This is a genomic window from Clostridium sp. K13, from assembly GCF_019734195.1.
In the GTDB taxonomy this organism is placed as follows: domain Bacteria; phylum Bacillota; class Clostridia; order Clostridiales; family Clostridiaceae; genus Clostridium.
This window is the reverse complement of sequence record NZ_JAASHM010000014.1, coordinates 1-89,095: the sequence shown is the minus strand read 5'-3', so window position 1 is coordinate 89,095 and position 89,095 is coordinate 1. Positions and strand designations below refer to the sequence as shown.

The window sequence follows — 89,095 nt, the reverse complement described above, 5'->3', positions numbered from 1 at the left end:
TGGACACATCCTTTCTTAACTAAATATTATTTTAACTTAGTTCGTCTTAATGTGTCCACTACTTTATACTAACACCAATCTTTTGTCATTTTATATCCGTACTTTTCAAATACTTCTGACCATACACTTAAATATACCATTTCAGTATCAAATATTACTCCATCCATATCAAATATCACTGCTTTTATTTTACTAATCTCTAAATTCATATTATTTACTACCATCCCTTATTTATTAATAACTAAAACTCATAATAATTAATTTACAATAATTATATCATATTTAAAATTAATACATTTTTATCTTCATAACATATTAAAAACCTGAATATTATCTCTATATTTTATAAAAACTAAGGTTGGAGGTGTTTTTATGTTAAATTTAAATGCAAAAGAAAGAATGCTATTACAAGATGAAAAAAGTCATGAAGAATTATGTATTGAAAAATATAACGAATATTCCGAGAAGGCTTGTGATCCTGAATTAAAAACATTATTCACTCAACTTTCTCAAAAAGAACAACAACACTTAGATACAATTAATCAAATGTTATCTGGGACTGTTCCAAATGTAAATGCAGCTCAAGGATCACAACAACAACAACAACAACAACAACAACAACAACAACAATCAAATATTCAATCTCAAACTCAACAACAAGCGTCTCAATCTCAACAACAGCAAAATGCTGTTGGTATAACAACAAGCCAAGCACAAGCTAGCTTTAATCATGATAAAATGTTATGCCAAGACTCATTATCTGGAGAAAAGTTTGTTTCTTCTACATATAACACAACAATTTTTGAGTTTAGAGATACTAATGCAAGACAAGTACTAAACCATATACAAAAAGAAGAACAAGAACATGGCGAAAAGATTTATAACTATATGCATCAACATGGAATGTATTAATTGATACTTGAGTAAAATTTATAAAAACTTCACTAGAATTCCTAGTGAAGTTTTTCTTAAACATATATATCTGATAATTCTGTTTTAGTTCTATAATTTATATTTCTTATTTCATCGCTAATATTTTCTTTACACTCTTTATCCTCTTCAATTCTAATACACTTATTATTTTTATTTATATTCATTTCCTTAGGTAACTTAACAATAAATCTTGTACCCTTATTAAGTTCAGATTGTACTGTAATTTCTCCACCATGAAGCTCAACTAATGATTTAACTATTGATAGACCTATTCCACTACCTTCATTTTTTCTAGTTAAACTATTATCAACTTGCCTAAATCTTTCAAATATATTAGTTAATTCTTCTTTGGCTATTCCTAATCCATTATCCTCAACAACAATACTTACATATTTATCTAGAGAGCTTATTTTTACTCCAATATATCCATTTTCCTTTGAAAATTTGATTGAATTAGATAATAAGTTTAAAATAACTCTTTCAATTTTAATTGCATCAATATCTATCATTACTTCTTCTTCATCTGTATCAAAAATTAAATTTAAATTTTTCTTTTCAGCATATGGAATTACAGACATAACTATATCTTCTGTTAAAGTAACTATATTATTATTCTCTAAATTTAATTTTAAATCATTTAACTCTGCCTTTTCTATATCAATTATATTACTTATCAGCCTTATTAATCTATAACAATTATCTTTTACTATACTAATATTTTTCTTTTCATTATCATGATTATTTTTTAAGTTCTTAAGTTCTATAAGTTGAATAGCACACAATATAACATTTATTGGTGTTTTAAGCTCATGACTTATATTTGAAATAAAATGTGCTTTAAGATTACTAGCTTCTTCCGCTTTATTTTTAGCATTTAATATTTCCTTTTCATATCTTTTTTTATAGTTTATATATTGTATTAAATATACTATTAAAAGTAATAATACTAAAAATACAACACAAAGGGCTATAAATAAAATTTTATACTCTTTAATTACTTCTATTGGACTATTAATTATTTTAGAGTTATCAGGTAAATCCTTGGTTTTTATATTAAATTTTCTTAGTATTTTATAATCAAAAATATATTCATTAGCTTTATCATTATCAAAATATAATTTTCTTTCATCTATCCCTTCTAATAATCCTAATACTACTTCTCCAGCTTTTTTACCTTGCCTAAAATGATTAATTACTTTCCCCCCAACACTTCCGGTACCGATTCCATAATCTAATACATTATATATTGGTAAATCTGATCTTATATTAGAGATCAATTCATTTACATTTAAAGGCTTCATCCATTCACCATTTTTGAAGTCATCAGGATATAGTGATATTATAACACTATTATTTTCAATACTTTTTATAGTTTCCTTAAATTCATTTATAGTTAAATTACTAGTAATTATATTATTAAAATTAAAATTAAAATTTTTATCTACTATATCTAAATAAAAATTATCTCCATAGTCATTTAGAAAAATTATGTTTTCTGTATTAGGATGAAACTTTTTAATAAGCTCTAAATTTGACTCTATAGACTCCATTTCTCTTACTCCAGAAACTTTTTCATATTTAAACGCCTCTTCTAATAGTGTTTCTTTTTGAACCCCTAAAAATGATATTGGTATATCCTTAAATAAATCATCTCTATACTTTAAACAAAACTCTAAAGCTTCATCATCTCCAGCTATTATAGCATCATATTCTTCATAATTTTCAAAGCTAAGTTTTAATAAATTATAAAATCTCTCCTCATTTTCCTCATATCCCAGAACCTTAAAATCCATATATTCTATTCTTAAATGAACCTTATCATGTAATCCTGCTTTTATTCCCTCTACTTGATCTTCAAAGGATATAAAATTTGAATTATAAGAACTAATAAATAGAACATTTAGATTTTTGTTATCAGTCTCTTCTGCATAAGCAATATTTTCATGCAATATAATAAAAATAATTAATATAGAGACCATTAAAATGCTTATTCTCCATTGTTTTTTTTCATATTTATCTCCTGCATACTTAATAACTTAAATAATATTATACTACCTTTCATTACATTTTAATACATTTTTGGGTTTATTTTTTATATTTTTCTCAACAAATTTTTAACTTTTTGATCTGTTCAACAAATTTCCCTATATTTTATATTTCACATTCTCTGTATATCTCATATGGCCTGCTTGAATAAACTCTATAAATTATATTTCCATTAAAATTAAGCATATCACTTGCTCTTTTCTTTAGCCAAGGTTCATTTATTATATCTATAACCATATCTTTTTTAAACCATCCAACCTCTATACTTTCTTCACTTGTTTTTAAGCTTCCACCTATTTTAACTGCTAAGAAATCAAATATAACTTTAGTTGGAATTATAGTTTTATTATCCCACCCTATATATGATTTAGTATTAGAATATACACCTGCTAGTTTCAAAACTTTTATTTCTATTCCTGACTCTTCTAAAACCTCCCTAGTAACACCTTCTATTAAATCCTCACCATTTTCAATTTGTCCTCCTGGAAACTCCCATCCCCTATGTGGGTTTTTTACAAGTAAAACTTCATCCTTATCATTAACAACAAGTGCTCCTGCAGCGACTATATGTGTTGGAAAATTCATAAATATCACTCCTAGAAAATATTTTTTATATACTATAACTTTATAATATCATATAAAAAAAATTCAACTAACCCCTTAATTGCGTTTTTTACATATCTATTTCTACTTTTTAAATACAATAAATATTATTTTTTCTCTATTTTCTACCTGTTTTATCAAGTAACACCACCTGTTTCTATTATATTTAATCTTTTTATTATTTTCCTCTATTATTTACATTTATTACTTTTTATTTTGAAAATAATGTAATAATATTTGTGTTTAAATGTTTTTACATTATTTTCTATTTAATATAAAATATGTATATACAATACTTTTTATATTTCTTGTATTTTTTTATAAGAAGACAATTATTAAATAAAATTTTGATGAATAGGAGGGTAATTTAACATTATGAGTTGCTGGACTGTTTTAGGAATAACACCAACTAGAAATATTGATAAAATTAAGGAGGCTTATGTTGAATTAAGTAATTCTATAGATAAAAATAATCTAAATGCTAATGATTTAAATTTAGCATATAATAAAGCTATATCTTTAGCTACTGCTTCCATAGGAGACTTGAATATAACATTATTGCATAACTCTAGTTTTGATATTTTATCAGCACTAATAAATTCTTCAATAGATGATAAAGCTATAGATTCTATTGATAAGTTTATGAATAAAGTAAATGATATATATAATAATCCTACACTTAGATTTTCTAAAGATTCTTGGATAAGCTTATTAACATTACCTATTTTAAATAACCCTACTATAAACCAAGACTTAGAATTAGAGATTATTAAATATATATATAAACATAAATATATTTCTGTAAGCATATATACTTTATTAGATTCTAGATTTAATTGGTCAAATAGAGAGTCAGAATTAAAGTCTTCTCTTTCAACAGAAGTAGTAGATTTTTTAATAAATCAAATAAATGATCCATTACCTTTAACTTATAATTATTTATCTAATATAAATCCAGAACAATTAGATGAATATCTTTCACTTAGAGAAAAAGCATATTTATCTTTTAATTCTAACGAAGAAAAAACTGAAAAAAGTTATTTATTTGACGCATATTCCATATATAATAAAGATTTAGATTTATTAAAATTATTAGGGAGCTATTATCTTAATAAAAATGATAATCTTATGGCTTTAAATTATTTTAGAGAAGCAATTAATATAGATCCTAATGATATGTTTTGCCTTTCGAACTTTGGACACTTATTGGCAGAAACTAATCAATATTCAAATGCAATATATTACTTAGAAAAATATATTAAAAAGCTTAAAAATACACTTGATATTGAACGTATTATTGATTTAGCTCACTGCTATCATTATTCATATGATTTACAAAAAGCTAAAGACTTATATACTTTATTGATTAAATTAAGACCTTGGGATCTTTCTATAAAGGTTGAATTAGATAATATTAAAAGTAAACTTTCTAAAGATTCAGTATCATTACCTTTAACAATTCCTATTTATAAAAAATATTTAAATCCTTATACTGAACCTTTTATGAATAAATTAAAGGAAATCTATAATAACTTTTCATTAAGAATAAATGAAAATAGCTGGTCTGAATTATTTTGTTTACCTATAGCTTCAAATGAAACATTATTTTACTTAGTAGAGCAAAATATTATAGAATTTATAACTAACAATAAAAACATTCCAAAAAATATTTTTACATTCTTAAATAGTAAATTTAATTGGACCTCTAGACATGACGAATTATTTAATATTTATCCTACATTAAAAATTGATTATTTATTTAACAAATTATATTTTAATGAAGTATTAAGTTACGATTCCTTGAAAAACATTTCTTCTGGTGTTTTAGAAGAATATATAGAACTTCGTTCATTAGCTTATGATTTAATTAATAAAAATTCAGATGATGTAGAAGAATACTTAAATAAGGCTTTAAATTTATATGATAGTGATTTTGAATTATATAAACTATTCGGACAATACTACTTAAATAAAAACTTATATTGTGATGCAATTAAAAACTTTAAAATTGCTATTTCTCTTAAAGATGATGATTATTATTCTATTTGTAGTCTTGCCTTACTACTAACTAAGATAGAAAAATATGAAGAAGCCTTATATTATCTAAATAAAAGTGTAAATACACCTGCAGGATCTATGCTACTTGATAACGAAGACTTCCTAACAAAATATGCTATCAGTTTTTACTATACAAATGATTTAATAAACGCAAAAAAATTCTTTAAAAAATTATATAAAATGAATCCAGATCTTAAATTTATAAATATTTATTTAAAAAATATAAATGATAGATTATCAGGTAAAAAAAGAAAAGCAATTCCTGTAATTGCTATTACTGATTCTAATTACTCAACTTTAAACTTTAAAAATAAAACTAAGACTACACTTTCTAATATTATAACTAAATTTAAACATAATATTGCCAATTAATTAAAAGAAAGGTATGTATCAAAACTACAATTCACATAATTAATAAACTGCGAACTAAAGCTTATTATATGATACTTTTTTCCGGTAATATCATTAATTTTTCTCTATCACTGGCTTTAAAGATTAAGTCTGCAATTTAAGCAGATTCTCCCTAAAGAATATTTAAAATTTGTAATAGCAAATATTTAATATTGTAATCTTATAAAAAATAAAGCATTGATACTTTTGTATCAATGCTTTTCTATTATAATTTAATTACACTCTGTAATGTAATAATGAACGGGATGGATAAAAATTTATTAATTAAAGCTTTATATCTCTGCTTTTAAAACATAAATTTTTGACCAATAATCAGCACATCTTTCTCCTTCTTCAACTACTTGTCCTGATGATGAATCTGTAGTTATTAATCCTAAGTTCATTAATTCACTTCCGTAGTGAACATTATTAGTTCCTTTTATAGAATATACTAAGTTTTCATCTAATCCATGTAACTTCATTCTTCTAAGTGGACAGTTAACATCATTTAATACTTTAAAATAAGCGACAATTGCTTCCTTCTTATCTTCTGATACAATCATCCATGCAGAAATATTATTTTCAAAAGGACTTTGAAGCCTAAAGAAAGTTCCCTTTTGTATAAGTTCTCTATATTCCTTTACAAATTCAACTTGCTTCTTTATTATTTCATGCTCTTCTTCAGATAATTTAGTTAAATCCAATTCATATCCAAAAGCACCAAAATAAGCAACATTACCTCTTGTTTCTAATGGAGTATTACGGAAAAGCTGATGATTTGGAGTTATTGATACATGAGCTCCCATACTACTTATTGGATAGGCATAAGAAGTTCCATATTGAATCTTAATACGTTCAACAGCATCAGAATCATCACTAGTCCAGCATTGAGGTGCATAATACATCATTCCAGCATCAAACCTTCCACCACCACTAGCACATGATTCAAATAAAATATAAGGATGCTTATTAATTAATCTTTCATATAAATCATAAACTCCTAAAATATATCTATGGAATACTTCTCCTTGCCTATGAGCAGGTAAAAATGCTGAATAGCATTCAGTAATAGATCTATTCATATCCCACTTAATATAAGAAATATTAGATTCAGTTAAAATCTTATCCACCATTTGATAAATGTAATCAACAACTTCAGGATTTGAAAAGTCTAATACATATTGATTTCTTCCATGAGATACACTTCTATTTGGAGTTTTAATTACCCATTCAGGATGATTTCTATATAAATCACTATCCTTATTAACCATTTCAAGTTCAAACCATAATCCAAACTTCATTCCTAAACCTTCTATTTTCTTAGAAAGGCCTGAAATTCCATTTGGTAACCTATTAGTATTTGCATACCAATCTCCAAGTCCACTAGTATCACTACATCTAGTTCCAAACCATCCATCATCTAAAACAAATAACTCAATTCCATCTTCCTTTGCAGTTTTAGCAATATCAACAAGTATGTCTTCTGTAAAATCAAAGTAAGTGGCTTCCCAGTTATTAATTAAAATTGGCCTAACCTTATCTCTCCATTCACCTCTAGCTAATCTTGTTCTATAAAGCTTGTGATATGTTTGGCTAACACCATTCATTCCCTTATCAGAATAAACCATTACTGCTTCTGGAGTTTGGAATTCTTCACCTTCACCTAAGTGCCATGTAAATCCAAAAGGATTTATTCCCATTAACACTCTAGAAACATCATAAGTATCTACTTCTACCTGTGCTAAGAAGTTTCCACTATAAACTAATGAAAAACCTAAAGCTTCCCCTTGGAATTCATCAGCATTTGGTCTCTTTAATGCTATAAATGGATTATGATTATGACTTGAATTTCCTCTTGCACTACTTACAGCTTGTATACCTTGTTCTAATTTTCTATGCTTTACTTCTCTTTCTCTTGCCCAAGCACCTGATAATTGAATCCATTCGTAATTGCAGTCAGGTAAATCTAAACACATACTCATAGCATTAGTAAGTTCTAAATTTTCCTTGCCCTTATTGATAAATCTACAGCTTCTTGCTATTACTGATTCATTATTAAATATTGTATAAATTAAAACTAATTCTGCATTAATAACTGAATCAAATAATGTAATCTCAAGAGTATCAGCTTCTGAAGAATCTTCTATATAAGTAGCTGGAAGTCCTTTTAGCTTAGGCTTACCACTGTATATTTTATGAGACACATATTCAAAATTAGTTATTCTACTACCATTCTTTTGTAAAATTTCATATGCAGGATATTTAAAATCTGTTGTTCCATATGAAGGATATTCCTGTTTTATATGTTCTAATGAAAATCCATATTCCCTTTCATATACGTATGCAGACATTGGTCTATATGCATTTTCAAGTAAATAATCATAACTATCTCTTTGATGAATTTTCTTTCCAAAGTATAATTGTCCTAATTGATTATTTCTTAAAATTTTTATAATGTAACTTATATTATTATTAAATAAGTGAAATTCCTTGCTTTCTTCATTAAAAATAATACTCATTAATTCCCCTCCTAATTCCTTTACAAGCTAATTATCATTTATAGCTCTTTTTCAATTTTATTATAGGAGAATTAAATATATATAGTAGGCTGTTTTGTTGAATAAATCATAGCAAATGTTTACTATTTTCTAAAATTAATATACTATTTCTTATTATTTGATATAATTAAAAACAACTTATTCAAAATATATAATGTAGGTTTTATATATTTTATATAACATATAGAAAGGAAATATTATGGAAGATTGTTTTGTACTACAATTATCAAATAGAACTTTTAAAGATTTTTATCTTTGCTTTTGCGGTCATGCTAAATGTGGAAAATTACATAGCTTTGGACCTGCTGTAAGAGCAAACTATATAATTCATTACGTTTTATCAGGAAAAGGATATTATCATGTTGGTGATAAAAAATATAATCTTGAAAAAAATTATGGATTTTTAATTGAACCTAATATTAAAACATTTTATCAAGCAGATGCTAATGATCCTTGGACATATGTATGGATAGGTTTTTCAGGCCCAATGGCTCCTGAATACCTTTATGAAATTGGGTTAAATCATAACGACTTAATCTTTCAAAATGATAATTCTGATGAAATAAAAGACCTAGTATTTAAAATGTTAAATCATAATAAATCAAACCTTAAAGAGGAATTTTATCTTCAAGGACTGTTATATCAGTTCTTTTCATTATTAATTAAAGATAGTAATGTTTCAAATAAGTGCATAAGTAAAGAATTAACTACCAAAAATATATATGTAAGACAAGCAATCAACTTTATAAAAAATAACTACTCTAATGGAATTATGGTCAATGATATTGCTAAACATTTATCTGTAAGTAGAAGTTATTTATATATTTTGTTTAATAATATATTAGGGATTTCCCCTAAAGAATATTTATCTAATTTTAAAATAACTAAAGCAGTTGAATTACTCACATTAACGGATTATTCAATTGAAGATATAGCAAATTCTTGTGGATATAAAAATCCTGAAGTATTTTCATCTGTATTTAAAAGTAAGTTTGAATTAACACCCACTAAGTACAGAGCTGCTAATAGAAAAGAACATAAAGAAAAACTTAAAAAAGAACTTAAATCATTAGACTTTAACTAAAAAATAAAACTAAGATTAGACTTTCTAATCTTATCACTAAATTAAAATATAATATTGCCAATTAATCAAAAGAAGAAGTAGCTATAATTACTACTTCTTCTCTTAATATAGCACCTTCACTAGCTGGTGTTATATAATTATCTCCATATTAATCCACTTATTAATTCAAATAGCTCTAATATATTTTTGGGGTTCTTTCCAGTTAATTGTTTAATTCTCTCTAGTCTATAATTTAAAGTATTTCTATGTATTTTTAATTTATTTGCAATCTTAGTAATATCACCATTTTCCTCTATATATGTTTGCATAGTTTCAATAAGTTCTAAACTATGTCCGGCCTTATCAAGATTTAAAATTAATGAAATAAATTTATCTTTATTTTCATGAGATAAATTTATAAATAATTCAAATTCATCATATGAATATATTTGAGTAGACGGCTTTATCTTAACACCAAATTGCAATGCCAATTCTGCTTTTTCTACTGAATTAGCTATAATATCCTCTTTAGAACCAATACTTATTTTATTTATTATAGAGCTTTCTTTTAACTCCATTAACTCCTGGTTTCATTTTTTCATTATCTTCATAAACTTCAATTATATGCTTACTATCAATTGCCTTTTTGGCACCTTCATGGATATTTCCAATTCTTTCATTATCTCCGCTGCCTATTATTATTCCATTTTCATCCACAACATTTATATTATATGGTATTACATTCATCATTTCTAAAACAATTTTTGGGGCTATAGCTTTTGATAGTTTCATATTATCTACATCCTTTAAAATTAAATTAATTTATTAAGCACTAATAACCTCTTCTGCTTTCTTAACTATTCTTCTCATAATAGAAACAGCTTCTACTGGATATTTTCCACTAGCTGTTTCTCCACTAAGCATTACTGCATTTGTACCATCAATAACTGCATTTGCTACATCCGAAACTTCCGCTCTAGTTGGTCTTGGATTACTCCCCATAGATTCTAACATTTGAGTTGCAGTAATTACTGGTTTCTGTACCTTATTACATTTATAAATTCAAATAATTAGGCTATGTCAAAATTTTATTATTTAAAATTAATTTTGATATAGCCCATTTGTTTATTATATTAATTTCATAAGTCTTATTACATTTTCAGATGTTTTTTCTATATTTTCTTTCCCTTTTTCTAAAGCTTCTTCAATAGAAGTAACACCTTTCATAATTCCGAATATAGAATCTATACCTTTTTCATATAAAACATCTATATTATCTCCAACTCTTCCTGCAAATGCTATAACTGGTTTATCATACTTTTTAGCAATAGTCGCAACTCCTAATGGTGTTTTACCATATTGAGTTTGGAAATCTATACTTCCTTCACCTGTCCAAACCATATCTGCCTCTTTAACCTTCTCTTCTAATCCAGAATATTCTATTACTATTTCAATACCTTTTTTTAAAGTTCCGTTTAAAAACGCCATTAGCCCTGCACCTAATCCTCCAGCTGCACCTGCTCCTGGTACTTCTAGAACATCCATTCCAATTTGCTCTTTAATTATATTTGCATAATGTTTTAAATTATTATCTAATAAAGAAACCATATCTGGTGTTGCTCCCTTTTGTGGACCAAATACATTTGACGCACCCTTTTCTCCACAAAGTGGATTGTTAACATCACATGCTACCTCTACAACAACATCCTTTAATCTAGGGTCAAAATTAGTTAAATCTATATTATGTAGTTTTCCTAATTCTCCTCCGCCAAATCCTAATTCATTTCCGTCTTTATCTAATAATTTTCCTCCAAGAGCCTGTATAACTCCTGCTCCACCATCATTAGTTGCACTTCCACCAATACCTATTAATAACTTCTTTACACCCTTATCTAAACAAGCCTTAATAAGTTCACCAGTCCCATAAGTAGTAGTTATTAAAGGATTTCTTTTATCTAATGAAACTAGGTGTATCCCACTTGCACTAGCCATCTCTAAAATACCTACTTCTCTATCTCCTAAAATTCCATATTCTGCTTGAACCTTATTCCCTAATGGTCCTACAACTTCTAAAGAATAAATCTTTCCATTTGTAGCATCTACTAATGATTGCATAGTTCCTTCTCCACCATCTGCCATAGGAACATGTACACATTTAATATCTTGATTTACCTTTTTTATTCCTCTCTCCATAGCTATACAAGCTTCTTTCGCGCTCATACTTTCCTTAAAAGAGTCTGGTGCTAATACTATAACAAAATCCTTCTTCATTTTACTCTCTCCATCCACTTCATATTTTTAACATTACTTAACACTTTAATTTTATATTTACATCCAAGCTATTTTTACTTATTACACTATAGTTTCTTAATAATACATTACTTAATTATAAATCCATATATTATAGTTACTACAATTGCCATTGATCCCCCTACTATTGATTCATATGGAATTAACTTCATACGATCCTTTATATTCATCTGAACTGAATCAGCTGTTACTAAGAAGAAGTTTCCATGTGGTAAATGATCAATTACTACAGCTCCTGCATGAACCATTACTGCTGCACTTAATGGTGATGTTCCCATAGATAATATTACATCTCCAAAGCTTCCTGCAGCAACTATTGCTCTTCCAAATGTAGGCTTATTATCATCCTCCTAATCTCTTAAAATCCAATTAAAACTTAGTATTTATTTTTCTTCAGTTAACGTTTACTTGATGATTTAATGATAATATATTAATTATTAAATTTATATTGTTGTTTTAACGCTTTTTATTGTTCATTCGCACAATAAACTCTATATTTTTAAACCCAAAAAACATCTATTGGAATTAAATCCAAGTAGATGTTTTTTTTACTACATATTTTCTTATCTTAACACTCAAACTCTTTACTATAAAAGAAATTTTCCCCTTATTATTTTATAATTACTTTAATAAATTTTTTCTTTCCTATCTGAATTACTATTTCATCTGTTATTATTAACTGTTCAATATTATTCAATTTTTCTGCATTGGCCTTAACACCGCCTTGCTCCACTAACCTTCTGAACTCGTTTTTACTTTTTACTAACCCATTCTTAACTATTATTTCTGATAAGTTAAATTCCTCTTTCTTTACTTCAACAGTTTTTATATCATTTGGTATTTCATTCTTTTGAAATACTAATCTAAATCTTTCTTCCGCACCCTTTACTGCATCTTTACCATGATATAATTCAACAACCTCTCTTGCTAACTGTATTTTTATATCTCTAGGATTAACCCCTTCTTTTAAAGACTTTTTAATTTCTTCTACATCATCTGGATGAACATCCGTAACTAATTCAAAGTATTTAATTATTAAATTATCAAGAATAGTCATTATTTTTTCAAACATTACATTTGCTTCTTCATCTATTCCTACGTAGTTTCCTAAACTTTTGCTCATCTTATTAATACCATCTAATCCCTCTAATAAAGGCATCATTATTGTACATTGAGGTTCCTGTCCAAACTCTTTCTGAAGCATTCTTCCCATAAGTAAATTAAATCTTTGATCAGTGCCTCCAAGTTCAATATCAGCTTTTAACTCTACAGAATCAAAGCCTTGCATTAATGGATAGAAAAATTCATGAATACTTATTGGCATTTGATTTTCATATCTTTTTTTAAAGTCTTCTCTTTCAAGCATTCTTGCTACTGTCATTTTAGATCCTAATCTAATTACATCCTCAAAATTCATTTTAGAAAGCCATTCACTATTAAATTTAACATCTGTTTTTTCTTTATCTAAAACCTTGAAAATCTGCTCTTCGTAAGTCTTGGAATTTTCTAAAACCTGCTCTGTTGTTAATGCTTTCCTAGCTTGAGACTTTCCAGTTGGATCACCTATTTTTCCGGTAAAATCACCTATTATTATTACAATATTATGTCCTAAATCTTGAAGCTGTCTTAACTTCCTTAAAACTACAGTATGCCCTAAATGAATATCTGGAGCACTTGGGTCTAATCCTAACTTTACAGTTAGTGGTTTTTTCTTAGCTAACTTTTCCTTTAATTCATCTAACCCTATTATTTCATCTACACCCTTTGAAATTATTTTTATTTGTTCATCTATATTTATCATTTTTAATTTCTCCTCACTCATTTTAATAATCTTTTGATAATTAACGTGCACCTTAATTATCAAAAAATTTAATATATATAAACTGCGCAACTTTACTTTTAATTTATTTTTAAATACAAAAAAGCCCTCATCCTATATTAATAGGACGAAAGCTATATACTCACGTGTTACCACCTAAATTTATCATTATTTCACAATAACAACCTCTTCAGGTACGCCAAAAAAATTTCTTGGTTATACCCTAGCACTATAACGTGTGCGATACGACATCTGCCTACTAGTTGTTATCTTTCGGAGTGCTGCTCAGAGACGTATTCAAATTAACTTGTTTTGCCCCTTTCACCAACCGGGACCTCTCTGTAAAACTCTATTAATTCTACTCTTTCTCTTCAAAGCTTTAATTATTATATTTATATTTTATTATATGCTTCTTTTTTTCTTTGTCAATAGAATTTAACTCATTTTATTTTTGTTTTTCTTTATATTCAATTATACAGTTTTTACAAATACAAGCTTTTCCTCTTAAATTTTCTGGTATCTGTTCTCTTAACTCTTTAGGAACCTCAATCTTTTCACACCAGCATCCTTCATGTGATAAACCATTCTCATATCCACAATTATTAGGTTTTCCACAAATAGGACAAATACCTTTATTAACTTCCATTAATCTCACCTTCTTTTTCTTTATACTACTATTAAGAACTTAGTTTATTTCTATACTCATTCGCAGAACACCCCTCAAATTTTTTAAATACTCTTGAAAATGTCCTATATCAATAAATCCTACCTCTTCTGCAATATTACCAATTCTCATTGATGGATTCTTTAATAAATCCTTTGCAACATTAATTCTTATTTGATTAAGAATATCAGAGAAGCTTTTTCCTGTATGCTTATTTAAAAGCTTGCTTAAATACCATTGACTAACATAGGTTTTCTCTGCAACTTCAGATAATGTTATCTTTCTTGTATAATTTTCTTGTATATATTTTAATGCATTTTTTACAATAAAACTATTTGCACTATTTAACTCTGTTTCTTCTGATTCAGTACGTATATTTTTATTTTTTAAATTTAAAACCATTGTTTTAACTGCTTCTTCAATTTCTGTTAATGTTGATGGCTTTAATATTAATCTTGTTACTCCTAACTTAATTGCCTTTTGAGCATATTCAAACTCACGAAATCCTGTTAAAATTGAAATCTCCATATCCGGAAACTCAGCTTTCAATCCAGCAATCATAGCTAATCCATTCATACCTGGCATAGAAATATCTGTTATTATTAAATTTGGTCTAACATTTCTTATAAGCTTTTGACCTTCAACACCATCATAAGCTACTCCAGCTACAAGGCATTTCCAGTTATCCCAAGGCATAGTTCTGGCTAATCCTTCAACAATAATTGGTTCATCATCAATTATTACTATTTTATACATACCTTTTCATCCCCTTATAATTCCCATAAGTACCCTTAAAAAAATTTTATCCCTTTACCGCTCCAGCTGTCAATCCTTTGATAATATTCTTTTGAAGCAATAGATAAATAATAAATACAGGCACTAAAATAATTGCTACTGAGGCTGCCATTAATCCATAATCAGTTCCATATTTAGAACTAATTTCGTTTAACAAAGCACAAACTGGATAATTTACTCTTCGTCCTATCATAGTAGTTTGAACAAACAAATCATTATATGACCATAAAAAACTAAAAATCGCTACAGTTGATATTGCAGGTTTGCTTATTGGTACAATAATTCTAGTAAATACAGTAAATACATTTGCTCCTTCAATATATGCTGATTCCTCAATCTCTAATGGTATTGCCCTCATAAATCCCATCATTACAATAGTTGCAAAGCTTAAATTACTTGCAATTTGAGGTAAAATAACAGCTATTGGTGTATTTAGCAACTCCCATTTAATCATCATTTGATATACAGGAATTATTGTTGAAAATACTGGAAACATTAAACTAGCTATAAGTATAGCATCCAAAACCCATTTTCCCTTAAAATTATACCTTGTTAATGCAAATGACATCATTGATGCTAATATTATTACTCCTATAGTCACACTCCCCGATATAAAAAAACTCATTCCATAAGCTCTTAATATATTTAAGTTATCAAATGCATTTTTATAATTATCTAATGTAAATTCCTTAGGCAAGCTAAAAGATGAAGTTAATAATTCTGATGATGGCTTAAATGAATTTATTATTACCCATACAAAAGGAAAGATAGTAGTAATAGCCCAAACAACTAAAATAGTATATATTATATATCTACTAATATTAATTTTCTTTTTAGATTTCATAATACTCTTCTTTTTTAATATCGTATTTTCACTCATATTAGTCTACCTCCTATCTATCTTTATCAGGTTGAACAATAGTATTTACAACTCTTGAAACTACTATACCTAATATTACAATCAGTACAGCTAAAGCTGATCCATAATCATAATTGTTCATACCAAATGTACTTTGATACATGTATGTTCCTAAGAAATGTGTCAATCCTTGCGGTGCACCATTAGGTACCAATACCCATGGTAAATCAAATACCTTTAAGGCTCCAGTCACTGCTAATACTACACAAGTACAAATTACACCCCTAAACATTGGTATTGTAATATAGAATACTTGTTTAAATTTACTACATCCATCAATTGATGCAACTTCATAGATTTCATCTGGTATATCACTTAATCCAGTTAATATTATTACAAAATAAAACCCTACATAACTCCAAAGTGTTGGTATAGCTACCATTATAAAAGCTAATGTAGGCTTTAACCAATTTACCGGTTCTTGCCCAAAAGTCTCCAATATTTGATTTAACATTCCTCCGTTATAGTTATAGAATAATTTAAATATTAAACCTATGGCTGTTGCTGAAATAACTACTGGAAAGAAATATACTGTTCTAAAAAATTGTTGCATCTTTCTTATATTACTAACCAAAACTGCCAATATAAAAGCAATTCCTACTTGAAATATAATTGTTAAAAACATCATCTTTAATGAATTCCAAATAGCAATTCTCAAATCTGGGTCTGTTAACATTCTCCTATAATTATCTATACCAATAAATTTCCATCCTTGTCCATCTAGTAATACCGGTGTAGTCATATCAAATAAACTATTTTTTATATTATTAAAAAACGGAATATATAAGAACACAATCAAGAATATAAGACTTGGTAATAAGAAGATTATAAGTGGCCATTTCTTCTTATATATCATTTTTTATTCCACCTTTCTAAATATTTTAGATAAAAAATAGAGAGGTAGCTTTATGTACCCCTCTACCATTGTTTTAACTATTAGTTTGCTCTTTCAGAATTTAACTTTAATGCTTCATTAAGAACCTCTTCAGCACTTACTGAACCAGTTGAAATCTTAACTATATTTGCAATTATATATTTATATGCTTCTGGATCAATTCTTGAGTCAGTTGGAGATGATATAGATTTAGCTGAACTACTGTATTCTAAAGCTGAAACTGCTAATGGTGTCATATTACCTACTGGTTCTACTGCAACTGCCGCTTGACCAACAGCTCCACCTGCTATCCAATACTTAGTAACTCCCTCTTTATTAGTATGAGCTTCAACAAACTTAACTGCTAATTCTCTTTTATCAGTATCCTCCCAAGCTTTTTTTGTAATATAAAATCCTGAAGATATACCACCAACTATAGCTCCATCTGTAGCCTTCTGATTTTCAACACCTGGAAATGCTACAACAACAACATTTTCTTGATCTGTTATACCACCAATTCTCCAATTTCCATCAAGTTGCATAGCTGCTTTTTTATCATTAAATAATTGCCCAACATAAGCATCATCAACAGTATCTGTATCTTCAGGAAAAGCTCCCATTTCCCTTAATTCTTTAAAAAGTTCTAAACCTTTAACCCAATCTTTAGGTGCTTTTTCTGGTATAGATGTGTATGAATCCTCACCTGAAGCATATAACATTAAAAACTCAACCCAATAATGAGGAACATTATTCAATGAACACGCTATTGGAATTATTCCATTTTCTTTAAAAATTTCAATTGCTTTAACTAATGAGTCCCAATCAGTAGGAATTTCTACGTTATACTCCTCAAATAAATCTTTATTACAGAAAAGCCCTTCCCAATACCCTGTCGTAGGAACTGCTCTTTGAATACCATCAGTATTAGTTACTGCTTCTAACGCAACATCTAATGTATCCTTAGCATAATCAGGATATTCTTTTTTTATATCCTCTAAAGACATTAACTTATCCGTTGCAATAATTGAATTTGCTGTTGCGTCCGTAAAAAATTGAATAACATCTGGCTCATTGCCTGAAGCAAAATCAGTTGCAACTTTAGCTTTCCACTCTTCATCTGAAGCTTGAGAATTATCTTCAATTGTTATATTTGGATTATCATTCATTAACTGTTGATTAATTTCCTGATAAACTTTCGCATTTGGATCAGTTCCTCCAAACATTGATACTGTATTTAATGTAACATTATCCTTTCCGGTTTCCCCCACAACCTCTTCTTCTGTTGTCTTTGAACATCCAGTAATAATTGTAGCTAAAATAGTTGATGAAATTACTAATGCTAATACCTTTTTACTTTTAAGCATTTTCTCTCCCCCTAAAACATCTTTAATACTAAACAAAAGATTTATTCTATAGTTTTATTATATCTAGTATTACGTTTACATTCATTGAATACTATTGATATTATTTGCCTAATATTGTTATCTTTAACTTTATATAATTTGCTCCTTATTTACTCTCCTTATCATATGGTATACATATTAATGACCTAGTTTTTCCTTCTTCTATAGGTTTAATTGTTAAACCATAGTTTTCACCATAAATTAACTTAATTCTCTCATTAACATTTCTAATTCCTAGTGATGCATGTTTCCCTGGTACTGGCTTTATTACCTCTGGGTCACCAGATAATATCTTTTCAATTCTATCTTTATCTTCTTTCGTCATTGGCTTTCCAGTATTAATAACTTCTATAAAAATTTTCTTATTATCATGATAAATTTTCAATTTAATTACACCAGTTCTTACAGTTTCTATTCCATGAACAACTGCATTTTCTAAAATAGGCTGTAAAATTAATTGAGGTACCATAGCTTGCAATAGCTCATTATCTATTTCACGTTCAACTATTAATCGTTGCCCAAAACGCATTGAAATTATATAAAAATAAGCATCTACACATCTTAATTCTTCAGATAAATAAATTAATCTCTTATCTTCTCTATCCATATGATAATCTAATACAGTTCCAAGTGATTCTATCATCTTACAAAGAGTAATATCGCCTGACATTCTGGCCTGCCAGTTCATAATTTCTAATGTATTATTTAAAAAATGTGGATTAATCTGTGCTTGAAGTGCTAATATCTTTGCATCCTTCTTTGCTAGCTTTTCATCATAAGCATAATTAAATAAATACTCAACTCTCTTTGACATATTATTAAAAGAATGCTGTAAATATTTAAACTCCTTATTAGGCATTTCCTCGCCATCAATAGTAACTCCCAATTTACCATTTTCCATTTCTTGAGATGCTTGTACTAACTTTTTGATTGGTGCTGTAATTTGCTTATTTAAGAAATATGCAATTATTATAAGTACAGGTATTGTAATTATAAGTAATATAAAAATCATTCCATATAAATGATTCATTTCTGCATTTACAATAGCCTTATCAATAGCCAATAAAATTCCTAAATGATAATCATCATGCTTTACTTGTAAAAGATACCCATAGTAATTTTTGTTTTGACTAATTATTAACTTATTATTATCAGAAACTGAATAGTTTATTAAACTATCTTTTAATATGTTAATCTTTCTTTCATCCTCAAAAAAATTACTTTTAGCTATTAAATTATCTTTATCATTAATACAGAATGCCAAAGCTTGGCCCTTATCTAAAACTATATCTGCAAACATATTCTTTCTATTAAGCTCTAAAACTAAAGTTCCAAACTTCTTGTAATCAGTAGTTGTATAAACATTTCTAACAATAAAAATACGTTCATCCTCTACTATAACTTGTGCATATGATGAATTCATTTCCCTTATTTCTTGAATACGATTGTGAATTTTACTCATATATTCTTGCATAGAATAATTGCTACTAGATAAATAAGTAAAAGGATGATTTTCACCTTCTATATAAAAGCTACAAATTTTTATTTTCATACTTTTCTTAACTTTACATTTTTTTATTAAGACGATTACTTTGTAGCTTGTAGATATGCTCCATCAAATAATAGGAATTCACTTACCTTCTTTTCTATATTTAAATAATTAACAACAAAATTAAGGGGATTTTATATTATTTACTCTTACAATTAATATAAAATCTTCTTATAAACTCTCTAAGTATTGTATCGTTACATTTCCTACAAAATTGCTTTTCCCAAATTCTTCTTTTATAATTAATACTTAAAGGATGTGAAAATAATAATGGGATTTAGTCAAAAAAAAATAGCTCTTATAAATGATATTACCGGCTTCGGTAGATGCTCAATAGCTGTTTCATTACCTATTATATCAGCACTAAAAGTCCAATGTTGTTTTATCCCAACAGCAATACTTTCCAATCATACTGGGTTTAATAATTTCTTCTTTGAAGATTATACTCCTAAAATGAAAGAATATATAAATAATTGGGAAATACTTGATTTAAGTTTTGATGGAATATGTACTGGCTTTTTAGGTTCAAAAGAGCAAATTAAAATAGTTATAGATTTTTTAAAAAAATTCAAAACAAAAAACAATATAGTTTTAATAGACCCAGTAATGGGGGATTACGGTAAGCTTTATTCTACTTATACAGATGAAATGTGCAAAGAAATGCAAAATTTAATTAAATATGCAGATGTAATAACACCGAACCTTACTGAACTTTGTAGATTATTAGATATACCTTATCCTGATGAAACTCCTACACATGAAGAATTAAATTTATTATGTGAAAAGTTATCTCTTCAGGGACCTAGTAAAATCGTAATTACAGGTCTACAAAGACAAGGCGCAATAGAAAACTTTATATTTGAAATTAATAAGTCTTATAAGGTTATACAAGTTGAAAAAATAGGAGATGATCGTTCTGGTACCGGTGATGTTTTTTCCTCTATTGTATCTGCAAGTATTGTTAAAGGTGAAGATTTTGCATATGCCATAGAAAAAGCAACAAGCTTTATTAGTAAATCATTAAAATTTACTACTGAGCTAAATTTACCTGGAAGCTACGGAGTTTGTTTTGAAGAGTTTTTAACAGAATTAAAATAATATAAAAGGATGGGGTTATATGGTTATTCTATATACTATTAATAATAGTAATTTTATAAACTTAAAAAATATAACAATCGAAGAAATGGAAGCTAAAGGCATTAAAAAGAATATATATGTAAATTTAACTAATCGTTGTCCTTGTGCTTGTACATTTTGTTTGAGAAGAACAAAAAAGATGACTGAAAGCAATAGTTTATGGTTAGAAACTGAACCTACTGTTGAAGAAGTAATTAACGAATTTGAATCTATTAGTATTAATCTTTATGATGAAATTATCTTCTGTGGCTTTGGAGAACCAACTGAAAGATTAGATGCAATAATTGAAATTTCTAAATATATAAAGAAAAGAAATCCTAATATGCCAGTAAGAATAAATACTAATGGTCTTGGAGATTTAATTAATAATAAGGAAGTTGCCCCTTTATTAAAAGGCTTAATTGATACAGTTTCAATAAGTCTTAATGCTCCAAATGCAGAAGAATTTTATGAAATAACTAAAAATAAGTTTGGAATAAAATCTTATGAAGCAATGAAGAAATTTGCTTTATCTTGTAAACATTATATACCAAATGTTGTTTTTACTGTAGTTGATTGTATTGGTACTGATAATATTAAATCAAGTCAAAAAATATGTGATGAATTAGGTATAAAATTAAGAGTTAGGCCTTTAGAATAGCAGGTTTATATATAATAAATATAACCAACCACAAAAGTGATTGGTTATATTAAGTACATTATTTTAAAGATTAAATTTATATATAATTTTATTAGGAGTTATGTTTTTAATATATTATTTTTTTCTTTACGTTTTCTTGTAACTAAAATCGTTGCCCCAGATGCCATAAGCATCGCAGCAGTAGCACCTAAAGAACTTATATCTCCTGTTTGAACCAACCCATTATTACCCTTATCTGGTTTTGATTCTTCTGGTTTTGATGTTTCTGGCTTTGAACCTTCAGGCTTTTCTGGTGTTTCTGGTGTTTCCTCACCTTTAACTAAAGCATTAATTGATACTTTTTCAGTTTTTTCAAATCCATTTTTGCTGAATAGTACAGTTATTTCTTCCATATCTTCAGTAATGATAGTCTCAGGATTTTCCCAAGTCCATCCTTCTGGTAATACTATTGTTTCTATTTTTTCATTTATATATCCATCTAAAGATAAACCACTATTTTCTAAATCTGTTTCTAAACTACGTTCTTTAATAGTAAGATTAACACCTTTTCTATCAAATCTTTTTGTCTAACTGATAACGTTGGTAAAATTATAAAAGAAAAAACTATTCAATTAGAAAATAATAATTTAAATATTACCTTAACAGAAGATTTTTATATGAATCAATTAAATGAATTCATAGAATTATGTAAAGACTATTCACCAAAAGCAATTGGTATTGCTCTTCCTGGGCATTTTGATAAAACTAACAACTAAATCATTACTAATAATCCTTTTTGGAAAACTTTTAACATTAAAATCTTGTTAGATAATATCAATATGCCTATTTATTTTGAGAATAATGTTAAAAAACGGAAACAATCTTAAATGCTTATAAATTAGGTGATGAGGGTATAATAAACATCCTTCATTCCGCAATTAAATATCTTTCAATTACTATAAATAATTTATCTATGATGATCGATTCCAATAAAATCATAATTCATGGCGAATTATTTAGGATATAAGAGAAAAGACATCTTTATTACATAGTGCTGCAGAGAATACAGGCTATATAAAAAAATTAGTTGATGGAACTGCATCAGTTGAAGGATATGCTTAATATATTTATAACTTAGAGAAAATGTATAAAGCTATTGAAGATGCACTAGATAAAAACGAGAGTAATTCCGTTGTTAAACCTTTTGTAACAATATAACAAAACAATAAAAAATATGATTCTCTAATTTTTAGAAAATCATATTTTTATCATATTATTTAAGTTCTATTCTTTCTAAATCATATGGAACAAATACTTGTCCATCATAAACTGAATTTGCTTCTTCACTATAAAGTCTTTTACGTTCTAAAAGCTTCTTATCTTCTGTGTGATACAATACTAAATTTTCAACATTAAGTTCTTTTGCAAGTTTTCCCGCCTCAATAGGTGTACTATGACTCTTTTCATAAGGCTTAAATATTTCTCTATCTGCATATAAACAAAAAGCTTCTGACAGTAACCAATTGCAATTTTCAACATACTCTCTATTTACTTCATTATAGGGTTCATCCCCAAGACAAACTAATTTCTTCTCATTTGGAAGAATTGCTTTAAATCCAAATTGTTTATCTTTAGTAGATTCAATATCAAAGAACTCTATATTTATTCCTATAATATTTACTCTATCCCCATGGCATACTTCACAAATATTAATTCCATTACCTATAAATTTTAATAACTTTTTAGTTAACATCATATTACTTAAAGATTTTAAAATATTAACAACTTCATTATGTCCATAAATAATAAATTCACCCTCAAATTTTCCTTCATGCATTAATGCTGCATACTTTCTTATTATCCATATTGCACCTAATATATGATCTGTATGTCCATGAGTAACAAACATCCCCTTAATATTTTTATAATCAATTTCAGCCTTTTCCAATTGTGATAATATTCCGTTTCCACCACCAGCATCTACTAAGAAATATTTTTGTCCATTTCTTAAAGCAAAACAAGTATTATAACATTTTGTAACCATAGCTGATCCTGTTCCTAGAATAATTAATTCCATACTCATATTATGTACTCCTTTTTATTATAATTTTCTTATATATATCTTACATAAATATCAAATAAACCTAAAGTACATTTTTAATTTCTACTTTTTATAATATTAATTAATCTATGTAAATTCTCTAACTTATATTTAAATAATTTTTATTATCTAATAATATATTTTGATTTACAAAATATTTGGCTTATGATATTATATCCCCAACGCAATCATATTTAATTGTATATACCAAGGGGATAAAAAATGAATTTACAGAAGAAAACAAAGTATATGATTATAGTATTTGTTATGTTATTATAATGCTTTATAGGATTTAAGTCATTGAATCCATCTAAGCCTAATTATACTGATAACACAAAAACTAATGTTAATAATCAAATGGAACATATAAAAAATATTGCTCAAGAACCACACTCAATTTTCGATATTGACGCAAAAGAAAAGGTAAGAGACTACTTAGTATCTGAACTTTCTGAATTAGGAATAGAATCTAAACTATATAAATATGATGACTTATATGAAAAAAGAAGCGATAGTCTTGTATCAGTTGAAAATATTTATGCTGAAATCAAAGGTAAATCAGATTCTTATATTTTACTAGCTACACATTACGATAGTTCTCATGCCAAAACAGAACGTTATGCTGAAATAGACGGATCTTTAGGTGCTGCCGATGCTGGTTATGCCCTTGCTACTATTTTAGAAACATTAAGAGTAATAAAAGAACAAAATATCGAGCTGGAGAATGGAATTAAAATTTTATTTACTGATGGTGAAGAATATGGTCTTTTAGGTGCAAAAGAGGCTGTTAAAGAAAGTGAAATTTTAGATGGTGTTAATTATGTAATAAACATAGAAGCAAGAGGAACTGAAGGTCCTGCTGTAATGTTCGAGACAAGCCCTAATAATGATGCTGTATTAGACTTATATAAATCTAGCACTAGTCCATTTTCATATTCTATAACTCCTGAAATCTATAGATTATTACCTAACTAGACTGACTTTACAGTGTTTTTAGAAAATAATTTAACTGGAATTAATATAGCTGTTTTAGACGGCTTAGAAAATTATCATACACCTTATGATAATCATGAAAATCTAAGTGATTAATACCTCTAGCTTTAATAATCATTTTATATGTTCCTATGGTTTATTTATTTAACTGCGCATTAACCTTTGGTGCATTAGCAGCTAATATTTTCTTTGTTATGATAGCATATATATCAATCTTAACAGGTATAAAATCTATTAATTAACTTTAAATAAAATCAAAGACCATTAAAAACATTCTTACAGCTTTTAATGGTCTTATTTTGTTACTTAATAAAGTTAAAGCATTTTCTCAAATATTTTATAAAAATTTATTATTCCGTATCCCCACTGTGGATTAGGATAAATATCTTTTCCTCTCTTAATAACACCTCTTCTTAGAAAGGTTTTTATGCTTTGAGAATACATGTATGGATAATTTCCTTGAACAATTCCCCATTGAAAAAGCAAAGCACAAGCCCCAGCTCCAATAGCTGCAGCTAAACTAGTTCCACTAATAACTTGTGTAGAATTATTTAATCCAACTGTTAAAGTATTAACTCCTCCTGCCGCAAAGTCTATTTTATCCATATATTCATCTCTAAATGCTACCCCTGAATAGCTTAATAAATTATTATTATTTTGATTATAAGCAGCAACTGTAACAACAAAGTCTGAATCTCCTGGGACTGTTAAAGTTCCATATGGATTGCTTGGTGTAAGCCTTGTTCCTGGAAGGGCTAATCCCGATTGCCATAACCAAGCATTATACCTTGCCATTTCTCCTTCTCTAATTCTTAGTTTTAATTGCCATATTCCAGGTACTAAATTAGCAAAGTATATATTTACCTTTTCTTCTCCAGTATATGCTTCTGGTATAAAATAGCTTATTTTTGCTATAGTTTTTTCAAAAACGAAATTACTTAACTTATCTATCTGTGTCCCCGCCTGTATAAAACCAGTTTCCTCTCCAGATGGTGATATTAAATTGACTTCAACAATATCTGGTAAATCAACCCACATTTCTAAACCCATATACTTTTGATTCTCTGCAATTAACATTTCAATAACTTCTATAGTATTTTTATCCTTAATACTTCCCGACACATGTCCATCTACATTCCCTTGGTTTCCAGATCCAGTAACTAATACAACTCCAACATTACTAGATATACTTTCTAGAAAATTATCAAATATATTATTTCCCTTATGATTACCATTATTAGTACCTAAGGGTAGTAAAATAACTACTGGTTTCTTTTCATTAAATAAAACTTTTCTTAAATATTCTATTGCTGAAAAAATAGTTACTAATGAAAATATAGGCATATCAACGCCTAAACTTTCCTGTGTATATTTTGCTTCACTTAATTTTACTATAACAAACTTACATTCTGGTGCTATACCCTTAATCTCCTTATTTTTACCTGTAGCCCCTACAATCCCCGCCATTCCAGTACCATGCCCATAATTATCCTTACTTGGAACTACATCATATGGATTCCCGCCTGAATTATATATTTCTATGGCTTTATTAATTTGTTCATTTGTATATAACGTTCCAAATGGCACCTCATAATTATTATTACTATCAGAATTAATTGTTTGATCCCAAATATAAAGCACTCTACTTTTTCCATCACTATCCATAAACTCCTCATTTAAATAATCTATTCCTGTATCAATTATTCCAATTATTACGCCATCCCCATTTAAATTCAATTGTGGGTTATCTTCTAAAAGATTTACTTGAGCCGCTTCAATAGCTGATATTTCTTGTAATGTATATAGTTGTGATGGAAGTACATATATTACTTTAAACTCACTAGAATCAATATATGATGTTATTATTCCTCTTATGTAATTAATATCTTGATTACTCTCATCAAGTTTATTATTTGCTCTTAAAATATCAAGTTTAATAGATGCAATAGCATATTCATTATTTATAAATGTTATAAATACGCCTTCTTCATTTTTTTTATCGCCAGTAACTTTCCCTAAATATTCAATCATTATATGAACGTAATTAGGGCTATTAAAAATATATTCATTATTTTTATCTATCTTACTCTCCATTAAATCCCCTCTTATTCTCAAGATATTTAATTAATTGGATATCTTACAAATAACTTTCCAACAAAATACTCAATATATTCTTCCTTTCCTCTATAACGCCCTCCCAATATAGTAAATACATCTAATAAATTTAATTTTCCATATCCTAAATCCTCATTTGGATAAACATAATTTCGCTCCCTTGTAGCACTATAAATTAATAAACTTCTTATTTTAGTTGAATAAAGTCCAGAGTATTTAATATCCGCAAATTGCCATTGAGCTAAAAGACAAACCGCTCCTGTTACTATTGCTGTTGCTGGTGAACTTCCACTAACTGCAACTATCTTATTATCTGTTCCTGATGTTGTTAAAATATTTATTCCACCTACAGCTAAATCTGGATTAATTAAATAATTTGAATTGTATCCCCTTCCAGAAGATGCAACAATAGAATTATTGTTACTATTATAATAAGCTACCGTTACAACACTTCTTGCTGTAGATGGTATTGTTAATGTTGTATATGGATCTACCTTTAAAAATTTAGTTCCTTCAGGTAATAATTTTTTATCTGGTAACCATATATCATATCTTCCTCTAGTAATATAATCTCCTCTTAATCTAATTTTCCATACTCCATTTTTAATATTATTAAAATTTAAAATAAAGATTTGATGCCCAGTAAAATTTTCAGGATTATAACCTCTTATCTCAAGCTGAGTATTTAATAAATAAAAATCCTTTCTTTCTATAGAGTATATTTTAGGATTATAAAACCCTGTATCTTCTCCAGCTGGATCTATTACACTTATTGACATCTCATCTGGCTTTTGAACCCAAACATAGAATTCTAAACTCTTCATATTTTTAGATACACTTAATTCTACAGTATCTACTTCTCCTACATTCTTAATAAAATTTGAAGCATGCCCTTCTGCATCCCCTAAGTTTCCAGTTCCACTTACAAAAATTATTCCCTCTCTACTTGCAAGTGAACTTATAAATCTTGCTGTTATGTTATATCCATCATGACTACCTTCTTGACTTCCTACTCCAATAAATATTATTAAGGGTCTTTGTAATTCTTTTGCCGATTCTCTCAAAAATTCAATCGCTGATAAAACCTCTGCATTACTATATACCGGTACTTCAGGAAGATTGTTATCTTTTAAAAGCTTTTTATAATTAGGTGATTGTAATAATTTCACTACTAAAAAATCACAATCTTTTGCTATTCCTTGCATTTTGCCATTATAGCCTCTAGCACCAATTATTCCTGCCATTTTAGTTCCATGATCTATTTCATCCTTAGTATTCACTATACTATATGGATCTCCCCCTGATTTATACACTTTAATTGCTTCATTTATTTTTTCATTATTATATACAAATCCATATTTAAAATTACTTTTTTCTGAAATCATATTCTGATCCCATATACTAATTATTCTAGATGTATCATCCTCTCTTATAAACTCTTCATTTAAATAATTTATACCACTATCAATCATACCTACCAATATACCTTTTCCAGTTAAGTTTAAGTATGGATTTATCTTAACACTATTAATATTATCAACATTAGAAGGATCTATATCTTGTAAAGTATAAACACTTCTTGCTTCAACAAATATAATTTCTGGGACTTCTTGTCTTAACTTTGGCAAATCTTTTTCTTGTACAGCTACTACTCCTAAAGTATCCATAATAGCAACTCCACATACATAATCTAATTTATCTACCTTTTCTTGAAAATCCCCTCTATACTCAATTACATAATGAAAATAATTTTCATCTAAATATTTGTCACAGAATCTATTTTCATCCACTAATACTCCTCCTAAATATTCTACTTATTAGATTTATATGATTATCATATTATCTAAATGATATTTAAGAGGGATTTTTTATGAAGATATATAATACATCCAACTTTAAATATGGATAAATGAATTACATCTACATAAAAACTATTAAAAATTTAATAGAATAACTTAAACTAGCACAAACTAATTGTGATGATTTTTTAAGGAAACTATAACATTATGAAAATATCACATTTTTTTATTATTCTTATTATAGTAGTTACATTATTTTCTACGAATACAAAAAAAGCATTTGCTGCTCCACTAAACAATATTTTTACTCAAGGAACTTATAAAGTATCCTCAAACCATGGCGATTTTGAGCCTGGACAATATAATTTTAGATTTATATCAAAGAATTCTACTTGTTATGTTTATATAATTGATAAAGATAATATTCAAAGATATTCCAAAAGATATGATTCTACAGATTTAGAAAATCAAAAAGATGCATTATTTAATTCAGGAACTCTATTAGAGGGAGATATTATAATTGTTTATGGTGATGGTGAATTTTTTATTGAAGCTATAAAATAACATAGAGCTACTCTATTCATCTTTATGAGTAGAGTAGCCTTTTTTAATAATTTTTCTATTTTTTTGATACAATTCTATAATTTAAATTGTAATATCTAATAATAACAACATTTATTATTTTACTTCTTTTTTCTTCTTAATATAAGACCTCCACCTATTGCAGTTAATCCTAATAATCCTACTGCTACAGCTGAAGTTCCTCCTGTTTTAGGTAAACTTCCGTCGCCTTTTCCATTATTATTTCCAGGCTTATTAGTTCCGTTGTTACCTCCATTACTATTTTCAGCTCCATTTGTATTATTATTTGAGTTATCATTATTCTCATTATCTGCATTTGCAACTAATTCACCTAAAGCAACTTCTAATTCAGCTCTTGCTCTATCAACTTCATCTTTTTCTACATCTTCATTTGATATAATAGCCTTAGCTGCAGCTAATTTTTCTTCTAATTTATCCCAAGACTCCTTAGTATACTTATTTTTATCTAAGCTTTCTACCTTATTTATTAAATCTTGTAATTTATCTTTATTTGCTTTTAGTCTTAGCTCTAAGAATGCTCTTAATAACTCATCATAAGTTTTAGAAACTTCTTCTTCCATTGCATTTTCATTAGCTAAAACGTTATTAGCTTTTTCTAACACAACATTTAATTTATTCCAAGTTGAGCTTATATATTCTGCTTTATCTAAAGATTCAATCTTAGATACCAAAGATTCTAATGCTTTCTTATCCCCTTTTTCAAATGATAACATATGCATAACTTCACTTAATCTATTAAAGGAAGCATCTATTTGATCTTGTGTAGCATTTTCATCACTTAATAATTCCTTAGCTTCTTGTAATGCAGCCTTAAATTCATTAACAACTACTGGTACAACATTTGAAAGATCTTGTTCTGTAATTTCTTCAGCTATAGATACAGTTATTTCTAAATGTTTCTTATAAACTTCTACATCTGGTGTTGATGGTTTTTCTTCTAAGGATTCAAAAGCTACTTTTAAATCTTCAAGTGCTGCATTAACATCCTCTTGAGTTGCTTCTGCACTTGCTGCTACAGCTTCTGCTGCTTCCTTAGCTAATCTAAATACTTCAAATGATTCTGCTGTATAATTATCTTCAACTACATTTTCAAGTCCAGCTAAATATTCATTTAAAGCCGATTTATCAACTTCTGGTAAAACAGGTGTATCTTTAGCTTCATGTATAAAGAATTCTGATGCAGTTGCAAAGTTTCCAGCTCCTGCATTTGCTACTATCTTAATATATCTAGCTTCAACTTCATCAAATTTAGCATATTTATTGGACATATTATTTTCCCAAGTGAATTTGCTAATAAGCTTATATTCATCACTTTCGCTAGCTTTTACATAAATATCACAATCTGTAATTCTTCCATTTGCATTACCATCTTGCCTTGGCATGTAAGTAATCTTATTAATATTTTTTACTTCCTTCATATCAACTTCAACTGTTGCTGGTAAAGCTTGATGTGGACTATAGTTTGTATGCCACCATGTATCTGGATTATTATCAAATGCTAATCTTATCGGCCCTTCAATTCCTCCACCTGCTAATGCATTTTCATTATCTGTAGTTACTGTAAAGTTACTAGAATCTATAACTGTTTCATCTTCTGGTAAAATACCATTTCCAACTATTATTTCATCTATTAATCCTTTAAATGAATTTGTAGCACTTCCTATCTTTTCTAAAGGTATTAACATAGTTCCTACTGCTGGACGACTACCTATAGTATCAACTAATTCATTATTTACATATAACATAGCTTTTTCATTTTTACTTGCAAATGTTAAATGAACCCACTCATTTTCTGGTAATTCATAATTAAAAGAGAAATCTTGTCTTTCTCTCGTAAATCCTACTTTACCATTCTTATCTACAGCTTTTATAGCGTAATCATCAAATTGTGATAATGATTTAGATTCAAATATTATTTGTTCTCCTTCTGGAGCATTTGCATCCTTCTTAATCCAGAATGAAACTGAATTTGGTAATCCAACCTTCTTAATTGGTGTTTCTACATAACTAGTTCCACCATTAAGTCTTAAAGCTTTACCTACTTTACCTTTTTCAAATGAAACATTCTCTTTTGAAATTGAATCATAACTATTTCCTGATTTATCCGCTATAGTTTCTTCTTCAAAATCATATTTTATATATTCTGATCCTACTGAATCTACAGTATAATATGGATTAGTATTTGGAGCAGTACCTGTAATTGCAGATAATTCATTTAATTCATTAAAAGTCTTATCTTCTCCATCTCCCCACATCTTTTCAGCTAAAGCAGGAAGTGGTTTAAAGAAACGATCAAATACATCATACTCTGAAACCTTAGCATCTCTCTTATCTATAGCATCATTCCATATAGCATAAGCTCCACCTAACATTTGGTCATCACCTGCTGGAATATACGTGCCACCAATACTATTTGGCTCCCAGTTATTATATAATCTTTGAGCATTTAAGTAGTTTGCATAATATCCTGCTGTTGGAACTATATATACATCTGAATCAAGGGTATTAATTAAATCATATCCTGCTTCAAACATTTCCTTTGGATTTGCCCAATCTCTTGACCAAACATTTATTTGAACATCATTAGATCTAACAGGAGTTTCTCCTCTAAGCCAAGTTAATCCTCCCCACATACGAACTGTTCTACCAGTATCTTGAACATGTCCAAGCATAGCATCTGTAAATGCTCTATAGTGCTCTGCATTTGCTTCATATTCATCAGTACCAACATGAACTGTAGTACCTAAATCAAATACTGGATTTTCACCTTCCATATATTCATTAAATAAGTTCTTAACAAATTCTAATGATTCTGGATTACCTAAATCTAAATGATCTATTGTTGGACGTCTATTTATTCTAGGATTCCATCCTTCAAGTGCTAAATTCTTAAACACTTTAGTTATAGACATAGCATGAGCAGGGGTATCTATTTCTGGAACTATATTTACTCCTATCTCTCTTGATTCTTGAATAAAGCTTCTAAAATCATCCTTTGTATAATATAAATCTTTAGCTGTTATTCCTTCTCCTTGTTCATTTCTAACATCTGATTCTAATCTAAAGGCTTCATATGCATTATAAGCATCTTCCATATTAGATTTATCAGAATTAATGTATTCTTCTAAGAATATATAGTTATCATTTAAGTGAACTTGTAGGTCATTTAGCTTATACCATGCCATTGTTTCAGCTAATTCCTTCAAAGACTCTAGTTCATAAGATTTTCTCGCAACATCTAGAACAAACCCTCTAACCTTATACTTTGGATAGTCTCTAACAATACCTTGTGGAATTGTTGTCTCAGTTTGCTTTAAAATTTGTAGTATTGAACGAGTTGCATAGTAAGCACCTTGTGCGGCCTTAGCTTCAATCTTAATAGAATTATCTACTGTTATTATGTTACCTTCATTACAAAGTCCAGTATCATCGGTTGCTAATGTAAGGAAGAAATTATTATTACCAGCTTCACTTCCTTGCTCTATAACTATGTCTTTTCCTACTATATCTTTATAATCTGCTGCGAACTTTTTAGCTGTTTCATTTAACTGTTCTGTATAAGCACTATCAACTATAATTTTAGTTGAATCTGTAATTGTAAAGTCTCCTTCTGTTCCATACCATTCAGCTAGTTCTGGAATAACTTTTGGTTTTTCATTTCCTACATTTGCTTGATATTTTCCTGGTACTGTAACTCTTATTGGTGCTGTTGTTTTACTTTTGTCACCTTTCTTTACAGTAAAGTTAACTTCAACTACAGTATCAATTAAAGGTTGATGTATTGTTCTATCAGCCCCTATTATTTGTTCATAATCAGCACCAACAAATTCTATTTCATATCCTTCCGGAACTTCCGGCATAGCCATATGAGTGTCACCCTTATTTATCGGTGTAACTGCTATTCCACTTGTAACTGATTCAAGTGTATGTTCAGGCATGGCTAACTTTTCACCAAACAATTCAAACTCATAAATAGAGACAGTATTCCATGTATTAGTAGTTCCTGAAGAATTTGTACCAGTTTGACTAAAATCATTTATTTTAACTCTAAAATATTTAGCTGTTTTTGGTTCTGCAAAATTTCCCTTTTCTCTAACTTCTTCAGTTCTTGAACTTCTTGACCAAACTGTTTCCCATTCTCTTCCGTCTTGTGAAGCTTGAATTTCATAATTTATTACATTATCTCTTTCCCAATCTATAGCAAAGCTAGCTACTGTTTTAGGCTCTGGCAATTCAATTTGAACCCAATGAGGATTAGATGCTGTTGCACTTCTTACTTCACTTGCCCATCTTGTTTCTTTATTACCATCATTAACCTTGTTTGCAGTTAATGCGCCTCCTTCAAATGCATTAGCTGTTGCAGTCCCTGTACGAGCAATATTTTCTATATTCTTATATTGATTTACTTCTAATTCAAAAACAGATACTGTATTCCAAGTTATAGTTTTCTCACTACCATCAGTATTCCTTACTGCCGATTGAGCATTATAACTTGCAATAGATAAACGTACATAACGAGCACTTTGTGCTTCATCAAATGAAATAACTTGTCTATAATCACTTGGTGTAGCTGTAAACTCCTTAACAGTTCTCCACTCCTCACCATTATCACTAAGTTCTATTATATAATTCGTTGCATTCTTTCTTTCCCATTCAATAGCAACTTCATTGAATGTCTTTACTTCCCCTAAGTCTACTTGTAACCATTTTTTGTTATCTTGTGTTGGTGATGTTGTATTACTAGCCCATCTTGATTGTCCATTTGCCTTTTGATAATCTACAATTCCATCAATAGCTTTATCAGCAGCTAAAGTACCTGCTTCATTATCAGAAGATGTTGCAACTACTCCATCCCCTAAAGCTAAATTTGTTTTTAAAACCTCAGCTGCTTTAACATACGTAAAAGAATTACTTAAAAGCATTGTACTTAACGCTAATATAGCTATCTTTTGGTTTCTCTTTTTCATAGATTTTTCCCCCTTTTTTAATTATAAATCTATGTTTATAACTATAAAAAAAACTGAAAACGCAAAAAAGCTAATCTATATATTAATATATAGATTAGCTAATGCCCCGAAGGTTACATGCAGCAATAAACATAATTTATAATATTTTACAATTAATATTATAATATCAATATTATGTATCGTAAAGGTTTTTATGTTTTATTTTTATGCAATATTAAAAGCCTTATTATGTTTAAACTTTTTAATATAAGGATTATTATAAAATGAATATATAAGTTGAGCTGTCATAAAGCACCAAATAATTGGCTCACATAGAATTACACCTAAATAATTCATTCTTGGAATAACTAATATAACAAATATAATTTTTCCAACAAATTCTATAATACTAGATATAAGCGGAAGTATTTTTTTGCCTAATCCCTGCAGTGAATACCTTAAATTAAGTAATATTCCTAAAACACCATAAAAAGGTGAATTTATTCTTAAATACCTTGCTCCATTATTAATCACTATAGCTTCACTTGAACCTGATAGAATTTTAACTAATAATGGTGCTATAAAAAATAAAACAACTGTAATAACAATTCCCCAACTAATAGCAAGTAAATTAGAATAATATATTGATTTTCTAATTCTCTCACCCTGATTTGCCCCCTTATTTTGAGAAACAAATGTCGACACTGATTGAGACATTGCCACAATTGGCATCATACAGAAGCTATTTAACTTTCTTGCTGCAGTATGTCCAGCTATAGTTAAATACCCTAATCCATTTATTGCAGTTTGTAATATAACAGTACCACTAGATACAATAGCCATCATAAGTCCCATAGAAAGTCCTTGCCCTAATAACTCTTTATATAATTCTTTTCCTACATTAAAATGCCTCTTATCAGGAATAAGGATTTTAGTTTTTAAGTAAATATAAATTACACATAATATAACAGAAATTCCCTGTGCTATAATTGTTGCAACTGCAGCTCCTTTAATTCCCATATTAAACTTTGTAATAAATAGTATATCTAAAACTATATTTAACAAGGATGATATTATAAGAAATATTAGAGGCATGAAACTATTGCCTATAGCTCTTAACAATCCTGCACATAAGTTATATGCAAACATAACCCCAACAAATAAGGTAATCATTGATATATAAGAATATGATTCTTCTATTATATTTACTGGTGTATTTAACATTCGTAATAATGGCATTAAAAGAACTTTTGATATAACCATAATTATTATAGTAATAAAAATTCCTATAATAATTGAACCTGCAACAGACTTTCTTAATAACTTTGTATCGTCAGCTCCATAACTTCTTGCAACAACAATACTAAGACCATTTCCTATTCCTAAAGCAAAGCCTACTAGTAAATCATATACAGCTGTACTAGCACCTATTGCTGCTAAGGATGTATCACCTAAATAATTTCCAACAATCATTATATCTACTGTATTATATAATTGTTGAAACAAATTAGAAATAAGCAATGGTATTGCAAAAACTATTAACGATTTTAAAATATTTCCTTTTAATAAATTTACCTTTGTATTTATCATCTAACATACCCCTATAGAATTTTTTTCCACTTATAAGTATACAACTTAAATCTTACTAAAAGTCAATATATAAATAAAAAACAGATGAAATTAAATATTATTTTTAATTTCATCTGTAATACAAACTTTAATGCCTTCTTGCAAAATCTACAAATACAAATTTATCTGGTCTATGTCTTGATTCAGTATATTGAAATAAACTTGTATCATCTAAATATGTATAACTTCTTACTACTACTATCATTTCAAAGCCTTTCATATCTAAATACTTTTTATCTTCTTCCGTTGCATTTTGTACTGTTATTTCTTTTTTTGCATATGCAATTTTTAATCCTAATATATTTTCTATATATTCATATAAAGAATCCTTACATACATCATATGTAATATTATCAACAAACTTTTTCAGTATATAATCTTTATCTAATATTACTTTTTCTCCATCAAAAGACCTTGTTCTAACAATTTTCCAAACTTTATCATCCTCAGTTATTTCTAATCCTCTTGCTATATTTTTTTCTGGAGATATGCAATCTAAAAATTCAACGAAAGTTTCTATATTGCCACCATACTTCTGCGAAAGTTCCTTAAAGCTAACTACTCCTGATACAGGAAAATTAAACTTATTTATATCTAAAACAAAAGATCCTTTACCTTTAGTTTTTTGTATATATCCATTTTGCTCTAGCATATTTAATGATTTTCTAACAGTATCTCTTGATACATTATATTGATCCATTAATTCTTTTTCTGAAGGCAATTTATCATTAGTTTGATACTCTTTGCTCTCTATTTTATTTACTATAATGTTATATATATTTAAATATTTTTTATCCATTCTATATCACCATAGTAATTCTATCATATAAGTATACTATTCCTCAATATAATAAACTACTGATTCATATGGTCTAAGAGTTATTTCCTCATTCAATTTATTTTCATTAGAATAGTTCGATATTAATACCTTATAATTATTATTTTTCATTAATTTAGATGAAATATCTACCTTTACATCTTCTCCATAAAAATTATTTAATACTATTAAAGTCTTATTTTCATACTTTCTAGTATATCCAAGGACTTTATTATTATCTTCTAATATCATATTAAAAGAACCTTTTGAAATAACATCATATTCTTTTCTTAATGCTATCAATTTTTTATAATAATAGAATATAGATTCTTTATCCTTAAGTGCATTTTCTGCATTTATATCTTTATAAGACTTACCTACTGGTATCCATGGAGTACCAGTTGTAAATCCAGCATTTTCACTATTATTCCATTGAATCGGAGTTCTTGAATTATCTCTAGATTTAGCTTTTAATATCTCTAAAATTCTATCTTCAGACTCTTCTTGTTCTTTTAAAATATTATAATAATTTATTGATTCAATATCTCTATACTCATTTATACTATTAAAGTAAGGATTAGTCATACCAAACTCTTCACCTTGATAAATATACGGTGTTCCTCTCATCATATGAATGGTAGTGGCTAACATCTTTGCACTTTCATTAGGATATTTTTTATCATCCCCAAATCTAGATAAAGCCCTTGGCTGGTCATGATTGCACCAAAATACTGCACTCCATCCATTTCCTTTTTCCATGCCTTCTTGCCAATCTCTAAATATATTTTTAAGCATCATAAAATCAAAATCCATCAAAGTCCATTTATCACCATTCTCATAGTCAACTTTTAAATGATGGAAGTTAAACACCATTGAAAGCTCTTTTTCTTCTGGATTTGAATACTTAATACAATTATCTATTGATGTAGATGACATTTCACCAACTGTCACTACATCTTTATATTTACCAAAGGTATTTTTATTAAGTTCCTTTAAATACGTATGAATATTAGGACCATCAGTATAAAATCTTCTACCATCACCTATATTATCATCTTCAAAGTTTTCTGGTTTTGATATAAGGTTTATAACGTCTAATCTAAATCCCTTTACTCCCTTGTCTAACCAAAAATTAGCTACCTTAAATATTTCGTTTCTTACTTCTTCATTATCCCAATTTAAATCACCTTGAGTTACATCAAATAAATGTAAATAATATTCATTAAATTCTTCTACATACTTCCATGCTGATCCACCAAACTTAGAAATCCAATTTGTTGGCTCTTTTCCATCTTTACCTTCTTTAAAAATGTAGAAATCTTTATATTTTTTCTCTCCATTTAATGCATTTTTAAACCATTGATGTTCTGTTGAAGTATGATTAAATACCATATCTAACATTATATCTATGTTTCTTTTTTTAGCTTCCTCTACAAGCTCCTCAAAGTCATTCATATCACCAAATCGGGGATCTATATTATAATAATCTGCAATATCATAACCATTATCATTTTGTGGAGAAGTGTAAAATGGTGTCATCCATATGTAATCAATACCTAATTCTTTTAAATAATCTAATTTTTCTATTATCCCTCTTAAATCTCCAATACCATCTCCATTTGAATCATTAAATGATTTAGGATATATTTGATAAACTACACTTTCTTTAAAATCTTTCATTTTATTTATCTCCTTTTTCTTAACAAGAAAGGACAATATGATAAGCAACTTAAAATTACTTATCTATATCATCCATTTCAATCTATTTTTAGCCTAATTTCTTTTTACCTACTACAACTGTTAATACAAATGGTACAACTATTGCTACTACCATTGCTACAGCAAACATTAGCATGTGCTGTGGTTGAATTGAAAGGATTCCAGGAATACCTCCAATACCTATCGCATTTGCCATAACTCCACTTGCAACAGAGATAACTGCTGCTATACCTGAACCTATCATTCCACAAATAAATGGGAATCCATATTTTAAGTTAACACCAAATAATGCCGGTTCAGTTACACCTAAGTATGCTGAAATACATGCTGGTATTGAAACTTGTTTTTCTTCTTCATTTTTTCTTTGTAAATATATCATTGCAAGAACTGCTGACCCTTGAGCTATATTAGATAAAGCTATCATTGGCCATAGTAATGTTCCACCTACTTGTGCCATTAATTGAAGATCTATTGCATTTGTCATATGATGTAATCCAGTAATAACTAGTGGTGCATATATAAATCCAAATACACCTGCAAATAACCAACTAAATGATGATGTTAACCCTGAATAAACTATAGTTGAAATCCATGATCCTATAGTCCAACCAATTGGACCCAATACTGTATGTGCAATAAGTACAGCTGGTGCTAATGCAAAGAATGGAACTGTAATCATTGATATTGATGCTGGTGAAATTTTTCTAAAGAATCTTTCTAAATATACAAGTACAAATCCTGCAAGTATCGCTGGAATAACTTGTGCTTGATATCCAATCATATTAACTTGTGCAAATCCAAAGTCCCATACTGGAGCTACTGTTCCACCTGAAACTGCATAAGCATTTAAAAGCTGTGGTGATACTAAAGTAATACCTAATACTATACCTAGTATTTGAGTTGTTCCCATCTTCTTAGTTATTGCCCATGTAATTCCTACAGGTAAGAAGTGGAATATAGCTTCCCCTATTAACCATAAGAAACTATGTGTTCCTGCCCAAAACTGTGATATTTCAATTAAACTCTTTGTTCCATCTTCAAAGAACTTAACATCTCCAATTATATTTCTAAATCCTAATATTAAACCTCCAACAATAATTGCTGGTATAAGTGGTGAAAAGATTTCTGCTAAGTTTGCCATCAATCTTTGTATAAAGGACATATTTGATTTTGCTGCATCTTTTGCATCTTCTTTACTCGTTCCTTCTACTCCAGACACCTTTACAAAATCGTTATAAAAATCTGTTACTGTATTCCCTATAATTACTTGGAATTGTCCAGCTTGAATAAATGTACCTTTTACAGACTTTATTTTTTCAATCTCTTCTTTATTTGCTTTAGCTGTATCTTTTAATACAAATCTCATACGTGTTACACAGTGTGTAACTGCAGCAATATTTTCTCTTCCTCCTACACATTCAAGCAATCTTTTTGATTCATCAATATACTTTCCCATCGCTTTTCCTCCTTATTCAAAACTTGTACGTACATCTTATGTTATGCTTTAATAATAACTTGTACGTATATGTTTGTCAACAAATTTCTGAAATAGTTTTCACAGTTGATTTTATCCTTTCCTATTTATTGAAAAAAAATCTACTTTGGAAGTAAGGTACTCTCTTACTTCCAAAGTAGATTTATACTAATAAATATATCTAATCCTATCTCAATTTTCCCATTGATATCTGTATGCCCTATAGCATTTTTTATTATATTGCTTAAAGCTTCCTCTATCCATTTCCTATCATGATACAAAAACACTTCTTTATCAGATTTAAAATCTAATCTATTTTTTCAATATATTCACAATTTATATATATATGATTTAAGAAAATTAATAATCTTTCATACAATGGATTTACTTTCTCTCCATACTTTTTCTCTAAATTATCACCAATTTCTTTAACAGTTTTATCACCATCTATTTGTAAAAATACTTCACTACTAATTTCATCAAAATCTATTTCTTTATATAGTGGTATTTTAAATTTTAACTTTCTAAAAAATCTTTGTATTTTATGATCTTGTTTTTCAAGAATTGTTACTATTCTATTCTCATCAACTTTATATTCAATATTATCACAAACCTTAAATTTTAAATTTAGAACTTCCTCATTACTCTCCATTATTTTTCACCTTTGACATCATAATTGGAATTGTTGTTGCTATAACTAAAATAATTAATAATATTATTCCCATCACATTGCTATCAGCAAAGCCAGATGGAGTTCTTGGCTTTATAATTCCTGTTACTTGCAATATAATTCCTAATAATCCTATAATTGATCCTCCAGCAACAAGCCCTGAAGAAAGACTAATTCCATTTGCAACTTTAACTTCTTTCTCTTCTTCACTTTTACTCATTTTTTCAATAAACACACGTATTAATGCTCCAACTAAAATAATAGTTGTTGTTGCTATAGGTAAGTAAAAACCTATTGCTATTGTCATTATTGGTAAATCTAATAAAAATAAGAATAATGCCATAACAACGCCTACTATAATCATTGGCCAAGGTAAATTTCCTGACATAATTCCAGAAGTTAACGTAGACATTAAATTTGCTTGTGGAAGAGCAAATGGTGCATCTGCTCCAGTTATTCTTAATTGGCTAGAAAGTACTAATATAGTTCCTGTAGTAACAAGTACTCCTATTATACTTGCTATTGCAAAGTAATTTTGCATTTCTTTTTTACTTCCACCAATTACGTATGTTACCTTTTGTGATTGGCTATATCCCCCTGCTACTGATATTGCTACAACCATAAATGCCGCAAATAAAAGCAATGATTTATTATCAGCTTGACCTTTCCATCCCATTATTACAAATACTAATGTTAAAATTACTAATGATGCAATTGTCATTCCTGAAACTGGAAGGTTAGAAGTTCCTATTGTTCCTGTTAAACGTCCTGCAACAATTACAAACAATAAAGATAATATTAATGAAACAATTGCTGATACTATAGCCATTAATATACTTTGAGAAATAAAGAATCCTGCTACGAATGCTATTATAACACCAGCTAAAAGTATTATCATTTCACCTGAACTTTTTTCTCCATTACCTTCATTACTTGATTTTGCTTTCAATGTTTCCTTTATTGAAACAATTATTGTTGGTATAAGCCTTAAAGCTCCAATTACACCACCACAAAGCATCATTCCTGCTCCTATATATTTAACATAACTTCCTGTTATGGCATTTACATCCATTTGATGAATAAGTAATGTTGTATCATTCCAAGATTTTGCACTTTTTTCTACCATATCAGTAAAATAACCTATTAATGGTGCAATACCAAAATTAGATAATATTGAGCCTGCAAGCATAGTTAAAGATACTTCTAATCCAACTATAAAACCTATTCCTAATAATAATGGATTTACTTCTATAGAAAACTTCCATTTGTAAAACTTACTTCCTATATAAGTTACAGTATTATTTATTAAATTTAAAAAAGATCCAGTTAAAACATTTATAATACCACTTATTCCAAATCCAATTCCCATAAATTTAATGGCATCTCCTCCACCCTCTGAAGCAACTAATGTTTCAGATATTGCCATTGATTCTGGATACATAAGTTTTCCATGCTCTTCAACTATTAAATAATTATAAACTAAAGATAAAGCTCCTATTCCAAATAAGGCTCCACCTACTCCTACACTTATTCCTTCCAAAAAAGTAAAATTACTTCCTATTAAAATTATTGCTGGTAAAACATAAATCATACCGCTAGCGATAGATTCGCCTCCACTTGACATACCTTGTGTTATGTTTTTCCCTAGGATACCTTTGCCTTTAGCAAATACTCCTATAAACATTGACCCTATTATTGCACCTGGTATCCCTGCTGCTACTGTTAAACCTGATTTCATTCCGGAATAAGCAGTAGATGCTGCAAATATAGTTGCTAATATTATTCCAATTATCATTACAGCAATATTAGTTCCCTTTTTAGATTTATCAGTTATATATGGAACATAGTCTTTTCCATGCACGCCACCATAAGCTTCCTTAGGCAATTTATTCTTCATAATATAATCTCCTTCCTTTGTTTACTACTGCAATATTGTTAGTATATGCATTTTATTAAATTACATAATTGGAGATTATATTTTTTTATTATAAATATTTCTATGATTGCTTATTATAGATATTAACTTTCTATAATATCTTTAACAGAAGGACTGTCTATCAATTTTCCCTTGTAATTAAATCTTGAACCATGACATGGACAATCCCATGTTAACTCATCTGCATTCCAATGAAGTTCACAACCTAAATGTGGACATTTCGTTGATACAATAAATTCTTTTCCTTCTTCATTTTTATATACTCCAACCTTTTGTCCTTTGTACTCAACAACCCCTGCATGCCCATTTTTAATATGCCCTATCTCACTACTTGGAATATATATTTTTTGTGCAATAAAATTCTTAGTTGTTGTAGCTAAATCTTTAGCTATATTACTAATTGATAATGATAAATCAAACCTTTTGGGAGAAAATATATCAGAAAAATCATTTTCTTTTCCTAATATTAAATCCGATATTATCATAGCTGATACCATAGCACTAGTCATTCCCCATTTATTGAAACCTGTAGCCACATATATATTAGGTGTACTCTCTGAATACTTTCCTATATAAGGTATACCATCAATAGTCATACAATCTTGTGCTGACCAATGATACTTTTCTCTTGCTTTTGGATATATCTCTTTTGCAACTTCTCTTAATTTATCATAACTTCCTCCAGACTCATTTTCGCCAGTTCTTTGACTTACTCCTCCTAATAGTAGTAACCCCTTATAATTTCTAAATGAATAACCTTGTTTTTCATAATCTATATACATTCCTTCAATATTATCTGCATTTTCTAAAGCTATAACATAAGATCTTTCTTGATGCATTTTCATAAAATAATATCCTGGTGCATTCATTATTGGATAATGAGTAGCTATCACTATATGATTGGCAACTATCTTTCCCCTATTAGTGGTTACTAAATTGTCTTCTATTTTTATTGCTCTAGTATTTTCATATATAACTAATTCCTTTGAAATATCTTCTATAAACTTTAGTGGATTAAATTGACCTTGATTATTAAACTTAACAGCACCTTTAATATCTAATGGAATATTAATATTCTCTACAAACTCTGCTTCTATGCCTAAATTTTTAGCTGCATCTACTTCTTTCTTAATTAATTCTGTATCATTTAAAGAATAAATGTAGGCTGGAACCTCTTCAAAATCACATTTTATTTTTCTTTCTTCAATAATTTCTTTATACATTTTTATAGCTAATTCATTTGCCTTAGCATATTGCCTAGCTTTTTCTTCTCCAAACTCTTCTATTAATTTATAATAAATTAAGTCGTGCTGTGATGTTATCTTAGCAGTAGTATTTCTTGTGTTTCCACTAGCAATTTCACCTTTATCAATTACTACTACTTCTCTGCCACTTTTCTTCAACAAATATCCTACTAATATTCCAGCTATTCCTGCTCCGATAATTAAAATATCAGTTTTTACATCACCATTTAATTCATCTCTTCTATTAAATTTGCAATTTTCGCTCCATATTGATTTCATATATATCACCTCCCTTATATTTTTTTCTATTTAAAGTTTATATATACAAATTATTCTAATAAATTTCTTCATAAAATTAAAAATGATACTCTAAACTGAATAAAATTCAATTTAGAGTACCATTTTTTAATATCTATTCTAAATAAAAACTACTATTTTACTTCTTTTGCAGTTGGTAAAATAACTTCAACCTCTGAGTGTGGTCTTGGAATAACATGTACAGAAATTAATTCTCCAACTCTTTGTGCAGCAGCAGCTCCAGCATCTGTGGCAGCTTTAACAGCTCCAACATCTCCTCTAACCATTACAGTTACAAGTCCACCTCCAACATATTCTTTTCCTATTAAATAAACATTAGCAGCCTTAACCATTGCGTCTGCAGCCTCTATTGATCCTATTAACCCTTTTGTTTCAATCATTCCTAAAGCATCGTATTTCATATTAAAATCCTCCTAAAAATTTTTATTTTTTATATTAATTTATTATTTTATGGCATTTATTAAATAGATTTAACAATTTTAATTTTTGTTTTTGGGGTAATTCCCATTGAATTTGCTTCTTCTACATCTAAGTGACATTCAAGAGTGAATAAATCATTAGTTCTAATACTTACATTATTTAAGATTCCACCTCTTAAACCTTCAACTCTAATTTCTACAAGATCACCATCACTTACGCCAAAATGCTCAGCATGTTTAGATGTCATATGGATATGTCTTTGAGCAACAATTACTCCCTCCTCTAATTGAACACTTCCTTTAGGTCCAATTAAAGTTACCCCTGGAGTTTCCTTTAAATCTCCAGATAATTTCACACAAGGTGAAACCCCTGTCTTTCTACAATCTCCAAGTGATAATTCAACTTGAGACTTACTTCTTATAGGTCCCAAAACTCTTACTTTTTCAAGAGCTCCCTTTGGTCCACATATTGTTATGGTTTCTTTACATGCATATTGTCCCTTTTGTGAAAGATCTTTTATTTTTGTTAGCTCATATCCTTCACCAAAAAGAATATCAACATGCTTTCTTGAAAGATGTATATGCCTATTTGAAATTCCTACTGGTATTTCATAAGATTCTTTAACCACTTTTTCCTTCTCTTCGTTTTCCTTAACGGCCTTAAGTAAAAGTTTTAATACTTCTTGTAAATTATCCATGTCTATTTTCCCTTTTCATAGTATATATATTTCAATTAAACAACTTACACACTCTATTTTTTCATAGCTGCTATAATTTGACTTACTAAATCTACTACTTCTTTATTATCTAACTCATCTGTATTTACTTCAGATTTAACTTCGCAATTTGAGGTTGATTTCTTTTGAATCTCAGCTGGACTTAAATCTAAAATAGATTTTAAACATTCCTCTACCTTTTTGCTTATACCTTTTTCATTATCTGTATTGCACTTTTCAGTAACCTTATTTCCAACAGCACAATCAGCTTTAACAATTTTATCGCAATCTATTAATCCATAAGCAACCTTCTTTATGTTTAAAAGATGCATTGGAGTAACATTTTCAGATACTGAACTTCCACCCCAAGTTCCACATCCTAAAGTAAATGAAGGCATAAGTCCTGTTGAAGCTCCTGTTCCTCCAAAAGATCCACCTGTATTAACTAATATTCTTGATGCTGGCTTTTTAGCAAACTTTTTAACTATTTCAACATCTTCTGTATGAATACTCATTGTATGACCTATTCCATTTTGAAGAAGTTCAATACTTAATTCACAAGCCTCTTGCCAATCATTAACAACATAGAACCCAAGAACTGTTGTAAGTTTCTCATATGAAAGTGGATATTTTGGTCCAACTCCACCCTGTCTTCCTATAAGCACCTTAGTTCCTGCAGGAACATAAAATCCTGCTGCTTCTGCAATTACTTCTGCTGCTCTTCCAACAAATGCAGCATTCATAGCATGTCCTTGTTTAAATAGAAGCTTACAAACTTTATCTGTTTCCTCTTCTGTCATAAAGTATCCACCATTATTCTTTAATTCCTCTATAACTTCTTTTTCATTACAGTGTTCACAAATAATTGATTGTTCAGAAGCACATATTGTACCATTATCAAATGTTTTACTTGCTATAATATTTCTTATAGCTTTTTTAACATCAGCAGTTCTTTCTATATAAGCTGGTGAATTTCCAGCTCCAACTCCAAGTGCTGGTTTTCCTGAGCTATAAGCAGCTTTAACCATTCCTGGTCCTCCAGTTGCAATAATCAATGAAACTTCTTGAGATTTCATCAATTCATTTGTAGCTCCTATTGAAGTTAATTCAACACAAGTTATTATATCTTCTGGTGCACCTGCTTCTACAGCTGCATCGTGCATTAACTTTGCAGCTGTAGATGTACATTTTACTGCTGATGGATGTGGTGAAAATACTATTGCATTTCTTGATTTTATTGCAATTATTGATTTGAATATTGCAGTTGATGTTGGATTAGTTGATGGAACTATCCCCATTACTAAACCTACTGGCTCTGCTATTGATATTAATTTTTTTTCCTTATCTTCATTAATAACATCTATAGTTTTCATGTTTTTTATTTCTTCATATAAGACTGTAGATGCTAAATTATTTTTAACAGTTTTATCACAAACTTTTCCAAATCCAGTTTCCTCTACTGCCATTTCAGCAAGACAAACTTCATGCTCACTTGCAACCTTAACCATATTTCTTATAATTTTATCAATTTGTTCTTCTGTGAAATTAGCAATTTTATTAGCTGCCACTTTTCCACGCCTTGCTAAATTTCTCGCTTGTTGTATTGATTGTAAGTCCTTATCAAAATTTTCCATTAATAACTCTCCCCTTTAGCTAGAATCATTTCTTTTTATAATTTTCTTTTAACTTACTAATTAATGTTTTTTTATCCATTTTAGAAATTGTCTTATTAGTTAATTCAAGCTCTTTATACTCTCTTACTAATTTTCTGACCTTAGAAATTTTTAAGTTATTCAGTAGTCCTATGGCTTCTTCTAATCCCTTTTCATCTACCATCTTATCTATTTCTTCTTTATTTAAATCAGCCTCAAGCTCTTCGCCATTATCTTCATTATCTAAAGATTCAATTTCTAAATCTTCAATTATTTCATTTTGTAATACTTCATTTACTGCTTTTTCAACCATATTTACTAAAGATTTTTCTTCTATATTCTTATCAATCTTATCAATTTCTTCTATAGGTAATTTTCCCTTATCATAACTATCTTCTGAAGCTATTTCCTCAGAAATTACTTGTTTAGAATCTTTTTCTTTTCTATCTATTGCCGGTGTAGTTTCTATTATGCTCTCTAAATCGTAATGTGGTCTTGCAATTACATGATGTGAAACTAAACTCTTTTCATTTAACCTATTTACTGCTGATACTCCAGCATCAACAGCTGATTTAACAGCACCAATATCACCAGTTATAGTAATTGAAACATATCCACCACCTATATAGACTTTTTCAAGGATATTAACATTTGCAGACTTAACCATTGCATCTGCTGCCTCAATTGACGCTAGTAATCCTTTAGTTTCTATCATTCCTATAGCTTGCATCTATACGACCTCCTTAAGTATTAAAGTAAATCTGCCCAATTTGCTGGATAAGTTGCATAGAATAATCTTGCCTTATTAGGTGATCCCCAAACTACTTTTGAGTTCTTTGGAACAAATAAAACGTCGCCTTCATTAGCTGTATACGTTTTACCATTAATTTCAACAGTTATAGTTCCTTCAATAACATAATCAATTTCTTCATATGTTAATTGCCATTCAAAATTTGAGTTTTCAATAGTTAAAAATCCAGCACTCATTTTAGATTCATCTTTATTAACTAATTCTTGAAAGTAGACCTTGTTATCGGGATTTCCAGTATCAAAGTAATCCATCTTCACGGTATTTCCTCTAACAACCTTTAATCCACTTTCATCACACTCTGCGTTAAACTTAGCCATATTGGAATTTGCTAATATTTGTAGCATCTCTTGAAGTAATCCTTCATTTATAATAGTCTTAAACATTTGAAGTAATTTTTGGCTATCTAAATTTTCAGTAATATTAGAAGTAGCTACTTCTTTTTTCTCAGTAATCTTATTTGTAGTAATCTCTATTCCATTATTTTTTGCTATATCTTTAGCAGATGGTGTTAAAATAGTATTTCCTTCAATAAAGAATACTTTTTCATTAGTCTCCAAAAATTCTTCCATGTCTTTAGCACAAATTAGTTTCTTCACACTCTCACATCCTTTCAATGGATTTAAAACCTTACCTAAAGTTACAATCCTCATCTATGATTCCAATTACCGCTGCATCAACTGGTATATCATCATTTCCAAGCATCCTTCTAGCTGCTGAGCCTGTACTTACAATAACTCTATCTCCAATTCCAGCGCCAATATTATCTACCACTATAAGCCTTCTCCCTTGTGAGCTTCCACCTATTTCTTCTGCTAACATAAACTTTAAGCCTTGAAGACTATCCGCTTTTCTAGTTGCCCAAATACTATCAATTAACCTAGCAGTTATCATAAGCTATTTCCTTCTTTCATTTTTAATTTAATCTCCTCTATTGCAGACTGCACTGATGATGTATCTCCTAAAATAGCGATTGAAGTCATATGCTGAGGGCAGACTCCCTTAATATCTTCAACTAATACACCCGCTGATTTTTCGGCTATATCTATTGCATAAATCATTTCTATTAATTTACCTTGCATAAGTCCAATTGCAGAAACTTCTTCTAATACAGCTCTTCCCTCTGCTCCCATTCTCTTGCTGAGCGCACGCTTTACTCCATCTGTTGGTGATTTTATTAATTTAAAATCCATACATCATCATCTCCATCTAATCAATAATCTTATCAGTACAACTAAGGGCTATACCTAGAGGAGTTACAAACATAGGGTTCTTTGGCTTATAGGTATATATTTTAGTTTGCTTTTCAATTACTTCCTCAATTCCTTCAAGACAAGCTGTTCCACCTACCAATGAAATTTCTTTAACATAATGATCTTTAACATGAATATTTATAATAGATCCAACCTTTTCAATTACTGGTTTTAATATTGGAAGCAACTCTTTATGATTCTTTTTATTTCTTTTAAACTTATCTGCATCATCAAAGTTTATTCCATAAGCACCAGCTACAACTAATGAAAAATGAGTTCCACCTGTTGGTTCATCAGCAACATAAACTACCTTCCCATCTTTTATTATCGATGTTCCAGTAGTACCACCTCCAATATCAACCACAGCTCCATTTTGAATCTTTAACACTTCATTTGCTGCTGTCGGCTCATCTAAAAGATTTGTTAATTCAAATCCTGCTGCTTGTACTACATTTTTAATAGCTCCACCATCAATTGATTCTGTACCAGGTGGTATTGCTGCTGCCGCATATAAAAGCTCTTCTCCAAGCTTTTCTTCTATTTCGTTTTTTAATTCTCTTACAATTCTTATAGCTCCTATATAATCAACTACCATTCCATCTTTTACTACATCAGCATATCTATAAGCACCTGCAACTGGTCTTTTATTTTCATCTAAAACTGCTAGTACTACACATGCTGTTCCGAGATCCACTCCCGTGTAATATATTTTAGACTTCTCTAAGATTGGCTTTTCTATAACCTTTTCAAACTGATCTACTAATTCATCACAATACTCAAATATATTTTTATTTTCTGCCACTTTATATTTCACCTGCTTCTTTTTTAATCATTCCAGATAATGTTGCCTCTATTTCATAGATATTTTTTAATATACCTTCTAAAACCTCAGCTCCCTCAAAATCAAGGATAACTTCATATTTAAATTCTTCAAGTTTACAAAACAAATAGTATAAGTTTAATAACTCTTTACTATTTTCTAGATGTATATAAACATCTGTAACCTCAATATCAGCAAAATTTTTATTACTATTTTTAGGAGTTGTAATTTCTAATTCACAGGTTCCTTCTATAAACTCTCTGATACCTCTAATATGCCTTCCCAAATCAATTATTTTTTGAGTTAATTTAATATCCTCATTTAACATTTCACTAGCAGAGCTTAAGAACAATGCTTCTAAAGCCTTTAATTTATAAAGTAACTTTTTTTCCTTTAAATTTTCATCACTTTTTATTTTTTCAGCTTCAACGTCTTGTTTTTTTAAAGCTTCTTGGTTATCTGTAGGCAAATTACTATTCATTTTTATCCCTTTATCTAATAAATACTGTCTCCCACCAGGCGTAAGTCTCTCATTAGTTTTTAAATCAAAATTTATAAAGGGCTCTTTTCTATATAAATCCTTCAAATACTCTTCAGTAATAAACTTAAGCATGTTCTTTATTCACCTACCTATTTAGTAGGTATTCTTTTAGCTCCTTAATACCTACTTCATCATTTTTACTAATTAAAAAGTAAGGTTCTTTAACACCGATTCTTTTTAATTGTTTTTTGCACTTTTCAAGATTATTAAAATCATTATCTACTTTATTAATGACTCCTATAATCTCATTATTAAATGAAAGTCCAAATCCATCTGAATAAACTTCATTTGGATTTTCATAATCTACAATAATTACTATTTTAGAAGCATCCTGTGCTAAGGCAATTATATGCTTATACATCCCTGTATTTTCAATGTATGAACTTGGAATATCCATAGTATTTTCACCATAAATAACATCAGCTGTTCTCTTTAAAGGTCCATTATAATTATTTAAATAGTTAACAATTGTAGTTTTCCCTGACCTACTAGGTCCAACAACCATTATTCTTTTCTTTCTCATGTTCTAGTTATAGGACATACTGTAAAACCTAACATATTTTTAAATGTTTCATTTACTCCCTCAAGTGCTGTATAAACGCTATCAACATCGCCATTTATCAATACAGATCCTGTAAACCTATCTAAGAATCCAATTTCAACATCCGCTATCTTAGTTGCAATGTCTGCTGCTATTATTGCAGTTTCATAAGGTGTTAAGGTTAAGATTCCTATTGCTCCTTTTTCATCTACTCCTAGTCTTTCATATATATCTGGCATAGGTGACGCTATAATATGAGATATTGTAATTTGCTTTCCTGGTACTGATTCCTGTATTACTCTTTGGATATTTCTATCCTTTAAACCTTCCATACTTTAAACCTTCTTTAATGCCTAACTACCCTAGCTGGCATATCATACTCTTTAATATAAGATTCTATTCTATCTAAATCCTCATTTGACAGACTTGGATCATCATAAACTTGATATTCAATACCTAATTGGTTATATTTATTTACACCCATCTTGTGATAAGGTAAAAGATCAATTCCCTTAAAGTTTTTATAATCTTTATACGGTGCTAGAAATTCCATAGCTTTTTTTATAGCCTTTTCATAATCATTAACTCCCTTTAATAATGGCATACGTATTTGTACGTTATACTTATTTTGAAGTAATGTTTTTAAGTTTTCTAAAATCTGCTCGTTTCTAACACCTGTCCATTTAAGATGCTCATCTGAGTTCATATGTTTAATATCAAATAAGAATAAATCAGTATATTCTGCAACTTTTAAGATATTTTCAGTAGTTGTATAACCTGATGTTTCTATTGCAGTATTTATTCCTGCATTTTTACATGCCATAAGTAGACTTCTTGCAGCTTCAGGCTGCATTAAAACTTCTCCTCCACCTAATGTAACTCCACCACCAGACATCTCATAAAAAGTTCTATCCTCTTCAATTACTTCTAAAAGCTCTGATATAGTTTTTTCCTCACCTAAAATATCAATTGCTGATTGAGTACAAATATCTGCACATCTTTTACATCCTAAACAATCAATACTCCTATTAATCTCATGCTTATTAGTTAAACTGTTTATTGTGTGAATTCCAACTGGACAAACTTCTGTACATTCTCCACAATCTAAGCAAAGATTGCTCTTTAACATAACTCTATTTTTCTTCATCATCCCCTCTGGATTTGCACACCATTTACAACGTAACGGACATCCTTGAAAGAAAACTATAGTTCTAACTCCAGGTCCATCATACATATTGTATTTTTGTATATTGAAAATTCTTGCCTTCCTTTCAATAATTCCATTTGTATTATTACTCATATCTAAACTCCTAAGCTTTCTTGAAGTCATGTAGAAATTACTCTTCTACATGATCTATGGTTTTATTAAAAATGTGTAAGCATTGTTCTACTTATAATTTCATCTTGAACATCCTTACATAACTCAACAAAGTATGCACTATAACCGGCAACTCTAACTATTAAATCTCTATACTTTTCTGGATTCTTTTGAGCTTCAATTAATGTATTATTATCTAAATAATTGAATTGAACTTCTCCTAATTGTAAAGCACAAGCACTTCTTAATAATGTTATAAGTCCTTGCTCTCCTTCTGGAGTATCAAGTAATCCTGATATTAATTTGAAGTTATGAACCATTCCTATATTCATATTGTCACAAGCCATTTTTGAAACTGATTTAATAATAGCTGTTGGACCTTTAACATCAGCTCCTTGAGTTGGACTTATACCATCTGATAATGGTGTCCAAGCTCTACGTCCATTTGCAGTTGCTCCTGTTAATTGACCAAATGGTGTATTATTTGAAATTGATAGTGTTCCATGACTTAACACTGAATATAACGTTTTATATTTTCTATGTTCCATTTCTGTAAAATGAATTAATTCTGCTCCAATATAATCAGCATAATCATCATCATTACCGTATTTTGGTGCTTCTAAACAATCTTTTCTTAATCTTTCATATCCAACAAAATCTGCTTTTAAAGCTTCATTTATTTCTCTTAATGTATATTTCTTTTCTTCAAATACTAATTTTTTAATTGCTGCCATTGAATCAATGTAAGTTGCAAGTCCACTCCATACAACCCCAGGTCCGAAGTTATACATTGCTCCTCCAGCTTCTACACCTCTTCCTTTTTCCATGCAACCTTCATACATAATTGACATAAGTGGTTTTGGTGCAAGCTCCTTATGAACTCTTTGTGAAATTACTGTAGCAACACTTGTCCACTTAGTTATATATTTAATTTGCGCTTTAACAGCTTCTTCAAACTGTTCATAAGTTTTAAAATTATCTATATCCCCTAAATCTGGGCATACTTGCTTTCCGTACCATAGTGGTACACCATTATTAAGAGCAAGCTCTATACATATTGGCCATTGAGTATATGCTGTTGAAGTCCATTGATATAATCTTCCTGATTTTTGTGGTTCAACACATCCCATTAAGCAGTAATCTCTAGCATCTTCAATTGATACACCCTTTGCAAGCATCATTTTTATATGAACATCATCAAAGTGACAAGCTGGGAATCCCATTCCTGCTCTAATTACTTGAACAATTTTCTTTAAGTACTCTTGTGGTGATGATTTATGAATACGACAAGCTAATGATGGTTGATAAATTTTAACATGTCTAACTGCATCCATTAATAAATAAGTTAATTCGTTAGTTGCATCTCTACCTTCTCTTGTCACTCCACCAACACACATATTTACAAATGGTTGATATCCCGCAAAGAATTTTGATCCGCCTTCACTTGTAATCCACATCATTTCAGACATTTTAATTAACATACAACCCGCAAGTTCGAATGCCTCAAATTCAGTCATTCTACCAGCTTCTAAATCAGCTTTAAAGAATGGATACATATACTGGTCAACACGTCCAATTGACATACCTGTTTGATTTTCTTCAACTACTAAAAGTGATTCTATTGTCCAAACAGCTTGAATAGCTTCCCAGAAAGTTTCAGGTTTATGAGCTGGAACCTTTGCATTTACTTCTGAAATTTTTAATAATTCAGCTTTTCTCTTTGGATCTGTTTCTTTTTCAGCTAATTCTTTAGCATATTCAGACATACGCTTAGCATAAATAATTACACCTTCAGCTGTGTCTATAATTGATTTATAGAAGTATATTTTTTCGATATCTTCTGGATTTGCGTAGTTAAGATTTTTTAATTTTTCTTCAGCTTCTTTTACTACATCAAGCATACCTTTTTTCATTAAGATAACATCATATCCCGGATTTGAGTCTCCTCCACCATTTACTGCATGGTATGAACAATCAGAAACAAAAGATTCCCCTGATAATTCCCAAACTCCAGCTTCTCTATATTGATCTTCACAATACTCATCTACTGATTTACCTTCCCAAAATGGGAATAACTCTTCTCTCATAAACTTCTTATCTTCTTCTGAGATATAGAATGGGTCTTGTGGTCTTTCCCCAATTGTATCTATTTCATCAACCATCCATCTCCAAGCTATATCAGGAGAGAATGCTCCAGCTCTTGGTGCACCATTTGGAGCCCCAACTATAAGCTCATGATCTTGAATTACAAGAGGAGCAGTTTCACAACAATGTTTAAAGCATTTACCTCTTAATATTGACTTTGGTGTTCCTGGATTTTGTTTAGCTATTTCAGTAATAGCTCTTGCTCTATGAGTTGTAATTGATGGTACATGTTTTAAGTAATTTTCTTTAAGCATAGCTAAACGCTCTGTAATACCTTCTGGTACTTTCCCATCATTTTTACAAGCAACTGGCTCTATCGTTTTTTTATCTTCCTTTTTTATTTCATCTGAAACGCTCTCAAACATTTTTAGTAATGCAGCTCTTTCTTGTTCTGACATATTTTGAGTAGCTTCCATAAATTTATTGGAAAATTCACAAATATCCATTTCTTTACTCCTTTTCATATTTATTCTTTTCTTTTAAAATCTCTTTTAATATATTTTTTAATAATTTAACATTATCTAAAGATTCTTCTTTTTTTGTATCTTCTAAATCTAGAATTATATTCTCATTTACTCCAATACTTTTTAAAAGTTCTTCTTTATTTCTAACCTCGAAACCAACTTTTCTTATATAAACTAAATTCATTGGAGAAACATTATCTGATGTCATACCTTTCCCCACTGATCCACTTCCTAATGTCATTGATGGAAATAAATTTGTAGTTCCACCCATACTTCCAAAAACACCAGAAGTATTTACCAGTATTCTTCCAACTGGTTTCTTTAATGCAAATTGTTTTATTACTTCATTATCATTTGAGTGAATTACAAGTGTATGACCTTGCCTCTCACTTAAAAGAAGTTCTATACACTTTTCACAAGCATGCATCCAATCATCTTCTATGTAGAAAGAAAGAACTGGACATAATCTTTCTCTAGAATGTGGATTATCTAAAGAAACATATTTTTCATTAGAAATTAAAACTTTTATATTAGATGCAACTCTAAAACCTGCTCTTTTTGCTAAAATTTGTGGTGACTTTCCTAAAAACTCTTTTACAAAGCTTCCATCTTTATTAAATAGCAACTTTCCTAAAGCTTTAGATTCTTCATCAGTCATAAAGTAAGCCCCTTTTTTAATAAGCTCATCTTTAACATCTTTAGCAATTATACTGTCAACAACTATTGACTGCTCTGCGCCAGATACTACTCCATAGTCAAAACTTTTGCTATCAATAATATCCTTAACCGCTTTTGATATATCAGCAGTTCTTTCTATAAAAGCTGGTCCATTTCCATTTCCACCATAAATCATTGGTTTTCCTGATTTTTTAGCATACTCTAAAATTTCATCAACACCTGTATTCATAATTAATGAAGTATCCTTATGTTTCATAAGCTCGTATGACCCACTATCTGAAACAACACTTAAATATGATAAAGCTCCCTCTGGAAGTCCATAACCTTCTGCAGCTCTAATTAAAATATCCAAAGTTCTCTTCATAACTTTTTTAGCTCTTGGATTAAGAGAAAAAACAATTGCATTTCCTGATTTTATGGCTATTGTAGCCTTATAAATTATTGTTGAAACAGGGCTTGTCTCAGGACAGAATGCTGCAATAACCCCTATTGGAACTCCTATATCCATAGTTTTATTTTTTTCATCTGTTCCAATAACTCCTACACATTTCATATCCTTTAATCGATTTCTTAAATAAGTTATTACAAACTTATCTTTTACTAGCTTGTCTTCAACTTTGCCTAAGTCAGTTTCTTCAAATGAAAGTCTAGCTAATTCATTTACATATTCTTCTACCACCTCAAGAATTCTATATGAAATTTCATCTAATTTTTCTTGTGAAAAAGTAGCTAATTTTTTTTGAGCTTCCCTTGCATTCTCGACAAGTATTCTAGCTTCTTGCATGGAGAGTAAATCATTGTCTATAATATTCATTCTCTTCTCCCCTCTTCATAATTTTTATATTGATTCTATAGCATACTTATCAATGATTTTTTGCAAATCATTATGTGGCCTTGCAATAACTACTGAACTATAAAGATTTCCACCTTCCATCTCTTGAACGGCTCTAACCCCTGTATCTACAGCTGCTCTACAAGCTCCAACATCACCAGTTACTATTACTGAAATATATCCAGATGCTACATTTTCATATCCAACTAATTCAACATCTGCTGCTTTACACATAGCGTCTGCTGCTTCTAAAGCAAAAACTAATCCGAAAGTTTCAATTAATCCTATGGCTTCATGTCTAATCATAATTAACTCTTCCCCTCTTACTCATCTATATCATGTACTGATACTATTTTTCCAACTTCTCTAATCGGTCTTGGCATTACATTTTTAGCTGTAAGCTTTCCAATTGCAGCGGCTGCCTCTGCCCCAACCTCAACTGCTGCCTTTACGGCTGCAACATCACCTTTTACCATTATAGTAACTAAAGTTGAACCTATATTTTCATATGAAACTAATTCAACATTTGCGGCTTTTAGCATTTTATCCGCTGCCTCAAGGGCCGGAACTAAGCCAATCGTTTCTACTAATCCTAAAGCTTCATCACCATAATATTTCATTTAAAATACCTCCTATTTTAAATATCCTAAAATTTAATCTTTTATATAGCTATTAATTGCTGCCTTACTTTCTTCAGTAGCATGATAGAAAATTTCAAGATCATCATTTTTATCTAAATCTACTCTAGTTTCTTCAATTAATCCATTTGCTTCCGCTGTAAGTAATGCATTTATTATTTCATTCTTATTAAATGTTCTTAAACTTTTATAATCATCTTTCAGATCTTCCATAACATTATTAACAGAAGCCTCTTCAACTGTTGTAAAGTATTTTAAAATAGCATAGTTAAGTGGTTTCATATTCTTATGCCTCCTTCTTTCTAAATAAATCTAAAGGATTCATTGCAATAGTCAATATACCAAACATCATGATTATAGCTCCTACCCATGCTATTGCAGGGATTGTCCATCCTTCCATACCAGCTGCAACTCCTAAAATTAAGTAACAAGCAAATGGTCCAAAGAATGAATATGTTCCATTACAAGCTGTTCCAAGTCCAGCTCCACACATACTATTTCCTTTATACCAAGTCATGAAAGTTAAGAATGTTAATAATCCACTTAAAACGAACCAAATCATTGCTGGGCCACTAGTAAAAGCTTCTATTACTAATTTATTTGAAATACCAATTCCACCAGCCATTACACCCATTATAGGAACTACTATAAATAAATTTGCTATACCTGATGATAATTGACGAATACAAATTCCGATTTGAGGATCAACCATAGTTGATGCATATCCAGCAACACATCCTTCAAATCCCCATCCTAAGGCTGCAATTATTGCTATTAAAATTCCAAGTATGAATCCATCTGAAACGCCTCCTGAAAATCCTGTGCTTCCAATTAAGAAACTTGCACATACACAAATTACAATTCCTACAGACATACGTTTCGTAATTTCTTGTTTATATAATATTTTTCCAAGTATTGCAGCTATTGCTGGACAAAGAGCTGATATTGGAACTATTATAGGCCCTGCCATTTGAAGTGCTACAACATATGCTGTCCCTGCAATTGGCCCTCCTAAAAGTGCTGCCAATATAATTGTTCTTCCTGGCTTACTATTTAAACATCTTAAAAAATCTTTAAACTTACCTTGTACTAATGAATTTCCAATTGCCCAAACAGCACTACAGCTATCATTTATTGCATTTCCAAGAGCTGCAAGTAAATATACAATTACAAATGTTGAAAGTCCTGCTTTGTTTGCACCATACCAATCTGCCCAAACACCCTTACTCATACCCATAGTTAAGAATGCTGTGTAGAATCCATATGAAACACCCGAAAATAACGCAATCGCTATTCCTTTCTTAAAAAAATTACTTTTCATTTTTGCTTTTAATTCTAAAGCTCTAGCAGTTCTTTCTTTGCTATTCATTTTAGAATCAACTCCTACAGAAATATCCGTCATAAAGCAATTCTCCTCCTTTTTATTAAATTTATATTTAATAAATTGAATTACTCAAAAGATTTTTTATTCTATTTAAGTAATCATTTTATTTTCATAAAATATGCAAAACATTAAATTAAACGCTTACATAAAGGTTGAGGTTTAACTTTTAAATAAACCCTTTAAACTTTTGTCAATTTTTTGTCATATTAGAATATTAGATAATCTTATTTTTCTCTCTGGTATTTTCAACTAAATTATAATCCCTCCCCCTAAGTTCAATGTCAATATTAATTTTTTATTAACTTTTATTTATTATTCGTTTACATATTTATAATTAAATTTAATTATATCCCCAAAAAAAATAATATTATGTTATATTTACATTAATTTCACATTCGTTTTTTTGTAATTTTTTGACGATTTTCTTCGTGTAATATTAATGTAAAAAAAAAGAAGGTTCAACTCTAAATTGAACCTCCCTTTAAAACCTTCCCCTTAGATTTAAGGTTTGCTTTTAACTTTAATAATTAATAGCTATTAATTTTTTTATTCATTATAATTCATATATTTTAACTCTTAATTTTAATCATAACTTCTGTAACATAATTATTCGAATCCTTACTTGTCCAATAATCTACTACATATCTTTCATAGCAACTATCTTCAGCTTCATAGCCATGTCTTTCTATCCAATCTAATATTTTATTATAAGTATCTAAAATATTATCGTGAGATCCTATATGATAGCAAGATGCCACAAATATATCTCCAAACTCTATAGTCCTTGCTTCATCAGTTTTTAAAAGACCTTTTTGAATTATTCTCATGCTTTTACAACTTCCCTTCATCTTACACTTATATGATGGAAATTGAATAATAACAGGTCCTGTTATGGCATTTCCTATACTCTCAATATAATTAGTAAATTCAATATTTATTATGGAATCCATATAATCATAGCTAAACTTTTGATCTAAAAATAACATTTCATTTTTTTCAATATATTTTGCAGATACTTCACAAAGATTATTATCAATTACCATTTTGGCTTCTTTAACTAAAGAATGCCAGTCCTTAATTGATTTTTTCTTTAATACTAATTTTTTTTCTAACTCCTCTAGCTCCTCAATCTTTTCTCTAAAACTTTCCTCTATTTCCTTGCATTCAGATTTATAAATTAAATTTTTAATTTCCTCAAGTTTAAATCCACTTTGCTTATAATACTTTATAACCGGTATCGATAACATATTCTTTTTACTATAATACCTATATCCATTTTCATGACAAATTTCATCTGGTGATAAAATACCAAGCTTATCATAGTATCTTAATGTCTTTTTACTGATTCTACAGGTTTTCTCCACTTTGCCAATATAATACATTTCACTATTCATATGTCTACCCCCTAGAACTTTAACTAACTATGTTATATTTTTAACTTTCTTTAATATATGAATTTCTTACAATTATTTTTTATTAATACTTTAATATTTGATAAACGAAAATAAGCTGCATTCTGCTAAAATAACCTTAAATCATTCGCACTGCAACCTATTTTACGTATATATATTATTTATTTCCTATAATTCTATCTAATAATTTTTCTAAATCTTCTCTTGAAACATCTACTGGATTTGCCTTTGTACAAATATCTTTTAAAGCAGCATTTAATATTTCCTCTTTTGCGCCTAAAACAATATTTATATCTACACCAAGTTCCATTAAAGTTTGTGGAATATTTAATTTTTTTTGAAGTTCAAATATATTTTTAATTAAATTATTTACCCCAATAACTGTACTATTTGCATTCATATCTAAAAGTTTTGCAAGTCTTGAATACTTTTTCGCAACTTCACTGCATTCTTGCATATATAGTTTATTATCTAATCCTGAATTAAACTCCATAACATAAGGTAGTATTATTGCATTTGCTTTACCATGTGGAATGTGAAGCTTTCCTCCTATAGCATGAGCTAAACTATGAGTAATTCCAAGTCCTGATGAATTAAAAGCCATTCCAGCAAGGCATGAAGCATTATGAAGTCCTTCCCTTGCTTCAATATCATTTCCATTATTATAAGCCCTTAAAATATTATTATAAGCTAATGTTAAGGCTTTCTCAGCTAATGCATCTGAAAAATCAGTTGCTGTATTTGAAACATAAGCTTCAATTGCATGAGTAATAACATCCATACCTGTATCAGCTGTAATGCTTTTCGGAACTGATTTTACAAGTTCTGGATCTAATATTGCTACATCGGGAAGTAGTGATTTATCGGCTAAAGCATATTTTAAATTTTCTTCTTTATTTGTAATTACTGCATACTCAGTTACTTCTGAGCCTGTACCACTCGTAGTTGGTATTGCATAAAATTTAATATCCCTATAATCTGCCTTAAATAAATTTTTGTAATACTCTCTAATGGCTTTTGCTCCATCTATTGATGAGCCTCCACCTAAAGCAATAATAATATCTGCTCCTAACTTTCTTAACTTTTGAACTCCAAAAGCTACAATCTGTACACTTGGATCTGGAACAATATCGCTGTAAATTGAAACTTCACAATTATCTAACTTACTAGCAACCTTATCAGCTATTCCACTAGTTTTCATAAAATTATCACAGATAATAAGAACCTTTTTATTAGATATTTCACTTAATTTATCTAATGCTTTATCTCCAAAATATATCTTAGTATTTATACTAAATTCTTTCATATTTACATTCTCCTTATTTTATAAATTCAAAGATGTAAATAAGCTATCTAATTTCTATTCTAATAATTTGACAAAATTTATTAATTATATTCTATCATATTTTACCCATTTATGAAATGTAATCAATATATTTTTATAATCATATTTAGTAAAGTTTATTTTATTTATCTTTTTTAATAGTAAATAACTAATAACTATAAAAAAAGATATTTACAAGCAATTAACATTCACTTGGAAATATCCTTTTCTAGCTATCTATAAATTTTCCCTTTAAATAATATTATCCAATTATATTTCTTATTTCCTCAATAATTTTTTCAGCTGTTAATCCATACTTCTCCATTAATTCATTAGGAGTTCCTGATTCACCAAATGTATCTTGAATTCCCACCATCTTGACCTTAGTTGGACACTCATTACATACTACTTGTGAAACCATTGCACCAAGGCCTCCTATTATAGAGTGCTCTTCTGCTGTTACTATTCCCTTAGTTTCCTTTGCTGCTTTTATTATTATTTCTCTATCTATAGGCTTAATTGTTGACATATTAATAACTCTTACATTAATACCTTCAATTTCTAAAGCTTTTGATGCTTCTATAGCTTTTTGAACCATCATTCCTGTAGCAATTACTGTTACATCATTTCCGGCTCTAATCTCTGTTCCTTTTCCTATTTCAAACTTATAATCATCACCAAATATATCTTCAGTATTGCATCTTCCAAATCTTAAATAAACTGGGCCATACATTTCTGCTGCTGCCTTTGTCGCTTGCATAGTTTCTCTATGATCTGCTGGTACTATAACAGTCATATTTGGAAGTGAATTCATTAAAGCTATATCTTCAACTGATTGGTGTGATCCACCATCCTCCCCTACTGTTATACCAGCATGAGTTGCTGCTATTTTTACATTAACCTTTGGATAACATATTGAGTTTCTAATTATTTCAAAAGCTCTTCCTGTTGCAAAAACTGCAAATGTACTAGCAAATGGTACACATCCCACATTAGCAAGTCCTGCTGCCATTCCCATTAAATTTTGTTCAGCTATTCCAACATTGAAAAATCTTTCACCAAATTCTTTCTTAAAGTCTGCTGTTTTTGTTGATTTAGAAAGATCCGCATCTAATACTACAACATTATTATTTTCTCTTCCTAATTCAACTAGTGCCATTCCATATGATTCTCTTGTTGCTTTTCCCATTTTTAGATCCTCCTACCCATTTATATCCATTAATGCTTTTTCTCTTTGTTCATTATTAGGAGCTTGTCCATGCCATCCTGCTTCATTTTCCATAAAACTTACGCCTTTACCTTTTACTGTTTTTGCAATTATTACACTTGGCTTTCCTTGAATTCTGTCTATTATATTCATAGCTTCATGTATTTCATCAAAATCATGACCATCACAAGTAATTACATTGAATCCAAAACTTTTAAATTTTTCATCCAAAGGATTTATTCCCATTACCTCTTCATTATTTCCGTCAATTTGAAGTCCATTATTATCTATAATAATTACTAAATTATCTAATTTGTAATGTGCTGCTGCCATAGCAGCTTCCCATACTAATCCTTCTTGAAGTTCACCATCACCTAAAACAGTATATACCTTAGCTGGATTTTTCTTATATTTAAGTCCTAATGCCATTCCAACAGCATTTGATACCCCCTGCCCTAACGAACCTGTTGAAACATCAACCCCTGATATTTTTTTAGCATCCGGATGTCCTTGAAGCATTGCTCCAATTTTTCTTAAATTCTTTAATTCATCCTTAGAAAAGAATCCTTTTTCAGCAAGGACTGCATAAAGAGCTGGAGCTGCATGACCTTTACTTAATACAAATCTATCCCTATTTTCATCCTTAGGATTATTTGCATCTACATTCATCTTTTCATAATAAAGATATGTAATTATATCAGCACAAGATAATGATCCACCCGGATGACCTGATTTTGATTCATATAACATTTCTATAATATTTGTTCTAACATCTTTTGATTTAGAAATTAACATTTCCTTATTCATTTTATCCACCAACCAATCTATCTTATTGTTTTTCTTTCAACTAAATATGGAGTTAAATTAATTATTTGATTTGATTTATTTTTCTTATTTATTTCATTCATTAATAATTTACAAGCTTCTTCTCCCATCTTATATATAGGCTGGGCTATAGTAGTTAATTCAGGTTCAATAAAAGAACAAATTCCTATATTATCATATCCTAATATTCCTATATCATCGGGTATAGAATATCCTTGCCTTAGTAGGTATTTCATACCACCAATAGCCATAACATCACTGCTATAAAATATAGCATCAATTGTTTTATTTTCATTTATTAATTTTTCTGTTGCTCTTATTCCACCTTCTAATGAAAACTCCTCTTCTAATACAAGCTCTTCATTAAATATATTATTTTCCTTTGCTGTCTCACAAAAGTACTTCAATCTTGAATTAGCTAGTACTCCCTTATTACTTCCTCCAACAAAAGCTATATTTTTATATCCCTTTTCAATTAGGTACTTTACACCAAGCTTAATTCCATTTTTATTATCACAAAATACACCGTTAATATTATCTTGTTCATCAACCTGTCTATCTAAAATTACAAAAGGAATATCGTTATTTTTTAATAACTCTGTTGATTTGTTTTTTTCTCCACTTGATGCAATTACTACTCCATCTATAAGCTTACTTATAAGCAGCTTTACGTATTCATCTTCCTTACTTCCACTATTAAAAGTATTACAAAGTATCATACTATACCCATACTTTTCTGCCTCTGCCTCAATTGCCTTTGCCATCTCTGAGAAAAATGGATTTTCTATATCTGGAATTATAAAACCAATAGTGTAACTTTTCTTAGTACTAAGACTTCTAGCTAGTGAATTAGGTATATAATTTAACCTTTTTGCTGCTTCAAATATTCTATTTCGCGTTTCTTCTGATACATTTATATCTTTTTTATTTAATACCATAGATACTGTCGTTTTCGATAAACCTACCTCTTTTGCAATATCTAATAGGGTTGTTTTACTCATAATCTACACCTCATACTTTTACTATTATCCCCTACACCTTATATTACACTATTTTAATAAATTGCGAATCAATTTATTAAGTTAAAGGTCTTCGGCCAGGTAAAGTTTTTGAACATTACTTTGCTACTTCAAAAAGGTAAATGTTGACTATTTTAACGTTAAAAGCCCTTCGCCTAGTTAGTGAAGAAACTTCTTACGAAATTTCATAAAATATATATATTCAAATAAATTACAAAGCAATTTCCTCCTTAACTTTTTACCGTTTGCTTTAGCAAACATTTACCCGTGATTAATTAGCGAAAGCCATATTAATCGCTTTAACTTGTCCGTTAGGCCCTTAACTTTTATTTTACTTCGCAATTTTATTTACTTACAACCTTAAGGTCTGCTGCAATTTCTTTATCTACGGATTCTCCATTATATATTTTTTCTGCAAGCTGTACTCCAAGTGCTCCAATTAAGTCTGGCTGTTGCGCTACCGTTGCTTTCATTTCACCTTTTTCAATAGCATCTAAAGCATCATCTCCACCATCAAATCCTATAACCATTGCATTTATATTACTAGATTTTATAGCCTTAGCTGCACCTAATGCCATTTCATCATTATGAGCAAATACTACTTGTATATCCTTATTACCTTGTATTATATTTTCCATAACTGAAAGACCTTTTTGTCTATCAAAATCAGCTGCTTGACTTGATACAAAATTTACATTTGACTTGTCATCTAAAACACTATGGAAACCTGCACCTCTATCTCTTGTAGCTGAGGCTCCTGGAATACCTTGAAGCTCTACTACATTAATATTTTCTGTAGCACCTAATTGTTCCAAAGCAAATTCAGCTGCCATAGCTCCACCTTTAATATTATCTGAAGCTATATGACTTGTTACTTCTCCTCCATTAGCTTGTCTATCTAATGTTATTACTGGAATATTACTTTCATTTGCAATTTCTACTGCTTTAATAACAGCATCACTATCTGTTGGATTTATTAATAATGCTACAACTCCTAATTGTATTAAATCTTCAACATTAGATCTTTCCTTAACAGGATCATCTTGTGAATCTAAAACTATTAATTCATATCCTAATTTTTCTGCTTCCTTTTCAGCTCCATTTTTCATGCTTACAAAGAAAGGATTATTTAAAGTTGATAATACTATACCTACCTTTTTACTATTTTCAGTTTTCGAGCAGCCCATAAATGAACTCATTGCCATAACAGTTACTAACCCTAAAGCTAATATCTTCTTTATACTTTTCATAGTATGTCCTCCTTAATCTGTAGCCTATGCTTTCTTTCTGCTCTTTTTATCTAATAATACAGCTATTAAAATAACTAGTCCTTTTACTATTGATTGATAGAATGGTGATACATTCATTAAGTTTAATCCATTGTTTAATACACCTATAATAAGTGCACCTATTAAAGTTCCTGTTATTCTTCCTTCGCCACCTGCTAATGATGTTCCTTCAATAACAACAGCTGCTATTGCATCTAATTCAAAACCTGTTCCTGCATTTGGTGAAGCTGATCCTATTCTACTTGCTATGATAACCCCTGCAATTGATGATGCAAACCCTGAAATAACATATACAAGTGTTTTTATTTTAGTTGTATTTATACCTGATAATCTTGCTGAATCTTCATTTCCACCTAAAGCATATAAATATCTTCCAAATCTTGTTTGTGTTAAAACATATATAGCTATTACTAAAACTATTACAGTAATGATAACTGGGATTGGAATGAATCCTAACTTTCCGTTACCTATGTTTACGAAATTTTCTGGTAATTTAGATATTGGTGTACCATTTGTAAATACTAATGTTGCTCCCCTAAATATTGTCATTGTTGCAAGTGTTGCGATAAATGCTTGTAATTTACCTTTTGATATTAAAAGACCATTAATTAATCCTATTACTATACCAACTATACCTGCTGCTAAAACTGCTAAAAATACATTGTTAGTTGATTTAATTATAGATGCTGCAAATGCACCACTTATAGCAACTGTTGAACCTACTGATAAGTCTATTCCACCAGTTAAGATAACAAAAGTCATACCAACGGCAATTATTGCATTAGTTGAAACTTGAGTAAAAACATTAGTTATATTTGATAAAGTCATAAATGCTGGTGATACAAAAGTTATTACTACGCATAGTAAAACTAATCCTATAAGAGATTTATATTTATCTAAATTTTCCTTAAATTTGTTATTCATTTTAAATTCCTCCCACCTATTAATTCATACCTACTGCTAATTTCATAATAGTTTCTTGTGAAGCTTCTTCTCTACTTAGCTCACCTGATATTTTCCCTTCGCTCATTACCATAATTCTATCACTTATTCCTAAAACCTCTGGTAAATCTGATGATATCATTATTATTGCTTTACCTGATGCTTTAAGATCGTTCAATAATTCATATATTTCCTTTTTAGCACCTACATCTATACCTCTTGTTGGCTCATCTATTATAAGAACTTCTGGTGATAACATAAGCCATTTAGCCAAAATTACCTTTTGTTGATTTCCTCCACTAAGATTTTTGATTAGTTGATTTCTATTTGGAGTTTTTATATTTATTTTTTTAATATAATAATCAACATCATCATTAGCTTTTTTCATATTAATAGACTTAAATGAATTTTCATATTTTTTAAGATTTGATAATACCATATTATCAGCTACTGATAATCCAAGAACACATCCTTCTTTTTTTCTATCCTCTGATAAATAGCAAATACCATAATCTATAGCTTCTTGAACGCTTTTAATATTTATTTCTTTTCCTTTTAATTTAACTGTTCCTTTATCCCTTTTATATTCTCCAAATATTACTTTTGCAAGTTCAGTTCTTCCTGAACCCATAAGTCCTGCAACCCCTAATATTTCTCCTTCTCTTACACTAAAGCTTGCATCATTAACACCCGCTCTTGAAGTTACATTTAAAACTTCAAGTATTTTACTTCCTTTTTTAGTTTCTCTATAAGGGAATTGATCTTCTATAGTTCTTCCAACCATCATTGAAATTAATTTATCATTATCAATGTCTTTTATTAATGCATTTCCAGCATATTTACCATCTCTCAAAACTTCAACCCTATCACAAATTTCAAATATTTCTTCCATTCTATGAGATATGTAAATTATAGCAATCCCTTTTTTCTTTAAGTTATCTATAACTTTAAATAAACTTTTTGTTTCTACTTCTGTTAATGCAGTAGTTGGCTCGTCCATTATTATTACTCTTGCATTTTTAGTTAATGCCTTTGCAATTTCAACCATTTGTTTTTCACCAACGTTAATACTACTTACCAATCTATTTGGATCTATATTACACCCTATTTGTTCTAGGAAAAGCTTACTTCTCTCTACTAATAATTTTTTATTAATTCTTCCGGTAGCCTTATTAAACTTTTCATTTCCTAAAAATATATTTTGTGCAACTGTCAAGTTATTAATAACACTCATTTCCTGATGTATTATTGTAACACCATACTCTTCAGCTGATTTTATTCCTTTTATTTTAGCTTCTTGACCATCTATGAATATCTTACCTTCATCTTTTTGATAAACTCCACTTAATATTTTCATTAATGTAGATTTACCAGCTCCATTTTCACCCATTAAGGCTGTAACTTCGCCTCCATAAGCTGTTATGTGCACATTATCTAATGCCTTAACACCAGGGAATATTTTTGATACTCCCTCCATCTTAAGCATTGGTATTTTTTTATCCATATTAAATACCTCCCTTTAACTAAAATACAACTCCTGATTTTAAAATTATATTTGCATATGGTGTTTGTTCACCAGTTCTCACTACCGCTTTACATTCTTTTAATTTACCCTTTAATTCCTCATGTGATATAAATGTTATTTTTACATCACCTATAATATTTTTTATTTCATTAAGTGTATTAGGACTAACTTCTTTAGTTTCTTGTGCTATTAGTACTTCTTCTACCTCTAACTCCATAAGAGTTACTTTTAATGTTTCTAAAAATGTTGGAATACCAGCAACTAATGCTAAATCTATTCTTTCAGTTTCATTTGGTATAGGTAATCCACAATCTCCTATGGCTAACATATCTGTATGCCCCATTTTTGAAATTACTGAACTTAAATTACTATTTAATAGTGATGTTTTTCTCATGATTAATCCTCCCCATAAATTTCTTCTATTTCTTTTAAATATGGAATTGATGGTTGTGCACCTTTTCTTTGAACTGATATTGATGAAACCTTATTTCCAAAGTTAACTGCCTTTATTAAATTTTCTTTATTAATATTTTTAAAATCTAACTTTGAACTTAATCCTCCAATAAAACTATCCCCTGCTGCTGTTGTATCTATTGCATTTACTTTATATGCTGGTACTAATTCACAGAAATCTTTTCCTATTACTGCTGCTCCTTTAGCTCCTAGAGTAATTACTGCAAATTTAACTCCCTTTTCTAAGAATACTTGTCCTGCCTTATTTGCATCTTCTAAAGTTTCAACTGTTATTCCTGTTAATACTTCAGCCTCTGTTTCATTAGGCACTATAATATCTGTTACTTTTAAAAGTTCCTCATTTATTTTCTTTGCTGGAGCTGGATTTAATATTGTTATTTTTTCAAACTCTTTAGCTCTCTTAAATGCTTTTAACGTCATTTCTTCTGATGTTTCAAATTGAGATATTAATATATCTGATTCTTTAATTTTTTCTACTGAAGCTTCAATTTCATACTCATCAATTGTCATATTTGAACCTGATACAACTATTATTGAGTTATTTCCATTTTCATTGACCATGATAAGAGCCATTCCAGTTGCTTCTTTTTTATCTTCAAAAACATATTTTACATTTATATTATCTTCTTCTAATTTACCTTTTAGAATTTGTCCGTTCTCATCTTTCCCTATTTTGGCTATCATAGCAACTTCAGCGCCACACCTTTTAGCTGCAACAGCCTGATTTGCTCCTTTTCCCCCCGCTATCTTTTCAAATGATTTTGATAAAATAGTTTCTCCTACTCTTGGTATATTATTTACTTTTACAACTAAATCCATATTCATACTTCCAAGTACACATACTTTATTCATAAATTCATCTCCTCTATTTATCCCCACTGATTCTTTACTGAATCGGTTTACTGAATCGGTTAACTATATAATACACCCTATGTAAACGTTTTGCAATAGTTTTGTTATTTTATTTTATATTTCAATTACTTTTGTTATAAAAAAGGATGTTTTCAAGCATATAAAATAAACTTAAAAACATCCATTTATAAATTTATATCATTATATTAACTACTTTCTTAAAACTCTTTATAGTTCTAGGTAATTAATAATCTTAGTTTCTCCTAAATTCATATTCTTAATCTTAATTTTATTCTCTCTAACTTCCTCTTCTCCAATTAAAATTACATTATTAACTCCTATTTTATTAGCATAATTCATTTTTTTCTTTAATGAATTCTCCTCAAAATATAAACTTACCTTATATCCCTTACTTTGCAAATAACTTAATACTTCACCAGAATATTCTATTGTATCTCCAATTTGTAATATTAAATAATCCAACTTATTTCCTATATTATATTTATTTATAAATCCAATTTCTTTTAATACAAAAAATAGCCTAGTAATTCCTATAGATATACCTACTCCTGGTAATATATTATTACTATAATTTTCTGCTAAATTATCATATCTTCCACCAGAACAAATTGATCCATAACTTTCATTTTCAACTAATATTGTTTCAAATACCGTTCCTGTATAATAATCTAATCCTCTTATAATTTTTAAATTGATTTCAAATTCATTTTTCTCTACACCTAATACACCTAATATTAAACTAACTTTCTTTAGCTCATTTACTCCTTCAATAAAATAATCATTTTCAACATCAAGGTTAGAAAGTTTTTCTAATACTTCTTCAGTTGAACCACTAATATTTATTATTTTACTAAGATAATTTCCTTTCTCAATTCCTATAATTTTATTTATTTCTTCATTAAATATATCTTTACCAACCTTGTCATACTTATCAATTAGTATCATTACCTCATTAACATTTTCTATTTTTAATTCACTTAATATACCTTTTAGTATTTTTCTATTACTTATTTGAAATCTATAATTAGTTAATCCTATTGATTTGAAAGCCTTAGATGCTAAACTTATAACCCAAGCATCATTATCTATACTTAGTTGTCCTTTTCCAATAACATCAATATCACATTGATAAAATTCTCTATATCTTCCCTTTTGATTTCTTTCCCCTCTATATACTTTTCCTATTTGATATCTTTTAAATGGAAAAACTAGATCATTATAATATTGAGCTACATACCTTGCAAATGGTACTGTTAAATCAAATCTTAAGGCTAAATTATTTTTTCCTTTTTGGAAACTATAAACTTGTTTTTCTGTTTCACCTCCACTTTTTGCAAGTAGTACCTCTGCTTTTTCTATTATTGGCGTATCTATTGCTAAGCATCCATTATCCTCATATACTTTTGTTATTTTTGATACTATATCATTAAATATCTGTTGCTCCTCTGGTAATAATTCCATGAATCCTGGCAATATACTTGGTTTTATAATATTTTTTTTCATCTTATTAATCACTCCTATAATAATTTTATTTGATGGTTAGATGTTTTAAAACTTCCTAAAATATAACAACTGACACTTCCATAGCCAATAATTAAATTTATATACAAAAAAGCCATGTAGGCATATATCCCACATGGCTTAAAATAAATTATGATTTCACTTAACTTATCATTACCAGAGATACAAGCCTACGCTGATAGACTTGTATCTGTAGTTTTGCAGACCAAGTCTCTAGTAATGATGATGTATTTTATTTTGCTTACTTATATTAAGTGCTCTCATAATTTTCCTCCAAAAATAAATTAATATTATTATACTTTTAAATTGTTAAACTTTCAATTATTTTTTTGATTAATTTAGTTACTAAAAAACTCTTATTACATTATATTGGCTTTGTTTTAATAAACTGTTGAAATTTGATTAACCTCTATAAATATGGTTATAATATATAATATAACTACTATTTAGGAGGTTTTTTATGCCAAGAGTTAATAATGTTATTCAGCAAGTTTCACAATTAAATACATATGAGCAAGAGAAGGTATTTGATTTTTTAAAGACTGTATTGATGTCAAATGGAATAACTAACTCTATAGATGAAGAAATCGCTGAAAATAGATTTAACAAGGGGAAGTGCTGTCCTTTTTGCAATCATGATAAAATATCTAAGTATGGAAAATATCATGGTAAGAATGGCGTTAAACAAAGGTATAAATGCCAAAATCCAGAGTGCAAAAAAACTTTCAATGATTTTTCTAAATCCCCAGTTTCAAGTAGTAAAAAGGGATTAGATAAATGGCTACTATATGCTCAATGTATGATAAATGGTAACACTATTAGGCAATGTGCCGAAATTGTTGAGATTAATATTGCAACAGCTTTCTTTTGGAGACATAAAATTATAGACGCTATTAGAAAGTTTGTTGGCTATGGTTCTCTTGGAGGTGTTATTGAACTCGATGAAACCTACTTTGCTCTTAGCTATAAGGGGAATCATAGTAAAAGTTCTAATTTTACTATGCCAAGGGAAGCAAGAAAGCGTGGTAAAGAAATAAATACAAGAGGTATATCAAAGGAATTTGCCTGTGTATTATGTGGTGTAGATAGATTAGGAAATATATATACTGGTTTAATATGTGATGGCAGACCTAACTATACTGATATAAATAGGGCTTTATCAGAGGTTGTTGAAGAAAATTCTATTTTATGTACTGATAAACATAGGAGTTATATCCCATTTGCGGCTCAACATAATTTTGAATTACATCAAATTAGGGGCGGGAGAAAAACTGTGGATATTTATAATATTCAAAGAGTCAATGCTTTTCATAGTAGCTTAAAAAGATGGATAAGAAAGTTTAATGGTGTTTCAACCAAGTTCCTAACAAACTACCTATTTTGGTATAAATGGACCCAATTATTTAAAACAGAAATGGAAAGGAATAAACCTAAAAAGTTCTTTATTCATGCTAATTCAACACATTCTGTATCTTTAATAAAGGATTTTAAGATTAGAAGACCAATATATGTATAAAGGTAAAATTTGTTTTAATTTTACTATTTTTAGTGTACAATAAATATAATGATTGATGAACAATTGTATTATTATTCGAGGTAGTTTGATTTTTTAACTACCAGACTAAATTAGTAATTTATGGAGGGTGAATGAATAAAGTATATTTAGATGTAACAGGGTTAGAAAATGGTTTATGTATATTTGTAGAAGATAAAGAGATTATTCCAGCAGGTACTACTGTTTATTATTTAAGTTTAAGTGAAAAAAATGAAAATTATCAACAATATGCTGATGAATATGATATACATTTTATTTTTGATGATAATATTCCTAAATTATCATTTTATACAGTTCCTCAAGTAGATGTTTTTGCAACAGATAGTGAAGGTGGATTAATTGGAACTGTTGGTTCAATAACAGATTTAGAAAGTAATTCACCAATATGCTATATAAATAAAAATAAAAAATGTTTTCTCATTGCAAATGATTTTAAGAATTTCTTAGAAAGAACTGATAACTGGAAAAATCATCTTGAACCATACAATGAAATTATATTTTATAGTTCAAAATTAAAAGCTGAAAAAGAATTAGAATTTATTAATTTAAAAGAATTGATTGAGGAGTTTTAATCTATTATGTGATAAATTAAAGAATTAGATTTCAATAAGTAATATTAATTTAATAATTTATTTTGTAAAAGAAGTATCTTCTTTAATTTATGGCAAAGAAGTATTTTATATATACATGTTAATATGTGGGGAAAACCTTTGGAATTATATTGAAATTTATGTTAATATAGTATTAAATAAGCAAAGAATAGTTTTATTACACTGAATTGAGATTTAATAGTTAATTATTGGGGAGGGAATTTATGAAAAATATAAAATTGAAAAAAATAGTTTTAACATTTATGTTAAGCGGTACTTTTATATTAGCATTAGGAAATAATCATATTAGTAGTGCTTTAATTAATGAAAAAGGTGATAAATACTATATTATAGCATCATTACAAGGCTTTAATGATGAGAAAGGAATTGCTAAATGTAATTGTGGAATTTCATTTAAACAACATAAAGAAGACTTTGAATCACAATATAATAAAGCTTTTTCATCACAAAATACTAACAATATAATATGTGATTGTGGTGGTGTATTAAAAGAAAAACTATTAAATATAGGTGAATTAAATTATTCAAGCTCTAATGAGTGTATACATAATAAAAATGGGTGTGATTATTTATACAAAAAAAGAACCATAATATCATATACCTGCGAAAAATGTAATAGCTATTTTGAAGTTGATATTTATGATAACCAATTAGAATGTAATGGTATATAGTCAAACTATATAAGTATCAAATCGATTTGATGAATAATTTTAGTATATTACGATTCAAATAGGATGTCCATTTGGACATCCTATTATGTTATGCTAATTTCAACACTATTTTAAAACAAAGCCATTATATTAACTCTTCTACACACGCTATCCCAAGAGCTCCAGGACCAATATGGCAACTAACACTTAAAGATAGTGGATAAGCTTCAATATTATAGCTTGGAAATGCTTCTTCTAATTCAAGTTTCCATGCATCTCCTATTTCTTTCTCGCCTGTATAAGCTGCATATATTTTCATACTTGGAATATCAGAAAATCTATTTTTAATATCATCAGCTATTGCTTCCTTCATAGTTCTCTTTGCTTGTTTCATACCTCTTACTTTCTTGAAAGCATCTAATTTTTCACCTTGAATTTGTAAAACTGGCTTAATATTTAACACCTTTGCAAATGAAGCTACAGCAGGAGTAAGCCTTCCCCCTTTTTTTAGATAATCTAATGTATCAGGAACTATGTAAATACTTGATTTATACTGTCTATATTCTAATATTTCTTTTATTTCCTTAGCAGATTTACCTTTATTAACAAGATTTATTGCATCTTTAACTGACTGTAATTGAGTTACAGATATTCTTCTATTATTAACAACAAAAACTCTTCCTTCGTATTCATTAGATAATACTGTTGCTGTTTCACAACTGCTACTTAATGAACTAGACATCGGTATATATACAATACTCTCTTTATCTTTAAGTAAATCCTCCCAAGTACTTATTACTTCTCCAGGTGCTGGCTGTGAAGTATTTACCTCTGCATTACTTGCTAAAAATTTATAGAATTCTTCTGAATTTAAAGTTAATCCTTCATAATAAAGTTCACTATTTATGTAAAAAGGCATAGGAATAACTGTTATTCCCCATTCCTTAGCTTGACTTGATGTTATTCCACTATTACTATCTGTTACAACTCCAATACTTTTATTCATATCTTTTCCTCTCTAAACTTTTTTATTCTAGTTCATATTTTATATTTAACCTTATCATTGTTCAACTTACAATAAATTATAAAGTGTAGTTTTTCGTACACTTTTATTAATAATGTAGTTTTCATTTAATTAATGTATAATTATAATTGAAATATATACTAATTTCTTATTATATACTATTATCTAAATTATATAAATTGAGGTTTTATAATGGAATCAAAAGATATACGTGTTCAAAAGACTATAAAAAATATTGAAGATACCTTTTTACATCTTTTAAAAGAAAAATCTTTTGTTAATATTACAATAAAGGATATTTGTGATGAGGCTATGATAAGCCGTTCTACCTTTTACTCCCACTATAAGGATAAATATGACTTACTGGAATATTTCTTTGATAAGCTAATTTCTAACTTTACAGCTGTTGCTACTAACTATTTTTGTGATAAGTCTATGACATTAAAAATAGAAACAGCCGGAGAACTTCTTAATTATGTATACGAAAATGCTGATATATTCAAGACTTTTCTTGAGTTAAACGAGCAAAATTTGGACTTATTCAATCAACTAACTAATATTATATATAACCGTTGCTTTGATTATCTTGAACGTACTAATAGAGTAGATAAATATAATCTTGGAAATGCCTATATAGCTCAAATATACACATTTATTATTATGAATTCTATACGTTGGATTTCAGTTAACCAAAATAAAGATGATATTAATGGCATATTAAAATTATCTTCTGATATTAATAAGTATTTTTTGCTTTAAAAATTTTATTATAAATATATAGTTTAATAAGGCTACTAATTTAATCAGTAGCCTATCCTTCATAAAAATAAATGCACATCTTTAATGAAAACCTCAAAAAAGTATGTGCATAAATGTAAAAATTATACTTATTTTCAACTAAAAAATATTACTCTATTTTTATGTCATATAACTATATTTAATAAGGAAAATACGGATATGGATAAGGGTATGGGTATGGATAAAATGGTATTATATATGGGAACCTTACTGGCCTTACCCTATTTATATTGTTAATTGGAAAATTTCTTCTTCCAAATCTCCTAAATCCACCTCGTTGCCTATATTCCATCGATTGTTGCCTATTCATTTCCTCTTTATAATCATCCTCATATACATATTCAGCAACTAATATATTAACACTATCATTATTTACTTCTTCGATAATTCCCTCTAACATACTTCCATTACTCATAGTTACAAGAGAATAATAAGATATACACCTTTTACACTCATCATATAATGATTCTGAATCTCTATAAAATCCTACAACTTCTAATGACACCCTTTAATCACCTCCCTTCCTCTAATATAGTATTCTATTATTGAAAAGAGGTGAATTGCTGATTGTTCTTAAATTTTGTTATATTACAATTATTATTTTAATAAAACTAAATAAAAGTATAATAAATATCCACATTAAAAATTAACAACTAAATTTTATATCATGCCCTTACTTTCAAGAAAATCTCTTGCAACTTTTGATGGTGACTCTTGCAACTCATCTACCTTATAATTTAGCTCCATCATAACTTCATTTGTAAGAACAGATCCAAGTTCCTCTAAAATTCCTTCTATTTCTGGAAACTCTTCTAATTTATCCGAACTGATAATAGGCATTGCATAATATGGTGGAAAAAATCCCTTATCATCACTTAATGTTTTTAAATTAAACTTTTTTAATAATCCATCAGTTGCAAATGCATCAACTACTTCTACTTCATCGTTAACTAAAGCCGTATACCTTGGTGCTCCATCTAATGTTAACACCTCACCCATTTTAAAATTATATGCCTTTTGCAATCCTGGCAACCCATCTTCACGATTTGCAAATTCAAAAACAACTCCTGCTTTCATAGATCCAGCAACTTTAGCTAAATCGCTTATTGTCTCTAAATTATATTTTTCAGCGGTTTCTTCAGTTACTGCTAAAACCCAAGTATTATTAAAACTCATTTGCTTTAATACTTCGATATCATAAAGTTCTTTAAACTCTTTTTTTACTGTATTATAAACTTCATCTACATCATTAATTGGAGTATGCTTTAGTGTATCACTATAAGCTGTTCCACTATATTCAACATACATATCTATATCACCACTTTGAAGTGCTCCAAAACAAACTTGAGTTCCACCCAAATCTAATTTTCTATTTACTTTTATATCTGTCTTTGCCTCTATTAAATCAGCAACTAAATTTCCTAAAACAGCTTGTTCAGTATAATCTTTAGATCCAATAGTAATTGTACGCTGCTCATTTCCTGTATTTCCAAAAGAAGTTACAACAAAAATAATTACAAGAACCAATGCTGAAATACTCAATATTGCCTTTTGTGTTGTACGTTTTTTCTTTTTAGATTTTATATTACCTTTTTGAAGACTAATAGGCATAACTAGGTTTTCTACCAATCCAATTAAGAAATCTACTAATAAAGCTAATAAACATGCTGGAATAGCTCCTGCTAATATTTGATTATTATTTACTGTACGAATACCTGAAAAGACAAGATAACCCAAACCACCAGCCCCTATAAATGCAGCCATAGTCATAAGTCCTACGGCAGTTACTGATGCAATACGTACCCCTGCCATAATCACTGGAAGAGCTAAAGGTATTTGTACTTTAGTTAATACCTGAAATGGCGTAAGCCCAATACCTTTTGCAGCCTCAAGAGTCTGCTCATTAATATTCTGAATTCCAGTATAGGTATTTTTTATAATAGGAAGAAGTGAGTAAAGAACAACTGCAACTATAGCAGGTACTGTTCCTATTCCTAAAAGCGGTATCATAAATCCAAGGAGAGCCATACTGGGTATAGCTTGTATAATATTTGCTATACATAAAATAGGCTTACTAGCTTTAGATGCATATGAAATGAAAATCCCTAGAGGTACTCCAATTAAAATTGCTACTCCAACAGAAATTGCTGTCAGTTTTATATGCTCTATTAATAATGATAATATTTGTGCTTGATTATCAATTACATATTGCAATAAACTCATATAATTTCATCCTCCTCATAATCAAAATATTGTTGACTTAATGTTGTAACTAGGCTACTTCTTGTGACTAGACCTACTAAATGCGAATCATCATCAACAACTGGAACAGTAGATATATGCTCTTCTGTAACCACCTTTAAAGCATCTAAAATACATTCATCTATGAGAAGAGTTGAGAAATTTTTATTCATAAACTTTTCTACAGGCTGAGTTTTATCTTCAATTCCCCTAAGCTTACTTGCTTTTACAATACCAATTAGTTTATGATCATTAGGCTCAATTATAAGAAGGCTGTCCACCTTTTTTTGACGCATTTTATCAATACATTTAAAAACAGATAAATTTTTATATGATGTAATTGGCTTATCAATCATTATATCTGAAATTTTTATATATTCTGGAGATGACCATATTCTATTCTTACCTACAAAATTAGAAACAAATTCATCAACTGGATTCCTCAATATATTTTCTGGAGTATCGTATTGTAATACTTCTCCATCTTTCATTATACAAATCATATCTGAAATTTTAATGGCATCATCCATATCATGTGTAACAAATACAATAGTCTTTTTTAATTTAGATTGTAATTCAACAAGCTCATCCTGCAAATCTGATCTTGTCATTGGATCTAGAGCTGAAAAAGGCTCGTCCATAAGAATAATATCTGGATCATTAGCAAATGCTCTAGCTACACCGACCCGTTGTTGTTGTCCACCACTTAATTCTGTTGGATAACGATCTAAAAATTCTTCACAATTTAAACCTACCATCTGCATTAATTTTTTAGTGTTTTCAATAATCTTTTCTGAATCAACTTTTTGCAACTTAGGAATAAGCTCTATATTTTCTCTAATAGTCATATGAGGAAATAAGCCAGTCTGCTGTATAACATAACCTATATTTCTCCTTAGCATGACTTCATCAATTGATTGTATTTTTTATTATTAATATAAATAAATCCACTAGAAGGTTTAATTAATCTATTTATCATTTTTAATAAAGTAGTTTTCCCACAACCACTTTCTCCAATAATTGTGACAAGCTTTCCTTTTTCAATTGTTAAATTAATTTCTTTTAGTACTTGTTTTGCTTTGTATCTTTTTGTGACATTTTCAAATCTAATCATTTTATTCCTCCTTTTACCAAGTAACAACCTCATTTTATTACAAAGTTGTTACTTTGTCAAATAATAGAAAAATGCCCAAGACTATTTTTAGCCTTGAGCACTTTAAAACTCTCTTATTATTTTATAGGATATAAAAACTCCTTCACTCTTTGTGAGGAATCATCTTGTGATAGAAAATATATAATATCATTTTCTAATAATATAGCATATGGTCCTGGTGATTTAATTACATTTCCATTTCTACCAATGGCAAGCACAGTAGCTCCTGTGTGTTGCCAAAATTGAATTTCTGATACAGTCTTATTTAAATAAGAACATTCTGCAGTTATCTTTACTTCAAATGGCATAAATGGATTCATTGATCTAAAATGTTCTGATGCTGCAATTAAATCAGATAAACATTCATTTAAAGTATCCATTTCTTTTTGCTGACGTGCTATGCTTTTTAGTAAATTTTCTTTTATAGTATCAATAGTTTGACGCTTACTATATTGCTTAATGAAGTTAACCGCATTTTCATATGATTTAATTATAACTCCACTTCCCTTTTCTGATGTAACAATTTCTAAATCGCATAATATACAAATTGCACGCCTTGCGGTTTCCGAAGAAACCCCATATTGACTGGCTATAGATGAACGTGCATATATCTTTTCTCCAACCTTATATTGTCCACTAGAAATCCTCGAAGCAATTTCAATTGCTATTTGTTGATATCGAGGGATTGAAATCTTGTTTTTCACTTTTTCTTCCATCATCATTATTTCCCTTTTATATATTCATATATTTTATAAATTCAGTATAATTTATAAAGATAAATAAGACAATATAACATTAGTGTTTTGTAATATTATCCTAAATTATGATTCTCTTTTTAATTTTACTTCTCTTAAAGAATTTATAAGCTCTAAATACTCTTTATTAAGTTTCTCCTTTTTATCTTCTTTAGTTTCTATTGATAAAAGAGAAAGCACCTCCGATAATTTATTCTCAAGAAGTAATATTTCATCATCTAAATGTTTATTTTCTGAATTCTTTCTAATACTTTTAAAACTCTTAATATATTCAGTATAAGTTCCTGCAAATTCCTTTATCTCTTTATCCTTAATCTCAATTATGTGGTTACATACATTAGAGATAAACTCTATATCATGTGATACCAATAATAAAGTTTTATTAGTATTAACTAAAGCATTTTCTAATGCTTCTATAGTTTTTATATCTAAATAATTAGTTGGTTCATCTAATATTAATAAGTTATTGTCAGATAATATTATTTTACATATAGCTACTTTGACTCTTTCTCCACCCGATAATTCACTTACCATTTTATTTACAGAGTCTTTCTTAAACCCAAACTCACTTAAATTTATTCTTATAAAGCTATCATCCCACTTAGAATCTTCTTTTATATTTTCTAAAATACTCTTTTCATTATTTAAAATATCTTGTTTTTGATCAAAGTATCCTATTTTAACATTACTTGATATATTTATTTCTTTTGAATCATTGCTTAAAATTCGTCTTAATAAAGTGGTTTTCCCACACCCATTAGCTCCAATTAGTGCAATTTTAGCTCCATTTCTTATATTTAAATTAATTTCATTCACTAAAATTTTATCTTCTACTAGTAACTTTAATTTCTTAATTTCTATTAAATTTTTAGTAGCAATTTCAGTACCTTTATTTATATTAATTATAATCCTTTCTTTCTTCTTAGGTGGTGCCTTAACTTCCATATGCTCTATTCTTTTTTCTATTGATTTTATATTGTTTTCAATATGTTTTTTTCCTCTTTGCTCTCCCATTTTAATAGTTTTTGCTTCTGATTTTCCCATTCCTTTAGGTGCCTTTTTTATTCTATCTCTAAGTACTTCTTTTTCATTTATTACACGCTCTAATCTATCTTTTTCATGTATATATTTTTCATATTCTCTTTTTTGTTTCTTATGATTTTCTTCTTTTAAAGTTAAATATTTGCTATAATTACCCTTATATATTTTTAATCTTCCCTCTTCTATCTCTACAATTTCATTACATACATCATCTAAAAATTTTCTATCATGTGAAACTATTAATAATGCTCCCTTATACTTTTTAAACATATTATCTAAAACTTTAATACTTTCACTATCTAAATTAGAAGTAGGTTCATCTGCTATAATAAGGCTTGTATTTTCTTCTAATGCACTCACTACTCTAATTTTTACTTTTTCTCCTCCAGATAAATAGTCTTCATATTCATCAGGAGCACTAAAAACTTTTTTCACCTTACTATTATTACAAATAGTATATCCCTCATCTATTTGGCTTATATATGAATAACTATCTGTTAAATTTACCAAACCTTCATCAGCTTTTATTTCTCCAAGTAAAATTTTCAATAATGTTGTTTTTCCCGCTCCGTTTTCACCTACAACCCCTATCTTATCTTTTTCTTCTATTTCAAATTTATCTATATCTAATATTAATCTATCTCCATAATACTTTTTTAAATTTTTAATTGTTGCAAGTTTCATTTTACACCTCCAATTACTCCTATAAAAAGTTTGTGCAAAATTCTTATTAATAATCTTTAATTTTCTACATTACGAATAAAGTCCAGTAACATTTGTCACTGGACTCTTTATCTAATTTTTTTTATTTTAAATATTACTACAAAGCTTATTAAGTAGATTAATTAAATTACTAACTTCCTCTTCATTAAAATTATGAGTTATTTTTTCATACCATTTATCATGATATTCATTAATTAACTTAAGAATATCTAATCCTTTATCAGTAAGGCATAAATCAAAAAATCTATTATCATTATCCCTTTTTACTTTTATAACATAATTTAAATCTTCAAGCTTTTTTATATTTCTTGTTATAATTGCACTATCTACATTTAATGCTTTTGCTATGTCTTTCAAATTGCAGCCTCTATTATTTTCTATTATTATCATGCAACGCCACATATTAAGAGTTAATCCATATTCCGATAGATTTGATTCAGAATATCTTATAAAGTCTCTATTTAAATCTGATAAATATTTACCTAATATTTTATATGACAATCATATTCCTCTTTTCTAATATTAACTTATTTTTTCATAAACTATTGGATCAACAAATCCAAAAGTAATTTTACCATTCTTTCTAAAAACTTCACTTACATACATTTTACCATTTTCAATTTTCTCCCTTAAAGTAAATTCAGTTTCTGGTGTAAAATTACTAATACTTTCTCCTTCATACGCATTATTTTTTTCTTTGTAAACCATAGGAGTAAACTTAGAAGAAACTTTAAGTTCTTTATAATCCATGGTTAAGTTTTCATTATCATTTCTAAATTCTTCTTTTGAGATATTACTTGGAATTTCATAAGAAGTTAAAACTATATTATCATCTTCATTAACTGTAAATAAGAATAGGTGCGGAAGAATATTTTTAAATTTTCCTTGTTCATAATAACTTTCTTCAATAACAAAATATCCTGAAAAATCATTTGGCAAATTAATTATCTTATCATTACAAACACCATTTATATGCTTTGCCTTTGGATGTTTTAACTCTCCTGATTCTAACTCATCATTTATTTGCCTATCATTATTAAATGTTCCACATAATTCATTTATAAACTTATCTAATTTATTCATAAAAAACACCTCTTAAATACTTGATACTATCAATTATACTCTAATAATTGATAATGTCAATTATTATAATATACTAAAAAAAAGATGATTCCTATTTAATATTAGAAATCATCTTTTTTAAATATTAATTTATATTTTATTCTCTAAAATTAACTACTCCTAATAACTTATTATCATCTAAAGCCGAAATTACCTCTACTGATATTTCACCATTTTCATAGGTACAAAGACTAAACTTGGCACTTTCCTCAAACCTTACAATACCATTACTCTCATCATATCCTATAAAACTAAGACTACCTGTAGAGAAATAAGGCTTCTCTGCAAAACAACCTTTAAAAGGATGATGAGTATGACCAGCAAAAATTCCAATTATAGAACTTTCTCTTATTATATTTTCAAATCTATCATCATAACTAACAGCTGGTGTAGTAAATTGATCTTTTATAAGATGATGATGAAGCATTAAAATAGTATCTTTTTTAGTGCTACCCTTTAATTGATTTTCTAACCACTCATACTGCTCATCTGAAATAAATCCATCACTATTTTTATACTGTGAATTATCAAAACTAATTATTCTTAATTCACCTATTTCATTAACAGTATTATAAGGAGCATTACATTCTTTATTAAACCAGCCCTTATAAAAAGCCTCTTTATTATCATGATTTCCTAAAGTAAGTATATATGGAGTATTACCTAATAATTTTTCTAATTCACTTTTTAAAATTACATAATCTTCATAAGTTCCTGATTCCACTAAATCTCCAGTTATAATAACAAAATCTATTTTACTTAAGTCTATTTGTTCTAAAGATTTTCTTATCTGTATTAAAGGACTTGTCATATTATTAAAAATAGAATTATAACCTTTTTCAGCTTTTGGATACTCTCTTAAAAAGTGAATATCTGATAAATGTAAAAACTTCATATTCTACACCTACTTAATCTTCTTTTTCTTATTTCTTTTAGTTTGTATACTAAATAATATAAGTGCAACAATTGTTGCTACATAAGGAATAGAAGCTGTAATTTGTGTTTTTAAAGATGTATTCTGAAGTACATTTCCTGCTGCTTGTGAGAATCCAAAGAATAAACTTGATAAAAGAACCCCTATTGGATGAGACTTTCCTAAATTATTAGCAGCCATAGCAATATATCCACGTCCTGAAGTCATGTTTTGCATAAATAGTGTTACAGTTCCCATAGAAAGAAGAACTCCACCTAATCCACATAATATTCCTGATAAACTTATTGTAAGGAATTGATACTTTTCTACTGGAGTACCAAGACTTCTTGCAGCTTCTTTATTTATACCTATAGCACGTAATCTATATCCTAATACTGTCTTATATAAGAATATATACATTCCTATAGCTAGTATAAATGCTAAATAATCAACAAATGTTAATCCTGAAAAAATAGTCCCTAATACAGGAATATCCTTAATAATAGGTAAATCAATTTTTGGAAGACTTACTAAACTAGGGTCAGTAAATACTCCCTTTGTTTTAAAAATTATATAAAGTAAATATGTTGTAACTCCTCCCATCATAGTATTAGTTGCCATACCAACAACAACAGGAGATGCTTTTAATTTAATTATACAAAATCCTACAATAGCAGATACTATCATTCCACTAATTGCACCTGCAAGAACAGATAAAAATACATTATGAGTGTAATAATTTGCAACAATACTGAAAAATGCGCCTGTTAGCATAGTTCCTTCCATTGCAATATTAAAAATACGTACCTTAGAACATATAGCTGCAGCTAATGTAACTAATAAAATAGGTGTCATCATACGAAGAGTGGAATTAGCTACCACTGCTAAATAATCTACACTTAACTCCATTATTGTACTCCCTTCTTATCTGTTGTATTTTGTTTTTTCTTATACCACTTCACAGCAAATTTTGCAGTAATTAATAAGGTGATAATTCCTTGAATAATCGTTGTTACTTCAGATGGTACTCCCATACTACGTTCGATAGTACTTCCCCCTGTTGTAAGACCAGCTAAGAAAATACTACTTACTAAAATACCAACTGGATGATTGCTTGACATTAATGAAGCTATAATACCAGTCCATGCATATCCTGGAGATGTAATCATATTATCAACATAACGATATCTTGTTCCTAAAACTTCACATGCACCACCAATACCAGCTAATGCACCACTTAACATTAATACATAGTACATCATCTTAGTACTGTTAACACCACCATAATTAGCAAAGTTAGGATTTAATCCACCCATCTTTGCTTTATATCCAAAACTTGTTCTCTTCATTATAAAAAGTACAATTAAGACACAAATAATTGCAATTACAAATCCCCAATGTAATGAATATCCTTCAAACATTTTAGGTAAAATATTATCAGTTAACTTTTGAGTTTGAATTGCTGATGAGTCTAAACCTAATGGGTCTTTTACAACATATGTTGTAAAGTAAGATGCTATGTAATCAGCAACATAGTTCATCATAAGAGTTATAATAAGTAAATCCAACTTAAATCTTTCACTTACATATGCTGAAATAAGTGAATATAAAATCCCTACTAAAGCACCACTAATAATAGATATTATAACAACAAATGCTGGTGCCCCTGGACATATTACAGCTACAACTGATGAAGTAAAGGCACCTAAAACCATCTGCCCTGCAGCACCTAAACTAGAATAACCAGATCCCCAAGCTAATGCACCAGAAAGTCCAGCAAATATAATAGGAATAGAACGTGTTAAGGTTGTAGTTAAATAATAAGTTGAGCCAAATCCACCTTTAAACATTCCTATAATTGCTTCAAAAGGATTAAATCCAGAAAGTGCAATAATTACACCACCTATTAATAATCCAACAACAATAGCTTGTAGAGGATGTTTTAATGGTTCAAATATAGTTGAAAGTTTACTTCTTGTAATACTTCCTGATAACGAGCTTTTACTTTTCATTATTTTTACCTCCTACCATTAAAAGACCTAATGCCTTTTCATCAATACTTCCTCTTTTAAATTCACCAACAATTTCCCCATCATAAATTACATAAATTCTATCACTTAAGTCCATAATCTCACTTAATTCTGAAGATACCAATAATACACTATCTCCTTTATTTCTCTTTGCAACAAGTTGATCATGAATAAACTCTATTGCTCCTATATCAATCCCTCTTGTAGGTTCACAAGCAATAATAAGTGGAGTCTCCATAGACATTTCTCTTGCAACGATAAGTTTTTGTGCATTTCCACCTGAAAGCTCTTTTATTTTTTGTGTATGTGAATCAGCTTTAACTCTAAATTTTGAAATTAACTCTACAGCATGCTTTGTAACTTTATTAATATTTAAAATTCCTTTTTTAGAGAATTCTTCACTATCTTCATATCCCATTAATGCATTCTCAGCAAGTGTTGCCTCCGGTGCACTTCCCCACATATATCTATCCTCTGGAATATGAGCAATACCGGCTTCTCTTATACCCATTACAGTATTATTTGTGATATCCTTTTTATTAATAATTACATTACCACTATCAACCTTATCTAATCCTGTTATACATCTAATAAGCTCAGATTGACCGTTACCAGATACACCTGCAATACCTACTATTTCACCTTTTTTAATATGTAAGTTAACATTATTTAAGATGTTTTTATTATGTTCACCCTTTAAAGTTAAATTTTTAACCTCTAAAAGCTGTTCTTTAGCTTCCTTTTCAGGAATTACTCTATTAGCGATTTGTCTTCCTACCATTAAATAAGATAACTCTTCTATACTTGTATCTTTCTTTAATTTTTCAGCAACAACTTCTCCAAGTCTCATTACTACTACTCTATCTGCAACTTCCATAACTTCATGAAGCTTATGAGTTATAATTATTAAGCTTTTACCTAATTTAGCTAACTGTTTCATAGTTTTTAAAAGCTCGTCCACTTCAATAGGAGTAAGAACTGCAGAAGGTTCATCAAAAATTATAATATCTGCATTTTGATAAAGAGTTTTTAATATTTCAACACGTTGTTGAAGGCCAACAGGACATTCCTCAACAATAGCATTTGGATCTACATCTAACATATAACGCTTTGAAAGCTCTTCTACCATTTGAATATTCTTTTTATAATCAAAAAATATTCCTTTTTTCATTTCATTTTTATATACAATATTTTCTGCAACAGTCATTGATTCAAAAAGCATAAAATGTTGTTGAACCATTCCTATTCCCTGTTTCATTGCATCTGATGGATTATGAAAATTCATCTTCTTACCATCTATAAATATTTCTCCTGAGTCTGGCTTTTCTAATCCATAAAGTATCTTCATTATAGTAGACTTTCCTGCACCATTCTCTCCAACAACAGCTAGTATCTCTCCTTTATTAAGATTAATATTAACCTTGTTGTTAGCTACTACATTACCATAGGTTTTAACAATATTTTTCATTTCTAAAAGCATGTCAAAGTTACTCCTTTTCTAAATTAATCTGGAATATAATAAGAGGCAAAGCAAAAATTGCCTCTGCCCCTTATATTAAGTACACTAAATATAAATTATACCCTAATTAGTTTGCAGACTCTTCAGGAACTTCTATTACTATTTCGCCTGAAATAATCTTTTCTGCTGCTGCCTTACCAGCTGCTATAACTTCATCAGTTATAATTTCAGTATTTCTATAATTCATTTCTTCTGGAGAAACACCAACAACTCCAAATGCTCCTTCTTTTAATCCAAGAACTTGTGAACCACCATTTAATTCACCAGCTAAGAATTCATCAATTATAGTATTCATAACAGCACCAGTATTCTTTAATAATCCACTAATAATACTTGGGTTTTCAGAAGTTGTTTGGTCAATACTTAATCCAGTTGTGTATATTGGTGTACCCTTTTTACTTAACTCTTGAGCTGCTTGATATATACCTGAATTTGCACTAGCAGATACTCCACCAAATATAAAGTTAGCTCCTGCCGCCTTTTGTTGTAATGTATATTCATAAGCTAAGTTTGTATCATTATATGAGTTAATATAGTTATACATAAAGTTAGCATTTGGATTAACAGATTTTACACCTTCAGAAAATCCGTATCTATATTTGTAAGTTGCTTGTGTTTGGAATGATGCAATATATCCATATAAGCTTTCATTAGGGAAGGCTGTTCCAACCATTACTCCTAAAACGTATGCTCCTTGTGCTTCATCAAATCCAAAACTTGTTACCTTTTCATTAGATGCAGTTGTATCAATTACAGCATATTTTGTATTTGGAAATTTATCTGCAGCATCACTAAATGGATCAGCAGCTTGCCATCCAATTCCTATAATTAAATCATATCCTTCATTAGATGCAGCAAGAGTATTTTCTTCCCATGCAGCAGTATCTGTACATTCAATAGATGTCATATTGAATCCATAAGTTTCACTTGCTTCTTCTAAAGCTTCGTATGCTTGAAGAATAAATTGTTCTGTCCCAATTGTATCTGAAATTAAAGCTATATTTAATTTTGAATAATCTCCATCAGTACCTTGACTTCCTGCTGATTTATCATTTCCTGAATTAGAACATCCAGCAAAAAGAAATGTTGTCATAATAAGTAGTAAAGAAGTTATTATTTTTTTCATTATTTCATCTCCTATAGTTCATTTGTTAATTTAATTATAATAATTATATACATTAAAAAATATGACATAAGTCATATTTTGACGAAAAAACTGTATATTTTTTTAGTTTTCTATGTTAATATTCGTTTTTTCTTAAATAATTCCATTTTATCTAGATAAATTATATAAACTAATTTAATATTTTACTAAATATTAATTGGGTATTTGTAAAATTTTATTTTTACAAACTTTATGTATTTCCTTATTTTTCTTAGTTTTAGAACTTATTGTTATATATTTTTCTGTATGTTAAAATTATGAATATAAATAAACGAACAATATTATTAATTTACTCACTTATTGGGAGGAACTATGATAAATGTTAAAAACCAAGAATTATTAGATACATATGTTAATAATACCGGTATTTCTGAACTATTTTCACAAGATATTACTAACTTATTAGAACTTTTTTCTTTAAATAAAGGAGATTTTTTAATTAATGAAGGTGAATGTTCTGATTATCTATATTTTTTAGTAAGTGGAAAACTAAAAGTTTTTTCTCACTCAACTTCAGGTAAAATAATGTCTATAACTCTTTTTAATTCTTTTGAAATCGTAGGCGAAACCTGTAGTTTATGGAATAAACCTCCTACAGCCTCAGTTCAAGCCACCTCCAAAGCTTATTGTATTGGTATATCAATGAAATATAGGGATTTGCTTTTAAATGATGTGATATTCTTAAGATATATTTGTCAAAACCTAGGTGAAAGACTTAGCTATATGAATAATACTACATGTATCAACCTTTATGAATCATTAGAAAGTAGGTTAGCCTCTTTTATATTAAAAACTGAAAAAGATGGAATTTTCTCTTACAACTTAACAGAATGTGCCGAACTTTTATGTACAAGCTATAGACATTTATTAAGAATAATTAATTTATTTTGTAGCACAAATAAATTAGTTAAAAACGGTAAGTTCTATAAAATTATAGATCGCTCCTATTTAGAGAAAGTTTCATCTAATTCTCTTATTACATAAAATAAAAAATGGAGCTGTATCAGATTGAATTAATAAATTCAGTCTGAATACAACTCCTTTTTAATTGTTCAAAATTTTATACACTAA

The 89,095-nt window shown here is 28.8% G+C and carries 78 protein-coding genes, 4 pseudogenes and 1 other annotated feature; of the genes and pseudogenes, 12 read left to right on the top strand and 70 right to left on the bottom strand.

What is annotated here, in order from left to right:
- Nucleotides 1-77: 77 nt before the first annotated feature.
- Nucleotides 78-197: pseudogene (locus HCG76_RS09890) on the bottom strand (HAD hydrolase-like protein); the annotation flags it as partial.
- A 175-nt stretch (nucleotides 198-372) separates the two neighbouring features.
- On the opposite strand from HCG76_RS09890, the gene HCG76_RS09885 reads away from it, so the two are divergent.
- Nucleotides 373-912, top strand: a complete 540-nt coding sequence (locus tag HCG76_RS09885) for a spore coat protein (RefSeq protein WP_221700167.1) — start codon at nucleotides 373-375, stop codon at nucleotides 910-912.
- A 56-nt stretch (nucleotides 913-968) separates the two neighbouring features.
- Here the strand turns inward: HCG76_RS09885 and HCG76_RS09880 are convergent, their stop codons facing one another.
- Complete coding sequence (locus HCG76_RS09880; RefSeq protein WP_221700166.1) at nucleotides 969-2,912, bottom strand: sensor histidine kinase; 1,944 nt, start codon at nucleotides 2,910-2,912, stop codon at nucleotides 969-971.
- A gap of 172 nt (nucleotides 2,913-3,084) precedes the next feature.
- Nucleotides 3,085-3,564 (bottom strand): NUDIX hydrolase, encoded by a 480-nt coding sequence (locus tag HCG76_RS09875; protein ID WP_221700165.1) that lies wholly within the window; start codon nucleotides 3,562-3,564, stop codon nucleotides 3,085-3,087.
- Nucleotides 3,565-3,957: 393 nt separating this feature from the next.
- Here HCG76_RS09875 and HCG76_RS09870 point away from each other — a divergent pair, with 393 nt between their 5' ends.
- A complete protein-coding gene (locus HCG76_RS09870; protein ID WP_221700164.1) occupies nucleotides 3,958-6,012 on the top strand; it encodes a tetratricopeptide repeat protein in 2,055 nt (684 codons plus the stop codon).
- Between the two features lie 311 nt (nucleotides 6,013-6,323).
- Here HCG76_RS09870 and HCG76_RS09865 read toward each other — a convergent pair whose 3' ends face one another.
- A complete protein-coding gene (locus tag HCG76_RS09865; RefSeq protein ID WP_221700163.1) occupies nucleotides 6,324-8,549 on the bottom strand; it encodes an alpha-galactosidase in 2,226 nt (741 codons plus the stop codon).
- 238 nt (nucleotides 8,550-8,787) lie between these two features.
- On the opposite strand from HCG76_RS09865, the gene HCG76_RS09860 reads away from it, so the two are divergent.
- On the top strand, nucleotides 8,788-9,672 hold the full coding sequence (locus HCG76_RS09860) for an AraC family transcriptional regulator (protein WP_221700162.1): 885 nt from the start codon (nucleotides 8,788-8,790) through the stop codon (nucleotides 9,670-9,672).
- A 137-nt stretch (nucleotides 9,673-9,809) separates the two neighbouring features.
- On the opposite strand, the gene HCG76_RS09855 is transcribed toward HCG76_RS09860, so the two are convergent.
- The 12 genes and pseudogenes from HCG76_RS09855 to HCG76_RS09800 all read right to left on the bottom strand — a co-directional run bounded on the left by HCG76_RS09855 (nucleotide 9,810) and on the right by HCG76_RS09800 (nucleotide 19,987).
- Nucleotides 9,810-10,229: a PucR family transcriptional regulator gene (locus HCG76_RS09855; protein ID WP_221700161.1), complete on the bottom strand. Its 420-nt coding sequence runs from the start codon at nucleotides 10,227-10,229 to the stop codon at nucleotides 9,810-9,812.
- Entirely contained in the window at nucleotides 10,198-10,443 is a 246-nt protein-coding gene (locus HCG76_RS09850; RefSeq protein WP_221700160.1) for a sugar diacid recognition domain-containing protein, read from the bottom strand. Before HCG76_RS09850 ends, HCG76_RS09855 begins: the two co-directional genes overlap by 32 nt.
- 51 nt (nucleotides 10,444-10,494) lie before the next feature.
- Nucleotides 10,495-10,713 (bottom strand): annotated as a pseudogene (locus HCG76_RS09845) (pyruvate kinase); the annotation flags it as partial.
- Between the two features lie 66 nt (nucleotides 10,714-10,779).
- The gene (locus HCG76_RS09840) at nucleotides 10,780-11,922 is read right to left on the bottom strand and encodes a glycerate kinase family protein (protein WP_221700159.1); all 1,143 of its coding nucleotides are present in this window, start codon (nucleotides 11,920-11,922) and stop codon (nucleotides 10,780-10,782) included.
- 107 nt (nucleotides 11,923-12,029) lie between these two features.
- The gene (locus tag HCG76_RS09835) at nucleotides 12,030-12,239 is read right to left on the bottom strand and encodes a hypothetical protein (protein ID WP_260458087.1); all 210 of its coding nucleotides are present in this window, start codon (nucleotides 12,237-12,239) and stop codon (nucleotides 12,030-12,032) included.
- A 332-nt stretch (nucleotides 12,240-12,571) separates the two neighbouring features.
- A complete protein-coding gene (gene tyrS / locus HCG76_RS09830) occupies nucleotides 12,572-13,762 on the bottom strand; it encodes a tyrosine--tRNA ligase (RefSeq protein ID WP_221700158.1) in 1,191 nt (396 codons plus the stop codon).
- A 138-nt stretch (nucleotides 13,763-13,900) separates the two neighbouring features.
- Nucleotides 13,901-14,164 (bottom strand) — a binding site (T-box leader).
- A 61-nt stretch (nucleotides 14,165-14,225) separates the two neighbouring features.
- Nucleotides 14,226-14,426, bottom strand: coding sequence for a cysteine-rich CWC family protein (locus tag HCG76_RS09825; RefSeq protein ID WP_195989764.1), 201 nt, complete (start codon nucleotides 14,424-14,426; stop codon nucleotides 14,226-14,228).
- Between the two features lie 39 nt (nucleotides 14,427-14,465).
- Nucleotides 14,466-15,200, bottom strand: coding sequence for a response regulator transcription factor (locus tag HCG76_RS09820; protein ID WP_311776391.1), 735 nt, complete (start codon nucleotides 15,198-15,200; stop codon nucleotides 14,466-14,468).
- Between the two features lie 46 nt (nucleotides 15,201-15,246).
- Nucleotides 15,247-16,119, bottom strand: a complete 873-nt coding sequence (locus HCG76_RS09815; RefSeq protein WP_260458086.1) for a carbohydrate ABC transporter permease — start codon at nucleotides 16,117-16,119, stop codon at nucleotides 15,247-15,249.
- 13 nt (nucleotides 16,120-16,132) lie between these two features.
- Nucleotides 16,133-17,014, bottom strand: coding sequence for a carbohydrate ABC transporter permease (locus HCG76_RS09810; RefSeq protein ID WP_221700157.1), 882 nt, complete (start codon nucleotides 17,012-17,014; stop codon nucleotides 16,133-16,135).
- Between the two features lie 80 nt (nucleotides 17,015-17,094).
- Entirely contained in the window at nucleotides 17,095-18,396 is a 1,302-nt protein-coding gene (locus HCG76_RS09805) for an ABC transporter substrate-binding protein (RefSeq protein WP_221700156.1), read from the bottom strand.
- A gap of 145 nt (nucleotides 18,397-18,541) precedes the next feature.
- Entirely contained in the window at nucleotides 18,542-19,987 is a 1,446-nt protein-coding gene (locus tag HCG76_RS09800) for a sensor histidine kinase (RefSeq protein WP_221700155.1), read from the bottom strand.
- 267 nt (nucleotides 19,988-20,254) lie between these two features.
- On the opposite strand from HCG76_RS09800, the gene HCG76_RS09795 reads away from it, so the two are divergent.
- Both HCG76_RS09795 and HCG76_RS09790 read left to right on the top strand, forming a co-directional pair.
- Nucleotides 20,255-21,082: a pyridoxamine kinase gene (locus HCG76_RS09795; protein ID WP_195989771.1), complete on the top strand. Its 828-nt coding sequence runs from the start codon at nucleotides 20,255-20,257 to the stop codon at nucleotides 21,080-21,082.
- Nucleotides 21,083-21,101: 19 nt separating this feature from the next.
- Nucleotides 21,102-21,761 carry a TIGR04100 family radical SAM protein gene (locus HCG76_RS09790; RefSeq protein WP_221700154.1) on the top strand — a complete coding sequence of 220 codons (660 nt, stop codon included), beginning with the start codon at nucleotides 21,102-21,104 and terminating at the stop codon, nucleotides 21,759-21,761.
- A gap of 98 nt (nucleotides 21,762-21,859) precedes the next feature.
- Here HCG76_RS09790 and HCG76_RS09785 read toward each other — a convergent pair whose 3' ends face one another.
- Together HCG76_RS09785 and HCG76_RS09780 are read right to left on the bottom strand one after the other, a co-directional pair.
- Complete coding sequence (locus tag HCG76_RS09785; RefSeq protein WP_221700153.1) at nucleotides 21,860-22,153, bottom strand: LPXTG cell wall anchor domain-containing protein; 294 nt, start codon at nucleotides 22,151-22,153, stop codon at nucleotides 21,860-21,862.
- Between the two features lie 860 nt (nucleotides 22,154-23,013).
- Entirely contained in the window at nucleotides 23,014-23,823 is an 810-nt protein-coding gene (locus HCG76_RS09780; RefSeq protein ID WP_221700152.1) for an MBL fold metallo-hydrolase, read from the bottom strand.
- Between the two features lie 375 nt (nucleotides 23,824-24,198).
- Here HCG76_RS09780 and HCG76_RS09775 point away from each other — a divergent pair.
- Nucleotides 24,199-24,930 (top strand): annotated as a pseudogene (locus HCG76_RS09775) (M20/M25/M40 family metallo-hydrolase).
- Between the two features lie 219 nt (nucleotides 24,931-25,149).
- On the opposite strand, the gene HCG76_RS09770 reads toward HCG76_RS09775, so the two are convergent.
- Together HCG76_RS09770 and HCG76_RS09765 are read right to left on the bottom strand one after the other, a co-directional pair.
- Nucleotides 25,150-26,928, bottom strand: coding sequence for a S8 family peptidase (locus HCG76_RS09770; RefSeq protein ID WP_221700151.1), 1,779 nt, complete (start codon nucleotides 26,926-26,928; stop codon nucleotides 25,150-25,152).
- A gap of 26 nt (nucleotides 26,929-26,954) precedes the next feature.
- Complete coding sequence (locus tag HCG76_RS09765) at nucleotides 26,955-28,739, bottom strand: S8 family peptidase (RefSeq protein ID WP_221700150.1); 1,785 nt, start codon at nucleotides 28,737-28,739, stop codon at nucleotides 26,955-26,957.
- A gap of 216 nt (nucleotides 28,740-28,955) precedes the next feature.
- Between HCG76_RS09765 and HCG76_RS09760 the strand changes: the two genes are divergently transcribed.
- Nucleotides 28,956-29,312, top strand: a complete 357-nt coding sequence (locus HCG76_RS09760; RefSeq protein ID WP_221700149.1) for a hypothetical protein — start codon at nucleotides 28,956-28,958, stop codon at nucleotides 29,310-29,312.
- Nucleotides 29,313-29,431: 119 nt separating this feature from the next.
- Here the strand turns inward: HCG76_RS09760 and HCG76_RS09755 are convergent, their stop codons facing one another.
- From HCG76_RS09755 to hisS, 37 genes are all read right to left on the bottom strand, one after another.
- Nucleotides 29,432-34,318, bottom strand: coding sequence for a discoidin domain-containing protein (locus tag HCG76_RS09755; RefSeq protein WP_221700148.1), 4,887 nt, complete (start codon nucleotides 34,316-34,318; stop codon nucleotides 29,432-29,434).
- Nucleotides 34,319-34,522: 204 nt separating this feature from the next.
- Nucleotides 34,523-35,887 (bottom strand): MATE family efflux transporter, encoded by a 1,365-nt coding sequence (locus HCG76_RS09750; RefSeq protein WP_221700147.1) that lies wholly within the window; start codon nucleotides 35,885-35,887, stop codon nucleotides 34,523-34,525.
- A gap of 127 nt (nucleotides 35,888-36,014) precedes the next feature.
- Complete coding sequence (gene treR / locus HCG76_RS09745) at nucleotides 36,015-36,725, bottom strand: trehalose operon repressor (RefSeq protein ID WP_221700146.1); 711 nt, start codon at nucleotides 36,723-36,725, stop codon at nucleotides 36,015-36,017.
- Nucleotides 36,726-36,761: 36 nt separating this feature from the next.
- On the bottom strand, nucleotides 36,762-38,423 hold the full coding sequence (gene treC, locus HCG76_RS09740; protein ID WP_221700145.1) for an alpha,alpha-phosphotrehalase: 1,662 nt from the start codon (nucleotides 38,421-38,423) through the stop codon (nucleotides 36,762-36,764).
- A gap of 88 nt (nucleotides 38,424-38,511) precedes the next feature.
- On the bottom strand, nucleotides 38,512-39,918 hold the full coding sequence (gene treP / locus HCG76_RS09735) for a PTS system trehalose-specific EIIBC component (protein ID WP_221700144.1): 1,407 nt from the start codon (nucleotides 39,916-39,918) through the stop codon (nucleotides 38,512-38,514).
- Nucleotides 39,919-40,243: 325 nt separating this feature from the next.
- Nucleotides 40,244-40,588: a PqqD family peptide modification chaperone gene (locus HCG76_RS09730; RefSeq protein ID WP_221700143.1), complete on the bottom strand. Its 345-nt coding sequence runs from the start codon at nucleotides 40,586-40,588 to the stop codon at nucleotides 40,244-40,246.
- Nucleotides 40,578-42,503, bottom strand: a complete 1,926-nt coding sequence (locus HCG76_RS09725; protein WP_221700142.1) for an OPT family oligopeptide transporter — start codon at nucleotides 42,501-42,503, stop codon at nucleotides 40,578-40,580. The genes HCG76_RS09730 and HCG76_RS09725 overlap by 11 nt, the downstream gene beginning before the upstream one ends.
- Nucleotides 42,504-42,625: 122 nt before the next feature.
- Entirely contained in the window at nucleotides 42,626-44,065 is a 1,440-nt protein-coding gene (locus tag HCG76_RS09720; RefSeq protein ID WP_221700141.1) for an FAD-dependent oxidoreductase, read from the bottom strand.
- A 152-nt stretch (nucleotides 44,066-44,217) separates the two neighbouring features.
- Nucleotides 44,218-44,505 (bottom strand): ethanolamine utilization microcompartment protein EutM, encoded by a 288-nt coding sequence (gene eutM, locus HCG76_RS09715; RefSeq protein ID WP_195986540.1) that lies wholly within the window; start codon nucleotides 44,503-44,505, stop codon nucleotides 44,218-44,220.
- A gap of 59 nt (nucleotides 44,506-44,564) precedes the next feature.
- Nucleotides 44,565-45,221, bottom strand: a complete 657-nt coding sequence (locus tag HCG76_RS09710; RefSeq protein WP_221700140.1) for a phosphate propanoyltransferase — start codon at nucleotides 45,219-45,221, stop codon at nucleotides 44,565-44,567.
- A gap of 53 nt (nucleotides 45,222-45,274) precedes the next feature.
- On the bottom strand, nucleotides 45,275-46,873 hold the full coding sequence (locus HCG76_RS09705; protein WP_221700139.1) for an acetaldehyde dehydrogenase (acetylating): 1,599 nt from the start codon (nucleotides 46,871-46,873) through the stop codon (nucleotides 45,275-45,277).
- Between the two features lie 25 nt (nucleotides 46,874-46,898).
- Nucleotides 46,899-47,621: a BMC domain-containing protein gene (locus HCG76_RS19385; RefSeq protein WP_221700138.1), complete on the bottom strand. Its 723-nt coding sequence runs from the start codon at nucleotides 47,619-47,621 to the stop codon at nucleotides 46,899-46,901.
- A gap of 20 nt (nucleotides 47,622-47,641) precedes the next feature.
- Entirely contained in the window at nucleotides 47,642-48,298 is a 657-nt protein-coding gene (locus tag HCG76_RS09695) for a cupin domain-containing protein (RefSeq protein WP_221700137.1), read from the bottom strand.
- A 31-nt stretch (nucleotides 48,299-48,329) separates the two neighbouring features.
- Nucleotides 48,330-48,593 (bottom strand): EutN/CcmL family microcompartment protein, encoded by a 264-nt coding sequence (locus HCG76_RS09690; protein ID WP_195986535.1) that lies wholly within the window; start codon nucleotides 48,591-48,593, stop codon nucleotides 48,330-48,332.
- On the bottom strand, nucleotides 48,590-48,892 hold the full coding sequence (locus HCG76_RS09685; RefSeq protein WP_221700136.1) for a BMC domain-containing protein: 303 nt from the start codon (nucleotides 48,890-48,892) through the stop codon (nucleotides 48,590-48,592). The genes HCG76_RS09690 and HCG76_RS09685 overlap by 4 nt, the downstream gene beginning before the upstream one ends.
- Before the next feature lie 16 nt (nucleotides 48,893-48,908).
- Nucleotides 48,909-49,754, bottom strand: a complete 846-nt coding sequence (eutJ, locus tag HCG76_RS09680) for an ethanolamine utilization protein EutJ (RefSeq protein WP_221700135.1) — start codon at nucleotides 49,752-49,754, stop codon at nucleotides 48,909-48,911.
- Nucleotide 49,755: 1 nt separating this feature from the next.
- Nucleotides 49,756-50,385: a cobalamin adenosyltransferase gene (locus HCG76_RS09675; protein WP_221700134.1), complete on the bottom strand. Its 630-nt coding sequence runs from the start codon at nucleotides 50,383-50,385 to the stop codon at nucleotides 49,756-49,758.
- Between the two features lie 13 nt (nucleotides 50,386-50,398).
- Complete coding sequence (locus tag HCG76_RS09670; protein ID WP_195986531.1) at nucleotides 50,399-50,836, bottom strand: EutP/PduV family microcompartment system protein; 438 nt, start codon at nucleotides 50,834-50,836, stop codon at nucleotides 50,399-50,401.
- A complete protein-coding gene (locus HCG76_RS09665) occupies nucleotides 50,833-51,186 on the bottom strand; it encodes a BMC domain-containing protein (protein ID WP_221700133.1) in 354 nt (117 codons plus the stop codon). Before HCG76_RS09665 ends, HCG76_RS09670 begins: the two co-directional genes overlap by 4 nt.
- Before the next feature lie 14 nt (nucleotides 51,187-51,200).
- Entirely contained in the window at nucleotides 51,201-52,154 is a 954-nt protein-coding gene (gene cutD, locus HCG76_RS09660) for a choline TMA-lyase-activating enzyme (protein WP_221700132.1), read from the bottom strand.
- A 65-nt stretch (nucleotides 52,155-52,219) separates the two neighbouring features.
- The gene (gene cutC / locus HCG76_RS09655) at nucleotides 52,220-54,763 is read right to left on the bottom strand and encodes a choline trimethylamine-lyase (RefSeq protein ID WP_221700131.1); all 2,544 of its coding nucleotides are present in this window, start codon (nucleotides 54,761-54,763) and stop codon (nucleotides 52,220-52,222) included.
- Nucleotides 54,764-54,767: 4 nt separating this feature from the next.
- Entirely contained in the window at nucleotides 54,768-56,273 is a 1,506-nt protein-coding gene (locus tag HCG76_RS09650) for an aldehyde dehydrogenase family protein (RefSeq protein WP_221700130.1), read from the bottom strand.
- Between the two features lie 24 nt (nucleotides 56,274-56,297).
- Nucleotides 56,298-56,597 (bottom strand): BMC domain-containing protein, encoded by a 300-nt coding sequence (locus tag HCG76_RS09645; protein WP_195986526.1) that lies wholly within the window; start codon nucleotides 56,595-56,597, stop codon nucleotides 56,298-56,300.
- Nucleotides 56,598-56,614: 17 nt separating this feature from the next.
- Nucleotides 56,615-56,911 carry a BMC domain-containing protein gene (locus HCG76_RS09640; protein ID WP_195986525.1) on the bottom strand — a complete coding sequence of 99 codons (297 nt, stop codon included), beginning with the start codon at nucleotides 56,909-56,911 and terminating at the stop codon, nucleotides 56,615-56,617.
- Between the two features lie 33 nt (nucleotides 56,912-56,944).
- Nucleotides 56,945-57,211 carry a hypothetical protein gene (locus HCG76_RS09635; RefSeq protein ID WP_195986524.1) on the bottom strand — a complete coding sequence of 89 codons (267 nt, stop codon included), beginning with the start codon at nucleotides 57,209-57,211 and terminating at the stop codon, nucleotides 56,945-56,947.
- A 4-nt stretch (nucleotides 57,212-57,215) separates the two neighbouring features.
- Nucleotides 57,216-58,298: a hypothetical protein gene (locus HCG76_RS09630; RefSeq protein ID WP_221700169.1), complete on the bottom strand. Its 1,083-nt coding sequence runs from the start codon at nucleotides 58,296-58,298 to the stop codon at nucleotides 57,216-57,218.
- Nucleotides 58,299-58,882: 584 nt separating this feature from the next.
- The gene (locus HCG76_RS09625; protein WP_221700129.1) at nucleotides 58,883-59,707 is read right to left on the bottom strand and encodes a MerR family transcriptional regulator; all 825 of its coding nucleotides are present in this window, start codon (nucleotides 59,705-59,707) and stop codon (nucleotides 58,883-58,885) included.
- A 175-nt stretch (nucleotides 59,708-59,882) separates the two neighbouring features.
- The gene (locus tag HCG76_RS09620) at nucleotides 59,883-61,031 is read right to left on the bottom strand and encodes a 1-propanol dehydrogenase PduQ (protein WP_221700128.1); all 1,149 of its coding nucleotides are present in this window, start codon (nucleotides 61,029-61,031) and stop codon (nucleotides 59,883-59,885) included.
- A gap of 280 nt (nucleotides 61,032-61,311) precedes the next feature.
- Complete coding sequence (locus HCG76_RS09615; RefSeq protein ID WP_221700127.1) at nucleotides 61,312-62,238, bottom strand: transketolase family protein; 927 nt, start codon at nucleotides 62,236-62,238, stop codon at nucleotides 61,312-61,314.
- 12 nt (nucleotides 62,239-62,250) lie between these two features.
- On the bottom strand, nucleotides 62,251-63,063 hold the full coding sequence (locus HCG76_RS09610; protein WP_221700126.1) for a transketolase: 813 nt from the start codon (nucleotides 63,061-63,063) through the stop codon (nucleotides 62,251-62,253).
- A 17-nt stretch (nucleotides 63,064-63,080) separates the two neighbouring features.
- Nucleotides 63,081-64,082 (bottom strand): LacI family DNA-binding transcriptional regulator, encoded by a 1,002-nt coding sequence (locus HCG76_RS09605; RefSeq protein WP_221700125.1) that lies wholly within the window; start codon nucleotides 64,080-64,082, stop codon nucleotides 63,081-63,083.
- 362 nt (nucleotides 64,083-64,444) lie between these two features.
- Complete coding sequence (gene rbsB / locus HCG76_RS09600; RefSeq protein ID WP_221700124.1) at nucleotides 64,445-65,350, bottom strand: ribose ABC transporter substrate-binding protein RbsB; 906 nt, start codon at nucleotides 65,348-65,350, stop codon at nucleotides 64,445-64,447.
- A 24-nt stretch (nucleotides 65,351-65,374) separates the two neighbouring features.
- Nucleotides 65,375-66,313, bottom strand: coding sequence for an ABC transporter permease (locus HCG76_RS09595; RefSeq protein ID WP_221700123.1), 939 nt, complete (start codon nucleotides 66,311-66,313; stop codon nucleotides 65,375-65,377).
- A 19-nt stretch (nucleotides 66,314-66,332) separates the two neighbouring features.
- Nucleotides 66,333-67,835 carry a sugar ABC transporter ATP-binding protein gene (locus HCG76_RS09590; protein WP_221700122.1) on the bottom strand — a complete coding sequence of 501 codons (1,503 nt, stop codon included), beginning with the start codon at nucleotides 67,833-67,835 and terminating at the stop codon, nucleotides 66,333-66,335.
- Between the two features lie 19 nt (nucleotides 67,836-67,854).
- On the bottom strand, nucleotides 67,855-68,250 hold the full coding sequence (gene rbsD / locus HCG76_RS09585; protein ID WP_221700121.1) for a D-ribose pyranase: 396 nt from the start codon (nucleotides 68,248-68,250) through the stop codon (nucleotides 67,855-67,857).
- 2 nt (nucleotides 68,251-68,252) lie between these two features.
- Nucleotides 68,253-69,182, bottom strand: coding sequence for a ribokinase (rbsK, locus tag HCG76_RS09580; protein ID WP_221700120.1), 930 nt, complete (start codon nucleotides 69,180-69,182; stop codon nucleotides 68,253-68,255).
- A 228-nt stretch (nucleotides 69,183-69,410) separates the two neighbouring features.
- Nucleotides 69,411-70,706, bottom strand: a complete 1,296-nt coding sequence (gene hisS, locus HCG76_RS09575) for a histidine--tRNA ligase (RefSeq protein WP_221700119.1) — start codon at nucleotides 70,704-70,706, stop codon at nucleotides 69,411-69,413.
- A 478-nt stretch (nucleotides 70,707-71,184) separates the two neighbouring features.
- On the opposite strand from hisS, the gene HCG76_RS09570 reads away from it, so the two are divergent.
- The 3 genes from HCG76_RS09570 to HCG76_RS09560 all read left to right on the top strand — a co-directional run bounded on the left by HCG76_RS09570 (nucleotide 71,185) and on the right by HCG76_RS09560 (nucleotide 73,561).
- Nucleotides 71,185-72,240: an IS1595 family transposase gene (locus HCG76_RS09570; protein ID WP_221700118.1), complete on the top strand. Its 1,056-nt coding sequence runs from the start codon at nucleotides 71,185-71,187 to the stop codon at nucleotides 72,238-72,240.
- Nucleotides 72,241-72,371: 131 nt separating this feature from the next.
- A complete protein-coding gene (locus HCG76_RS09565; RefSeq protein ID WP_055275453.1) occupies nucleotides 72,372-72,851 on the top strand; it encodes a hypothetical protein in 480 nt (159 codons plus the stop codon).
- A gap of 242 nt (nucleotides 72,852-73,093) precedes the next feature.
- Nucleotides 73,094-73,561 carry a hypothetical protein gene (locus HCG76_RS09560; RefSeq protein WP_195951797.1) on the top strand — a complete coding sequence of 156 codons (468 nt, stop codon included), beginning with the start codon at nucleotides 73,094-73,096 and terminating at the stop codon, nucleotides 73,559-73,561.
- 124 nt (nucleotides 73,562-73,685) lie between these two features.
- Here the strand turns inward: HCG76_RS09560 and HCG76_RS09555 are convergent, their stop codons facing one another.
- Complete coding sequence (locus HCG76_RS09555; protein WP_221700117.1) at nucleotides 73,686-74,546, bottom strand: DegV family protein; 861 nt, start codon at nucleotides 74,544-74,546, stop codon at nucleotides 73,686-73,688.
- Between the two features lie 210 nt (nucleotides 74,547-74,756).
- On the opposite strand from HCG76_RS09555, the gene HCG76_RS09550 reads away from it, so the two are divergent.
- On the top strand, nucleotides 74,757-75,323 hold the full coding sequence (locus HCG76_RS09550; RefSeq protein WP_221700116.1) for a TetR/AcrR family transcriptional regulator: 567 nt from the start codon (nucleotides 74,757-74,759) through the stop codon (nucleotides 75,321-75,323).
- Nucleotides 75,324-75,501: 178 nt separating this feature from the next.
- Here HCG76_RS09550 and HCG76_RS09545 read toward each other — a convergent pair whose 3' ends face one another.
- The 12 genes and pseudogenes from HCG76_RS09545 to HCG76_RS09490 form a co-directional block, all read right to left on the bottom strand.
- Entirely contained in the window at nucleotides 75,502-75,867 is a 366-nt protein-coding gene (locus tag HCG76_RS09545) for a hypothetical protein (RefSeq protein ID WP_221700115.1), read from the bottom strand.
- Nucleotides 75,868-76,022: 155 nt separating this feature from the next.
- The gene (locus tag HCG76_RS09540; RefSeq protein ID WP_221700114.1) at nucleotides 76,023-77,585 is read right to left on the bottom strand and encodes an ABC transporter permease/substrate-binding protein; all 1,563 of its coding nucleotides are present in this window, start codon (nucleotides 77,583-77,585) and stop codon (nucleotides 76,023-76,025) included.
- Nucleotides 77,582-78,717 (bottom strand): annotated as a pseudogene (locus HCG76_RS09535) (ABC transporter ATP-binding protein). Before HCG76_RS09535 ends, HCG76_RS09540 begins: the two are co-directional and overlap by 4 nt.
- A gap of 116 nt (nucleotides 78,718-78,833) precedes the next feature.
- Nucleotides 78,834-79,460: a TrkA C-terminal domain-containing protein gene (locus HCG76_RS09530; RefSeq protein ID WP_365941232.1), complete on the bottom strand. Its 627-nt coding sequence runs from the start codon at nucleotides 79,458-79,460 to the stop codon at nucleotides 78,834-78,836.
- A gap of 117 nt (nucleotides 79,461-79,577) precedes the next feature.
- Nucleotides 79,578-81,236 (bottom strand): ABC-F type ribosomal protection protein CplR, encoded by a 1,659-nt coding sequence (gene cplR, locus HCG76_RS09525; protein ID WP_221700113.1) that lies wholly within the window; start codon nucleotides 81,234-81,236, stop codon nucleotides 79,578-79,580.
- Between the two features lie 126 nt (nucleotides 81,237-81,362).
- Nucleotides 81,363-81,776: a MarR family winged helix-turn-helix transcriptional regulator gene (locus HCG76_RS09520; protein WP_221700112.1), complete on the bottom strand. Its 414-nt coding sequence runs from the start codon at nucleotides 81,774-81,776 to the stop codon at nucleotides 81,363-81,365.
- 21 nt (nucleotides 81,777-81,797) lie between these two features.
- Nucleotides 81,798-82,358, bottom strand: a complete 561-nt coding sequence (locus HCG76_RS09515) for a hypothetical protein (RefSeq protein WP_221700111.1) — start codon at nucleotides 82,356-82,358, stop codon at nucleotides 81,798-81,800.
- A 136-nt stretch (nucleotides 82,359-82,494) separates the two neighbouring features.
- Nucleotides 82,495-83,292: a metallophosphoesterase family protein gene (locus tag HCG76_RS09510; protein WP_221700110.1), complete on the bottom strand. Its 798-nt coding sequence runs from the start codon at nucleotides 83,290-83,292 to the stop codon at nucleotides 82,495-82,497.
- A 9-nt stretch (nucleotides 83,293-83,301) separates the two neighbouring features.
- Nucleotides 83,302-84,219 carry an ABC transporter permease gene (locus tag HCG76_RS09505; protein WP_133015993.1) on the bottom strand — a complete coding sequence of 306 codons (918 nt, stop codon included), beginning with the start codon at nucleotides 84,217-84,219 and terminating at the stop codon, nucleotides 83,302-83,304.
- Entirely contained in the window at nucleotides 84,219-85,322 is a 1,104-nt protein-coding gene (locus HCG76_RS09500; RefSeq protein ID WP_221700109.1) for an ABC transporter permease, read from the bottom strand. The genes HCG76_RS09505 and HCG76_RS09500 overlap by 1 nt, the downstream gene beginning before the upstream one ends.
- The gene (locus tag HCG76_RS09495; RefSeq protein WP_221700108.1) at nucleotides 85,312-86,820 is read right to left on the bottom strand and encodes an ABC transporter ATP-binding protein; all 1,509 of its coding nucleotides are present in this window, start codon (nucleotides 86,818-86,820) and stop codon (nucleotides 85,312-85,314) included. The genes HCG76_RS09500 and HCG76_RS09495 overlap by 11 nt, the downstream gene beginning before the upstream one ends.
- Nucleotides 86,821-86,926: 106 nt before the next feature.
- Nucleotides 86,927-87,985 carry a BMP family lipoprotein gene (locus HCG76_RS09490; protein ID WP_133015996.1) on the bottom strand — a complete coding sequence of 353 codons (1,059 nt, stop codon included), beginning with the start codon at nucleotides 87,983-87,985 and terminating at the stop codon, nucleotides 86,927-86,929.
- Nucleotides 87,986-88,336: 351 nt separating this feature from the next.
- On the opposite strand from HCG76_RS09490, the gene HCG76_RS09485 reads away from it, so the two are divergent.
- Nucleotides 88,337-89,008 (top strand): cyclic nucleotide-binding domain-containing protein, encoded by a 672-nt coding sequence (locus HCG76_RS09485; RefSeq protein WP_221700107.1) that lies wholly within the window; start codon nucleotides 88,337-88,339, stop codon nucleotides 89,006-89,008.
- Nucleotides 89,009-89,095 lie beyond the last annotated feature (87 nt).

Bases quoted from the DNA above. Each gene is read 5' to 3' on its own strand.
- HCG76_RS09885 (WP_221700167.1), top strand. From the start codon at position 373: ATGTTAAATTTAAATGCAAAAGAAAGAATGCTATTACAAGATGAAAAA.
- HCG76_RS09880 (WP_221700166.1), bottom strand. From the start codon at position 2,912: ATGGTCTCTATATTAATTATTTTTATTATATTGCATGAAAATATTGCT.
- HCG76_RS09875 (WP_221700165.1), bottom strand. From the start codon at position 3,564: ATGAATTTTCCAACACATATAGTCGCTGCAGGAGCACTTGTTGTTAAT.
- HCG76_RS09870 (WP_221700164.1), top strand. From the start codon at position 3,958: ATGAGTTGCTGGACTGTTTTAGGAATAACACCAACTAGAAATATTGAT.
- HCG76_RS09865 (WP_221700163.1), bottom strand. From the start codon at position 8,549: ATGAGTATTATTTTTAATGAAGAAAGCAAGGAATTTCACTTATTTAAT.
- HCG76_RS09860 (WP_221700162.1), top strand. From the start codon at position 8,788: ATGGAAGATTGTTTTGTACTACAATTATCAAATAGAACTTTTAAAGAT.
- HCG76_RS09855 (WP_221700161.1), bottom strand. From the start codon at position 10,229: ATGGAGTTAAAAGAAAGCTCTATAATAAATAAAATAAGTATTGGTTCT.
- HCG76_RS09850 (WP_221700160.1), bottom strand. From the start codon at position 10,443: ATGAAACTATCAAAAGCTATAGCCCCAAAAATTGTTTTAGAAATGATG.
- HCG76_RS09840 (WP_221700159.1), bottom strand. From the start codon at position 11,922: ATGAAGAAGGATTTTGTTATAGTATTAGCACCAGACTCTTTTAAGGAA.
- HCG76_RS09835 (WP_260458087.1), bottom strand. From the start codon at position 12,239: ATGGGAACATCACCATTAAGTGCAGCAGTAATGGTTCATGCAGGAGCT.
- tyrS (WP_221700158.1), bottom strand. From the start codon at position 13,762: ATGATAAATATAGATGAACAAATAAAAATAATTTCAAAGGGTGTAGAT.
- HCG76_RS09825 (WP_195989764.1), bottom strand. From the start codon at position 14,426: ATGGAAGTTAATAAAGGTATTTGTCCTATTTGTGGAAAACCTAATAAT.
- HCG76_RS09820 (WP_311776391.1), bottom strand. From the start codon at position 15,200: ATGTATAAAATAGTAATAATTGATGATGAACCAATTATTGTTGAAGGA.
- HCG76_RS09815 (WP_260458086.1), bottom strand. From the start codon at position 16,119: ATGAGTGAAAATACGATATTAAAAAAGAAGAGTATTATGAAATCTAAA.
- HCG76_RS09810 (WP_221700157.1), bottom strand. From the start codon at position 17,014: ATGATATATAAGAAGAAATGGCCACTTATAATCTTCTTATTACCAAGT.
- HCG76_RS09805 (WP_221700156.1), bottom strand. From the start codon at position 18,396: ATGCTTAAAAGTAAAAAGGTATTAGCATTAGTAATTTCATCAACTATT.
- HCG76_RS09800 (WP_221700155.1), bottom strand. From the start codon at position 19,987: ATGAAAATAAAAATTTGTAGCTTTTATATAGAAGGTGAAAATCATCCT.
- HCG76_RS09795 (WP_195989771.1), top strand. From the start codon at position 20,255: ATGGGATTTAGTCAAAAAAAAATAGCTCTTATAAATGATATTACCGGC.
- HCG76_RS09790 (WP_221700154.1), top strand. From the start codon at position 21,102: ATGGTTATTCTATATACTATTAATAATAGTAATTTTATAAACTTAAAA.
- HCG76_RS09785 (WP_221700153.1), bottom strand. From the start codon at position 22,153: ATGGAAGAAATAACTGTACTATTCAGCAAAAATGGATTTGAAAAAACT.
- HCG76_RS09780 (WP_221700152.1), bottom strand. From the start codon at position 23,823: ATGAGTATGGAATTAATTATTCTAGGAACAGGATCAGCTATGGTTACA.
- HCG76_RS09770 (WP_221700151.1), bottom strand. From the start codon at position 26,928: ATGGAGAGTAAGATAGATAAAAATAATGAATATATTTTTAATAGCCCT.
- HCG76_RS09760 (WP_221700149.1), top strand. From the start codon at position 28,956: ATGAAAATATCACATTTTTTTATTATTCTTATTATAGTAGTTACATTA.
- HCG76_RS09755 (WP_221700148.1), bottom strand. From the start codon at position 34,318: ATGAAAAAGAGAAACCAAAAGATAGCTATATTAGCGTTAAGTACAATG.
- HCG76_RS09750 (WP_221700147.1), bottom strand. From the start codon at position 35,887: ATGATAAATACAAAGGTAAATTTATTAAAAGGAAATATTTTAAAATCG.
- treR (WP_221700146.1), bottom strand. From the start codon at position 36,725: ATGGATAAAAAATATTTAAATATATATAACATTATAGTAAATAAAATA.
- treC (WP_221700145.1), bottom strand. From the start codon at position 38,423: ATGAAAGATTTTAAAGAAAGTGTAGTTTATCAAATATATCCTAAATCA.
- treP (WP_221700144.1), bottom strand. From the start codon at position 39,918: ATGGGAAAGTATATTGATGAATCAAAAAGATTGCTTGAATGTGTAGGA.
- HCG76_RS09730 (WP_221700143.1), bottom strand. From the start codon at position 40,588: ATGGAGAGTAATGAGGAAGTTCTAAATTTAAAATTTAAGGTTTGTGAT.
- HCG76_RS09725 (WP_221700142.1), bottom strand. From the start codon at position 42,503: ATGAAGAATAAATTGCCTAAGGAAGCTTATGGTGGCGTGCATGGAAAA.
- HCG76_RS09720 (WP_221700141.1), bottom strand. From the start codon at position 44,065: ATGAAATCAATATGGAGCGAAAATTGCAAATTTAATAGAAGAGATGAA.
- eutM (WP_195986540.1), bottom strand. From the start codon at position 44,505: ATGAAATACGATGCTTTAGGAATGATTGAAACAAAAGGGTTAATAGGA.
- HCG76_RS09710 (WP_221700140.1), bottom strand. From the start codon at position 45,221: ATGGATAATTTACAAGAAGTATTAAAACTTTTACTTAAGGCCGTTAAG.
- HCG76_RS09705 (WP_221700139.1), bottom strand. From the start codon at position 46,873: ATGGAAAATTTTGATAAGGACTTACAATCAATACAACAAGCGAGAAAT.
- HCG76_RS19385 (WP_221700138.1), bottom strand. From the start codon at position 47,621: ATGCAAGCTATAGGAATGATAGAAACTAAAGGATTACTAGCGTCAATT.
- HCG76_RS09690 (WP_195986535.1), bottom strand. From the start codon at position 48,593: ATGATAACTGCTAGGTTAATTGATAGTATTTGGGCAACTAGAAAAGCG.
- HCG76_RS09685 (WP_221700136.1), bottom strand. From the start codon at position 48,892: ATGGATTTTAAATTAATAAAATCACCAACAGATGGAGTAAAGCGTGCG.
- HCG76_RS09675 (WP_221700134.1), bottom strand. From the start codon at position 50,385: ATGCTTAAGTTTATTACTGAAGAGTATTTGAAGGATTTATATAGAAAA.
- HCG76_RS09670 (WP_195986531.1), bottom strand. From the start codon at position 50,836: ATGAGAAAGAAAAGAATAATGGTTGTTGGACCTAGTAGGTCAGGGAAA.
- HCG76_RS09665 (WP_221700133.1), bottom strand. From the start codon at position 51,186: ATGGAAGGTTTAAAGGATAGAAATATCCAAAGAGTAATACAGGAATCA.
- cutD (WP_221700132.1), bottom strand. From the start codon at position 52,154: ATGAGTAATAATACAAATGGAATTATTGAAAGGAAGGCAAGAATTTTC.
- cutC (WP_221700131.1), bottom strand. From the start codon at position 54,763: ATGGATATTTGTGAATTTTCCAATAAATTTATGGAAGCTACTCAAAAT.
- HCG76_RS09650 (WP_221700130.1), bottom strand. From the start codon at position 56,273: ATGAATATTATAGACAATGATTTACTCTCCATGCAAGAAGCTAGAATA.
- HCG76_RS09645 (WP_195986526.1), bottom strand. From the start codon at position 56,597: ATGATTAGACATGAAGCCATAGGATTAATTGAAACTTTCGGATTAGTT.
- HCG76_RS09640 (WP_195986525.1), bottom strand. From the start codon at position 56,911: ATGAAATATTATGGTGATGAAGCTTTAGGATTAGTAGAAACGATTGGC.
- HCG76_RS09635 (WP_195986524.1), bottom strand. From the start codon at position 57,211: ATGAAACCACTTAACTATGCTATTTTAAAATACTTTACAACAGTTGAA.
- HCG76_RS09630 (WP_221700169.1), bottom strand. From the start codon at position 58,298: ATGAATAGCAAAGAAAGAACTGCTAGAGCTTTAGAATTAAAAGCAAAA.
- HCG76_RS09625 (WP_221700129.1), bottom strand. From the start codon at position 59,707: ATGAATAGTGAAATGTATTATATTGGCAAAGTGGAGAAAACCTGTAGA.
- HCG76_RS09620 (WP_221700128.1), bottom strand. From the start codon at position 61,031: ATGAAAGAATTTAGTATAAATACTAAGATATATTTTGGAGATAAAGCA.
- HCG76_RS09615 (WP_221700127.1), bottom strand. From the start codon at position 62,238: ATGGGAAAAGCAACAAGAGAATCATATGGAATGGCACTAGTTGAATTA.
- HCG76_RS09610 (WP_221700126.1), bottom strand. From the start codon at position 63,063: ATGAATAAGGAAATGTTAATTTCTAAATCAAAAGATGTTAGAACAAAT.
- HCG76_RS09605 (WP_221700125.1), bottom strand. From the start codon at position 64,082: ATGAGTAAAACAACCCTATTAGATATTGCAAAAGAGGTAGGTTTATCG.
- rbsB (WP_221700124.1), bottom strand. From the start codon at position 65,350: ATGAAAAGTATAAAGAAGATATTAGCTTTAGGGTTAGTAACTGTTATG.
- HCG76_RS09595 (WP_221700123.1), bottom strand. From the start codon at position 66,313: ATGAATAACAAATTTAAGGAAAATTTAGATAAATATAAATCTCTTATA.
- HCG76_RS09590 (WP_221700122.1), bottom strand. From the start codon at position 67,835: ATGGATAAAAAAATACCAATGCTTAAGATGGAGGGAGTATCAAAAATA.
- rbsD (WP_221700121.1), bottom strand. From the start codon at position 68,250: ATGAGAAAAACATCACTATTAAATAGTAATTTAAGTTCAGTAATTTCA.
- rbsK (WP_221700120.1), bottom strand. From the start codon at position 69,182: ATGAATAAAGTATGTGTACTTGGAAGTATGAATATGGATTTAGTTGTA.
- hisS (WP_221700119.1), bottom strand. From the start codon at position 70,706: ATGAAAAAAAATATTATAAAACCAAGTATATTGCCAGGATTCATGGAA.
- HCG76_RS09570 (WP_221700118.1), top strand. From the start codon at position 71,185: ATGCCAAGAGTTAATAATGTTATTCAGCAAGTTTCACAATTAAATACA.
- HCG76_RS09565 (WP_055275453.1), top strand. From the start codon at position 72,372: ATGAATAAAGTATATTTAGATGTAACAGGGTTAGAAAATGGTTTATGT.
- HCG76_RS09560 (WP_195951797.1), top strand. From the start codon at position 73,094: ATGAAAAATATAAAATTGAAAAAAATAGTTTTAACATTTATGTTAAGC.
- HCG76_RS09555 (WP_221700117.1), bottom strand. From the start codon at position 74,546: ATGAATAAAAGTATTGGAGTTGTAACAGATAGTAATAGTGGAATAACA.
- HCG76_RS09550 (WP_221700116.1), top strand. From the start codon at position 74,757: ATGGAATCAAAAGATATACGTGTTCAAAAGACTATAAAAAATATTGAA.
- HCG76_RS09540 (WP_221700114.1), bottom strand. From the start codon at position 77,585: ATGAGTTTATTGCAATATGTAATTGATAATCAAGCACAAATATTATCA.
- cplR (WP_221700113.1), bottom strand. From the start codon at position 81,236: ATGAAACTTGCAACAATTAAAAATTTAAAAAAGTATTATGGAGATAGA.
- HCG76_RS09515 (WP_221700111.1), bottom strand. From the start codon at position 82,358: ATGAATAAATTAGATAAGTTTATAAATGAATTATGTGGAACATTTAAT.
- HCG76_RS09510 (WP_221700110.1), bottom strand. From the start codon at position 83,292: ATGAAGTTTTTACATTTATCAGATATTCACTTTTTAAGAGAGTATCCA.
- HCG76_RS09505 (WP_133015993.1), bottom strand. From the start codon at position 84,219: ATGGAGTTAAGTGTAGATTATTTAGCAGTGGTAGCTAATTCCACTCTT.
- HCG76_RS09500 (WP_221700109.1), bottom strand. From the start codon at position 85,322: ATGAAAAGTAAAAGCTCGTTATCAGGAAGTATTACAAGAAGTAAACTT.
- HCG76_RS09495 (WP_221700108.1), bottom strand. From the start codon at position 86,820: ATGCTTTTAGAAATGAAAAATATTGTTAAAACCTATGGTAATGTAGTA.
- HCG76_RS09490 (WP_133015996.1), bottom strand. From the start codon at position 87,985: ATGAAAAAAATAATAACTTCTTTACTACTTATTATGACAACATTTCTT.
- HCG76_RS09485 (WP_221700107.1), top strand. From the start codon at position 88,337: ATGATAAATGTTAAAAACCAAGAATTATTAGATACATATGTTAATAAT.